The organism is Brachybacterium horti, from assembly GCF_054777615.1.
This window is the reverse complement of record NZ_BAAHAM010000001.1, coordinates 841,451-954,681: the sequence shown is the minus strand read 5'-3', so window position 1 is coordinate 954,681 and position 113,231 is coordinate 841,451. Positions and strand designations below refer to the sequence as shown.

General features: G+C 73.6%; 98 protein-coding genes (2 of these 98 running past the window's edge). 42 read left to right on the top strand and 56 right to left on the bottom strand.

Features of this window, described 5'->3' with window-relative positions; translation table 11 throughout:
- Both ACYVAP_RS04340 and ACYVAP_RS04335 read left to right on the top strand, forming a co-directional pair.
- Positions 1–481 carry the 3' portion of a macro domain-containing protein gene (locus tag ACYVAP_RS04340; RefSeq protein ID WP_498859700.1) on the top strand. 74 nt of this gene lie to the left of the window's left edge, so the window shows 481 of its 555 coding nt (coding positions 75–555); the start codon falls outside the window, past its left edge; it ends in the stop codon at positions 479–481.
- Positions 482–544: 63 nt separating this feature from the next.
- A complete protein-coding gene (locus ACYVAP_RS04335) occupies positions 545–1,126 on the top strand; it encodes a TetR/AcrR family transcriptional regulator (RefSeq protein ID WP_498859699.1) in 582 nt (193 codons plus the stop codon).
- On the opposite strand, the gene ACYVAP_RS04330 is transcribed toward ACYVAP_RS04335, so the two are convergent.
- Positions 1,110–2,387, bottom strand: a complete 1,278-nt coding sequence (locus ACYVAP_RS04330) for an MFS transporter (RefSeq protein WP_498859698.1) — start codon at positions 2,385–2,387, stop codon at positions 1,110–1,112. The two genes, ACYVAP_RS04335 and ACYVAP_RS04330, sit on opposite strands and share 17 nt — an antisense overlap.
- Before the next feature lie 224 nt (positions 2,388–2,611).
- On the opposite strand from ACYVAP_RS04330, the gene gdhA reads away from it, so the two are divergent.
- Together gdhA and ACYVAP_RS04320 are read left to right on the top strand one after the other, a co-directional pair.
- The gene (gdhA, locus tag ACYVAP_RS04325; RefSeq protein WP_498859853.1) at positions 2,612–3,955 is read left to right on the top strand and encodes a glutamate dehydrogenase; all 1,344 of its coding nucleotides are present in this window, start codon (positions 2,612–2,614) and stop codon (positions 3,953–3,955) included.
- A gap of 429 nt (positions 3,956–4,384) precedes the next feature.
- A complete protein-coding gene (locus ACYVAP_RS04320; RefSeq protein ID WP_498859697.1) occupies positions 4,385–5,779 on the top strand; it encodes a hypothetical protein in 1,395 nt (464 codons plus the stop codon).
- Between the two features lie 10 nt (positions 5,780–5,789).
- Here ACYVAP_RS04320 and map read toward each other — a convergent pair whose 3' ends face one another.
- Positions 5,790–6,572: a type I methionyl aminopeptidase gene (gene map / locus ACYVAP_RS04315; protein WP_264450946.1), complete on the bottom strand. Its 783-nt coding sequence runs from the start codon at positions 6,570–6,572 to the stop codon at positions 5,790–5,792.
- Between the two features lie 64 nt (positions 6,573–6,636).
- On the opposite strand from map, the gene ACYVAP_RS04310 reads away from it, so the two are divergent.
- Entirely contained in the window at positions 6,637–6,921 is a 285-nt protein-coding gene (locus ACYVAP_RS04310) for a helix-turn-helix transcriptional regulator (protein ID WP_498859696.1), read from the top strand.
- Positions 6,922–6,944: 23 nt separating this feature from the next.
- On the opposite strand, the gene ACYVAP_RS04305 is transcribed toward ACYVAP_RS04310, so the two are convergent.
- The gene (locus ACYVAP_RS04305; protein ID WP_498859695.1) at positions 6,945–7,535 is read right to left on the bottom strand and encodes a flavin reductase family protein; all 591 of its coding nucleotides are present in this window, start codon (positions 7,533–7,535) and stop codon (positions 6,945–6,947) included.
- A gap of 64 nt (positions 7,536–7,599) precedes the next feature.
- On the opposite strand from ACYVAP_RS04305, the gene ACYVAP_RS04300 reads away from it, so the two are divergent.
- Positions 7,600–8,298 carry an ArsR/SmtB family transcription factor gene (locus ACYVAP_RS04300; RefSeq protein WP_498859694.1) on the top strand — a complete coding sequence of 233 codons (699 nt, stop codon included), beginning with the start codon at positions 7,600–7,602 and terminating at the stop codon, positions 8,296–8,298.
- Between the two features lie 111 nt (positions 8,299–8,409).
- Here the strand turns inward: ACYVAP_RS04300 and ACYVAP_RS04295 are convergent, their stop codons facing one another.
- A complete protein-coding gene (locus ACYVAP_RS04295; protein ID WP_264450949.1) occupies positions 8,410–8,850 on the bottom strand; it encodes a pyrimidine dimer DNA glycosylase/endonuclease V in 441 nt (146 codons plus the stop codon).
- A 57-nt stretch (positions 8,851–8,907) separates the two neighbouring features.
- Between ACYVAP_RS04295 and ACYVAP_RS04290 the strand changes: the two genes are divergently transcribed.
- Positions 8,908–10,263 carry a CoA transferase gene (locus ACYVAP_RS04290; protein ID WP_498859693.1) on the top strand — a complete coding sequence of 452 codons (1,356 nt, stop codon included), beginning with the start codon at positions 8,908–8,910 and terminating at the stop codon, positions 10,261–10,263.
- A gap of 164 nt (positions 10,264–10,427) precedes the next feature.
- Here the strand turns inward: ACYVAP_RS04290 and ACYVAP_RS04285 are convergent, their stop codons facing one another.
- Both ACYVAP_RS04285 and ACYVAP_RS04280 read right to left on the bottom strand, forming a co-directional pair.
- Entirely contained in the window at positions 10,428–11,234 is an 807-nt protein-coding gene (locus tag ACYVAP_RS04285) for a fructosamine kinase family protein (RefSeq protein ID WP_498859692.1), read from the bottom strand.
- Between the two features lie 19 nt (positions 11,235–11,253).
- The gene (locus ACYVAP_RS04280) at positions 11,254–12,393 is read right to left on the bottom strand and encodes a phosphotransferase family protein (RefSeq protein ID WP_498859691.1); all 1,140 of its coding nucleotides are present in this window, start codon (positions 12,391–12,393) and stop codon (positions 11,254–11,256) included.
- Between the two features lie 231 nt (positions 12,394–12,624).
- Between ACYVAP_RS04280 and ACYVAP_RS04275 the strand changes: the two genes are divergently transcribed.
- Positions 12,625–13,623: a TerC family protein gene (locus ACYVAP_RS04275; protein ID WP_498859690.1), complete on the top strand. Its 999-nt coding sequence runs from the start codon at positions 12,625–12,627 to the stop codon at positions 13,621–13,623.
- A 108-nt stretch (positions 13,624–13,731) separates the two neighbouring features.
- Here the strand turns inward: ACYVAP_RS04275 and ACYVAP_RS04270 are convergent, their stop codons facing one another.
- The 4 genes from ACYVAP_RS04270 to ACYVAP_RS04255 all read right to left on the bottom strand — a co-directional run bounded on the left by ACYVAP_RS04270 (position 13,732) and on the right by ACYVAP_RS04255 (position 17,311).
- Positions 13,732–14,541, bottom strand: a complete 810-nt coding sequence (locus ACYVAP_RS04270) for an SDR family oxidoreductase (protein ID WP_498859689.1) — start codon at positions 14,539–14,541, stop codon at positions 13,732–13,734.
- Between the two features lie 64 nt (positions 14,542–14,605).
- A complete protein-coding gene (locus ACYVAP_RS04265; RefSeq protein WP_498859688.1) occupies positions 14,606–15,169 on the bottom strand; it encodes a DUF488 domain-containing protein in 564 nt (187 codons plus the stop codon).
- Positions 15,170–15,257: 88 nt separating this feature from the next.
- Positions 15,258–15,833: a cysteine hydrolase family protein gene (locus ACYVAP_RS04260; protein ID WP_264450955.1), complete on the bottom strand. Its 576-nt coding sequence runs from the start codon at positions 15,831–15,833 to the stop codon at positions 15,258–15,260.
- The gene (locus ACYVAP_RS04255) at positions 15,830–17,311 is read right to left on the bottom strand and encodes a purine-cytosine permease family protein (protein WP_498859687.1); all 1,482 of its coding nucleotides are present in this window, start codon (positions 17,309–17,311) and stop codon (positions 15,830–15,832) included. The genes ACYVAP_RS04260 and ACYVAP_RS04255 overlap by 4 nt, the downstream gene beginning before the upstream one ends.
- Positions 17,312–17,527: 216 nt before the next feature.
- Between ACYVAP_RS04255 and ACYVAP_RS04250 the strand changes: the two genes are divergently transcribed.
- The 4 genes from ACYVAP_RS04250 to ACYVAP_RS04235 all read left to right on the top strand — a co-directional run bounded on the left by ACYVAP_RS04250 (position 17,528) and on the right by ACYVAP_RS04235 (position 22,449).
- Entirely contained in the window at positions 17,528–18,583 is a 1,056-nt protein-coding gene (locus tag ACYVAP_RS04250; RefSeq protein WP_498859686.1) for an FUSC family protein, read from the top strand.
- Positions 18,584–18,644: 61 nt separating this feature from the next.
- Positions 18,645–19,475 (top strand): methyltransferase domain-containing protein, encoded by an 831-nt coding sequence (locus ACYVAP_RS04245; protein WP_498859685.1) that lies wholly within the window; start codon positions 18,645–18,647, stop codon positions 19,473–19,475.
- A gap of 102 nt (positions 19,476–19,577) precedes the next feature.
- Complete coding sequence (locus tag ACYVAP_RS04240; protein WP_498859684.1) at positions 19,578–20,069, top strand: DoxX family protein; 492 nt, start codon at positions 19,578–19,580, stop codon at positions 20,067–20,069.
- 508 nt (positions 20,070–20,577) lie between these two features.
- Positions 20,578–22,449 (top strand): carbohydrate-binding module family 20 domain-containing protein, encoded by a 1,872-nt coding sequence (locus tag ACYVAP_RS04235; RefSeq protein ID WP_498859683.1) that lies wholly within the window; start codon positions 20,578–20,580, stop codon positions 22,447–22,449.
- Positions 22,450–22,671: 222 nt separating this feature from the next.
- On the opposite strand, the gene ACYVAP_RS04230 is transcribed toward ACYVAP_RS04235, so the two are convergent.
- The 3 genes from ACYVAP_RS04230 to efeU are packed head-to-tail and all read right to left on the bottom strand — an operon-like array spanning position 22,672 to position 26,476.
- Positions 22,672–24,180 (bottom strand): Dyp-type peroxidase, encoded by a 1,509-nt coding sequence (locus tag ACYVAP_RS04230; protein WP_498859682.1) that lies wholly within the window; start codon positions 24,178–24,180, stop codon positions 22,672–22,674.
- Positions 24,181–24,197: 17 nt separating this feature from the next.
- Positions 24,198–25,538 carry an iron uptake system protein EfeO gene (efeO, locus tag ACYVAP_RS04225; protein ID WP_498859681.1) on the bottom strand — a complete coding sequence of 447 codons (1,341 nt, stop codon included), beginning with the start codon at positions 25,536–25,538 and terminating at the stop codon, positions 24,198–24,200.
- A gap of 56 nt (positions 25,539–25,594) precedes the next feature.
- Positions 25,595–26,476 carry an FTR1 family iron permease gene (gene efeU / locus ACYVAP_RS04220; protein ID WP_498859680.1) on the bottom strand — a complete coding sequence of 294 codons (882 nt, stop codon included), beginning with the start codon at positions 26,474–26,476 and terminating at the stop codon, positions 25,595–25,597.
- 168 nt (positions 26,477–26,644) lie between these two features.
- Between efeU and ACYVAP_RS04215 the strand changes: the two genes are divergently transcribed.
- Positions 26,645–27,460 (top strand): phosphatase PAP2 family protein, encoded by an 816-nt coding sequence (locus tag ACYVAP_RS04215; protein WP_498859679.1) that lies wholly within the window; start codon positions 26,645–26,647, stop codon positions 27,458–27,460.
- On the opposite strand, the gene ACYVAP_RS04210 is transcribed toward ACYVAP_RS04215, so the two are convergent.
- The 5 genes from ACYVAP_RS04210 to ACYVAP_RS04190 form a co-directional block, all read right to left on the bottom strand.
- Positions 27,427–29,247 carry an ArnT family glycosyltransferase gene (locus ACYVAP_RS04210; RefSeq protein ID WP_498859678.1) on the bottom strand — a complete coding sequence of 607 codons (1,821 nt, stop codon included), beginning with the start codon at positions 29,245–29,247 and terminating at the stop codon, positions 27,427–27,429. The two genes, ACYVAP_RS04215 and ACYVAP_RS04210, sit on opposite strands and share 34 nt — an antisense overlap.
- A complete protein-coding gene (locus ACYVAP_RS04205) occupies positions 29,244–30,464 on the bottom strand; it encodes a bifunctional glycosyltransferase family 2/GtrA family protein (RefSeq protein ID WP_498859677.1) in 1,221 nt (406 codons plus the stop codon). Before ACYVAP_RS04205 ends, ACYVAP_RS04210 begins: the two co-directional genes overlap by 4 nt.
- Positions 30,465–30,571: 107 nt before the next feature.
- On the bottom strand, positions 30,572–31,921 hold the full coding sequence (locus ACYVAP_RS04200; RefSeq protein ID WP_498859676.1) for a sensor histidine kinase: 1,350 nt from the start codon (positions 31,919–31,921) through the stop codon (positions 30,572–30,574).
- On the bottom strand, positions 31,918–32,610 hold the full coding sequence (locus ACYVAP_RS04195) for a response regulator transcription factor (RefSeq protein ID WP_498859675.1): 693 nt from the start codon (positions 32,608–32,610) through the stop codon (positions 31,918–31,920). The genes ACYVAP_RS04200 and ACYVAP_RS04195 overlap by 4 nt, the downstream gene beginning before the upstream one ends.
- Before the next feature lie 67 nt (positions 32,611–32,677).
- On the bottom strand, positions 32,678–33,433 hold the full coding sequence (locus ACYVAP_RS04190; RefSeq protein WP_498859674.1) for an ABC transporter permease: 756 nt from the start codon (positions 33,431–33,433) through the stop codon (positions 32,678–32,680).
- Positions 33,434–33,645: 212 nt separating this feature from the next.
- Between ACYVAP_RS04190 and ACYVAP_RS04185 the strand changes: the two genes are divergently transcribed.
- The 4 genes from ACYVAP_RS04185 to ACYVAP_RS04170 are packed head-to-tail and all read left to right on the top strand — an operon-like array spanning position 33,646 to position 37,526.
- Positions 33,646–34,662, top strand: coding sequence for a siderophore ABC transporter substrate-binding protein (locus tag ACYVAP_RS04185; protein WP_498859673.1), 1,017 nt, complete (start codon positions 33,646–33,648; stop codon positions 34,660–34,662).
- A gap of 23 nt (positions 34,663–34,685) precedes the next feature.
- On the top strand, positions 34,686–35,693 hold the full coding sequence (locus ACYVAP_RS04180) for an ABC transporter permease (RefSeq protein WP_498859672.1): 1,008 nt from the start codon (positions 34,686–34,688) through the stop codon (positions 35,691–35,693).
- A complete protein-coding gene (locus tag ACYVAP_RS04175) occupies positions 35,686–36,765 on the top strand; it encodes an iron chelate uptake ABC transporter family permease subunit (RefSeq protein WP_498859671.1) in 1,080 nt (359 codons plus the stop codon). Before ACYVAP_RS04180 ends, ACYVAP_RS04175 begins: the two co-directional genes overlap by 8 nt.
- On the top strand, positions 36,762–37,526 hold the full coding sequence (locus ACYVAP_RS04170) for an iron ABC transporter ATP-binding protein (RefSeq protein ID WP_103384743.1): 765 nt from the start codon (positions 36,762–36,764) through the stop codon (positions 37,524–37,526). Before ACYVAP_RS04175 ends, ACYVAP_RS04170 begins: the two co-directional genes overlap by 4 nt.
- A gap of 47 nt (positions 37,527–37,573) precedes the next feature.
- Here the strand turns inward: ACYVAP_RS04170 and ACYVAP_RS04165 are convergent, their stop codons facing one another.
- Positions 37,574–38,407: an aldo/keto reductase gene (locus tag ACYVAP_RS04165; RefSeq protein WP_498859670.1), complete on the bottom strand. Its 834-nt coding sequence runs from the start codon at positions 38,405–38,407 to the stop codon at positions 37,574–37,576.
- Positions 38,408–38,524: 117 nt separating this feature from the next.
- On the opposite strand from ACYVAP_RS04165, the gene ACYVAP_RS04160 reads away from it, so the two are divergent.
- From ACYVAP_RS04160 to ACYVAP_RS04140, 5 genes are all read left to right on the top strand, one after another.
- Positions 38,525–40,312 (top strand): MFS transporter, encoded by a 1,788-nt coding sequence (locus ACYVAP_RS04160; RefSeq protein ID WP_498859669.1) that lies wholly within the window; start codon positions 38,525–38,527, stop codon positions 40,310–40,312.
- A 298-nt stretch (positions 40,313–40,610) separates the two neighbouring features.
- The gene (locus tag ACYVAP_RS04155) at positions 40,611–42,164 is read left to right on the top strand and encodes an LssY C-terminal domain-containing protein (protein ID WP_498859668.1); all 1,554 of its coding nucleotides are present in this window, start codon (positions 40,611–40,613) and stop codon (positions 42,162–42,164) included.
- 41 nt (positions 42,165–42,205) lie between these two features.
- Complete coding sequence (locus ACYVAP_RS04150; protein WP_498859667.1) at positions 42,206–43,651, top strand: APC family permease; 1,446 nt, start codon at positions 42,206–42,208, stop codon at positions 43,649–43,651.
- 37 nt (positions 43,652–43,688) lie between these two features.
- Positions 43,689–44,126 carry a universal stress protein gene (locus ACYVAP_RS04145; protein WP_498859666.1) on the top strand — a complete coding sequence of 146 codons (438 nt, stop codon included), beginning with the start codon at positions 43,689–43,691 and terminating at the stop codon, positions 44,124–44,126.
- Between the two features lie 200 nt (positions 44,127–44,326).
- Positions 44,327–46,906 (top strand): alkaline phosphatase PhoX, encoded by a 2,580-nt coding sequence (locus ACYVAP_RS04140; protein WP_498859665.1) that lies wholly within the window; start codon positions 44,327–44,329, stop codon positions 46,904–46,906.
- 62 nt (positions 46,907–46,968) lie between these two features.
- Here the strand turns inward: ACYVAP_RS04140 and nhaA are convergent, their stop codons facing one another.
- On the bottom strand, positions 46,969–48,375 hold the full coding sequence (gene nhaA / locus ACYVAP_RS04135) for a Na+/H+ antiporter NhaA (RefSeq protein ID WP_498859664.1): 1,407 nt from the start codon (positions 48,373–48,375) through the stop codon (positions 46,969–46,971).
- Between the two features lie 36 nt (positions 48,376–48,411).
- Complete coding sequence (locus ACYVAP_RS04130) at positions 48,412–49,914, bottom strand: sodium:proton antiporter (RefSeq protein ID WP_498859663.1); 1,503 nt, start codon at positions 49,912–49,914, stop codon at positions 48,412–48,414.
- 340 nt (positions 49,915–50,254) lie between these two features.
- Here ACYVAP_RS04130 and ACYVAP_RS04125 point away from each other — a divergent pair, with 340 nt between their 5' ends.
- Positions 50,255–51,685 carry an MFS transporter gene (locus ACYVAP_RS04125; protein WP_498859662.1) on the top strand — a complete coding sequence of 477 codons (1,431 nt, stop codon included), beginning with the start codon at positions 50,255–50,257 and terminating at the stop codon, positions 51,683–51,685.
- 92 nt (positions 51,686–51,777) lie between these two features.
- Here the strand turns inward: ACYVAP_RS04125 and ACYVAP_RS04120 are convergent, their stop codons facing one another.
- Positions 51,778–52,848 (bottom strand): NYN domain-containing protein, encoded by a 1,071-nt coding sequence (locus ACYVAP_RS04120; protein ID WP_498859661.1) that lies wholly within the window; start codon positions 52,846–52,848, stop codon positions 51,778–51,780.
- 59 nt (positions 52,849–52,907) lie between these two features.
- Between ACYVAP_RS04120 and ACYVAP_RS04115 the strand changes: the two genes are divergently transcribed.
- Complete coding sequence (locus ACYVAP_RS04115; RefSeq protein WP_498859660.1) at positions 52,908–53,855, top strand: PhzF family phenazine biosynthesis protein; 948 nt, start codon at positions 52,908–52,910, stop codon at positions 53,853–53,855.
- 103 nt (positions 53,856–53,958) lie between these two features.
- Here ACYVAP_RS04115 and ACYVAP_RS04110 read toward each other — a convergent pair whose 3' ends face one another.
- Positions 53,959–54,720: a DUF998 domain-containing protein gene (locus tag ACYVAP_RS04110; protein WP_498859659.1), complete on the bottom strand. Its 762-nt coding sequence runs from the start codon at positions 54,718–54,720 to the stop codon at positions 53,959–53,961.
- Positions 54,721–54,814: 94 nt separating this feature from the next.
- Between ACYVAP_RS04110 and ACYVAP_RS04105 the strand changes: the two genes are divergently transcribed.
- The 4 genes from ACYVAP_RS04105 (at position 54,815) to ACYVAP_RS04090 (ending at position 62,326) form a co-directional block, all read left to right on the top strand.
- On the top strand, positions 54,815–55,699 hold the full coding sequence (locus tag ACYVAP_RS04105; protein ID WP_498859658.1) for a hypothetical protein: 885 nt from the start codon (positions 54,815–54,817) through the stop codon (positions 55,697–55,699).
- Positions 55,696–59,061 carry a class-II aminoacyl-tRNA synthetase family protein gene (gene lysX, locus ACYVAP_RS04100; RefSeq protein ID WP_498859657.1) on the top strand — a complete coding sequence of 1,122 codons (3,366 nt, stop codon included), beginning with the start codon at positions 55,696–55,698 and terminating at the stop codon, positions 59,059–59,061. Before ACYVAP_RS04105 ends, lysX begins: the two co-directional genes overlap by 4 nt.
- 82 nt (positions 59,062–59,143) lie before the next feature.
- Positions 59,144–61,243 (top strand): prolyl oligopeptidase family serine peptidase, encoded by a 2,100-nt coding sequence (locus ACYVAP_RS04095; protein WP_498859656.1) that lies wholly within the window; start codon positions 59,144–59,146, stop codon positions 61,241–61,243.
- Between the two features lie 129 nt (positions 61,244–61,372).
- On the top strand, positions 61,373–62,326 hold the full coding sequence (locus ACYVAP_RS04090; protein ID WP_498859655.1) for a helix-turn-helix transcriptional regulator: 954 nt from the start codon (positions 61,373–61,375) through the stop codon (positions 62,324–62,326).
- A 178-nt stretch (positions 62,327–62,504) separates the two neighbouring features.
- On the opposite strand, the gene ACYVAP_RS04085 is transcribed toward ACYVAP_RS04090, so the two are convergent.
- The 16 genes from ACYVAP_RS04085 to ACYVAP_RS04010 all read right to left on the bottom strand — a co-directional run bounded on the left by ACYVAP_RS04085 (position 62,505) and on the right by ACYVAP_RS04010 (position 80,853).
- Positions 62,505–63,920 carry a glycoside hydrolase family 32 protein gene (locus tag ACYVAP_RS04085; protein WP_498859654.1) on the bottom strand — a complete coding sequence of 472 codons (1,416 nt, stop codon included), beginning with the start codon at positions 63,918–63,920 and terminating at the stop codon, positions 62,505–62,507.
- A 61-nt stretch (positions 63,921–63,981) separates the two neighbouring features.
- Complete coding sequence (locus tag ACYVAP_RS04080; protein ID WP_498859653.1) at positions 63,982–65,595, bottom strand: type 2 periplasmic-binding domain-containing protein; 1,614 nt, start codon at positions 65,593–65,595, stop codon at positions 63,982–63,984.
- A gap of 101 nt (positions 65,596–65,696) precedes the next feature.
- A complete protein-coding gene (locus ACYVAP_RS04075) occupies positions 65,697–66,644 on the bottom strand; it encodes a carbohydrate ABC transporter permease (RefSeq protein WP_498859652.1) in 948 nt (315 codons plus the stop codon).
- Positions 66,645–66,649: 5 nt separating this feature from the next.
- Complete coding sequence (locus ACYVAP_RS04070) at positions 66,650–67,636, bottom strand: ABC transporter permease (RefSeq protein WP_498859651.1); 987 nt, start codon at positions 67,634–67,636, stop codon at positions 66,650–66,652.
- Positions 67,637–67,639: 3 nt separating this feature from the next.
- The gene (locus tag ACYVAP_RS04065; protein WP_498859650.1) at positions 67,640–68,659 is read right to left on the bottom strand and encodes a LacI family DNA-binding transcriptional regulator; all 1,020 of its coding nucleotides are present in this window, start codon (positions 68,657–68,659) and stop codon (positions 67,640–67,642) included.
- A gap of 335 nt (positions 68,660–68,994) precedes the next feature.
- Positions 68,995–69,657, bottom strand: coding sequence for a carbonic anhydrase (locus ACYVAP_RS04060; protein WP_264449296.1), 663 nt, complete (start codon positions 69,655–69,657; stop codon positions 68,995–68,997).
- A 122-nt stretch (positions 69,658–69,779) separates the two neighbouring features.
- A complete protein-coding gene (locus ACYVAP_RS04055; protein ID WP_498859649.1) occupies positions 69,780–70,283 on the bottom strand; it encodes a glutathione peroxidase in 504 nt (167 codons plus the stop codon).
- Positions 70,284–70,330: 47 nt separating this feature from the next.
- On the bottom strand, positions 70,331–71,962 hold the full coding sequence (locus ACYVAP_RS04050) for a cation:proton antiporter (protein WP_498859648.1): 1,632 nt from the start codon (positions 71,960–71,962) through the stop codon (positions 70,331–70,333).
- 203 nt (positions 71,963–72,165) lie between these two features.
- The gene (locus tag ACYVAP_RS04045; protein WP_498859647.1) at positions 72,166–72,678 is read right to left on the bottom strand and encodes a lamin tail domain-containing protein; all 513 of its coding nucleotides are present in this window, start codon (positions 72,676–72,678) and stop codon (positions 72,166–72,168) included.
- Positions 72,679–72,882: 204 nt separating this feature from the next.
- Entirely contained in the window at positions 72,883–74,700 is a 1,818-nt protein-coding gene (locus tag ACYVAP_RS04040) for an ABC transporter ATP-binding protein (protein WP_498859646.1), read from the bottom strand.
- Positions 74,697–76,616: an ABC transporter ATP-binding protein gene (locus ACYVAP_RS04035; RefSeq protein WP_343903950.1), complete on the bottom strand. Its 1,920-nt coding sequence runs from the start codon at positions 76,614–76,616 to the stop codon at positions 74,697–74,699. Before ACYVAP_RS04035 ends, ACYVAP_RS04040 begins: the two co-directional genes overlap by 4 nt.
- Before the next feature lie 200 nt (positions 76,617–76,816).
- Positions 76,817–77,164, bottom strand: coding sequence for a hypothetical protein (locus ACYVAP_RS04030; RefSeq protein ID WP_137769539.1), 348 nt, complete (start codon positions 77,162–77,164; stop codon positions 76,817–76,819).
- Positions 77,165–77,220: 56 nt separating this feature from the next.
- The gene (gene dhaM / locus ACYVAP_RS04025) at positions 77,221–77,646 is read right to left on the bottom strand and encodes a dihydroxyacetone kinase phosphoryl donor subunit DhaM (protein WP_498859645.1); all 426 of its coding nucleotides are present in this window, start codon (positions 77,644–77,646) and stop codon (positions 77,221–77,223) included.
- On the bottom strand, positions 77,643–78,287 hold the full coding sequence (gene dhaL / locus ACYVAP_RS04020; RefSeq protein ID WP_498859644.1) for a dihydroxyacetone kinase family protein: 645 nt from the start codon (positions 78,285–78,287) through the stop codon (positions 77,643–77,645). Before dhaL ends, dhaM begins: the two co-directional genes overlap by 4 nt.
- A gap of 10 nt (positions 78,288–78,297) precedes the next feature.
- Positions 78,298–79,296, bottom strand: coding sequence for a dihydroxyacetone kinase subunit DhaK (gene dhaK, locus ACYVAP_RS04015; protein ID WP_498859643.1), 999 nt, complete (start codon positions 79,294–79,296; stop codon positions 78,298–78,300).
- Between the two features lie 72 nt (positions 79,297–79,368).
- Positions 79,369–80,853 carry an alpha-amylase family protein gene (locus ACYVAP_RS04010; protein ID WP_498859642.1) on the bottom strand — a complete coding sequence of 495 codons (1,485 nt, stop codon included), beginning with the start codon at positions 80,851–80,853 and terminating at the stop codon, positions 79,369–79,371.
- A 90-nt stretch (positions 80,854–80,943) separates the two neighbouring features.
- Here ACYVAP_RS04010 and ACYVAP_RS04005 point away from each other — a divergent pair, with 90 nt between their 5' ends.
- The 3 genes from ACYVAP_RS04005 (at position 80,944) to ACYVAP_RS03995 (ending at position 83,441) form a co-directional block, all read left to right on the top strand.
- A complete protein-coding gene (locus ACYVAP_RS04005; RefSeq protein ID WP_498859641.1) occupies positions 80,944–81,957 on the top strand; it encodes a zinc-dependent alcohol dehydrogenase family protein in 1,014 nt (337 codons plus the stop codon).
- Between the two features lie 38 nt (positions 81,958–81,995).
- Positions 81,996–82,565 (top strand): YetF domain-containing protein, encoded by a 570-nt coding sequence (locus tag ACYVAP_RS04000; RefSeq protein WP_137769545.1) that lies wholly within the window; start codon positions 81,996–81,998, stop codon positions 82,563–82,565.
- Positions 82,566–82,652: 87 nt separating this feature from the next.
- Positions 82,653–83,441: an alpha/beta hydrolase gene (locus ACYVAP_RS03995; RefSeq protein WP_498859640.1), complete on the top strand. Its 789-nt coding sequence runs from the start codon at positions 82,653–82,655 to the stop codon at positions 83,439–83,441.
- Between the two features lie 42 nt (positions 83,442–83,483).
- On the opposite strand, the gene ACYVAP_RS03990 is transcribed toward ACYVAP_RS03995, so the two are convergent.
- Positions 83,484–84,035, bottom strand: coding sequence for a hypothetical protein (locus ACYVAP_RS03990; RefSeq protein WP_137769547.1), 552 nt, complete (start codon positions 84,033–84,035; stop codon positions 83,484–83,486).
- Positions 84,036–84,174: 139 nt separating this feature from the next.
- Between ACYVAP_RS03990 and ACYVAP_RS03985 the strand changes: the two genes are divergently transcribed.
- Positions 84,175–84,462 carry a YciI family protein gene (locus ACYVAP_RS03985; RefSeq protein ID WP_498859639.1) on the top strand — a complete coding sequence of 96 codons (288 nt, stop codon included), beginning with the start codon at positions 84,175–84,177 and terminating at the stop codon, positions 84,460–84,462.
- Positions 84,463–84,492: 30 nt separating this feature from the next.
- Here the strand turns inward: ACYVAP_RS03985 and ACYVAP_RS03980 are convergent, their stop codons facing one another.
- The 8 genes from ACYVAP_RS03980 to ACYVAP_RS03945 all read right to left on the bottom strand — a co-directional run bounded on the left by ACYVAP_RS03980 (position 84,493) and on the right by ACYVAP_RS03945 (position 92,866).
- A complete protein-coding gene (locus ACYVAP_RS03980; RefSeq protein WP_498859638.1) occupies positions 84,493–84,990 on the bottom strand; it encodes a hypothetical protein in 498 nt (165 codons plus the stop codon).
- Between the two features lie 25 nt (positions 84,991–85,015).
- Positions 85,016–85,930 carry a LysR family transcriptional regulator gene (locus tag ACYVAP_RS03975; RefSeq protein WP_498859637.1) on the bottom strand — a complete coding sequence of 305 codons (915 nt, stop codon included), beginning with the start codon at positions 85,928–85,930 and terminating at the stop codon, positions 85,016–85,018.
- 54 nt (positions 85,931–85,984) lie between these two features.
- Positions 85,985–87,250 carry a Clp protease/crotonase-like domain-containing protein gene (locus tag ACYVAP_RS03970; protein WP_498859636.1) on the bottom strand — a complete coding sequence of 422 codons (1,266 nt, stop codon included), beginning with the start codon at positions 87,248–87,250 and terminating at the stop codon, positions 85,985–85,987.
- A 211-nt stretch (positions 87,251–87,461) separates the two neighbouring features.
- Positions 87,462–88,832 carry an LLM class oxidoreductase gene (locus ACYVAP_RS03965; protein ID WP_498859635.1) on the bottom strand — a complete coding sequence of 457 codons (1,371 nt, stop codon included), beginning with the start codon at positions 88,830–88,832 and terminating at the stop codon, positions 87,462–87,464.
- Positions 88,829–89,848 (bottom strand): LLM class oxidoreductase, encoded by a 1,020-nt coding sequence (locus tag ACYVAP_RS03960; protein ID WP_498859634.1) that lies wholly within the window; start codon positions 89,846–89,848, stop codon positions 88,829–88,831. Before ACYVAP_RS03960 ends, ACYVAP_RS03965 begins: the two co-directional genes overlap by 4 nt.
- Positions 89,845–90,855, bottom strand: coding sequence for a type 2 periplasmic-binding domain-containing protein (locus tag ACYVAP_RS03955; protein ID WP_498859633.1), 1,011 nt, complete (start codon positions 90,853–90,855; stop codon positions 89,845–89,847). Before ACYVAP_RS03955 ends, ACYVAP_RS03960 begins: the two co-directional genes overlap by 4 nt.
- Positions 90,852–91,778: an amino acid ABC transporter ATP-binding protein gene (locus tag ACYVAP_RS03950; protein WP_498859632.1), complete on the bottom strand. Its 927-nt coding sequence runs from the start codon at positions 91,776–91,778 to the stop codon at positions 90,852–90,854. The genes ACYVAP_RS03955 and ACYVAP_RS03950 overlap by 4 nt, the downstream gene beginning before the upstream one ends.
- Positions 91,775–92,866, bottom strand: coding sequence for an amino acid ABC transporter permease (locus ACYVAP_RS03945; protein WP_498859631.1), 1,092 nt, complete (start codon positions 92,864–92,866; stop codon positions 91,775–91,777). The genes ACYVAP_RS03950 and ACYVAP_RS03945 overlap by 4 nt, the downstream gene beginning before the upstream one ends.
- 157 nt (positions 92,867–93,023) lie before the next feature.
- Between ACYVAP_RS03945 and ACYVAP_RS03940 the strand changes: the two genes are divergently transcribed.
- Positions 93,024–95,696, top strand: a complete 2,673-nt coding sequence (locus tag ACYVAP_RS03940; RefSeq protein ID WP_498859630.1) for an FAD/NAD(P)-binding protein — start codon at positions 93,024–93,026, stop codon at positions 95,694–95,696.
- Positions 95,697–95,721: 25 nt separating this feature from the next.
- Here the strand turns inward: ACYVAP_RS03940 and ACYVAP_RS03935 are convergent, their stop codons facing one another.
- The gene (locus ACYVAP_RS03935) at positions 95,722–96,615 is read right to left on the bottom strand and encodes an ornithine cyclodeaminase (protein ID WP_498859629.1); all 894 of its coding nucleotides are present in this window, start codon (positions 96,613–96,615) and stop codon (positions 95,722–95,724) included.
- A 47-nt stretch (positions 96,616–96,662) separates the two neighbouring features.
- Positions 96,663–97,205, bottom strand: coding sequence for a DUF2087 domain-containing protein (locus tag ACYVAP_RS03930; protein ID WP_498859628.1), 543 nt, complete (start codon positions 97,203–97,205; stop codon positions 96,663–96,665).
- 101 nt (positions 97,206–97,306) lie between these two features.
- Between ACYVAP_RS03930 and ACYVAP_RS03925 the strand changes: the two genes are divergently transcribed.
- Entirely contained in the window at positions 97,307–97,816 is a 510-nt protein-coding gene (locus tag ACYVAP_RS03925; RefSeq protein ID WP_498859627.1) for a hypothetical protein, read from the top strand.
- Positions 97,817–97,951: 135 nt separating this feature from the next.
- On the top strand, positions 97,952–98,944 hold the full coding sequence (locus tag ACYVAP_RS03920) for an aldo/keto reductase (protein WP_498859852.1): 993 nt from the start codon (positions 97,952–97,954) through the stop codon (positions 98,942–98,944).
- 66 nt (positions 98,945–99,010) lie between these two features.
- On the opposite strand, the gene ACYVAP_RS03915 is transcribed toward ACYVAP_RS03920, so the two are convergent.
- From ACYVAP_RS03915 to ACYVAP_RS03905, 3 genes are all read right to left on the bottom strand, one after another.
- Positions 99,011–99,760: a response regulator gene (locus ACYVAP_RS03915; protein WP_498859626.1), complete on the bottom strand. Its 750-nt coding sequence runs from the start codon at positions 99,758–99,760 to the stop codon at positions 99,011–99,013.
- On the bottom strand, positions 99,757–101,019 hold the full coding sequence (locus ACYVAP_RS03910; protein WP_498859625.1) for a sensor histidine kinase: 1,263 nt from the start codon (positions 101,017–101,019) through the stop codon (positions 99,757–99,759). The genes ACYVAP_RS03915 and ACYVAP_RS03910 overlap by 4 nt, the downstream gene beginning before the upstream one ends.
- Before the next feature lie 97 nt (positions 101,020–101,116).
- The gene (locus tag ACYVAP_RS03905) at positions 101,117–101,833 is read right to left on the bottom strand and encodes an NADPH-dependent F420 reductase (protein ID WP_498859624.1); all 717 of its coding nucleotides are present in this window, start codon (positions 101,831–101,833) and stop codon (positions 101,117–101,119) included.
- 92 nt (positions 101,834–101,925) lie between these two features.
- On the opposite strand from ACYVAP_RS03905, the gene ACYVAP_RS03900 reads away from it, so the two are divergent.
- From ACYVAP_RS03900 to ACYVAP_RS03890, 3 genes are all read left to right on the top strand, one after another.
- Positions 101,926–103,038: a CPBP family glutamic-type intramembrane protease gene (locus ACYVAP_RS03900; protein ID WP_498859623.1), complete on the top strand. Its 1,113-nt coding sequence runs from the start codon at positions 101,926–101,928 to the stop codon at positions 103,036–103,038.
- Positions 103,039–103,126: 88 nt separating this feature from the next.
- Positions 103,127–104,044: a sigma-70 family RNA polymerase sigma factor family protein gene (locus ACYVAP_RS03895; RefSeq protein ID WP_498859622.1), complete on the top strand. Its 918-nt coding sequence runs from the start codon at positions 103,127–103,129 to the stop codon at positions 104,042–104,044.
- Positions 104,045–104,146: 102 nt separating this feature from the next.
- Positions 104,147–104,383 (top strand): hypothetical protein, encoded by a 237-nt coding sequence (locus ACYVAP_RS03890; protein WP_498859621.1) that lies wholly within the window; start codon positions 104,147–104,149, stop codon positions 104,381–104,383.
- Between the two features lie 61 nt (positions 104,384–104,444).
- On the opposite strand, the gene ACYVAP_RS03885 is transcribed toward ACYVAP_RS03890, so the two are convergent.
- Genes ACYVAP_RS03885 through ACYVAP_RS03875 form a run of 3 tightly spaced genes read right to left on the bottom strand, consistent with a single transcriptional unit; the run spans position 104,445 to position 107,553 of the window.
- Positions 104,445–105,653, bottom strand: a complete 1,209-nt coding sequence (locus ACYVAP_RS03885; RefSeq protein WP_498859620.1) for an ABC transporter permease — start codon at positions 105,651–105,653, stop codon at positions 104,445–104,447.
- Positions 105,650–106,429, bottom strand: coding sequence for an ABC transporter ATP-binding protein (locus ACYVAP_RS03880; RefSeq protein ID WP_498859619.1), 780 nt, complete (start codon positions 106,427–106,429; stop codon positions 105,650–105,652). The genes ACYVAP_RS03885 and ACYVAP_RS03880 overlap by 4 nt, the downstream gene beginning before the upstream one ends.
- Positions 106,426–107,553 carry an efflux RND transporter periplasmic adaptor subunit gene (locus tag ACYVAP_RS03875; RefSeq protein ID WP_498859618.1) on the bottom strand — a complete coding sequence of 376 codons (1,128 nt, stop codon included), beginning with the start codon at positions 107,551–107,553 and terminating at the stop codon, positions 106,426–106,428. Before ACYVAP_RS03875 ends, ACYVAP_RS03880 begins: the two co-directional genes overlap by 4 nt.
- 291 nt (positions 107,554–107,844) lie before the next feature.
- On the opposite strand from ACYVAP_RS03875, the gene ACYVAP_RS03870 reads away from it, so the two are divergent.
- The 4 genes from ACYVAP_RS03870 to ACYVAP_RS03855 form a co-directional block, all read left to right on the top strand.
- Positions 107,845–108,789: a serine hydrolase domain-containing protein gene (locus ACYVAP_RS03870; RefSeq protein WP_498859617.1), complete on the top strand. Its 945-nt coding sequence runs from the start codon at positions 107,845–107,847 to the stop codon at positions 108,787–108,789.
- Positions 108,790–109,009: 220 nt separating this feature from the next.
- Complete coding sequence (locus tag ACYVAP_RS03865) at positions 109,010–110,329, top strand: hemolysin family protein (protein ID WP_498859616.1); 1,320 nt, start codon at positions 109,010–109,012, stop codon at positions 110,327–110,329.
- A 61-nt stretch (positions 110,330–110,390) separates the two neighbouring features.
- A complete protein-coding gene (locus ACYVAP_RS03860) occupies positions 110,391–112,133 on the top strand; it encodes a pyruvate dehydrogenase (protein WP_498859615.1) in 1,743 nt (580 codons plus the stop codon).
- A gap of 173 nt (positions 112,134–112,306) precedes the next feature.
- A protein-coding gene (locus ACYVAP_RS03855) for a tyrosine-protein kinase domain-containing protein (RefSeq protein ID WP_498859614.1) crosses the window boundary here: on the top strand, positions 112,307–113,231 show its 5' portion. 647 nt of this gene lie beyond the right edge of the window; only the first 925 of its 1,572 coding nucleotides appear in the window; its start codon is at positions 112,307–112,309; the stop codon falls past the right edge of the window.

Here is a 113,231-nt window from a genome sequence, read left to right as displayed (position 1 = left end):
CAACGCCGCGAACTCCACCCTGCTGGGCGGCGGCGGGGTCGACGGCGCGATCCACCGCGCCGCCGGCCCTGGCCTGCTCGCCGAGTGCCGCACCCTGGGTGGCTGCACGACCGGCGACGCGAAGCTGACCGGCGGCCACGACCTGCCCGTGCCCCACGTCGTCCACACCGTCGGCCCGATCTGGGCGGCCGGAGGGGACGAGGAAGTGCGCGCCCGGAAGGACGCCGAGCTCGCGTCCTGCTATCGCCGCGTGCTCGAGGTCGCGCACGAGCACGGCCTCACGCGGCTCGCCTTCCCGTCGATCTCCACGGGCGCGTACCGCTTCCCCCTGGCCCGCGCCGCGCGGATCGCCGCCCGCACGCTCCGCCAGGAGGCCGCGCGGATCGGCGGGTTCGCGGAGCTGCGGATCGTGCTCGTCGACGACGCGACCCTCGCCGTCTACGAGCGAGCGCTCGCCGAGCACGGCGCGGGGGAGGTCTGACGGACCCTCCCGACGGGGGCGGGTCGCGCCGGTCCATGGCGCGGCCCGCTACGGTCGGGGGGCATGAGCGACGCCCACGCCCCCGACGCCCCGAGCGCGCCCCGTACCCGCCGCCACGACCCGGAGCGCCGCGACCGCATCATCGACGCGTGCCTCGATACGATCGCCGAGCACGGTGTCGCGGGGACCTCCCACCGGCGGGTCGCCGCCGCGGCCGACGTGCCGCTGGGCTCGATGACCTACCACTTCACCGGGATGGACGAGCTGCTGCGCGAGGCGTTCACCCGCTTCGCCGACCAGGCCGCGGAGCGGGTCGAGCGCCGCACCGCGGAGGCCACGACCCTCGAGGAGGCGCTCACCGGCTTCGAGGCGAACATCGACGAGGACGTCTTCGACACCGAGCGCAACCTCGTCATCACCCTCGAGCTGTACACGCTCGCCGCGCGCCGCCCCGAGTTCCGGGAGATCACGAGCAGGTGGATGTCCCGCACCCGCGCCTGCCTCGCGCCGCACGTGGACCCCGAGACCGCCTCGCTGCTGGACGCGATGAACGAGGGGCTCACGATCCACCGCGCCCTGCACCTCGAGGAGCCGCTCCCGCACCTCACCCGGGAGGGCGTCGCCCGCCTCAGCCGGCGGCGCTGAGCTCCCGTTCGCGCTCCGGGTGGGCGGCGCGGCGCGGGGGCAGCACGCCCGCGAGGAGCACGACGAGCAGGCCCGCGAGCGGCACGACGAGCAGGCCCGTGCGCAGCCCCGCGGAGTCCGCGACGAGGCCCACGAGCGGCGGGGAGGCGAGGAAGCCGAGCCGCATGAGCCACGAGACGACCGTGAGGCCCGTGCCGGGGCGCAGCCCGGGGAGGTCGTCCGCCTGCTGCATCGCGGCGGGCACGAGGCTCGCGCTGCCCAGCCCCGCGAGGGCGAAGCCCGCGATCGTGCCGGGCACGGTGGGCACCGCGAGGGCCGTGCCCATGCCGAGGGCGATGATCGCGCCGCCGCCCCGGGCAACGGCCCGCTGGCCCAGGCGGTCCACGAGGCCGTCCGCGAGGAGCCGTCCCACGAACTGGGCACCCACGAGGGCGATGTAGCCGATCGCGGCGATCGAGGAGGCCGCCCCGAGGTCCCGCGAGAGGTAGAGCGTGGCCCAGGAGTTGCCGGAGTCCTCGACGAGGGTGCCGCCGATCGCGATGAGCACGAGCGCGGCGAGCATGAGGGGGAGCCGGCCGCGGGTGCGGCCGCCCGTGGAGGCGTCCGGTCCGACGGCGGCGTCGCCCGCGGCGGGGTCGGGGAGGTGGTCCTCCTCGTCGTGGCCGGGCAGCGCGAAGCGCAGCGCCACGAGGGCGACGATCGCGAAGAGGATCCCGGAGCCCAGCAGGTGCCAGCGCAGGGGGATGCCCAGGGCGATCGCGGCGGCGGCCATGCTCCCGCCGATCACCGCCCCCACGGACCACACGGCGTGGAAGGAGTTGATGATCGTGCGGCCGTAGCGCTTCTGGACGCGTAGGCCGTGGGCGTTCTGGGCGACGTCGGTGATCGCGTCGCAGCCGCCCGCGACGAGCAGGGCGAGGCCCAGCAGGGCGGCGCTCGGCGCCCACGCGGCGAGCAGCAGCCCGAGCGCGGTGAGCGCGGTGCCGAGCACGGCGAGCCGTGCGGAGCCGAGGTGGCGGATCAGCCCGGCGGCGGCGAGCCCGGCGAGGATCGCACCTGCGGGGAAGGCGGCGAGGGCGAGGCCGTAGGTCGAGTTCGCGAGGCCCAGGGCGGCCTTGATCTCGGGGTAGCGGGGGAGGAGGTTCGCGAGCAGGGCGCCGTTGGTGAGGAAGAGCGCGGCGACGGCGACGCGGGCGCGGCGCAGCGGCGCGGCGGGCGCCCGCGGCGGCGAGGGCGGCGAGGCGGGGGAGGAGACGGACATGCGTACGATCGTACACAAGCGGATATGGGGTGTGCACGGGGTGTCGGAGGTCCGTCGGTCACATGGCCGCGTTCCGTCCGCGGGCGTCTCAGAAGCGTCCGAGGAGCGGACACGGGGTGGCGCGGGGCGCCGCGCTCCGTAGCGTGGACGCGGTGGCGGGCACCGCCGCGCGGTCCCGCGCGCGCCTGCGACCACCCACCACGGACGACGACGAAAGGCGCGCGATGCTCGACTCGATGCTCAAGGACACCTACGACGAGGTCCTCCGCCGCAACCCGGGGGAGCCCGAGTTCCATCAGGCCGTGCGCGAGGTGTTCGAGTCGCTCGAGGTCATCCAGGGCCGCCACCCGGAGTACGCCGAGCACAGCATCCTCGCGCGCCTCTGCGAGCCCGAGCGCCAGCTGATCTTCCGCGTCCCGTGGGTGGACGACCAGGGCTCGGTGCAGATCAACCGCGGCTTCCGCGTCGAGTACAACTCGGCGCTCGGCCCGTACAAGGGCGGCTTGCGCTTCCACCCGAGCGTCAACCTCGGCATCGTGAAGTTCCTCGGCTTCGAGCAGATCTTCAAGAACTCCCTCACCGGCCTGCCCATCGGCGGCGGCAAGGGCGGCTCCGACTTCGACCCGCGCGGCCGCAGCGACGGCGAGGTCATGCGCTTCTGCCAGTCCTTCATGACCGAGCTGCACCGCCACATCGGCGAGTACACCGACGTCCCCGCCGGGGACATCGGCGTGGGCGCCCGCGAGATCGGCTACCTGTTCGGCCAGTACAAGCGCCTCACCAACAAGTACGAGGCCGGCGTGCTCACCGGCAAGGGCCTCGACTGGGGCGGCTCCCTCGTGCGCAAGGAGGCCACCGGCTACGGCGCCGCGATCTTCGCGGACGAGATGCTCAAGGCCCGCGGCACCTCCGTCGAGGGCCGCCGCGCCGCCGTCTCCGGCTCCGGCAACGTCGCGATCTACGCGATCGAGAAGATCGCCCAGCTGGGCGGCACCGCGATCACCGCCTCGGACTCCTCCGGCTACGTCGTGGACGAGGACGGCATCGACCTCGAGCTGCTCAAGCAGATCAAGGAGGTCGAGCGCGGCCGCATCGCCGACTACGCGGAGCGTCGCGGCGGCAAGGCCCGCTTCGTCGCCGGCGGCAGCGTCTGGGACGTCCCCGTCGCGATCGCCCTGCCCTGCGCCACCCAGAACGAGCTCGACGCCGACGCCGCGCGTGCGCTCGTCAAGAACGGTGTCGAGGCCGTCTCCGAGGGCGCGAACATGCCCTGCACGCCGGACGCCGTCGAGGTGCTCCGCGAGGCGGGCGTCGCCTTCGGCCCCGGCAAGGCCGCGAACGCCGGCGGTGTCGCCACCTCCGCGCTCGAGATGCAGCAGAACGCCGCGCGCGACGCCTGGAGCTTCGAGCACACCGAGGCGCGCCTGACCCAGATCATGCGCGACATCCACACCACCTGCCTCGAGACCGCCGAGGAGTTCGGCCGCCCGGGCGACTACGCGGTGGGTGCGAACGTGGCCGGCTTCCGCAAGGTCGCCGACGCCATGATCGCCTTCGGCGTGATCTGAGCCCCGCCACTCCGCCCGGGCCGTTCCTCCAGGCGCGCTGACCAGCACCTTCGTCCGGGCGCGCTGACCAGCGCCGTCGCTCCGGGTCCCCTCGCCCCGCCCGCCGCCTCCCGCGGCCGGCGGGGCGCGGTGCATCCGGGGCTGTCCGATGGCGCGCTGGTGTTCCGTTCATGGAACTCAGGTGCGCGATCGGGCACGGGCCTGCGGCTGCGGCTGCGGCAGTGGGGGCCGTGCGGGCGTGGTCCTGTCCGATTGCGCGCTCGGGTTCCCTTCGTGGAACTCAGGTGCGCAATCGGGCACGGGCGCGGGCCAGCGGCGGCGGCAGCGAGTGCGGCCGGTAGGCGGGTGACCCAGCACACACGCCCTCAAGTGGGAAAGATTCTCATTCGCTGATAGCTTCCTGGCATGCAGCTGATGAGAACCATTGTCATGAAACGACGAGTCGCCGCGCTCGCGGGCGTGGGCCTGCTCGCGCTCGCCGCCTGCGGCCAGGCGGACCCCGCCGCCTCCGGGGGGTCGGACGGCGGCGGCGAGACGTCGGCCGCCGCGACCGAGGACCGCCACCGCGCGGAGGTCGGCGCCCTCACCCCGCGGATCGTGCTCGCCCACGACGGCGGCGTGACCACCCTCGACTCCACCGACGGCGAGGTGCTCGACGAGACCGAGCTGAACGGGTACGTGCGCCTGAACCCCGCCGGGGACGGCCGCCACGTCATGGTCAGCGCGGAGGAGTCTTTCACCGCCTACGACACCGGACTCGAGGCCAAGGCCCACGGCGACCACTTCCACTACTACGAGCAGGACCCGGCGCTCACCGGCATCACCCTCGACGCGCCCTCCCCGGGCCACGTCGTCACCCACGTGGACCGGGCCGCGCTCTTCGCGGACGGCACCGGCGCGGTCACCGTCTACGACCCGACCTCCCTCGCCGAGGGCGACCTCGGCGTGGTCGACGAGCTCACCACCGACGCCGCCCACCACGGCGTCGCCGTGCCGCTCGAGGACGGCGGCCTGCTCGTCACGCAGGGCACCGAGGACGAGCGCCACACCATCCAGGCGCTCGATGCGGACGGCAAGGTCGTCGCGCAGACCGACGACTGCCCGGGCGTGCACGGCGAGGCCGCCGCCGCCCCGGCGGAGGACGGCTCCGACGTCGTCTCCTTCGGCTGCGAGAACGGGCCGGTCGTCTACTCCGGCGGCGAGTTCCACAAGGTCGCCGTCGACGGTGACTACCAGCGCTCCGGCAACCAGAAGGGCAGCGGGGCGAGCCCGATCGTCCTCGCCGACAACAAGGTCGAGGCCGATCCCGAGGGCGGCACCGAGCACCCCACCTCCGTCGCGCTGATCGACACCCGCGACGCCTCGATGGCGACCGTCGACCTCGGATCGCCCTATTGGTTCCGCTCCCTGGACCGCGGTCCCGACGGTGAGGCGCTCGTCCTCACCGGCGACGGCGAGCTGAACATCCTCGATCCCGAGAGCGGGAAGATCCTCCATGAGGTGAAGGTCGCCGAGCCGTGGGAGGAGCCCGAGCAGTGGCAGACCCCCGGCCCGATGCTCTCCGTGGCCGACGGCACCGCCTTCGTCGTGGACCCCGCGCAGCAGAAGCTCACGATGGTCGACGTCGCCTCCGGCGAGGTCTACCGCGAGCTCGACCTGCCCGTCGTCCCGAACGAGATCCAGGTCGTCACCGGCACCGCGTCGGGCGAGTACGAGGTGGGCGGCGAGAGCCACGAGGGACATGGCCACGAGGGTGAGGACGCCGACCACGACGACCACGACCACGACCACGACCACGAGGCATCCGACGGCGGCGAGGCCTGAGCCGCGGGGCTCAGCACCCGGTCGAGCTCGGCAGGGTCAGGATCTCGGGGCCGTCCTCGGTGATCGCGATCGTGTGCTCGGTGTGCGCGGCGCGGCCGCCGTTCGCGCTGCGCAGCGTCCAGCCGTCGGCATCGGTGACGAGCTGATCGGTGCCGTCCATGACCCACGGCTCGAGGGCGAGCAGCAGGCCCGGGCGCAGGCGGAGGCCGCGCCCGGGCCGGCCGTCGTTGGGGACGTGCGGGTCCTGGTGCATCGTGCTGCCGATCCCGTGGCCGCCGAACTCCGTGTTGACCAGGTGGCCCTCGCCGGTGAGCACGTGGCCGATGGCGGCGGAGACGTCGCCCAGGCGCCCGCCCGGCACGGCGGCGTCGATGCCGGCGGCGAGGGCGCGCTCGGTGACCGCGATCAGCTCCGCGTCGCGCGGGCGGGAGGCGCCGCCCACGGTGAGGCTCACGGCGGCGTCGGCTGAGATGCCGCGCAGCGTGAGGGCGAGGTCGAGGGTGAGCAGGTCGCCGTCGGCGAGGGTCGTGTCGTGCGGCATGCCGTGGAGGACCGCGTCGTTCACGGCGGTGCAGAGGTGGTGGCCGAAGGGGCCGTCGCCGAAGGACGGCGCGTAGTCCACGTAGCAGGAGACGGCGCCGGCGGCGTCGATGAGCTGGGCGGCGCGGGCGTCGAGGTCCAGCAGGGTCACGCCGGGGGCGGCGAGCTCGCGGAGCTCGGCGAGGATGTCCCCGACGAGGGCGCCGGCGGCGCGGGCGCGCACCAGCTCGGCGGGGGAGAGGATCTCGATCACGGGGTGCCTTCCGAGGTGTGGGATAAGTATCCCGGCCAATCTATACCGGTATTACTATCGGTGCATGGTCCGCCTCCCCCTCACCCCTGACGAGATCGCCCGCGGCGAGCGCCTCGGCGCCGTGCTGCGCCGTGCCCGCGGCGAGCGGCCCCTGCTCCGCGTCGCCCTCGATGCCGGTGTCTCCCCGGAGACGATCCGCAAGATCGAGTCCGGCCGCGTGGCCACGCCGTCCTTCCCGACCATCGCCGCGATCGCGGCGGAGCTCGGCCTCTCGCTCGACGAGGTGTGGGCGCAGATCAGCGGGCCGACGGCCGACGCCGCGGCGGACGGCCCGCGCCTCGCCTCCTGAGTCGCGCGGTTGCGTCGGCACGGTCAGTACTCGGCCCTGAAGCTCTGCGCGACCTCCTCGCCCTGCGCGAAGTAGTGGCGGAAGGTGTACAGCAGCGGCCGCCATGCGCGGAGGTCCACGTGATGCGTCCCCGGGACGACCACGTCCTCGCGGGCATGGATCCGCAGCACGCGGGCATGCACGGCGCTCGCGTCGTCGTCGCAGGGCACGATCCTCTCCACCCGGGCCTCGATCTGGACAGGGCACTCGACGATGCGCATCGGTCCGACCAGCTCCGCCGGTGACGGCGTGAATCCCCCGAGGCCCCACTTGTCCTTCTCGGTGCGATAGGCCCCGACCTTGTGCGGGGAGAGGGCCGCGGCGCCCGTGGTCGCCGCGATGGCCTCGACCCGGTGCGCGAGGGACGCCTCGGGCAGGTTGATGACGATGCCCGGGTCGCGCCGGAGGTTCGCGAGGCCGTGGGAGTCGTCGCCGATGCCGAGCACGTACGTGCGACCCAGCGCCCACGCGGAGGAGATCGGGGTGATGTTGGTGCCGCCGTCGTCATCGAGGGTCGTGATCAGGGCGACGGGGGTGCCGAAGTACAGGACGCTGGGTTCGATGTGGAGGTGCATGCCCCGATGGTGGGCGCACGACGGTTCGGTGGTCGCCGACGTGTCCCGGTGCGAGGATCGACGCATGCCATCCGACGCGCCGGACTCCACCTCGGCCCCTGCCCTGGCCGAACTCGCCCGGGCGATGGCCGATGACTCCCGCGCGACGATGCTCCTCGCGCTGCTCGACGGCCGCGCGTGGACGGCCGGGGAGCTCGCGGCGGTGGCGAGGGTGGCCCGCCCCACCGCGAGCGGGCATCTGGACCGGCTGCTCTCCGCGGGACTCGTCGTGGAGCGTCGCCAGGGCCGGCATCGCTACGTCAGGATCGAGGATCCCGAGGTCGCGCTCGCTGTGGAGGGCCTCGCCGCGCTCGCCGCCGCCCGCGGGCTCGTGCGACCGGCCGCTCCCTCTCTCCGCGCCCAGCGGGCGGATGCGGCTCTGCGCGAGGCCCGCACCTGCTATCGCCACCTGGCCGGCCGTCGCGGCGTCGAGCTCGCGGAGGGCCTTCGGCGGAGAGGCCTCGTGGGCGCCGGGTGGGAGCTCACCGAGGCCGGTCGACGCTGGTGGGAGGAGCACGCGCTCGATCCGGGGACGCGGCGGCGCGGGGCCCCGATCCGCCCGTGCCTCGACTGGACCGAGCGGACGGACCACATCGCGGGTCCCGCGGCCGAGTCGCTGCTCGATCACCTGGTGGGGGAGGGCGCGCTGCGGAGGCGCAGCACGCCGCGCGCCCTCGCCGTCGAGTCCGATCACCCGCTCTGGGCCGAGCTCGGCGTGCGCTGACGGCGACTCGCCGCGACACGGCGGACGGGCGACGAGGTCTGGACGCAGATCAGCGGGCCGACGGTCGACGCCGAGACGGACGGCACGCGCCTCGCCTCCTGAGCAGGCCGTTCAGCGGACCTCCCAGTCCTCCACGTCCCCCGGCACGGCCCGCAGCAGCGGATGCGCGGGCACCGGGTCCCCCGGGGCGGGGAGGAGCGCGAGGTGCTCGGGGGAGCGGCGCTCGCACTTCACCCGCAAGTGCTCGAGCTCGTAGGCCAGCTGCCCGGCGGTCACCTCGATCGGCGGGAGCGAGGCCGGCGGGGCCGGGTGCAACACGCGGGTGAGGTCGAAGCGGTAGCCGCGCGTCGTCGCCTCCTCCTGCAGGCCCGTGAGGAAGCCTCCGATCGCCTCGAGCGGGGCGGGGTGGGCCTGGAAGCGCCGGAGCTGCGGGTGCCGGGTGTAGCCGCGGGTGCCGCCCGCGAGCACCTTCTGGGCGAGCAGCGCCTCTCGCCATCCGGCGACGAGGGCGGCGCGATCCAGCAGGGACGGGTGCAGGCTCCACAGGCGCATCCACCGATTCAAGCACGCTCGGATGCGCGACCGTCCCCGTGATGGCACGATCCGGGCATGGGCACCGCGCGCATCCCGGCCTGGGCCGGTCCTCTGGACGTCGCCGAGCTCGCGCTCGGCGCGGTCCGCGAGGCCGGGGCCGCGACCGAGCGGCTGCTGCGGGCGCAAGGCACGGACGTGCAGTTCACCTGCCATCCGGCGCTCGTCGAGGCGGCGTTCTCCGCGATCGACCGGCTCCGCGTGGACGGCCGCGCGGCGGAGCCCTGGGCGCCGCTCTCCGGCTTCGCCGCGGCCCGGGACGGCTGGCTGCGCCTGCACGGCAACTACCCCCATCACGCCGCCGCGATCACCGCCGCGCTCGGCGCGCGCACCCCGGAGGAGCTCGCCGCGGCGGTCGCCGGTCTGCCGGCGGAGGAAGCGGCGGCGCGCGTGCTCCGCGCGGGTGGGATCGCCGCCGTGGTGCGCACCGCGGAGGAGTGGGGCGCCCACCCGCACGCCCGCGCGACGGCCGGCGATCCGTGGGTGACGACGAGGGCCGCAGGAGCGGCCCGTGACCCGCGGCTGCGGGCGCGCGCCCCGGCCGCGACGGGGGAGCGTCTCCCGCTCGCGGGGCGGCGCGTGCTCGACCTGACGCGGGTCGTCGCCGGCCCGGTCGCGACCCAGCTCCTCGGCTGCCTGGGGGCCGACGTGCTGCGCCTGGATCCGCCCTCCCGTCCCGAGCAGCTCGACGCCTTCCTCGCGGCCGGGATGGGGAAGCGCTCCGCCCTGCTGGACCTTCGTGCCCACCGTGACCTGCTCGAGGAGCTGCTGGCCGGGGCGGACGTCGTCGTGCTCGGATACCGGCCCGGAGCCCTCGCCGACCTGGGCCTGGACCCGGCCGCCCTCGCCGCGCGGCATCCGCACCTCGTGATCGGTGCGCTCTCCGCCTGGGGCGAGCACGGGCCGTGGGGCGACCGCGCCGGCTTCGACTCGATCGTCCAGGCGGCGACCGGGATCTCCGTGCGCTGCGCACGGGAGGACGGCCGGCCCGGGGCGCTGCCCGTGCAGGCCCTCGACCATGCGACCGGGTTCCGCCTCGCCGCCGGGATCCTCGACCTCCTCGCCGACGGACGCGCGGGCGTGGTGCGGGCGAGCCTGCTCGGTGCCGCCCGCACCCTGCTCGCCACCGCCACTGCCATAGCCACCGGCACGACATCGAGCACGGGCGCCGGTGAGGGCGACGCACGAGAGGCGGCCGACGGCGGCGCAGGGAGTGACGGTGCCGCCGTCGGCCTCGCCCCCGTGGTCGAGCTCGGGACGCCGCACGGCCTCGTCTCGACCGTGCCCGTCCCGCTCCTGCTCGACGGGGTCCCGCTGACCGGGGCGATCAGCGGCTACGGGACGGACGCGCCGCGGTGGGAGGAGCGGCGCTGACGGGACGGCACCGGCTCAGCCGATGCGCGCCGCGGTGGAGACGACGCCGAGCCAGGTGTGACGGTGTCCCGCCCCTCACCAGCCGGCCTTCGGCGCGTCCCGGCGCCCTCGCCGCCGGGGCCCGAGCTCGACGCCACCCCCGCGCCGTCGTCCCCCGACGTCGCTCAGCCGCGCTCGAGCCGCTCCGCGCGGGCGGTCACGGCGCGGGCCGCGACCCGCGTGGGCGCCGTGTAGGAGCCGCCGAAGAGCACGACATGGGCGAGCAGGCCGAACAGCTGGTGGGCGGGCACGTCCTCCCGCCAGTCGCCGGGCAGCGGATGGGCCTCCTCGTACCCGGCGAGGATCTCCTCGAGGTGCGGGGCGCCGAACAGGGAGAGCATCGCGAGGTCCTCGAGGCGATGGCCGCCGTGCGCGGCCGGATCGATGAGCACCGCGCCGCCCTCCGTCCAGAGCACGTTGCCGGACCACAGGTCCCCGTGCAGCCGCGCCGGCCGCTCCCTGCCCTGCCCGGAGATCCCGTCGAAGGCGCCGTCGCGGATCACGGCGATCGCCGCCTCCACCTCCGCGCTCCCCTCGGTGCCGAGCCGCGGCGCCGCCCTCTGCGCGAGCGGGGCGAGACGGTCCTCCGCCCAGAACGGGGCGAAGGCGTCGTGGCGGCGCACCGGGACCGCGAACGGCGCGTCGAGCGGCCCGAACCAGGCGCCCTCCGCGGGTGTCCAGCCGAAGGCCTCGGCGCCCGCGTCGTGCAGGCGGGCGAGATCGGCGCCGAGCCGGCGCGCCGCGCGGGCGCTCGCCCCGGTCTCCTCGAGGCGCTCGAGGTCCAGGCCGTCCTCGCGCACCGCGCGCACCTCGACGACGGGGACCTGGCGGGCGGCGGCGAGCCAGCGCAGCCCCGCGGCCTCCGCCGCGAAGAAGCCGGTGGGCGCCCCGGGCCGGGACTTGGTGAACGGGGAGCTGTCGACGTCGTCCATGCCCACCACCGTAGGAGCCTCAGGCGGGCAGGCCCAGCTCCGCGGCCAGCAGCGGCCGCATCCGCTCCACGAGCGGACGGTACGAGCGCCTCCCCCTCGCGCGCCGGGCGAGGTGGACGAGCATGCCGGTGCGCTCGTAGGCGGTCCAGGCGCGCATCCGCTCCCGCAGCGAGGGGAGGTCCGCGATGGCGTCGGGCACGGAGCCCAGCCGCCTCCGCGCCTCGAGGTAGACGTGGACGAACCCGGCGACGGCCTCCTCGTCCATCGGCACGTACCAGGGGCCGGCGTGCACGGAGCCGCCGATGATCGCGAGGTCACGGGCGGGGTCGTCGGCCTGCGCCCACTCGAAGTCGATGTACTGGACCCGCGGCACCTCCGACCCCGGCGTCTCGTGCCACATGATGTTCGTGGCGCACAGGTCGCCGTGGGTGAGGGCGAAGGCGTCGAGGGAGCCGATCTGCTCCTCGACGCCGGCGACCCGGGCGAGGGTCGCCTCGAGGAACGGCTCGAGCTCGTGCTCCGCGATCACCGCGGCCGCGTGCTCGCGCCAGTCGGCGACGGCCCCGGCGACCTCCGCGATCAGGGACGGCGTCGATGTGGGGACCGCGTCCCAGGGGGCCGCGCCGAAGGAGACCGGGCCGCGGCCCGGTGCGGCGACCGTGTGCAGGCGGGCGAGGAGCTCCGCGTGCGCGGCGAGGTGCGCCGCGGTCCAGGTGGCCGGTGCGGCGGCCGTGCCGGGCACCTCGCTGGTCACGACGTAGGGGACCCCGAGCGGGCTCGCGGCGGGGTCGTCGGCGTAGGCGATCGGCTCGGGCCCCACCTCGATAGGCGCGAGGGTGAGGGCCGCGATCTCGTGGGCGAGGGACTGCGGCAGCTCCGCGGGGTCGACGTGGGGGACGCGCACCAGCAGCGGGGCGTTCTCCTGCGGGGCGACGCGCCAGGCGGCGAAGTGCTCGCCGACGCCCAGCAGCGACACCCGGGCCGCACCGGAGAGCGAGGCCGGGAGGACGGACTTGTGCAGGCCGGGGAGCCGCACCGGCGAGGTGGCGTCCCGCAGCGGGAGGACGAGGGTCCCGTGGCGCCAGGCCTCGAGGATCCGCTCGCCGGTCTCCGGGCGGGCGGCAGCGGGCAGGTCCTCGTCGAGCTGTTCCTCCGCCACGCGGCCTCCTCGTTCGGAGTCTGACGGACCCCTTCATCGCTGGTCAGGGCATTCTACGCCGTGGTCGGCGGCGTGCCGGGGACCGCCGCGCCCCGCTCGGCCGCGGTGACCGAGCCGACGCCCCTCACCCGGGGGCCGCCGATGGGGTTCGCGATACCCTGGAACGATCCCGACCGGGCCCCGTGGCGGTGCCCGGACCGGTCGCACGTCCCCAACCTCGAAGGAGCTCCCGTGGGTGAGCTGCACCTCGGCTTCGAGATCGCGGCTCTCGCCGTCCTCGTCGTCCTCCTCCTGGCAGATCTCCTGCTGGTCATCAAGCGGCCGCACGTGCCGTCGCTCAAGGAATGCGCGGGATGGATCGGCTTCTACGTCGGCCTCGCGCTCGTCTTCGCCGTCGTCCTGTACCTCGTGGGGGGCATGGCGCCCGCCTCGGAGTTCGTCACCGGCTGGCTGCTCGAGTACTCGCTGAGCGTCGACAACCTCTTCGTCTTCATCGTCATCATGACGAAGTTCGCGGTGCCCAAGAAGTATCAGCAGGAAGTGCTGATGGTGGGCATCATCATCTCCCTCGTCGCGCGCGCCCTGTTCATCCTCGCGGGCTCCGTGATCATCGAGCACTTCGTGGGCGTCTTCTACCTCTTCGGCCTGTTCCTGCTGTGGACCGCGTGGAAGCAGACCCAGGAGGAGGGCGAGGACGACGGCGAGTCCTTCATCATGCGCGGGGTGCGCAAGCTGTTCCCCGTCGCGCAGGAGTACGACGGCAACAAGCTCCGCACCCGGGTGAACGGCAAGACGATGCTCACCCCGATGCTGATGGTCTTCATCACGATCGGCCTGACCGACGTCATGTTCGCGCTCGACTCGATCCCCGCGATCTTCGCCGTGACCCGGAATCCGTTCCTCGTGTTCACCGCGAACCTCTTCGCGCTCATGGGCCTGCGCCAGCTGTACTTCCTGCTGGGCGGCCTCATGGAGCGCCTCGCGTACCTGCACTACGGCATCGCGATCATCCTCGGCTTCATCGGCGTGAAGCTGCTGATCCACGCGATCCACGAGGCGCCGCTGCACTTCATCCCCGGCTTCGAGGTCCTCGAGAAGATCCCCGAGGTGCCGATCTGGCTCTCGCTCACGGTGATCGTCGTGTCGATGGCCGGTGCGGTCGCCGCCTCGCTGCTGTTCCCGCCCAGGAGCTCCGGCTCCGACCAGGACGCGGAGATCACGCAGCACTGACCAGCGGGTGCGGACCACCCACTGCTGACCCGAGGGGCCGGCCGGCGCGACAGCCGGCCGGCCCCTCGGGCGTCCGTCCCCGGGTGGGGGTGCCGGCGTCGACCGTGCTCAGACGGCGGGCGTCGTGAAGCCCCCGTTGGACAGCAGCAGCTGCCCACGGATCCACCGGCCCCGCTCGGAGAGCAGGAAGCGCACCAGGTCCGCGACCGTGCCCGGCCCACCGAGCTCCCCGCCCGGGGTCTGCGCGGCGCCGGCGTCCCGCACCTCGTCCGTCATCCAGCCGGTGTCGATCGGGCCCGGGTTCACGACGTTCGTGCGGATGCCGCGATCGGCGAGCTCATGGGTGCCCGCGAGCACCAGGCGGTCCAGTGCCCCCTTCGTGGCGCCGTAGGGCAGGTTGTGCGTGGTGTGGTCGCTCGTGAGCGCGATGACGGCGCCGCCGTCGGCCGCCGGCGCGCCCTCCTCGCGCAGCGGGACCTGCTCGGCGAAGGCCTTCATGAGCAGCCAGCTGGCGCGCACGTTCACCGCGTAGTGGCGGTCGAAGCTCTCGACGGTCGTGTCCAGGATCGAGGAGTCCACGGACTCGCAGTGCGCCATGACGAGCGCGCCGAGCGGCCCCAACTGCTCATGGGCCTCGGCCACGAGGCGCGGCGGCACCGCGGGATCCGCGAGGTCGCCGTCCAGCAGCACCACCTCCGTGCCCTCCGCGCGGAGCTCCTCGGCGAGGTCGGTGACGTCGGAGGGCTCGCCGTTCACCCGGCGGTCGTAGGCGTCCAGGGAGGACAGGGCCAGGGCGAAGCCGTCGGCAGCGAGGCCGCGGGCCAGGGCGGCGCCGATGCCGCGGCGTCGACCCACCCCGGTGAGCAGGGCGGCGCGGGGCGGGGCGGGGGAGACGGGGAAGCCGGCGGGGGACATCATGGGCCGACGGTAGGTCCAGGCAGCGGCCCGTGGCCAGGTCTTTTCCCGGGCAGGCCGCGCCGGGTCAGCCCTCGTCGGTCCGGTCCCAGACCACGTGGCCGTCCTCGTCGAGCCGGGCGCCGGCGCCCGGCTCGTGCGGCCGCTGCTGGCCCGAGTGCATCAGGTCCAGCACCTCGACCCCGTGCTCGAGCAGCATCACGTCGGCGATGAGGCGACGATGGCAGCGCCACCAGACCGCCTCCGAGCACATCACCGCGGTGCGCTCGCGCGCCACGTCGGCCCGCAGCTCCGTGATCCCGGCCCGGAACTCCTCGCTGCGGGTCCAGGCGGCGTAGGCGCGGAACTGGGCGACCCGCCACCAGGGGTCCCGGGTGGCGGCGTCCTCCTTCGACGTGAGCCGTCGCCGCCCGCCCAGGCGCTCGTCCCAGCGGTAGTCGATACCGGCGCCGCGGCAGATCTCCTCGACCTTGCCGCGGGCGGCGGCGTCGTTCGTCCGGGACCCCGGGAAGCGGCGCACGTCCACCAGCTGCCGGATGCCCGCGCCCGTCAGCAGATCGGCGAGCTCCTCCGACTCCAGTCGACCATGACCGACGGTGAGCAGCGCGGGAGAGGGCACCTCCGCGGTCACGCCCGCGGGCCGTCCAGAGCGACCGCCTGGACCGGTTCGTGCTTCGTCATCGTCGTTCCTCTCAGTCGGGGAGAAGGGTCCGCGGCGCTCAGGGACCCGCGAGCACCTCGGCGGTGCTGCGCAGGTCCACCTGCGGCGGGAACAGGCTCATGGTGTGCAGGGCGGCCGTGGCGTTCTCCGCGGCGGAGGCCGCACAGGCATCGGCGACCACGGTGACGTGCGCCCCGGCGTCGGCCGCGGCGAGCACCGTCGTGATGACGCAGCAGTCCGTGGAGACCCCGGTGACCAGCAGCTGCGGGGCGTGGCCGACCACGCCGGCGAGCTGCGGCCCCCACTTGCCGAAGCTCGGCTCGTCGATCGTGGGGTGCGCGGAGAGCTCCGCGGCGCCGTCCACCAGCGCGTAGAGCGGATCGGTCGCGGGGACGTCGGCGAAGGGCCAGGCCGCGAAGTAGTCGCCCCAGGCGGTCGAGCGGTCCGCGGTGGGCAGCCAGCGGGTGAGCAGGGTCCGCTCCGGCCCCACCGCGGCGGCGAGCTCGCGGATCCGCTCCCACGCCCCCTCCCAGAAGGGGGACGCCCAGTCCGAGGCGGGGTCGGCGAAGATCCGCTGCGCGTCCACGACCAGCAGCCACGGCTCCCGGTCGGTCGCGGGCTCCGCGGCGCTCATGCGGTCGCCTCCTGCCGGCGGATCCGGCCGCGCCGCGCCACGAGCGTCACCAGGAAGCCGAGCACGAGCGCGAGCAGCACGCCCACGTTCGCGGACGCCCAGTTCCCCTCCCAGTGCGGACCAGCGGGATCGTCGACGTAGGTGCCCAGGCCCAGCGGCTCCAGGAGGTAGCCCTGCCAGTTGTTCCAGGGGGCGTCGGCCGCATAGGAGTTCACGACGAGGCCCCAGCCGAGCACCGAGACCACGACCAGGGTGACGATGCTCGTCCAGTCCACGGCGCCGTAGCGGCCGCGCGGGTCGAACAGGGCCTGCTCGTCGTAGTCGCGGCGGCGGGTGAGGACGTCCGCGATGAGGATGCCCGCCCAGCCGGCGATCGGCACGCCGAGCGTGACGAGGAAGCTCTGGAAGGGGCCGATGAAGCTCGTCGCGAAGAACGCCACCCAGATCGTGCCGACGGTGAGGATCACGCCGTCCACCGCTGCGGCCGCCGGGCGGGGGATGCGGATGCCGAGGCTCAGCAGGGTCAGACCCGAGGAGTAGATGCCGAGCACCGCGCCGGAGACGAGGGTCAGCACGGCGACGATCCAGAAGGGGATCAGCGCCCACAGCGGCAGGATCGAGACGAGCGCGCCGATCGGGTCCCCGGAGATCGCCTCGGAGAGGGTCTGGTCGGAGCCCGCGAGCAGCAGGCCGAACACCACGAGCACGACGGGCGCCGCCGCGCCGCCCACCGTGTTCCACAGGACGATCGAGGCGTCCGAGGCGGTGCGCCGCTGGTATCGGGACCAGTCCGCCGCGATGTTGATCCAGCCCAGGCCGAACCCCGTCATCACCATCACCAGCGCGCCGATCATCGCCTGCGGCGGCCCCGAGGGCATCGAGGCGACGGCCTGCCAGTCGATGTGCGGCACCGTGAGCACCATGAACAGGATCGTCATAATCCCGGTCGCCCAGGTCAGCACCGACTGCAGGCGCATGATCGTGTGATAGCCGAGCACGCTCGCCGTGACGATCAGCGCCGCGATGAGGATCGCGGCGATGACCGTGACCGCGCGACCCGAGGCGACGCCCAGCGTGCTGAACACGGTCGCCGTCGCGAGCACCGCGGAGATCGCGAGCGAGGTCTCCCAGCCGATCGACGTGAGCCACGAGATGATGCCCGGCAGCTTCTGCCCGTGCACGCCGAACGCGGCCCGGGACAGCACCATCGTCGGCGCGCTGCCCCGCTTCCCGGCGATCGCGACGAGCCCGCACAGCGCGAAGCTGATGACGATGCCGATCACTGCGACGACGCTCGCCTGCCAGAAGCTGATGCCGAAGCCCAGCAGGTACGAGCCGTAGCTCATGCCGAACACGGAGATGTTCGCGGCGAACCACGGCCACACGAGGTCGCGCGGGCGGGCGGTGCGCTCCGACTCGGCGATGATCTCGATGCCGGTGGTCTCGATGAGGCCGGGGGTGGGAGAGGGGGTCGTCATGGTCCGCTCCGAGGAAGAGGAGATCCGAAGGGGGAGGGCGCCCGGGCGGGGCGCTGGCGGAAGTCTCCCACGTCACAGCGCCGACGGGGGTTCCCTGCGTCATGGCGGCGCAGGTCCGCTCGGGCATACCCTCGGAAGGTCGTGGCCCCTGGGCCGCACCCTCCCTCTCCCCGCCGACGGGCCCCCGTCGGCCCTCCCGTCCTTCCCAGGAGCCGTGTGTCCTCGTCCCCGTCCCGCCTGCACCGCCTCGTCAGCCTCGCCCCGCCGCGGTACGACCACATCCCGGCCGCCCGGATCTCCCTGGGCCTCGCGATCCCGCTGGCGACGCTGCTGCTCACGGGGCACCTGGGATGGGCGATGTTCGCCGGCTTCGGGGCCTTCACCGGCATCTACTCGCGCTACGAGCCCACCCGCGACCGGTTCCGCCGGCAGTCGCAGGCCGGGGCGATGCTCGTCCTGTGCGTGACGATCGGCGCGCTGCTCGCGCAGCTCACGACGGCGGCACCCGGCATGACCGGGAAGATCGCGATCGTCGTCGTCACCGCGCTCGTGGCGGGCGGCTCCGCCGTCGTCGTCAGCTCCCGCGGCCTCAAGCCGGGCGGCGCGATCTTCCCCGTCTTCGCGGTCGCCGCGGTGGCCTCCGCCCCGCCGGCCGCCCCGGTCTGGGTCGCGGCCCTCGTCGCCGCGTGCTGCGCGGCGCTGTGCGTGGGCCTCGGCCTGCTGGGCCACTGGGCGGGGGAGCGGCACCCGGGCGTCGTCCTCTCCACCGACCACCTCCGCGCCACCCGCTCCGAGCGCACCGCCGAGTTCCTCCGCTACACGATCGCCGCGCTCGGGGCCGGGCTGCTGGGCGTGCTCTCCGGGCTGCCCTTCCCCTACTGGGCGCAGGTCGCGGCCGTCGCACCGCTCGCCCCGCTCGGCTACTCCGCCCAGGTGGAGCGTGGCCTGCAGCGTGTGGTCGGCACGACACTCGGCATCGTCACCACCGCCTTCCTGCTCTCCTTCCCCGCGGAGCCCTGGCAGCTCGTCGTGTGGGTCGTGCTGCTGCAGTTCCTCGCCGAGCTGTACGTGCTGCGCAACTACGCGATGGCGCTGCTGTTCATCACCCCGCTCGCCCTGCTCATGGTGCAGCTCGGCCATCCCCAGCCCGCGGGGCCGATGCTGCGGGCGCGCGTGCTCGAGACGGCGATCGGCGTCGCCGTGGGCCTCGTGATGATCCTCGGGCGGCGCGCGCTCGAGCGGCGCCGCGAGCGGCGGGCCGTCGTCGGCTGAGGCCGCCCGCCCCCTGGTCCGCCCTCGCCGGGTCGAGCCCGGAGTCGTAACGTGCGGCTCCATGACTACCGCCGACGCCCCCGCCACCCCGGCAGGCCCTGCCTACACCCACGGCTACGGGGAGGCGGTGCTCGACAGCCACCGCGCCCGCACCGCAGCGAACTCCGCCGGTCACCTGCTCCCGCACCTGCGCCCCGGGCAGCGGCTGCTCGACGTCGGCTCCGGCGCGGGCACCATCACCGCGGATCTCGCCCGGATCGTCGGCCCCGCGAACGTCACCGCCCTCGAGGTGGGGGAGGAGTCCGCGGCGATCACCCGCGCCGAGCTCCGTGCGCAGGGCCTGCCCGAGGTGAAGGTGGTCGTGGGCGACGCGCAGGCGCTGCCCTTCGCGGACGACGCGTTCGACGTCGTCCACGCCCACCAGGTGCTCCAGCACCTGCCCCGCCCCGTCGCCGCGCTCGCCGAGGCGCGCCGCGTGACCCGACCCGGTGGTCTGGTCGCCGTGCGGGACAGCGACTACGAAGGCTTCCGCTGGTTCCCCGAGGACCCGCGCCTGGACCGCTGGCTGCGCCTCTACCTCGACGTGGCGCGCGCCAACGGGGGCACCCCGGACGCCGGTCGCCGCCTGCTCGCCTGGGCACACGAGGCCGGGTTCACGCAGGTCACGCCCGGTGCCTCCACCTGGCTGCACGCGACCCCGGAGGCGCGCGAGGCGTGGGCCCGCACCTGGTCCGGTCGCATCACGAGCGATCCCCTCGCCGCGCAGCTCGAGCGGGAGGGCCGGGCCGACGCCGCCGCGCGCGAGGACGTGGCCGCCGCGTTCCGCGACTGGGCTGATTCGGAGGACGCCTGGTTCGTGCTCCTCCACGGCGAGATCGTCGCGACCGCCTGAGGGGCGCGGGGGGCGATGGGTCCACGGAGGGCGAGTGATCCCGTCGCCGAGCCGGACGTCCTATTCTGGGCGCGACCACGACGTCCATCGGGAGGATCCCTCATGAACCTCAGCTCCGCCGTCCTGCGCGCCGTCCCCGGTGCCTTCATCCTCAACTCCGGCATCGGGAAGCTCGGCATGGACGAGCAGACCGCCGGCTACCTCCAGTCGATGGCCGTCCACGGCATCCCTGTGGTGGAGAAGCTCTCCCCGAAGCAGTTCGGCCGCCTCGTCGCGATCGGTGAGATCGCCGTCGGCTCCTCCCTGCTGCTGCCCTTCGTCCCCACGAAGGTCGCGGGCCTCGCGCTCGCCGGCTTCTCCGGCTCGATGCTGTCGATGTACTTCCGCACCCCGGAGATGACCGAGGCCGACGGCGTGCGCCCCACCCAGGCCGGCACCCCGCTCGCCAAGGACTCCTGGATGGCCGCGATCGCGATCGCCCTGATCCTCGGCACCGGCTCCGGCGCCCGCGAGGCGAAGAAGGCCGCCAAGCAGGCGGAGAAGCGCGCCGCGAAGCTCGAGCGCAGCCTCGAGAAGCAGGCCCCCGCCGCCTGATCCTCGCCTGGGCCTGGGCCTGGGCCTGGGCCTGGGCCTGGGCCCGGCGTACCCCCGTTGCATGTCCGATTGCGCGCTGTGGTTCCGTTCGTGGAACCCCGGCGCGCAATCGGGCATCTTGCGTTGTGGGGCGGGGCCACCCGGGCCGGTCTCGCCGGCCTGGCTCGGCCCTCCTCACCCCATGTCCGTTTGCGCGCTGTGGTTCCGTTCGTGGAACGCAGGCGCGCAAACGGACAGGGAGACGGCGGGCGTTTTGCCGGAGAACGCCGAAGTACTGCAAGAACTTGCGGTCGCCCGGCGTTGCTGCCATTGCTCGCCCGTCACTATCTGACCTGCGGACATGTCGAGCTCTTGTCGAAATGTGGTCCAGCTCTCGACGGGACTGAACGAAGCCTGTACTCTCCACGGCAAGATCTGGCCAGATCCTGCAAGTTCTTGCACCCCTCCCGGCGACGCCGCCGGATGACGAGCCCGACGGTGGGCGTCGTCGACGACAAGGAGAGAACCCATGCAGCACCCCGTCCCCAGACCCCGCATCCCCCGGGCCTCGACACCCGCATCGGCGCCTGCCACGGCATCGGCCGCAGCCCTCCCCGGGGCGCGCACCCTCCCAGGGCCTCGCGCGCTCGCCCGCCTGCTCGCGGCCCTCGCGCTCGCCGCCCTGCTCGCCCTCGCCGGCTCCCCGGCCGCGGCGCCGCCCGCCCAGGCCGCGCCCCCGATCCCGAGCGGCGGCGCGACCTCGCCCAACGGCCGCGGCGACGTCATCCTCAACCTCTTCCAGTGGACCTGGGACTCCGTGGCCGCCGAGTGCGAGAGCACCATCGGGCCCGCCGGCTTCGGCTACGTGCAGGTCTCCCCGCCGCAGGAGACGATCCAGGGCACCGCCTGGTGGACGTCCTACCAGCCCGTGAGCTACAAGATCGAGGGCAAGCTCGGCAGCCGCGCCGAGTTCGCCGCCATGGTCGAGTCCTGCAACAGCGCCGGCGTCGAGGTCATCGCGGACGCCGTCATCAACCACACCACCGGGGCCGACGGCGGCTCCGGCACCGGCACCGCCGGCAGCTCCTACGGCATCGACTCCTTCCCCGGTATCTACGGCGCCGAGGACTTCAACGACTGCCGCACCAACATCACGAACTACCAGGACCGCTACCAGGTGCAGAACTGCCGCCTCGTGTCCCTGCAGGACCTGCGCACGAACTCGACCCACGTGCAGGACACCCTCGCCGGGTACATGAACGACCTGCTCTCCCTCGGCGTCGCGGGCTTCCGCATCGACGCCGCGAAGCACATCCCCGCGAGCGACCTCTCCGCCATCAAGGCCAAGCTCTCCGACCCCGACGCCTACTGGGTGCAGGAGGTCATCGGCGCCTCGGGCGAGCCCGTCCAGGAGTCCGAGTACGTGGGCACCGGTGACGTGCACGAGTTCGACTATGCGCGCCAGCTGAAGTCCGACTTCGACGGCTCGATCGCGAACCTGCAGAACATCGCCGCCGGCAAGCTCCCCTCCGACCAGGCCGGGGTGTTCGTCGACAACCACGACACCGAGCGCAACGGCGAGACCATGAACGCGACCTGGGGCGCGAAGTACGTCCTGGCCAACACCTTCATGCTCTCCTACCCCTACGGCTCCCCGTCGGTGTACTCGGGCTACACCTTCACCGACAAGGACGCCGGCGCCCCCGGTGCGACCGCCACCTCCGTGCCGGACGCGAACTGCGACTCCGACGCCTGGACCTGCACCCAGCGCTGGACCGAGATCCAGGGCATGGTCGGCTTCCACAACGCGGTCGCCGGCACCGAGGTCACGAACTGGTGGGACGACGGCGCCAACCAGATCGCCTACGGCCGTGGTGACAAGGGCTTCGTCGCGATGAACAACACCGGCTCCGCGACCACCCGCACCTACACGAGCTCGCTCCCCGCGGGCACGTACTGCGACGTCGTCGCCTCGAGCGACTGCTCCGAGACGATCACGGTCGCGGCCGACGGCACCTTCTCGGCGACCCTCCCCGCCTACGGGGCGCTCGCCCTGCACGTGGGGAAGACCTCCGACGGCACCACCCCGGACCCGGGCACCGAGCCCGTCGCCGGCAAGGTCTCCGTGAGCGTCCAGGCCACCACCACCTGGGGCCAGGACGTGAGGATCGTCGGCTCCGTGCCGGCGCTCGGCAGCTGGAAGCCCGCCTCCGGCGTGGCCCTCGACCCGGCCGGCTACCCCGCCTGGACCGGCTCCGTGGACCTCCCTGCCGGCACGAGCTTCGAGTACAAGTACGTGAAGGTCGACGCCTCGGGCGCCGCCGTCTGGGAGTCGGGCGCGAACCGTACGGCGACCGTCGGCGCCGACGGGAAGCTCAGCCTCTCCGACACCTGGAAGTAGCACCCTGACCGGGGCGGGCCCGCAGCACGGCGGGCCCGCCCCGGCCCTCACCCGTGTCCGATTGCGCGCCTGTGTTCCGTTCGTGGAACCCAGGCGCGCGAACGGACAGGGGAAGGGGAGGGGTGGGGCCCAGGGGAGGGAAGGCGGGGGCGGGGCCCAAGGGGGAGACGGCGGTCCGGGGCGCAGGGGGCAGGCGCGTGGCCGGACAGCAGGAGGCGGCGGTCAGGCGCCGGAGTCGGAGGCGCCGCCGGCGTCGGACGCCGATCCGCCGGCGCCGGGCACCGCGGAGCCCGGCACGCCGAACAGGCGCTGCCCGAACATCGTGTCCCCGGTCCCGATCCCGGGGAGGATCGCGAACAGGCCGCTCGCCACGTGCTGCAGGTACTCGGTGAGGGCGTCGCTCCTGGTCATGCGGTCCAGGATCGGGTAGAAGCCGGCCCGCGGGTCCCGCACGAAGGCCGCGAAGAACAGCCCGCCGTCGATCCGGCCCAGCGAGTCGGAGCCGTCGGTGTAGTTGTAGCCGCGGCGCAGCATCCGGGCCCCGTCGTTGTTCTCCGGCGCGACGAGGCGGATGTGGGCGTCCGTCGGGATGAGCGGGGACCCACCCTCGGCGGCCTCGTAGTCCGGGGCCGTGAACTCGGCGCGGGAGGCGGAGGGGTCCGCGACGGAGAGCGGGGCGCCGTAGCGCTTGTCCCGACCGATCGTCGCCTCCTGGTCGCCGAGCTGCAGGCGGTCCCACACCTCGAGGTGCATGCGGATCTTGCGCAGCGCGAGGTAGGTGCCGCCGGAGAGCCAGTCGCCGCCGTCGTCGCCCTCGGCGACCCACAGGTGCTCGGCGAGCACGTCGGCGCCGTCCTCCGCCTTGACGTTGAGGGTGCCGTCCTTGAATCCGAAGAGGTTCCGCGGGGTCTCCTGCGCGGTCGACGTGGACGAGGTGCGGCCGTAGCCGATCTGCGTCCAGCGCAGCGCCGCGGTGCCGAAGGCGATGCGGGTGAGGTTGCGGATCGCGTGCATCGCGACCTGGGCGTCGTCCGCGCAGGCCTGCACGATGATGTCGCCGCCGGAGTGCTGCTCCTGGAGCGCCTCGTTCGCGAAGGTCGGCATGCCCGCCTCGAGCACCTCGGTGATCCGGGACGCGAGGCCGAACCGGTCCTTCCCGTCGGCGTCGAGGAAGATCCCGCGGCCCACGCCCACGGTGATCGTGAGCGAGCTGGGCGGGTAGCCCCAGGCCTCGCCGGTGTCCCGCGGGGCGGCGTAGGGGTTCGGGTCCGGCTCCCCGCCCACGAGCTCGCCCGCGGTCATCTGGTCCGCGGCGACGCTCCAGTCCGCCATGAGGGTGCGGAGGTCCTCGAGGTCCGACGTGGTGATGTCGAAGGCGGCCGTGAACAGGTAGTCCTGGGCGGCGGTGGTGATCCCGGACTGGTGCTCCCCGCGCAGCGGGTGGGAACGGGAGAGCGGGTCCGCGGAGCCCTCCCCGGCCGCGCCGCCGCGGGAGTCCGCGGCGCGCATGCCTGCCGCGCCGAGCAGACCGCCCGCGAGCAGGGCGCCGCCGGCGGCGCCGAGCAGACCGCGGCGGCCCACGCCGCCCCCGCGGGCGCCGCTCGAGCGCGCGGAACCGTCGGCCGACGCCGCGTCGTCGGGCGTCGTCCCGCTCGTGGGCCGCATGCCCTCGGCGGTCCCGTCGGCCGACGTCCCGACCCCGGGGACGTCCTCCTGATGCTGCCGATCCACCGTTCCCGCCCCGTCGCTCAGTGCAGGATCGTGCCGGCGACCTGCGAGAGGCTCTCCGAGAGCGCGTTGACCGCGTCGGAGATCGCCCGCTGGGCGTCCGTGTAGGAGTCGTCACCGGGGGCCTCGCCCGCGTCCTCCTGGACGGAGGCGATGGTCGAGTAGTCCACGAAGGCGGGCTCGCCGTCGGGCGTGGTGCCGTCGGTGTGCTTGTCGAGCTCGGCCTGGACGGCGTCGAAGCGCTCGGAGATGTCCTTGTCCAGCGCCTCGTCCTTCGCGACGACGAGGGCCTGCACGTTCCCGTAGGCGACCTGGGCGCCCTGCAGGTTCGCCTGGAAGTCGTCGAGGTCGGTGTGGGAGAAGGTGTCCTCCTCGCCCACGATCTTGCCGGTCGCGACCTCCTCCATGAGCCCCTGCGCGCCCTGGACCACGTCGTTCAGCGTGATCGTGAAGGCCGCGCCGCCGAGGCCCGTGCGCTTGCCGTAGACGATGTCGTAGAGGGTCTGGATGTTCTTGTTGAGGTCATCGGCGGCGGCCTTGCGGGCGGCGTCGTCGGCGAAGGAGAAGGGTGAGCCGTCCTCGGTGAAGAGGTCCGCCTCGATGCGGTGCCAGCCGGTCCAGCCCTTCAGCACGGAGGGGTCGGTGACCTCGGTGCCGGCGTCCGCGGCGAGGTCCTGGACGCGGGCGTCCATCGCCATGTCCAGGTCCCCGGCCTCCTCGATGCCGAAGACCTCCGCGGTGGGCTCGATGCGCTCGTAGGGACGGCGACCCTGGGCGAAGAGGGAGCGGGCGAGCTCGCGGTCGCCGCTGACGTAGGCGTCGGTGAACTCCTTCGCGCTCGTCACCAGCAGGCCCACCTGGTCCTTGATGTACGCGGTGTAGTCGGCGACGGCCTTCTCCTCGAGGGCGGCGGTGTCCTCGTCGACCTCGGCGGCGGCGCCGGCGGTGACGGTGAAGGCGGCGGTGCCCACGAGGGCGCCGACCATGTTCGGCTTGCTCGCGGTGAAGTAGGAGCCCTCGGCGAGGGAGGTGGTGAGCTCGACGCTGCTGCCGGGGCCGATGTTCTCCTTCTCGGAGATGATCCGCAGCTTGTCCTCGGCGAGCACCTCGAACTCGTTGGGCACGGTGCCGTTGTTCGTGATGGTGAAGGTGACCTGGCCGGAGGGGACGGTCGTGGCGGAGAGCTCGCAGGCGTCGTCGGTGAGGGTCACCGCGATCGCGTTCGTTCCGGCGCCCGATCCGTCCGAGGCGGGGGAGGCCGTGCTGGGGTTGTCGGTGCAGGCGGCGAGGGCCAGGCCCAGCAGCGGCAGGGTCCCCAGCAGGAGACGGCGGGAGGGCAGGGCGCGGGACGAGGGGGTCATGATGCTCCGGGGTCGGGCGACGGATCGCGCGGGGTGGTCGGGGGAGGGGACGATGCTCAGGCGTCGGCCGCGGGGACGGCGGCCGTGGCGGGGGCGGCACCGGCGCTGCGACGGGGTGCGCGGGTGCGCAGGACGAACAGGGTGCCCACGGGCACGAGGTAGAGGACCCAGGCGACGACCTGCAGCACCGTGGGATTCACGTTGAGCTGGAACATGGCGCTGAGCAGGACGTACAGCCAGTACACGGGGGAGCTGGGGGCGGGCAGCGCACCGGAGAGGTCCCAGGCGCGGTCGTTCAGGCCGGGGAGCACCGAGGCCTCCTGCAGGTCACCCACGCCGTAGGCGGTGATGCCGGCGGCGACGAGGATCAGCAGCGCGCCCGTCCAGGTGAAGAAGGTGCCGAGGTTCAGCCGCAGCGCGCCGCGGTAGATGAGCACGCCGAGCACGATCGCGAGCGTGAAGCCGGTGAGGATCCCGGCGGTCGTCGCCCAGGTGGAGGTGGCGGCGGAGGACTTCACGGTCGCCCAGAGGATCAGCGCGGTCTCCACGCCCTCGCGGCCCACGGCGACAACGGCGATGAGGACGACGCCCCAGCCGCGGCCGTCCCGCAGCGCCTTCTCGAGCCCGGACTCGAGCTTCTGCTTGAGCGCCCGCGCGTTCTTCGACATCCAGAAGATCATCGAGGTGGTCAGCGCGACGGCGAGCAGGCTCAGGGAGCCGCCCAGGATCTCCTGCGCCTGGAAGGTGAGGGTCTTGGGTCCCCAGGTGAGGATCGCCCCCACGGTGAGCGGCACGATCGCCGCGATGGCGACGCCGGCCCACATCCGCGGCAGCACGTCCCGCCGGCCCGAGCGGACCAGATAGGCCACGAGGATGCCCACGACGAGCGAGGCCTCGAGGCCCTCACGCAGGGCGATCAGCAGATTCGGCAGGAACATGGGACGGGACTCCGTGGGGTGGCTGACGGCCCCCAGCGGGTCGACGAACAAAAAGTAAGGCGAGCCTCACGTAATTGTCCAGCGGGGGTCCCCTCGTGGACCTGTGGTCCCGCTCACGGCGGCGCGGACGGGGAGGCCGACGCCGCCGCCGGGTGCATGCTGGTCCGCATGCCCGTCCCGCCCCCGACCCCCGATCAGCCTGCGCCGACGGCGACGACCGCCGCCCCCGCGCCCTCCCGCCTCCGCGCGGACGTCCTCCGCGTGCTCGGGATCGTGCTGCTCGTCGCGCTCGCCGTGCTCGCGGGGCACCTGCTCACGAGGACCGGCGCCCTCGACGGGGTCGACCACCGGGTGCAGCAGGCGCTTGCCGTGAGCGCGGGCAGTGCCGTGGCGTGGCTCGCGCTGCTCGTCGACCTCGTGCTGGGGCCTCGGACCGCGCCGCTGCTGGTCGTGGTGCTCGGCGTGGCCGTGGGCATGGCGCGCCGCAGCGGGCAGGAGGGCCTGCGCACGGCGCTGCTCGCGGCCGTGCCCTGGGCGCTGGCCAAGCTCGTGAAGCTGCTCGTCGTCCGGCCCAGGCCGGGGATCACGGGCCCCACGGACCTCGTCGACCCCTCGACGGTGCACCAGCTGCTCGTGCCGATGCCCACCTCGTCGAGCTTCCCGAGCGGGCACACCGCGATCGCGGCCGCGCTCGGCTGCGCGCTCGTCCTCTCCCTCCGGCCGGGCCGCGGTCGAGGGGGCGCGATCGTGGGGGCCGCGCTGCTCGCCCTGGTCACCGCGTGGTCCCGGGTCGCGCTCGGCGTCCATCACCTCAGCGACGTGCTCGCCTCGCTCGTGCTGGTCCCACCGCTCGCCGTCCTGCTCGCGGGACTGCTCGCGGGACGCCTGCCCCGGCCCCGGCACCAGATCGACCCGGCCGCGGGACTCGCCATCGGCCCCGCCGGCGGCCCTCAGGGGACCGACGGCAGCGCCGACAGGTCGTAGACGACCGCGCCGCCCACCTGCTGCGCGGGGTAGTGCGCGGCGACCCAGGTCCCGATCGTGCCCTGGTCACCGATGAACCAGTGCACGCGCCCCTCGCGCACCCAGCCCTGGAACTGCGCGAGCGTGGGGCTCGGATCGGTGCGGGTGTACCCGCCGATCGGCATGACCGGGAGCCCCGAGTCCAGCTGGTAGGCGGCCGCCACGCGGGAGCCCTGGGTCGCCGCCTCCCACTGCCGGGCGGGCGCGGCGGCCGTGCCGTCGGCCGCGCCGGACCGCTCCAGCAGCGCCACGACCCGCGGATCCGCCGTGACGGTCTGCTGGGTGCCGTGGGCGACGATCGGACCGGATCCGGCATGCGGCGTCGCCGCCGTGGCGAGGGAGATCGCGAGCGGCGCCGCGAGCACGGAGGCCACGGCGAGCCCCGCCGTCACGCCCCGCACCGCCCGGCCCGGGGAGCGGACGACCAGCAGCAGCGCGGCCGCCACGGCCAGGATCACGATCGGCACCGCGAGGCCGAGCAGCGCGGGCGGCGACTGCACGAGCAGGTGCGCCGTCCAGGCCGCCGTGACGAGCAGCGCGAGGGCGAGCACCGCCCGGGCCGACGCCCGCGCGCGGCGGCGCCACAGCTCGGCGGTGCCGACCGCGACCAGCAGCGAGATCTGCGGGACCATGACCACGCAGTAGTACGAGTGGTAGATCCCGCTCATCATGCTGAACGCGACGACCGTCAGGACGAGGCCGATCAGCGAGCCGATCAGCAGCGCCCGCACCGCGTCCGTGCGCGGGGCGCGCCGCCCGGCGACGAGCGCCGCCACGGCGAGGAGCACCGCGGCGGGCAGCAGCCAGGCGACCCCCTGCCCGGAGGCGTCCGTGATCAGCCGTGCGGCGTCCGAGGCGCGGCCCGCCCCGTTGCCGCTGCCGCCCATGATCCGTCCCATGCCGTTGTAGCCGAAGGTCAGCTGCAGGAACGAGTTCGTGGTGGAGCCGCCCACGTACGGCCGTGCGGAGGCGGGGACGAGCTCCACGAGCGCGACCCACCAGCCGCCCGCCACGACCATCGCCGCGCCGGCCACGAGCAGGGACCGCACACGGTGCAGCAGCCCGCCCGGACCGGCGAGGAGGAAGCCCAGGCCCATGCCCGGCAGCGTGAGGAAGGCCGGCAGCTGCTTGGTGAGGAAGCCCAGGCCGAAGGCCGCGCCGACCAGCAGCGGCCAGCGCAGGCGGTCCTCCTGCACGGCGCGCACCGTCGCGTAGGCGGCGAGCGCGACCAGCGCGGTGAGCAGCGCGTCGGGGTTGTCGTAGCGGAACATGAGCGTCGCCACGGGCATGGTCGCCACGATCGCGCCGGCCAGCAGCGCGGCCGGCGCGGGGGCGAGGCGGCGCACGGTCGCGTGGACGGTCGCCACGGTGGCGACGCCCAGCAGCGCCTGCGGCAGCACGATCGCGACGGGGGTCAGGCCCAGCAGGCGCACGGAGAGGCCCATGAGCCACAGGGAGGCGGGCGGCTTGTCCACCGTGATCGAGGCGGGGGCGTCGGAGGCGCCGTAGAGCAGGGCGTGCCAGCTCTGCGCCCCGGCCTGCGCGGCGGCCGTGTAGTACGTGTTCGCCCAGCCGCTGCCGCCGATGCCCACGAGGTACAGGGCCGCCGCGGCCGCGAGCAGCACGAGCAGCGCCCACCGCTCGCCGCGGCTGGGGTGGGGGAGGGGCCGACGGGCGCGGCGCGAGGTCGGGGCCACGGGGGCGACGGGACGGGCGGCCGGTGCGGCGCGGTCGATCAGCGTGCTCATGCGTCGATCAGCTCCCGGCGGGTGATGGCCGTCTCGACCTCCTGCGCCTCGGGCGCCGTGGGCCGGAAGATCACGCGGAACACGAGGAAGCGCAGCACGGTCGCGAGCGCGTTCGCGGCCGTGAGCACCACGAGCGACTCCACGGAGCTCGCGTGCGCGGGGTCCACGAGCAGGGCGAGGGCACCCGCGGTGATCGCCCAGGTCGCGCCGAACACGAGCACGCCCTGGACCAGGTGCAGCCCGGCCGTGGAGCGGTCGGTGACCCCGAAGGTCACGCGCCGGTTGACCATCGTGTTGAGCACCGCGCTGATCGCGAGGGCGAGGAAGTTCGCGGTCTGGTGCGGCAGCGCCGCCTGCAGCAGCAGGAACAGCAGCGTGTACGCGATCGTCGAGGCGATGCCGATCACCGCGAAGGAGGCGAGCTGCGCGCCGAGCGGCCGGGACAGGGCGAGCGGCCGGCGGCCGATCGCGGCGGCGACGGACCCCACGTCGATGCGGCCGCGGGCGAGGCCCCAGCCCACCCGGGCCATGCCCCGGAGGTCGTCGCGCACGGTGCCCGCGACGTCGACGGTCGAGCGGGGGTCCTCGAACCAGTCCACCGGCACCTCCGCGATCCGCAGCCCGGAGCGCTCGGCGAGCACGAGCATCTCGGTGTCGAAGAACCAGGCGTCGTCCTCGACCAGGGGCAGCAGCAGCTGCGCCGCCCGGGAGGTCATGGCCTTGAAGCCGCACTGGGCGTCGGAGAAGCTCGCGCCGAGCCCCGCGTGCAGCAGCAGGTTGTAGCCGCGGGAGAGGATCTCGCGGCGGGTGCCGCGCACCACCCGTGCGCCGTGGGCGAGCCGCGAGCCGATCGCCACGTCGGAGTGGCCGCTGAGCAGGGGAGCGATGAGCGGCGGCAGGGCGCGCAGGTCCGTGGAGAGGTCGATGTCCATGTAGGCGACGACCTCCGCGTCGGAGGCGAGCCAGGCGGTGCGCAGGGCGCGCCCGCGTCCCCGCTCGCCCAGGCGCAGCACCCGCACAGCGGACATCTCGTCGGCCAGGGCGAGGGCGAGCTCCTCGGTGCCGTCGGTGCTGCCGTTGTCCGCCACGGTGATCCGCCACGGGGCGAGCTCCGGCATGCCCTCGAGGGCGCGGTGCAGCGCGGTGACGGAGGCGCGGAGGGTGGCGGCCTCGTCGAGGACGGGGAGGACGACGTCGAGTCGCGGGGTGGCTCTCATGGGGCCGACGCTCCCCAGCGGCGCTGGGAGCAGGCGGTGACCTGGGGCGCTCCTGTCTGAGACCTGTCACAGGTCCGGGAGGGACCGCTCACAGGCGGCCCGCGCCCTCAGCCGGTGGGGAGCGTGAGTCGCACCGTGAGGCCCTCGCCGGGGCGGTTGTCGAGGTCGAGGGTGCCGCCCGCGCGGGCGACGACGGCCGCGACGATCGGGAGCCCCAGCCCGGCGCCGCCGCCGGGACGGGAGGGATCGGCCTGGCTGAACCGGTCCAGGGCGCGCGGGGCGAAGTCCTCGGACATGCCGCCGCCGGAGTCCGCGACGGTGAGGGCGAGTCCCCGCTCGGTGCCGTGCAGGGTGACCTCGACGCGGCCCTCCTCGCCGACCGCGCGCAGGGCGTTGGTGAGGAGGTTGTCGAGCACCCGGCCGAGGTCCGCGGCGGAGAGCGGGTAGAGGGCGCCCGCGGGCAGGGGGCGGACGTGCGCGGTGAGGTCGACCTGCGGCCCGGCGCGGAAGCCCGCCCGGTCCACGGCCTCGTGCACCTCCGCGGTGAGCTCCGCGCCGTCCGCCCGGGCGGGGTCCGCGGCCTCGATGCGCGAGAGCTCGAGCAGGGAGCCGACGAGCTCGGTGAGCCGCTCGGCGCTGCGCTCCGCCCCGGCGATGTCCTCCCGCACGGCGGGGAGGTCCTGGTCGGCGGTGCGGGCCAGCTCGAGCCGGGCCCGCAGCACGGCGAGCGGGGTGCGCAGCTCGTGGCTCGCGTCGGAGACCATCTGCCGCTCGCGGCGGGCGGAGGTGCGCAGCCGCTCGACGAGCACGTTCAGGGTGCGGGCGAGACGGGCGATCTCGTCCTCCGCGGGGCCGACGGGCAGCAGTGCGTCCCCGGGCTGGTCGATGAGCCGCTCGGCGGTGCGGCGGATGCGCCGCACGGGGCCGAGCGAGGCGGTGGTCAGCAGCAGCGCGCCCGCGCACACCCCGATCGGGACCACCGCGAGCACCGCCACGAGCAGCCAGCGCATGCGGGTGAGGGAGGCGGCCTCGTCGGAGCGCGGCACCGCGGAGACCACGCGCCAGGTGCCGCCCTCCCCGGTGACCGGCTGGATGCGCACGATCTGCTCGGGGGAGCCGAGCTCGATCACCTCGGTGTCCGCCGGGACCGTGCGCGAGCGGACCTGCTCCGAGAGCGCCGTCGGGAGGGTGTCGACATGGGTGGTGCCGGCGGGGTCGATCACCGCGACCTGCTGGGACGGCCCGGGGGCGTCGAGGTCCTCGCCGGGCTCGTCCCGCACGGACTGGGCGTAGGGCGCGGCGACGCCGGCGAGCACGGCCTCGGAGCTGCTGCGGAGGATCTGCTGGACCCGGAGGTCCACGAGCAGGCCCGCGAGCACGCAGATCAGCAGGGCGATGACGAAGCTGCCGCCCGCGATGCGCGCGCCGATGCCGAGGTGCGGCCGGCCCCGGCTCATCGCGGCTCCTCCGCGGCGGGGGTCTCCACGAGCAGCCGGTAGCCGACGCCGCGGACGGTCCCGATGCCCACCGCGTCCCCGCGGGCGGCGAGCTTGCGGCGCAGGTAGCTCACGTACTGGTCCAGCACGTTGGGGTCGATCGCCTCGGCGGTGCCCCACACCTCCTCGAGCAGCCGGGGCCGGGGGACCACGTCGCCCTCGGCGGCGAGGGCGCGCAGCACGTCGAACTCGGTGCGGCTGAGGGCGAGCGGCCGCCCGTCCAGCTGCGCGGTCCAGCGCAGCAGGTCGAGGTCGAGCGGGCCGCGGACGATCCGGGAGGCGGGCGCGAGGGTGTCGCGGCGGCGGATCGCGCGGATACGGGCGGAGAGCTCGGCGAGGGAGAAGGGCTTGGTCATGTAGTCGTCGGCCCCCTCGTCGAGGCCGCGCACCCGGTCGTCGACCGCGTCGCGGGCGGTGAGCAGCACGACCACGGTCTGCGGGTGCTCCCGCTTGATCCAGCGGCACAGCTCGAAGCCGTCCATGCCGGGCATCATGATGTCCAGCACCGCCACGTCCACCGGGTCCTCGCGGTGCAGGCCGAGGGCGGAGATGCCGTCGGCCGCGGTGAGGACCTCGTGGCCGTCGGCCCGCAGGCCGCGCGCGACCAGCGCGGACATCTCCGTCTCGTCGTCCACCACGAGGATGCGCATCGCCGCTCCTTCCTGCTCGTCGGGCGGGATCGTACGACCGTCGGGTGGGAGATCCGCCGGGTGGTGCTCAGGCGGCGGCGCTGCTCGACCCCTTGCCGGTCCGCGGTGCGAGGCGGAAGGCGACCACGGCGGAGGTGATCGCGGCGGTCGCCATGAGCGCGGCGAGCACGACGATCTGGAAGCGGCCCGCCTCGAGCGGGGACACGCCGCCGAAGATCGCGCCGACGAAGGCGCCCGGCAGGGTCACGAGCCCGGTGGTGCGGGTCTGGTCGGTGGTGGGGATGATCGCCTCGCGCAGCCCGTGCCGCGCCATGTCGATGGTCGCGCGGCGAGGGGTGGCGCCGAGGGCGAGCCAGCCCTCGACCTCGTCCCAGCGGTCGTCGACCGCCTGCACGACGCGGCGCCCGGCCAGGGTCGAGGTGGTCATGGCGTTGCCGATGACGATCCCGCCGATCGCGAGGGCGTAGCGGGCGGTGGGCTCGATCGCCCCCGCCGCGAAGACCACGGCGAGGGGGACGAGCACCCCGCCGCCCATGGCGAGGGCGGTGAGGGGGAGGTGCGTGCGCAGGTCGCCGAGGCGCCGGGCGCTCGTGGCCGCGGCGACGGTGAACATGACCGCGAGGGCGAGCGCCACCCAGCGCACGTCGGTGATGACGCCGGAGAGCACCACGCCCAGCAGGGCCAGCTGCACGGTGCCGCGGAGGATCGCGAGCGCCGAGGCGAAGCGGTGCGGCACGCGCGCGGCGCCGAGCACCGCCGTGGTCAGCACGGTGAGCAGCAGGACGCCCAGCAGGGTGCGCACCACGGTCTCGGTGTCGGGCACGACGGCTCCTCCTGCCTCGGGTGGACGGACCTCCGCAGGGTAGTCCCCGTCCGGCGGGCGATGAGACGACGATCACGGTCCACGGACCGGAATAAAGCAAGCTCGAACTGGCGAAAAGGTGCGAGGCGAGGCTAGCCTCAGCATGTCCGGTTCCGGTTCATCCGCACCGCAGGACCCCGCCCTTCCCCTGCTCACGAAGCCCGAGGCTCCCCATGACCACCGCCCTCAGCCGCCGCACCCTCGGATCCGCCTCCGCCGCCGGAGCGCTCGGTCTGCTCCTCGCCGCCTGCAGCGGCGCCGACGCCGACACCGCCGCGGGCGCCTCCGACGCCGGCGGCGCTGCTGGCTCCGTCGGTACTGTCGAGATCGAGGACAACAACGGCACCCAGACGATCGCCACGCCTCCCGCCTCCGTCGTCGCGACGGACAACCGCACCTTCGAGACCCTCGAGGACTGGGGCGTCACCCTCACCGCCGCCGCCCGCGCGCTCATGCCCACGACCATCGGCTACCGCGACGACGAGTCCATCGTCGACCTCGGCAACCACCGCGAGCCCGACCTCGAGGCCGTCGTCGCCGCCCAGCCCACCCTCATCATCAACGGGCAGCGCTTCACCCAGTTCCACGACGACCTCGCCCGCCTCGCGCCCGACGCGACCGTGCTCGAGCTCGACCCCCGTGACGACCAGCCCTTCGCCGACGAGCTCAAGCGCCAGGTCACCGCGCTCGGCACGATCTTCGGCAAGGAGACCGAGGCCGCGGACCTCGGCACCGGCCTCGACGCCGCCATGGACCGCGTGAAGGCCGCCTACGACGGCTCCTCCACCGTCATGGCCGTCAACGTCTCCGGCGGCGAGATCGGCTTCATCGCCCCCGGCGCCGGCCGCACCCTCGGCTGGACCTTCGAGGCCCTCGGCCTGGTCCCCGCGCTCGAGGTCGAGGGCGCGAGCGACGACCACCAGGGCGACGACATCTCCGTCGAGGCGATCGCCTCCGCGAACCCCGCCTGGATCCTCGTCATGGACCGCGACGCCGCCGTGAGCGCCGACGACCCCTCCTACGAGCCCGCCGCGCAGGTCCTCGAGGCCTCCGAGGCGCTCGCCGGCGTCACAGCCGTCACCGAGGGCAACATCCTCTACATGCCGGAGGACACCTACACCAACGAGGGCATCCAGACCTACACCGAGTTCTTCGAGAGCTTCGCCGACGCCCTCGAGAAGAAGGCCTGAGCCCCCGGGCAGGAACCACCCGCATGACCTCCCGCGCCACCACCGCGCGACCCGCGACCGCGCCGGCACCCCGCCGGCGCGGTCGTGAGCGCCTCCTCGACGCGAAGCTGCTGATCGGCCTCGCCGTCGTCGGCGCCCTGCTCGTCGCCTCCCTGTTCACCGGCGTCTACGACCTCGGCGCGGAGGACGGCGCGCAGATGTTCGCCATCACCCGCGTGCCCCGCACGATCGCGCTCGTCCTCGCCGGCGCCGCCATGGCCATGTCCGGCCTGGTCATGCAGCTGCTCACGCAGAACCGCTTCGTCGAGCCCTCGACCACCGGCACCACCGAGTGGGCGGGCCTCGGCCTCATCGCCGTCATGATCGTCGCCCCGCAGTCCTCGCTGCTCACCCGGATGAGCGTCGCCGTCGTCTTCGCCTTCATCGGCACGATGGTCTTCTTCGCGGTGCTGCAGCGGGTCACCCTGCGCAGCTCCCTCATCGTCCCGATCATCGGGCTCATGCTCGGCGCGGTCGTCAGCTCCGTCTCGACCTTCGTGGCGCTGCAGTTCGACGCCCTGCAGATCCTCGGCGTCTGGTTCGCCGGCTCCTTCACCTCGGTGCTGCGCGGTCAGTACGAGGTGCTGTGGGTCGTCGCCCTGGTCGCGGTCGCGGTGTTCGTCCTCGCGGACCGCCTCACCGTCGCGGGGCTCGGCGAGGACGTCGCGACGAGCGTCGGCGTGAGCTACCGGCGGATGGTCCTCGCGGGCACCGCCCTCGTCGCCGTCGCGACGGGCGTGGTCACCGTGGTGGTCGGCAACCTGCCGTTCCTCGGGCTCGTGGTCCCCAACATCGTCTCGATGCTGCGCGGGGACGACCTGCGCTCGAACCTGCCGTGGGTGTGCCTGCTCGGCATCGGCGTGGTCACCCTGTGCGACCTCGTGGGCCGGATCGTCATCATGCCCTTCGAGGTGCCGGTCTCCCTCATCCTCGGCGTCGTCGGCGCCGCGGTGTTCATCGCCCTCCTCCTGCGGCAGCGCCGACGTGGCTGAGCGCGCGACCGCCGTCGGCGCCGTCGGTCCCGACGGCCCGGCCCCTGACGTCCCCGTCGCCACCGCCGCACGCAGCGGCTCCGGCGCCTTCCCGGACGCCCGCGCCCGCCGCCGCTACCTGATCGTGCTCATCGCCCTCCTGCTCGCCGCCGGTGGCTGCGCCTACGCCCTGCTCGCCGTCGGCAACCCGATGCCGCCGGGCAGCGAGGGCTTCCGGCTCATCGCGCAGATGCGCGCCACCTCCGTGACGACGATGCTGATCGCTGCGTTCTGCCAGGCCACCGCCACGATCGCCTTCCAGACAGTGACCGCGAACCGCATCATCACGCCGTCCCTGCTGGGCTTCGAGTCCCTCTACACGGCGATCCAGACCACCGCCGTCTACGTGCTCGGCGTGGCCGGCGTCGTCGCGATCCAGGGCACCGGGCAGTTCCTGCTCCAGGTCGCCGCGATGGTGGGACTGTCGATGCTGCTCTACGGCTGGCTGCTGCGCGGCCGCTACGCGGACATGCAGGTCATGCTGCTGATCGGCATCATCCTCGGCGGCGGGCTCGGCTCGATCTCCTCCTTCATGCAGCGCCTGCTCACCCCGAGCGAGTTCGACGTGCTCTCCGCGCGGCTCTTCGGCTCCGTCTCCAACGCACGCGTCGAGTACCTGCCCTGGGCGATCGGCCTCGCCGGCATCGCGGGCGCCGGCATCTGGCTGAGCGCGCGGAAGCTCGACGTCCTCGCGCTCGGCCGGGACGTGTGCCTGAACGTGGGCGTCGACCACCGCCGGCAGACGCTCCTGGTGCTCGTCCTGGTCTCCGTGCTCATGGCGACCTCGACCGCGCTCGTGGGGCCGATGACCTTCTTCGGCTTCCTCGTCGCGACCCTCACCTACCAGCTCGCGGGCACGCACGCGCACCGCCTGCTGCTGCCGCTCGGCGTGCTGCTCGGCTTCGTCGTGCTCGCCGGCGCCTACCTCGTCATGGACCACGTCTTCTACGCCGGCGGCGTGGTCTCCGTCATCATCGAGCTCGTCGGCGGCACGGTCTTCCTGGTCGTGCTGCTGCGGAAGGGTCGTCTGTGATCGCCATCGACACGGTGCGCAAGCGCTACCGCTCCGCCGACGGGACCGTCGAGATCGGGCCCGTGACCCTCGAGATCCCCGCGGGCGGCGTCACCGCCCTCGTGGGCCCGAACGGCGCGGGCAAGTCCACCCTGCTCACGATGGTGGGACGGCTGCTCGGGATCGACGAGGGCGCGATCGAGGTCGCCGGGTACGACGTCTCCCGCACCGCCTCCAAGGACCTCGCGAAGGTCCTCTCCGTGCTGCGCCAGGAGAACCACTTCATCACCCGGCTCACGGTGCGCCAGCTCGTGGGCTTCGGCCGCTTCCCGCACTCGCAGGGACGCCTCACCGCGGCCGACGAGCAGAAGATCAGCGAGGCCATCGACTTCCTGGGCCTGCAGGAGCTCGAGTCCCGCTACCTCGACCAGCTCTCCGGCGGGCAGCGCCAGCGCGCCTACGTCGCCATGGTCCTCGCCCAGGACACGGAGTACGTGCTGCTGGACGAGCCGCTGAACAACCTCGACATGCGCCACAGCGTGCAGATGATGCGCCGCCTCCATGCGGCCGCGCACGAGCTGGGCCGCACGATCGTCGTCGTGCTCCACGACGTGAACTTCGCGGCCCGCTACGCGGATCGCATCATCGCGATGAAGGACGGCCGGGTCGTCGAGTCCGGGCCGGTCGCCGCGATCATGGACGGGGCGCTGCTCAGCCGCGTCTTCGACACGGACGTGCAGGTGATCGACGGGCCCGACGGCCCCCTCGCCGTCTACTACTGAGCGCGGGGGCCGACGGGGCCGACGGGGCGGTCAACGCCCTCGACGGATCACTTCGAGGCGGGGTCCGTGCCGCCGCGGCCGGCCTCGCCGCGGTCCAGGCCGTCGATCGCGGCGATCTCCTCGTCGGTGAGCCGGAGCTCCGCCGCGGCGAGGTTCTCCACGATGCGTTCCGGGGTGACCGACTTCGGCAGCGCGACGATGCCGTGCGCGAGGTGCCACGCGAGCACGACCTGCGCGGGGGTGGCGTCGTGGGCGGCGGCCGCCTCCGTGATCACCGGGTTCTCGAGCAGGTCGGACTTGCCCTGGCCCAGCGGACCCCACGACTCGGTGACGATGCCGTGGCGGGCGTGCGCCTCGCGCAGCTCGGTCTGCGGGAAGTAGGGGTGCAGCTCGATCTGGTGCACGGCGGGGACCTCGCCGGTCGCCTCGATGATCTCCTCGAGCTGGGGGAGCGGGAAGTTGGAGACGCCGATCGAGCGGACCAGGCCGCGCTCGCGCAGCTCGATGAGCGTCCGCCACGCCTCGAGGTACTTCCCCTGCGAGGGGGCGGCCCAGTGGATGAGGTAGAGGTCGACCTGCTCGATGCCGAGGCGCTCGAGGGAGGCCTCGGCGGCGGCGATCGCGTCGTCGTGGGCGTGGGCGTCGTCCCAGAGCTTGGTGGTGACGAAGACGTCGTCGCGGTCCAGGCCGGAGTCGCGCAGGGCCTGGCCCACGCCGTCCTCGTTGCCGTAGATCCTCGCGGTGTCGACGTGGCGGTAGCCGGCGCGCAGGGCCTGGCCGGTGACGTCGGCGGTGACCTCGGCGTCCACCTTGAAGACGCCGTAGCCGAGCTGGGGGATGGAGCGGCCGTCGTTGAGCGGGACGGAGGGCACGGTGGGCATGGGAGCGCCTTTCCTCAGGAACAGGGGGATCGTCGCCGAGCGTACGCGCGGGGTGCCGGGCGGGATCAACCCTTCGGACGATGGCAGGATCTGACGCGGCGTCATAACGTGGGGGTCATGAGAACGAACCGCCCCGCCCCCGGGGCGACCGCGCAGGCCGCCCCCGATCCCACCGCCCGAGCGGTGCCCGCGCCCGCCGCACCCGTCGACCCCGCGCGCCCGGCTCCGCCCGTCGGCCCCGGCACCGCCGTCGGCCCCGGCCCCGCCGCGGACCCCCGCCGCTGGAAGGCGCTCGGCGTGCTCGCCGCCGGCCTCGCGCTCATCGTGATCGACGGCTCGATCGTCGCCGTCGCCCTCCCGGACATCGTCCGTGACCTGGGTCTGGACCTCACCGACGCGCAATGGGTGTCCGCGAGCTACGCCGCGGTGCTCTCCGCGCTGCTGCTCGTCGTCGGCCGGCTCGGCGACCGGATCGGACGACGCCGGCTCTTCCTCGCCGGCACCGCCGTGTTCGTCATCGGCTCCGTGCTCGCCGCGCTCGCGGGCGGCGCCGGATCGCTCATCGGCGCGCGCCTCGTGCAGGGCGTGGGCGGCGCGCTCATCCTCCCCTCGACCCTCTCCACCGTGAACGCGACCTTCCGCGGGAAGGAGCGTGCGGCCGCCTTCGGCGTCTGGGGCGCGGTCATGGCCGGCGCCGCGGCCCTCGGCCCGCTCCTCGGCGGCTGGCTCACGAGCTCCTTCTCCTGGCCGTGGATCTTCGCGGTCAACGTGCCGATCGGCGCCCTCGTCATCGCCGGCACCCTCGCCTGGGTCCCCGAGACCCGGCAGGAGGCGGCCGACGGCGGCGCGGGGACCCAGGGTGCGGCAGGCGCGGCAGGTACGGCAGGCGCGGTGGGCGCCGTCGCACCGACAGGGCTCCGGGCGCAGCGGCTCGACCTGCCGGGCGCCCTGCTCAGCGCCGCCGGCCTCGCCGCCCTCGTCATCGGCATCATCGAGGGGACCACGCTCGGCTGGTGGACCGCGCAGGCCCCGCTCGCGATCGGGCCGCTGAGCCTCACCGGCCCCGCCGGCCTCTCCCTCACCCCCGTGCTGATCCTCGCCGGTCTCGCGCTGCTCGGCGCCTTCGTGTTCGTCGAGTCCCGTCGCGCCACCGCCGGCGACGGGGTGCTGCTCGACCTCACCCTCTTCCGCCTGCCCGGTTTCGCCTGGGGCAACGTGACCGCCGCGGCCGTCGCCGTGGGGGAGTTCGGCCTGCTCTTCGTGCTGCCCCTCTACCTCGTGGACGTCGAGGGCCTCGGCCTGCTCGCCTCCGGCCTGGTGCTCGCGGCCATGGCGCTCGGTGCTTTCGCCTCCGGCAGTGCCGCCCGGCACCTCGCCGCGCGGATCGGCGCCCCCGCGACCGTGATCGTGGGGCTCGCGGCGGAGCTGCTCGGTGTGAGCGTCCTCGCGGGGGTGCTCCGGCCGGGCGTCCCGATCGCCCTGCTGGTCGTCGTGCTCGTGGTCTACGGCCTGGGCCTCGGCCTCGCCTCCGCGCAGCTCACCTCGACCGTTCTCGCCGCGGTGCCCGTCGCGCAGTCCGGGCAGGGCTCGGCCACGCAGTCGACCGTGCGGCAGCTGGGCACGGCGCTCGGCACCGCGATCTCCGGCGCGCTGCTGGGCGCGGGCCTCGCCTCCGGGGCGAGCGGCCTGACGGACGAGGCGGCCCGCTACGGCCAGGCGCTCACCGACACCGCCGGCTCCGTGCTCCCGGCCCTGGACGGCACCGCGAGCAGCGCCGCGATCGCCCAGCTCGACCTCGTCTTCACCGACGGCTCGCGCCTCGCCCTCGCCGGTGCCGCGCTCTTCCTGCTGCTGGGCCTGCTCGGCGCGGTCCAGGTCGCCCGCGCCGCTCGCCGCCCCGCCTGAGCCGTCGCCGCTTACCGTCCACCGCCCTGCCCGCCGCCCCGTCCGCCGCTCCGCCCCCCCCCGGCTCCTCGCGGGTACGGGACCTCTTCGTACGGGTCCCGCCTCTGAGGGGCCGACCCGTACGAAGAGGTCCCGTGGCCCGCGGGGCGGGGCGGGGCCGACGGGGCAGGGCCGACGGGGCAGGGCCCGGGCCGACGGGGCCGAGGGGCCGTCGGCCGCGCGGCGGGCGCGCCCAGGGCGGTCCCGTGCGTCGGCCCTACGATGGGGGCATGACCTCGAGCAGGCCGGGACACCCCGGGTGACGCCGGCACGCCGCGCGCGCCTGTCGCCGCTCGAGCGCCCCGTCCCCGCGGAGCAGCCGGGGTACGACCACGATCGCGGGCACTCCCCGGTCGGCGGCCGGTTCGAGCTGTACGCGCTGCTGGACACCCTCTTCATCGTCGCGGGCCTCGTGGTCTCCGTGTGGCTCGCCTTGCTCTACCTGCTCGAGGGCATCTCGCTCACGCCGGCGCGGCTGCTGTACCTCGTGGGCTTCTGGGTGCTGCTCACGTACATCACCCTGCCGCGACTGCACCAGGTGCTCACCTGGATGTACCTGCCGGACTACTTCTTCGGCCGCACGCGCACCACCGAGGGGGTGCTCTCCGATCCCGTCAACGTCGCGCTCGACGGCCCGGAGGAGGACCTCCACGTCGCCATGCGGCGCGCGGGATGGGTGCTCGCGGAGGAGCGGACCGTCGGCTCCGCCTGGGACATGATCCGCTCGACGCTGCTGCGCCGCTCCTACCCGGCCGCGCCCGTCTCCGACCTCTACCTCATGGGCCGCCGCCACGACTTCACCTACCAGCAGGAGGTGGGCGGCACCACCACGAAGCGCCACCACGTGCGGTTCTGGAGGATGCCGCCGGACTTCGTGCTGCCCGGCGGCTACCGCAGCGACTGGCTCGCCGCCGGCACCTACGACCGCGCCGTCGGCTTCTCCTTCTTCACCCTCCAGATCACGCACCGCATCGACGAGAACATCGACGTCGAGCGCGACTACCTCGTCGACACCCTGCGCTTCGCGGACGAGGACATCGAGGTCGAGGTGATCGAGGGCTTCTCGACCGCGTACCACTCGCGCAACGGGCAGGGTGACCGCTTCCGCACCGACGGCGACCTCCCGATCATCGACGTCGGGGGCGCGGCCGCCCGATCGGACGGCGCGACCGCGATGATGCTGCCGCGGCACCGCCCCACCGGCACCACCGTCATGAAGGCCCGCGCCTACGCGGCGACGCAGAGCGCGCTCGCCGCCGCCCGCGCGAGGACCGGAGTGGGGCCCAAGGGTGCCGCGGCCGTGCGACCGGGGGAGCTCGCCTCCCAGTGGCACGGCACGGTCGACGACATCCACGAGGCCGTCGCCGGCGCCGTGGACCACCACCTCCCGCCGCCGACGGTGCTGTTCACCGCGGGTCTCGTGCTCCTGCAGGCCGTCCTCCTCGCCGTGCAGGGCGTGTCGATGCTCGCCGGGGCGGACCTCTCCCAGCGGTTCCCGGACGCGGAGGTCATGTTCCCCGAGCGCTCGACGCTGCTGCCCGTCGGGATCCTCGCCGCGGTCCAGCTCGTGCTGATGGTGGGGATCCTGCGGCGCAGCCGCTGGTCGCGCATCGTGCTCATGGGACTGTTCGCGGCGACCGCGATCACCCGGCTCGCCGTCTCCACGACGACCGCCGGGGACGTCACCCACACGGCGCTCGCCGCGGCGGGCGCCTCGGTGCTGGGCCTGCTCGCGATCTCCTCCGACGCCTCCCGGCTCTGGGTGCGCACCCAGCGCCTGCCCACGCGCGTGACCGGGGACACCGTGGGGTAAAGTTCCCCCACCCTCTCCCCGAGCGGACGGAGCTTCCCCCCATGAGCGCATCCCCGCGCCAGGCGCCCCCCACCGAGGGCGCGAGCGGCCAGCCGGAGCTGAAGAAGGCGATCACGCCCAAGCTGCTGCTGCTGTTCATCGTCGGTGACATCCTCGGCACCGGTGTCTACTCCCTGACCGGAAAGGTCGCCGGCGAGGTCGGCGGCGCCGGCTGGCTGCCCATCATCATCGCCTTCGCCGTCGCGATGGTCTCCGCCCTCTCCTATGTGGAGATGGTGACCAAGTACCCGCAGGCCGCCGGTGCCGCGCTGTACGTGCACAAGGCGTTCGGCATCCACTTCCTCACCTTCATGGTGACCTTCGCCGTCCTCTCCTCCGGCATCACGTCGGCCTCCAACAGCGCGATCTTCCTCGCGGAGAACGTGCTGAAGGCCTTCGGACTCGAGGAGAGCCTCGGTGACGCGGCCGCGCCGCTCACCACCGGCATCGCCCTGGCGTTCCTCGTGATCGTCGCGCTCGTGAACCTGCGCGGCGTCGCGGAGTCCGTGAAGGCGAACGTGGTGCTCACCGCCATCGAGATGACGGGCCTCGCGCTCGTCATCGTCGTCGGCTTCTTCACCGTCGCCCGCGGCCAGGCCGACTTCTCCCGCGTCATCCTCTTCGAGACGCAGGACGAGAAGGGCATGTTCATGGCGGTCATCGGCGCCACCGCCCTCGCCTTCTTCTCCATGGTGGGCTTCGAGGACTCGGTCAACATGGCCGAGGAGACCGTGGACCCCGTGAAGAACTTCCCCCGGGCCCTCATCACGGGCCTGTCGATCACCGGCGTGATCTACGTGCTCATCTCGATCCTCGCGGTCGCGGTGGTGCCGATCGGCCGCCTCACCGAGTCGACGACCCCGCTGCTCGAGGTCGTGAAGGTGGGCGCGCCCGGCATCCCGATCGACACGATCTTCGCGTTCATCTCCATCTTCGCGGTCGCGAACACGGTGCTCATCAACATGATGATGGCCTCCCGCCTGCTCTACGGCATGTCCAAGCAGGGCGTGCTGCCGGGCTTCCTGCGCGGGGTCCTCGCGAGCCGCCGCACCCCGTGGGCCGGCATCGTCTTCTCGACCGTGCTCGCCTTCGCCCTCGTGCTCTCCGTGCGCTACGTGCTCGCGGAGGACACGATCGCCGCCCTCGGCGGGACCACCGCGCTGCTGCTGCTGGCCGTGTTCGGCCTCGTGAACGTCTCGGTGCTCGTGCTGCGCAAGGACAAGGTCGAGAACCGACACTTCCGCACCCCCACGGTGCTGCCGTGGATCGGCGCTGCGACCTCCTTCGCCCTGGTCACGCCGCTCGCGCAGCCCGCGCAGAACTACGTCATCGCGGGCGGCCTGCTGGCCGTGGGTCTCGTGCTCTACATCGCCACCTGGATCTACAACAGTGCGATCAAGGCGCGGCGCACCCGCTTCCACCACCCCGACGACATCGGTCGCGACTGACACCCGTCCCGTTCCTCCTCCATCACCGGGAGCTGCCATGTCCTCCACCCCCACCTCGTCGACCTCGACGATCCTGCTCGCCTACGTCCCCAGCGCCACGAGCGAGGCGGCGCTCGCCTTCGCCGTCGATGAGGCGGAGCTCCGCGGCGCCCGCCTGCTCGTGCTGGCCTCCGAGGCCGGAGCGGATCCCCGCAAGGGCCGTGCGGTGACCGACCCCCGACCGCTGCCGGAGCGGCTCGCGGAGACCGGCCTCGAGGTCGAGATCCAGACCGTCGACCGTCGTGACGACCCGGCGGACGACATCCTCGACGCGATCGAGGCGACCCGCCCGGACCTCGTGGTGCTCGGCATCCGCCGCCGCACCCCGATCGGGAAGATCCTGCTGGGCTCGACCTCGCAGCGCGTGGTCATGGAGTCGCCCTCGCCGGTGGTGCTCGTGAAGCCCGAGAGCTTCGTCGCACCCCGTCGCCCCTGAGCGGGCCGCGTCACCGCTTCCCCGAGGCCCCGTCGGCACGCGCCGGCGGGGCCTCGTCGTGCCCGGAAGGGGCAGTCGGGGGCGAGTGTTCACCTCGCTGTCGCCTTCCCGTGCTCTGCCCCTCACTTTGCTGACGGAGAGTCACGACGGCCCGCCGCCCCGTGCCGGCGGGAACCCTCCCCGACAGCGAAGGAACCCCCGTGGCCCTCATCGACCTCCCCCTGCTCATGAAGGATCACGTGCGGGGCAAGCGCTCCGCCGTGACCTGCGCCCTGAAGTGCGGCAACGCGTGCACCAAGGAGACCTGCAACTCCTCGCACAACGACTACTTCCGCGACGTGGTCTCCGGTGTCCTGAGCCGCCGCCTGCTCCTGGGCGGCACCGCCGCCGGGGCCCTCGCGATCGGCGTCGCCGGCACGACCGGGGGCCTCGGCGGCATGGCCCCCGCGGCCGCCGCGCCGAAGGGCAGCAAGCTCGACTTCGAGGCGATCGCGCCCGTGGACTACACGCAGGACAGCTTCGTCGTGCCCGAGGGCTTCTCCTGGCACCCGGTCATCTCCTGGGGCGCGAAGCTGTGGTCCGACGCCCCCGACTTCGACTGGAACGCGCAGTCGGGCGAGGCGCAGGCCCGCCAGTTCGGCTACAACAACGACTACACCGAGATCCAGGAGATCCCGGGCAGCAACGGCAAGCGCGCCCTCATGTTCGTGAACCACGAGTACACGAACGAGAACATCATGTTCCCGGACTCCACCGACGCGAAGACCCTCGCCGAGGTCACCCTCGCCGCGCACGGCCTCACCGTCGTCGAGCTGAAGCGCGACTCCCGCACCGCGCCCTACGCCCCGGTCGTGGACAGCGAGTACAACCGCCGCTTCCTCTCCGACACCGAGTACGACTTCACCGGTCCGGCCGTCGGCTCCGACCTGCTGAAGACCTCCCAGTTCCCCAAGGGCCGCCACACCGAGGGCACCTTCGGCAACTGCTCGGGCGGCCTCACCCCCTGGGGCACGCTGCTCTCCGGCGAGGAGAACTTCAACGGCTACTTCCGCACCGCCGGAACCTCCGCCGAGGACAAGCGCTACGGCCTCGGCGCGAATGACCTCGCCCGCGGCTGGCAGGAGATCGACCCCCGCTTCGACGCGACCACCGAGGGTCTCGAGAACTCCGTGAACCACTTCGGCTGGATCGTCGAGGTCGACCCGTGGGACCCGAGCTCCACCCCGCGCAAGCACACGTCGCTGGGCCGCTTCAAGCACGAGGGCGCGAACGTCATCGTCGCGGAGAACGGCAAGGTCGTCGCCTACTCCGGTGACGACGAGCGCTTCGACTACCTCTACAAGTTCGTCTCGGAGGGCTACTACGACGAGGGGAACAAGAAGCACAACATGACCCTCCTGGAGAGCGGCGACCTCTACGTCGCGAAGTTCTCCGGCAACTCCCCGGCCTCCGAGATCGACGGCACCGGCGACCTCCCCTCCGACGGCGCCTTCGACGGCTCCGGCGAGTGGCTGCCGCTCGTCGTCGCCGGCGAGTCCAAGGTCGAGGGCATGAGCGTCGAGGAGGTGCTCGTCCACACCCGCCTCGCCGCGGACAAGGTCGGCCCCACCAAGATGGACCGCTGCGAGGATGTCGAGCCCTCGCTCAGCTCGCGCCGCGTCTACGTGGCCTGCACGAACAACTCCAACCGCGGCACGGACGGCAAGGCCGGCCCGGACGAGGCGAACCCCCGCACCGAGAACCGCGACGGCCACGTCGTCGAGATCGACGAGAAGGGCGACCAGACCTCGACGAGCTTCGCGTGGAACCTGCTGCTCGTGTGCGGTGACCCGGAGACCGACCAGGGCACCTACTTCGGCGGCTACCCGGCGGAGAAGGTCTCCCCGATCTCCTGCCCGGACAACCTCGCCTTCGACTCCGTCGGCAACCTGTGGATCTCCACCGACGGCGCGCCCGACGGCATCGGCTACAACGACGGCCTGTTCCGCGTGACCCTCGAGGGTGACGAGCGCGGCCGCGTCGAGCAGTTCGCCTCCATGCCCGCGCAGGCGGAGACCTGCGGCCCGATCGTGCGCGACAAGGACCGCACCGCCTTCGTCTCCGTGCAGCACCCGGGCGAGGACGGCACCTTCGACGAGCCCACCTCGATGTTCCCCGAGTACGACGGCGGCACCGGCCCCAAGCCGACCGTGGTCCAGATCCTCCCGACCACCTCCACGAGCCCCTTCACGGACGTCAAGCCCGGCCAGGAGCACTACGAGGCGATCGTGTGGGCGTGGGACAACCAGATCGCGAAGGGCTTCCCGGACGGCACCTTCCGCCCGACGACCCCTGTGAACCGCGACGCGATGGCTGCCTTCCTGCACCGTCTCGCGGGCGCCCCGAAGGTCACGCCGCCGCGCTCGGAGCCCTTCACGGACGTGAAGAAGGGCCAGGAGCACTACGACGCGATCATCTGGGCCTTCCAGAACGGCATCGCCGAGGGCTGGGGCGACGGGACCTTCCGTCCCACGCAGTCGATCACGCGTGACGCGATGGCCGCCTTCGTCTACCGCTACGCCGGCTCGCCCGACGTCGCGGCCCCCTCGAAGGCGCCGTTCACCGACGTGAAGCCGAGCCGGAAGTTCGCCAAGGAGATCGCCTGGCTCAAGGACCAGGGCATCTCCACCGGCTGGTCCGACGGCACCTTCCGCCCGTCGAACCCGATGAACCGCGACGCGACCGCGGCGTTCCTCTACCGGATGCGCCAGGAGAAGCAGATCGCCTTCAAGGCGGGCTGACCCGGCCGCCGCCGCGCAGCGGGGCCCCGTGACGCGAGCCTGCGTCACGGGGCCCCGTGCTCTCAGCGGGCGGCGCCGCCCGGGGGTGCCTCGTCGGCCGCGGGGCCGGGGCCTGTCGGCGGCTCGGGGGCGAAGACGTCGGGCACGCCGTCGGCGTCCGCGTCGACCGTCTCCCGCTCCGCGATCCGCCGGTAGCGGCGGTTGCGGGGCAGCAGCACCGCCGCGCCGACGACGGCCGCGAGCGCCGAGGCGGTGAGCACGCCGACCTTCGCCGCCGCGTGCAGGGGATCGGAGGGGTCGAAGCTCAGCTCCGTCACCAGCAGCGACACGGTGAAGCCGATCCCGGCGACGCCCGCCATGCCCACGAGGTCCACCCAGCGGATGTCCGGGTCCAGGTGCGCGCCGCGCAGGCGCGTCACGAGGAAGGTGGAGCCGACGATCCCGAGGATCTTCCCGGCGACGAGGCCCACGACGATGCCGATCGCGACGGGGCTCGACCATGCGTCGAGCAGGCCGCTCACCCCGCCCACGGCGACGCCCGCGCTGAAGAACGCGAAGACCGGCACGGCGACGCCCGTGGAGAGCGGGCGGAAGCGGTGCTCGAAGGTCTGCGCGAGGGAGTAGCGCGCCCCGTACCGGGAGCGGGAGCGCACCGGGACCATGAAGGCGAGCACCACGCCCGCGATGGTCGCGTGCACCCCGGAGTTCAGGAACAGCGCCCAGGTGATCGCCCCGAGCGGCAGCAGCACGAACCAGGCCGCGCCGTAGTGCTTCTTGAACAGCCACTCCGCGCGGTGCGCGACGAGCGCGTACAGGGCGATCGGGATGAGGGCGAGAGCCAGGTAGCCCAGGCGCAGGTCCGCCGTGTAGAAGACGGCGATGATGATGATCGCGATGAGGTCGTCCACGATCGCGAGGGTGAGCAGGAAGGTGCGCAGCGCGGTGGGCAGGTGCGAGCCGAGCAGGGCGAGCACCGCGAGCGCGAAGGCGATGTCCGTCGCGGCGGGGATCGCCCAGCCCTGCAGCGCCCCGGGCGGGCCCGCCGCGGTGATCGCGACGAACAGCAGGGCCGGCACGGCGACGCCGCCCGCGGCCGCGACCATCGGCACGAGCGCCTTGCCGGGGGAGCGGAGGTCGCCGGTCAGGAACTCCATCTTCAGCTCGAGGCCCGCGAGGAAGAAGAAGATCGCGAGCAGACCGTCGGCCGCCCAGTGGCCGAGGGTGAGGCGCAGGTGGAAGTCCCCGATGTCGACGCCGACGTAGTGGTCGCGCAGCGCCTCGTAGGCGCCGGAGGCGGGGGAGTTGGCGAGGATCAGGGCGAGCACGGTCGCCGCGAGCAGCACGAGGCCGCCCGTCGTCTCGCGGGTGAGGATCCGCTCGATGCGGAGGTACTCGCGGTAGGTGCCGCGCTCGAGGATGCGCTCCGAGCGGCGGGCCGGTGGGGTTGCGGGGGTGGGTCGGTCGTTCATCCGGGCTCCTGGTGCAGGGTCGGGGTGGACGGGTGGTCAGTCCTCGCGGTGCCCGGGCTCGAGGGCGCCGAGAGGTCGGTCGCGCTCCGCCGCGTCGCGCGGGAGCGGGCGACCGGGCAGGGAGGCGCGCACGTCCGGGTCCAGGAGCGCGACGCCGACCGTGCCGTCGAAGGTGACGAACAGGTGGGCGATGCGGGCCAGCAGCAGCGCCGTGAGGAACACGCCCGCGATCGTGGTCCACGTGGGCTGGGCGATGAACAGCAGCACCATCGCGGCGAGCACCGGCACGAGGTACATGAAGGTGCGCTGCACGTACCCGCCGAAGCTCGGCATCTGCACGCCGCGGGACTCCGCCACCGACTTCACCATGAAGTTCGGGCCGTTGCCGATGTAGGTGATCGCGCCGCACAGCACGGCGCCCAGCGAGATCGAGACGAGGTAGAGCTGGGGGACGTCCGCGACGCGGGGCTCCCCGGGCAGCTGCGTCGCCATCTCGAAGAAGGTCGCGTAGGTGGGGGCGTTGTCGAGCACCGCGCTCAGGCCGCCCGTGAAGACGAAGAGCGTGATCTCGTTCAAGGGGAGCTTCGGTGCGGCGTTCCGGAGCACCTCGAGCGCCGGCACCATCGTGAGGAAGATGCCGATGAACAGGGCGGCGACCTCCTTGATGGGGCCGAGCTCGAACTGGTTGTCCTCGTAGCGCACGGCCCGGTTCCCGAAGCGCAGCGCGGCCAGGGCGGCGCCCACCATGACGATCTCCCGCCACGGCACGAGGCCCGCGCCGTGGGCGTGGCCCTCGGCGAGCTCGTGGCCGTCCACGGAGGGGATGACGGCGACGGCGACGATGATGACCGCGAACCAGATCAGGCTGCTCGCCCCGGCGAGGCGCAGCGGGGTCACGTGCGTGCGGTCCGCGGCGACGTCCTCGGGGCGCTCGTGGGCGATGATCCGACGGTCCAGCGCCCAGTAGGTCAGCAGCAGCAGCGCGTTGACGAACAGCCACATCGGGGCGAGGTGCAGCGTCCACGTGAACGGCACGCCGCGCAGCATGCCCAGGAACAGCGGCGGGTCGCCCAGCGGCGTGAGCAGCCCGCCGCAGTTCGCGACGATGAGGATCGTGAAGACGACGGTGTGCGCCGTGTGCCGGCGCTCGGCGTTCGTGTTCAGCAGCGGCCGGATGAGCAGCATCGCCGCCCCCGTCGTACCGATGAAGCTCGCGAGCACGCCGCCCACGGCCAGGAAGATCGTGTTGGTGCGCGGGGTGGCGGCGATGTCGCCGCGCAGGAAGATGCCGCCGGAGACGACGAAGAGCGCGAAGAGCAGCGCGATGAACTGCAGGTACTCGACGCCGGCGACGGTGACGAGGTCACCGCGGCCCGCGAGCAGCACGCCGATCGTGACGGGGACGCCGAGCAGCAGCGACCACAGCAGCTGGTTGCGCGGGTGCTCCCAGTGCTTGGCGAGGGCGGGGACGAGCGGGGCGATCGCGATCGCCGCGAGCATCAGCACGAAGGGGGCGATGGACCAGGCGGGGAACGTCATGGGGACTCCTGGCGTGCGGGGCGGGGGCCGGGCTGCTTCAGGGCAGAGTAATCCCGACGCCGACCAGACTTCCCGGCACACCAGGCCCGTCGAGCGCCCTCGGCGTGCCACGCGCCAGCATGGCACACCCCCGCGGGGGTCTCGGCGGCACGTCCGCATCGCGACCCTGTCGGAGGTGACGGGGAGGTGCGGGAGCGGTGCCGGGTGCCCCGGTCTCCGATAATTCGGACCTTCACAGTCTCTGGGGACTGTGACGACTGGCCAGATCCTCCGGAAGCTCCTACCGTCGGTCCTCGGTCGAGCGCGGGGAGCCGCCCCGTGCCGCGACGAACGGAGAAACGTGAGCACGTCATCCGCAGACGGGTCCGCACCCGAGGTGCCGACCTCCACCGGGCCGATTCCCTTCGAGGAGCTGCCGGACCGGCGCACCATCCGCAAGGCGATCGCCGCCTCCGCCCTCGGCAACGCGACCGAGTGGTACGACTACGGCGCCTACGGCGTGGTCGCGCTCTACATCGCCCAGCACTTCTTCCCGCCGGACAGCGGCGGCACCTTCTGGACCTACGCCTTCATCGCGATCTCCTTCATCGCCCGCCCCTTCGGCGGGCTCGTCTGGGGACCGCTCGGAGACCGGGTGGGGCGCAAGCACGTGCTCGCCCTGACGATCCTCCTGATGTCCGGCTCGACCTTCCTCATCGGCGTCCTGCCCACCTATGAGCAGGTGGGCATCCTCGCGCCGATCCTGCTCGCGCTGCTGCGCCTGCTGCAGGGCTTCTCCACGGGCGGTGAGTACGGCGGTGCCGCGACGTTCATGGCGGAGTACGCACCGGACAAGCGTCGTGGCCAGTACGGCAGCTTCCTCGAGTTCGGCACCCTGGGCGGTGTGGCCCTCGGCTCCGGCGTGACGCTCCTGCTCGAGGTCATCCTCGGGCCGGACGTCATGGCGGACTGGGGCTGGCGCCTGCCGTTCTTCCTCGCGCTCCCGCTGGGCCTGATCGGCCTGTACCTGCGGAGCAGGCTCGACGAGTCCCCGGTCTTCCAGGAGCTCGACGATGCCGGCGAGAGCCAGGACTCGGTGGCCGGCGGTCTGCGCGACCTGGTCGTGGAGTACTGGAAGCCGATCCTCATCATGGGCGGCCTCGTGATCCCGCTGAACATCGTGAACTACACGCTGCTCACCTACATGCCCGGCTACCTCGAGTCCAAGATCGAGCTGACCACGACTCAGGCCCTGGTCGTGGTGCTGGTGGGCGAGCTCGCGATGATGGCGCTGATCCCGTTCATCGGCCGCTACTCGGACGTCCTCGGGCGCAAGAAGATGTGGTGGACCTCGTTGATCGGCCTGTTCGTCATGGCGGTGCCGATGTACATGCTCATGGGCCAGGGCTTCGCCTTCGCGATCATCGGGTTCGCGGTGCTGGGCCTGCTGTACATCCCGCAGCTGTCCACCATCTCCGCGACCTTCCCGGCGATGTTCCCCGCGCAGGTGCGCTTCGCGGGCTTCGCGGTCACCTACAACCTCTTCACCTCGATCTTCGGCGGCACGGCCGCCGGTGTGAACGAGTGGGTGGTCGGGAAGACGGGGTTCCTCGAGTTCCCTGCCGTCTACATGATGGCCGGCTGCCTGGTCGGCATGGTCGCCGTCTTCTTCCTCAAGGAGACGGCCGGTGCGTCGCTGCACGGCACGGACATCCCCGAGTCGGAGCCGGAGGACTTCGGCACGGAGGCGATCGCCGCCGAGGACCAGGCGCTCGACGAGGCCGGTCGCTGATCCTCCGGACCGGCTGACTCCGGGCCCGCACGGGACGACTGAGCCCGCCCCCACATCGGGGGCGGGCTCAGCTCATGTGGGCGTGAGGCGGGTCAGCTCTTCTTCGAGCGGCGGCCGGAGCGCCCGGACCCGGGCTGCTCCTTCTCCTGCTCGCGGGGGCGCACGAGGCGCTCGTGCCCGGACTCCTCCATCTCCGCGATCTCCTCGTGGTCCAGGAGGAACTCGGAGAACGAGCGGTAGCCCAGGGCCTTCTCGCTGAACGAGGGGTCCATGCGGCGCATGAACGTCTTCACCATCGACAGGTGCATCCACTCGGCGTCGTCCCGCTCGCCCTGCTGGAGGGCGCGCGCGAGCAGGCGGCTCGCGGCGGCGGACTCCGCGGCGGCGGTCTCGGCGGCTGTCGGCCCCGGGGAGTCCTCCGACTCGGCGGTGTCGACGTGGGTCGGAGCGGCGGTGCGGTCCCGGGTCTCCTCGGTCGTGGCGGCCGACGCGGACCCGGTCCCGCTGCCGGTGGTCGCGGCGGTGCCGGCGGCGTCGGAGGAGGTCTCCGTGCTCGCCTGGCTCTTGCGGCCGCGGCGGGGCTCCTCCCCGGCGGGCAGCTCCACGCCGGGCAGGGTCTCGTAGGAGTCGAACTGGTCGCACGCGGCGGCGAGGGACTTCGCGGTCGAGCCGGCGACGCCGAGGCCCACGACGTAGCGGCCCAGGCGGCGGCAGCGCTGCGCGAGCGGCACGTAGTCGGAGTCGCCGCCCACGATCACGACGTGGGTGAGGGCGGGGATGCGGAACATGTCCTCGACAGCGTCCACGGCGAGGCGGATGTCGGCCCCGTTCTTCGCGTAGGCGGCGGCGGGGAACAGCTGCACGAGGTCCACGGCGCGCGCGACCAGCTGGGCGCGGTAGTCGGCGTTGATGGGGGCGGACCAGTCCGCGTAGGCGCGGGTCAGCATGAGGGAGCCGAACGAGGTGGCGTGGTCGATGATCGCGCCGAAGTCCACGGTGGCGCGCGCCAGGCGGTCGGCGATCTCCGGCTCGGTGGGATCGGCGGCGATGCGCTGGCGGTCTCGGCTGAAGGCGTGGCGTCCGTGGACGCGGTCGTACCAGGACATGACGATGTTGTCGAAGTCGAGGTACACGGCGACGCGGGGGTCCTGGGGATCCGGCATGGGGCCAGTCTGCCCCCTGGAGGGGGCGCGGCGCCTCCCCGACCTGACAGGATGTGTCGATGCGCGCACGCTCCAGCTCCCGTCCCTTCGCCCAGGTCGACGTGTTCGGGGCGTCCCCGTTCCGCGGGAACCCGCTGGCCGTGGTGCTCGACGCCGACGGCCTCGACGAGGGCACGATGCGCGCCTTCGCCTCCTGGACGAACCTCTCCGAGACCACGTTCGTGCTGCCGCCCACGCAGGAGGGTGCGGACTACCGGGTGCGGATCCTGACCCCGTCCACGGAGCTCGACTTCGCCGGCCACCCCACCCTCGGCACGGCCGCCGCATGGCTCGCCGCGGGCGGTGTCCCGGCGGGGGAGCGGATCGTGCAGGAGTGCGGGGCGGGTCTCGTGGAGGTGCGCCGCGACGAGGCCGCGGGCACCCTCGCCTTCGCCGCGCCGCCCCTGCGCCGCAGCGGCCCGCTCGACGCGGAGCACGTGGGGGCCGCCGCCGCGGCCCTCGGCATCGACCCGGGCGCGGTGCGGGGCCACGCCTGGGTGGACAACGGCGCCGGCTGGTGCGTGCTCGAGCTGGGCTCCGCCGAGGAGGTGCTCGCCCTCGCCCCGGACCTCGCCGCGATCCCCGCGCGCAAGATCGCCGCGCTCGGCGTGGTCGGGCCGACCGGGTCCGACGGGACCGACGGGTCCGACGGGTCCGACGGGACGGACACGACCGGCGCCGCCGACGGCTCGGCCGGCGCGAGCGGCCCCGCCTACGAGGTGCGCGGCTTCGTCGCGGCGGACCCGGCCACCGGGACCGCCGGCTACGAGGACCCGGTCACGGGCAGCCTCAACGCCGGCATCGCCCAGTGGATGCTCGAGCGCGGCGCGCTCACCCCGCCGTGGACCGCCCACCAGGGCACCGCGCTGCGGCGGGACGGCCTCGTGCACCTGGACGTGGACGCGGACGGCACCGTGTGGGTGGGCGGCACCGTCCGCGTGGACCTGCGGGGCAGCATCGACCTCTGATCCGCGACGCCCGCTGGGGCGCGGCGCCCGCTGGGCAGCGGCGCCCGCTGAGCGCCGCCGTCGGAGGACGCCGCCCGGCCCGGCGCCGTCGGCCCCGCCGGTCTCAGGACTCGACGGCCCGTGGAGGGCGAGCCGCGATCGCGCCGAGCCCCACCACCCACGCGCTCAGCGTGAGCATCTGGGCCCGCTGCGAGAGGCCGTCGAGCAGCTGCCACTGCGGTCGCAGGGCGACCACGAGATCCGCGCCGAGCTCGACCGCGCAGCCCGCCGCGACGACCGTGACCACCGGGCCCAGCCAGCGGGGCCGTTCGCGCGGGCGGCGGCGCAGCAGCATCCACGCCGCCCCCGCGCTCGCGACCATGCCGCCCACCGAGAGGATGCTCGTCCCGTTGTGGGCCGCCCGGCGCAGCGCCCCCGGGTCGAGGGTGCCCGCCGTCGTGACCAGGCCGTCCACCCCCACCTGCGGGTCCGCGGGCAGGGTGACGATCGCCGCGAGGATCCCGCCCGCGGCGAAGGCCGCCGCCCCGCCCACCACGAGCCGCCGCCATCGCGAGACCGGCAGCGCCGCGCGCACCGCAGGCAGCTGGGCGAGCACGAGCAGCGCCGCGAGCACGTCCGTCGTGCGCAGCAGCAGGGCGCTGCGGTGCCCGGGGATCTCGAGCACGCTCACCTGCTGCGCCCACTCGTGCGGGCCCGGGACCAGCAGGTCGATGAGGAAGTTGGAGTAGAGCACCGCCGCGACCGCCCCGGTGGCGAGGTGCAGGGTGCGGCGCGAGGCCAGCACGGCGCGGGCGGCCTCCCGGCAGCGGGCGAGGACGCCGGTGCCCGGCACCCGGGCGCCGCGCAGCGCATCGTCCTGCAGCACGCGCCCACCTCCTGATCCGACCGCCGTCCTCCGACGCCACCGATTGTGCGCCGCCCTCCCTGGAGGTTCCCAGGGGGACGCCTATCGTTGAGCTGTGCTCCTGGGACTGTGCTCCGCGGGCGGCGCCGCCCTCTGCTACGGGATCGGCTCCGTCCTCCAGGCCGACGCCGCCCGCCGCACCACCGCCTCCACGGGCCTCGACCCGCGGCTGCTCACCCGGCTCCTGCGCTCCGGCCGCTACCTGATCGGCGTCGCCGCGGACGGCGCCGGCTTCCTGCTCTCCCTGCTCGCCGTGCGCAGCCTGCCGCTGTTCGTCGTGCAGTCCGTCGTCGCGAGCTTCCTCGCCGTGACCGCGGTGCTCGCGGCCGTGCTGCTGCGCATGCCGCTCGGCGGGCGGGACCGCGCGGGGATCGCCGTGGTCGTCGGCGGGCTCGTGCTCGTCGGAGCCTCCGCCGCCCCGGACCACGCCGTCGCCCTCCCTCCCGCCGGGGATTGGGCCGTGCTCGGGGGCGCCCTGCTGCTCGTCCCCGCGGCGATGGTCGTCGGCCGCGCGCCCGGGCATCGAGGCGCCGCCGGGCTCGGGGCCGTCGCCGGTCTCGCCTTCGGCGTCACCGCGATCGCGAGCCGCGTGCTGCCCGGCCCCGCCGGCCAGTCGCCCGGCCGCTACCTGCTCACCCTGCTCACGGACCCGAGCAGCTACGCGCTCGTCCTCGCCGGGGCGCTCGCCCTGCTCACCTACTCCACCGCCCTCCAGCGCGGCTCCGTCACACGAGCCACCGCCCCGCTCGTCGTGGGCGAGACGCTCGTGCCCGCCCTCGTGGGCGTGATCGCGCTGGGCGACCGGCCCCGCCCGGGGTGGGAGTGGGCGGCGATCCTCGGATGCCTCGCCGCGAGCGCCGGGGCCGTGTCCCTCGCCCGGCACGGCGAGATCGACCCCGACCCCGCCCCCGTCGGCCCCGACCGGAAGGACCCCGCATGACCGGCGTCGACCCCACCGCCAGGCGGACCGGCGCCATCCGCCGCAGCCCCTGGCACGCGCTCGACGACCGCTGGCCGGACCGCTTCGCGAGCGTCATGCTGCTCGCCGCCGTCTTCAACCTGCTGGTCACGATCGTCCCGCCGTGGCACCGCTTCTTCGACCGGCCGGACGACCCGGTCTCCGCGCTCGCGATCCCCGTCGTCCCCAGCCTCATCTACACGGCCCTGCTCGTGGTGCTCGCGGTCGCCCTGCGCCGCCGCCTCCGCGCCGCCTGGTGGCTGACCCTGATCTGGTGGGTCGCGATCCCGCAGCTGGGCCGCCTACTCGAGCTCACCGAGGCGACGGGGCCGATGCTCGGCCGCGGCCGCCACGTGCTCCCCGAGATCGGGCTCCTGCTCGGGCTGCTCGTCATCGTGCTGCTGCTGCGCTCGCGCCGGCAGTTCACCGCCCGCCGCGTCCCCGGCAGCCTCCGCGCCGCCGCCGCGCTGTTCCTCCTGGGCGGCGCCGCCCTGCTCGGCGGCGGAGCCTGGCTCGTCCAGCACGCCGGCCGCGCCGACTCCTACGGCTCGGCCCTGGGCTTCGTGCTCTCCCGCATGCTCGCCGACGTCGGCCGCTTCGAGGCCGTGCAGGCGGTGCACGCCCCCTGGTGGGTGCACGGGCTCGTCAACCTCGTGGGCGCCGTCGTCGTCCTCGCCTCCGCGCTGCTGCTGTTCCGGCCCCCGCGCGCCGCGCAGGAGCTGCCCGCGGCCGACGAGGCGCGCGTGCGCACCCTGCTCGCCGCCCACGGCGAGCACGACTCGCTCGGCTACTTCGCGACCCGCCGCGACAAGGCGATCGTCTGGGACACGGAGGACCCGTCGCAGGCGAGGGCCGGGATCTCCCACCGCACCGTGGGCAGCGTGAGCCTCGCGAGCGGCAACCCCGTCGGGGACCCCGAGCGGTGGCCGCAGGCGATCGAGGCCTGGCGCGCCCACGCCCGTGACCAGGGGCTCTCCCTCGCCGTCATGGGTGCCGGCGAGGCGGGCGGGCGCGCCTATGCCGAGGCCGGGCTCGTCGTCTACGACATCGGTGACGAAGCTGTCCTGGACCTGCGGGACTTCAGCCTCTCCGGCCCCGCCATGCGCGGCGTGCGGCAGGCCGTGCACCGTCTCCGCGAGCGCGGGTACACCACGGCCGTGCGCCGCCACGCGGACCTCACCGCCGAGGAGTTCACCGCGATCGAGGACGGCGCCGCCCGCTGGCGCGGCGACGGCGGCGAGGAGCGCGGCTTCTCCATGGCGCTCGGCCGCCTCGGCGACCCGCTCGACGGCGACTGCCTGCTCGTCGAGGCGCGCGACGCCGACGGCACCCTGCGCGGCGTGCTCTCCTTCGTGCCCTGGGGCCGCACCGGCGCCTCCCTCGACCTCATGCGCCGCGACCCCACCGCCCCCAACGGGCTCATGGAGCTGCTGGTCACCGCCATGGCGGAGCAGGCCCCCGGGCACGGCGTGGGCCGCCTGTCGCTGAACTTCGCCATGTTCCGCGAGGCCTTCGAGCGCGGCGCGGAGATCGGCGCGGGACCCCTCGCCCGGCTCTGGCGGCGCGGCCTGCTCGTCGCGAGCCGCGGCTGGCAGCTCGAGTCCCTCTACCGCGCGAACGCGAAGTACCGTCCCGCGTGGGAGCCCCGCTACCTGTGCTTCGAGTTCGCCTCCGACCTCCCCCGGGTGGGCGTCGCCGCCGGCACCGCGGAGGGCTTCCTGCGCCCCCTCGCCCTGCCCGGCGCGGGCCGCCGTCGGACCCCCGAGGAGGCGCTCACGAGCGGCGGCGAGGAGCGCGCCGCCGCCGTCCGGGCCCTGCTGCCCCCCGAGGAGGACCCGCTCGAGGCGGCGCTCGCCGGGCGCCGCGTACCCGAGCAGGTGCGGGTGCGCCTCGCGAAGCTCGAGGCCCTCCGCGCCGACGGCATCGACCCCTACCCCGTGGGGGCCGAGCGCACCACGACCCTCGCCGAGGCGCGCGCCGCCGCGGCGGGACTCGGGCCGGACGCGCGCAGCGGCACCGAGGTCGCCGTCGCGGGGCGGATCCTGCGCCGCCGCGAGCACGGGCGGATCGGCTTCGCGACCCTCCGCGACGGCAGCGGCGACCTGCAGGTGCTCCTCGGGGACGCCGCCGCCGCCGAGGCCTGGTCGCTGTGGCGGCGCCTCGACCTCGGTGACCAGATCGCCGTGCGCGGCGAGGTCATCACCACCCGCACCGGCGAGGTCACCGTCGAGGCGCGCACCCTCACCCTCACCTCGAAGGCGCTGCGCCCGCTGCCGGACAAGCACCACGGCCTCGCCGACCCCGAGGCGCGCGTGCGCGACCGGGCCGTGGACCTCGTGGTGCGGCCCGACGCCCGCACCACCGCCCACCGCCGCGCGACCGTCGTGCGCAGCGTGCGCGACACCCTCCACGCGCTCGGCTTCACCGAGGTCGAGACGCCCGTGCTGCAGACCGTCCACGGCGGCGCCTCCGCCCGTCCCTTCGAGACCCACATCAACGCCTACGACCTCGACCTCTACCTCCGCATCGCGACCGAGCTGCACCTCAAGCGGCTGCTCGTGGGCGGGATGGAGCAGGTCTTCGAGATCGGCCGGCAGTTCCGCAACGAGGGCGCCGACGCCACCCACAACCCCGAGTTCACCTCCCTCGAGGTGTACGAGGCGTACAGCGACCAGCACGGCATGCGCCGCCTCACCCAACGGATCGTCCAGGACGCCGCCGAGGCCGTGCACGGCCGGCAGATCGGCCTGCGCACCACGAAGGACGGCCGGCTCGAGGAGTTCGACCTCTCCGGCGACTGGCCCGTGATCCCCCTCGCGACCGCCGTCTCCCGCGCCCTCGGCGAGGAGGTGGACGCCTCGACCCCCGCCGCCCGGCTCCACGCCCACGCCCGCGCGATCGGCCTCGAGCTCGACCCGCGCCTGGCCGCCGGCCCCGTGCTCGAGGAGCTCTACTCGGCGCTGTGCGAGCACGCGACGACCACGCCCGTCTTCTACTGCGACTTCCCCCGCGAGAACGCCCCGCTCGCCCGCCCGCACCGGGACGACCCGCGGCTCGCCGAGAAGTGGGACCTCGTCATCCAGGGCACCGAGCAGGGCACCGCCTACTCCGAGCTCATCGACCCCGCGGACCAGCGCCGGCGCCTGGTCGCCCAGTCGCTGCTCGCCGCCGCCGGGGACCCCGAGGCGATGGCCGTGGACGAGGACTTCCTGCGCGCCCTCGAGCTCGGCATGCCGCCCACCGGCGGGATGGGCATGGGCATCGACCGGCTCGTCATGAACCTCACCGGCCTGCCGATCCGCGAGACCATCCTCTTCCCCCTCGTCCGCCCGCCGGGCCGGTGAGCGGGGCCGGTCCCCGGTGGCCCGTGCGCGAGGGCCCCGCCACCGCTCGCCGGGCTGTGCCGCGCGTCATATCCTGGCCCCCATGACGACGACGCTCCCCTTCGGCACCTGGCCCTCCCCGATCACCGCCGAGCAGATCGCCTCCGGAGGCACCCGCCTGGGGGGCGCGCAGCTCGTGGGCGGCGAGATCTGGTGGAGCGAAGGGATCGCCACCGAGGGCGGCCGCATCGCGATCGTCCGCTCGACCGGCTCCGGAGCGGAGGGCGCGGCCCCCGAGGTCGTCCTCCCCGCCCCGTACAACGCCCGCTCCCGCGTGCACGAGTACGGCGGCTCCGCCTGGACCGCGGTGCCCGCAGGCTTCGGCGACCACGGCGACGCCGACGACCACGACTCCCACGAGCCGCCGCTCGTGCTCTTCGTCGACTTCGCCTCCCAGCGCGTGCACTCCCTGGTCCCGGGGCACGAGCCGCATCCGCTGAGCCCCGTCGGCCCCGAGGTCCCCTCCGCCCACGGGCCCTCGCTGCGCTGGGCGTGCCCCACCCCCGTGACGCTCGAGGACGGCACCCGCGAGGTGTGGTGGATCTGCGAGGACCACACCGGAGGCGCCGACGGTCCCCACACCGACGCCGACGGCGCCCCGCACGTCGAGCGGTACATCGCCGCCGTGCCGCTCGACGGCTCCGCCGCGGAGGACCCCGCCGCGATCCGCCGCGTCACACCCGCCTCCCGCTTCGTCGCCGCCCCCGCGCTCAGCCCCGACGGCACACGCCTCGCATGGATCAGCTGGGAGCACCCGCAGATGCCGTGGGACGGCACGCTCCTGCACGTCGCACCGCTGATCGACGGGCAGGCCGGCACCGGGGAGATCATCGCCGGCGCGACGGACGTCTCCGTGCTGCAGCCCGCGTGGCTCGACGAGGACACCCTGCTCTACCTCGCCGACGACTCCGGCTGGTGGACCCCGCAGCGATGGAGCGCCGAGGACGGCGCCCGCCCCGTGCTGCCGGGCGGGTCCCCGCACGCCGAGCGCGAGTTCGCCGGGTCCCTCTGGATGCTCGGCACCACCTGGATGCACGTGCTCGACGCGGACCGGGTGCTCGTCCAGCACGGCCGCGACGCCGACGCCCCCGGCGTGCTCACCGTGAGCAGCGGCATCGTCACGGACCTCGACCAGCCGCTGACCCTGATCTCCTCGATCGCCGTGGGGGAGGGCGGCCTGCTCGTCATCGGCGGCGCCTCGCCCACCGCGTTCCCCGCGCTGCACACCGCGCGCCTCACCCTCGATCCCGCCCCCGCGCTGTCCCCGCTGACGGTGCTGCGCTCCTCCCGGCAGGACGCCCCGGATGCCGCCGCCCTCCCCACCGGGGAGAGCATCGAGGTGCCGCTCGCGGGCGGCGGCGTGGTCCACGCGATCGTCTACCGGCCCCGGCAGGAGGGCTTCGCCGGGCAGGACGGCGAGCTGCCCCCGTTCATCGCCCGCGTCCACGGCGGCCCCACCTCGCACGTGCCGCCCGTGCTGAGCCTGCCCGTCGCCTACTACACCTCCCGCGGCCTCGGGGTCGTCGAGGTCAACTACGGCGGCTCCACCGGCCACGGCCGCGCCTACCGGGACCGCCTGAAGGGCCAGTGGGGCGTGGTCGACGTGCAGGACACCGTCGCCGTCATGGAACACCTGGTCAGCGCCGGGATCGCCGACGGCGCCCGGCTCGCGATCGAGGGCGGCAGCGCGGGCGGCTGGACCACCCTCGCGTGCCTCACCCGCACCGACACCTTCGCCGCCGGCGTCTCGAGCTTCGGCGTCGCGGAGCTCGAGTCCTTCCGCAGCGACACCCACGACTTCGAGTCCCGGTACATCGACGGGCTCGTCGGCCCCTACCCGGAGCGCAGGGACCTCTACGTCGAGCGGGCGCCGCTCAGCCACGTCGACGAGCTCGAGTGCCCCGTGCTGCTCCTCCAGGGGGACGAGGACAGGATCGTGCCGCCCAGCCAGTCCGAGATGTTCCGCGACGCGCTCGCCGCGAAGGGCATCCCGCACGCCTACCTGCTGTTCGAGGGGGAGCAGCACGGGTTCCGGAAGGCGGCGACGATCGTCCGCGCCACCGAGGCCGCGCTCTCCTTCTACGGGCAGGTGCTGGGCTTCACCCCGCTCGAGGTGCCCGTGCTGGACCTCGACCGCGGCTGAGACCGGCGGCGGTCCCCCAGCTCGAGCGCCGCGGAGGGCACCGGCACGGGCAGCCCCGTCGGAGGGGTGTACCGGCAGGGCACCGCAGGGGTGCCGCCCGGGCGCAGGAGGGGACCTACCCTGGCGTGCATGGACAACCGAGCCGAGGTCCGCGAGTTCCTCATGACCCGCCGTGCGAAGGTCACGCCGGAGCAGGCGGGGCTGCCGAGCATCGGCGCCCGGCGCGTGCCCGGACTGCGCCGCAGCGAGGTCGCCGTGCTCGCGGGACTCAGCGTCGAGTACTACGCGAAGCTCGAGCGCGGGCAGATCACCGGCGCCTCCGCCTCCGTCCTCGATGCGCTCGCCCGCGCACTTCAGCTCGACGAGGTGGAGCGTCGCCACCTGCAGGACCTCGCCCGCGCGGCCGACGGCACCGCCACCGCGTCCCGCCGCCGCCGGCCCCGTCCCGCGGCGCTCGCCGGCTCCCGGCCCGCACTGCAGTGGATGCTCGACGGGATGACCGGCTCCGCCGTGTTCGTCCGCGACCCGTACCACCGGATGATCGCCGCGAACCAGCTGGGCCGTGCCTTCTACCTGCCGGTGGTGGGTGAGGCGGGGCTGCTCGCCCTGCCCGAGGGCGTGCACGCCCCGAACCTCGTGCGCTTCCAGTTCCTGGACCCCGCCTCCCGCGACTTCTACCCGGACTGGGAGGTGTTCGCGCGGATGGGCGTGGGCGCCCTGCGCGTCGAGGCGGGCAAGGACCCGCACGATCCGGTGCTGCAGGAGCTGATCGGGGAGCTCTCCACCTGCTCTGAGGACTTCCGACGGCTGTGGGCCGCGCACGACGTCCACGCCCACAGCGCCGGCACCAAGCGCTTCGTGCACCCCGTGGTGGGGGCGCTGACGGTGCGCTTCGAGCAGATGGAGCTCTCCGCGGATCCGGGGTGCATGCTCATCGCCTACACGGCGGAGCCCGCGACCGAGGCCGCGGAGCGCATGAGCCTGCTCTCGAGCTGGGCAGCGACCCGCGTCGAGGAGCTGCGCGAGCACGGGGCCGCCACCGCCACCGCCCCGGAGGGCGCGGACCCGAGCGTGCCCTCCTGAGCCGCGCGCCCACCGGGCCCCGCCGCCCGGCTGCTCGCCGTCCGTCCCGCTCCCCGCCCGCTGCCGCCGCCTGTCGATCGCCCCGCTCCCCGCCCGCTGCCGCCACCCGGTGTCCGTTTGCGCGCTGTGGTTCCGTTCGTGGAACTGGGGCGCGCAATCGGACAGGCTGACGCAGGGCTCAGGTGCGGGGGACGAGGAGCACGCTGACCTGACCGGGGCCGGGGAAGACCTGCTCGGAGACCAGCGCCCTGCCTCCGTCGAGCTCGAGCTCGAGGCATGAGCGGTCCATGACCAGCGAGAAGGGGATCCCCTCGGTGCCGGGGCGGGCCGTCCAGGGAGCCGATCGGGTGTGGCCCGGGGCAAAGTCCGTGAGGTGGGCGCGGGAGCGGTCCACGGTGACGGTGCCGTCGGCGGTGACCTCGACGACCACCTCGCGGGGGCCGTCCTCCCCGTCGACCCGGAGCACCAGGTCCAGCGCCCGGCCCCGCGGCAGGATGCCCCGGAGGTGGAACGGCGTGGAGCCCTCGACCCGGGCGACCTCCTGCGGCGCCGGGAGCGGCTCCGGCACCTCCAGCTCGAACGTCGCGACGGCGTCCGGCACGAGCAGCTGCTGGCGCAGGGCGAGGTTACCGTCGGCCCCCTGCTCCAGGTGCAGGGTGCGCGGGAGCGTCATCGCGGAGCGCCACGGGTCCGTGGGCGTCGTGGTCGCGTAGTCCCAGTTGTTCATCCAGCCCAGGAGCACGGGGCTCCCCTCGACGCCGGAGAAGGAGACCGTGGCGTAGTGGTCGTGGCCGAGGTCCAGGGGCACCGGAGCGGCGGTCACGGTGAAGTCGCGGCCGTCGAAGTCGCCGAGGATCGCGTAGGTGCCGGAGCCGCCCGCGGGGCCGCCGGGGTTCGTGGAGAGGATCAGCACCCATGCCTCGCCGCCGCCGTCGCCGTCGACCGGCACCCGCACGAGGTCCGGGCACTCCCAGATCCCCCCGTCCACCGCGGGATGGGTGAACGCGGAGGCATGCTCCCAGGTCAGGAGGTCGGTGGAGGTGTGGACGTGCACCGTGTGCTCGAGCGCCTCGACCGCGACCATCACCCAGCGGCCCGACTCGGCATGGCGGAACACCTTCGGGTCGCGGAAGTTCGCGCTGCCCCGGTCGAGCACCGGGTTGCCTGCGTGGCGGGTCCAGGTGAGCCCGCCGTCCGTCGAGGAGGCGATCGACTGCGCCTGGATGCCCGCGAGGGTGGGGTGCGCGTCGGTGTAGGCGCTCGTGTAGATCGCCACGAGCGGGCCGCTGCCGTCGTCGCCGCCGAGTCCGGAGGTGTTCCCCGCGTCGTGGACCACGCTGCCGGAGAAGATCATCTCCTCCGCGGTGGCCTCGATCGCGACGGGCTGCGCGGTCCAGGTGGCGAGGTCCGGGGACGTCGCGTGACCCCAGGAGAGGTTCCCCCAGAGACTGCCGAAGGGGTTGTTCTGGAAGAACGCGTGCCAGGTCCCCTCGTGGAGGATGAGCCCGTTGGGGTCGTTCATCCAGGTGGCGACGGGGGTGAGGTGATGCTCGGGACGGTGGGCGTCGGTGCGGGTGGGGGCGACGGTGCTCATGTGCTCTCAGTCCGGTGGGAGGGGGCGGGGCGCGGTCGCGCCCCGCCGGGAGGAGGGGCGCTCAGCCGGCGGCCTCCGTGAAGCGGTTGTAGGCCTGCTGGTACACGTCCACCACCTCGGAGATGCCGATGCTCTCGAGCTGGGAGGTGTAGCCCTCCCACTCCTTCTCGATGCCGCCCTTGACGATCCAGGTGGACACCTTCTCATCGACCAGTGTCCGGACGTCGGCCTCGATGGTGGAGATGCGGTTCAGCTCGTCGACGGAGAGCATGACCGGCGGGTACTTCTCGTTCGCCCGGTGCGGCTCGTAGAACTCCCGGATCTGCTCCTGCCGTGCGGCCGCCCGCGGCTCGGGCAGGACCACGGTCTCGAAGTCCTCCTTGGTGATGATCTTCGGACCGCCGGGGGAGACCTTCACGCGACGCTCCTGCTCGGTGCCGCCGCCCTCGACGGGGATCTGCTCGAGCAGGCCGTCCGCGTTCTCCTGCTGGGTGACGCCGATCGGTCCCCAGTTCGCCTGGGCGCTCATGACCGGGTCGAAGAGCATGTCCGCCCAGCGCAGCGTCGCGGCGGCGTACTGGTTGGTGCGGCTGATGGCGAAGGCGCCGCGGTTGATCTCCTGGTTGTTGGCGACGCAGGCGCGCTGTGTGCCGTCCGGGCCCGGGAAGATCGGCATGATCCGGTACTGGTCCGCGCGCTCGGGTCCCACGACCTCGGAGATTTCCCAGAAGGAGAAGGAGCCGAGGGTCTGCGGCTCCGCCTTCCCCTTGGCGATGAACGTGGTGTAGTCCTGCGAGAAGGCCTCCTGGTCGATCAGCCCCTCGGTGTACCAGGTGTGGAGGGTCGCGATCGCGTCGCGGAAGCCGTCCGTGTTCGCCGTGAAGACGACCTTCCCGTCCTGGACGATGCGGTGGTCGGGGTTGTCGGCCTGGCCGCCGATGGCGGCGATGAGGTCCGCGATGTCCCCGGCGCCGATGAACGACAGCGGCTGGGTGCCGGACGGGCCGATCTCCTTGAAGGCGAGGAGTGCCTCGTGGTACTCGTCCACGGTGGTGGGGAGCTCGAGGTTCGCCTTTTGGAGCCACGCGGTGTTGATGAACATCATCCGGGGGAACTCGACGAGACCGAGCTCCTCGACGGAGGGCAGCGTGTAGATGTGGCCGTCGGAGGCGGTGATCGCGCTCCTGATGTCCGGACGCTCCTCGAGGATGGCGTTCAGGGTCGGGGCGTGCTCGGGGATGAGCTCCTCGAGGGCGAGGAGGGTGCCGTTCGCGCCGTACTTGGCGACCTCGGCGTCGGACAGGCCCGTGTTGAACAGCGCGTCGGGGAGGTCGCCGCCGGCGAGGAGGAGGTTCTTCTTCTCGCCCCAGACCTCGTCGGGCTCGTTCTTCCAGGAGACGCTGATCCCGGAGTCCTCCGCCCAGGTCTTCACGAGACCCATCGTCTCGTAGTCCGGGGCGAGAGGGGACTTCGCGCCCCCGAACGTGAGGGTGAGGTCGCCGGTGACGATCGGCAGTCCGGAGTCGGTCAGGCCCGCCTCGGCGGACTTGTCCTCGGTAGCCCGCTCGGAGGGGCGGCTGCAGGCCGCGGCGCCGAGGGCGGTGAGGGAGAGGGCGGTCGCGCCGAGCGTGAAGCGGCGGCGGCTGAGCGGCGGGAGAGGGGCGGTGGACGGCATGGGGACTCCTTCGTCGATGCGGGTCATACGTACAACTGCGGTGGTGGTGGATGGTGAGGGTCGCGGGCGTGCCGCGGTGGTCAGGAAGGGCGGTGGCGTGATCAGCTCTTGAGCGCGCCGAGCGTCGCGCCCTTGACGAAGTGCCGCTGGAGGAACGGGAACGCCACGAGCAGCGGGATCGTGGAGACGACGATCATCGAGTACTTCAGCAGCTCGCCCATCTTCTGCGCGGCGGCCGTCGAGTCCATCGAGGCCATGTCCATCCCGGAGGCGGAGGCCTGGGACTGGATGAGCACGTTGCGCAGGATGAGCTGCAGCGGGTACTTCGACTCGTCGGAGAGGTAGATCATCGCGTCGAAGAAGGCGTTCCAGTTCGCGACGATGTGGATCATCGCCATGAGCACGATCAGCGGCTTCGACAGCGGCAGCACGATGCCGAAGAAGAAGCGGAAGTCGCTCGCCCCGTCGAGCTGGGCGGCCTCGCGCAGCTCCGGGGAGATGCTCTGCTCGAAGAAGGTGCGGGCGATGATGAGGTTCCAGACGCCGACGGCGCCCGGGAGCACCACGGCCCACATCGTGTCCAGCATGCCCAGCTGCTTCACCACGAGGTAGCGGGCGATCATGCCGCCGTCGAAGAACATCGTGACGACGAACAGGACCATGACGAGGTTCCGACCGGGCATGTCCTTCCGGGCCAGGGCGTACGCCCCGCACAGGATCATGGTCACGCTGATCGCGGTGCCGACCACGGTGTAGAGCACCGAGTTGAGGAACCCGCGCACGATCGTCGAGGTGCCGAAGATCGTCGCGTACCCGTCGAAGGTGATACCGCGGGGGAGCAGGAAGACCTTGCCCTGCTGCACGAGGTCCGGGTCCGAGATCGAGGCGATGACGATGAAATAGAGCGGGTACACGATGAGCACGATCGCGACCGCGATGATGCCGTAGGTGAGGACCGCGAACAGCGGGTCGCCGAAGCGGTCCGCGAACGTGCGGCGGCGGGGGACGGCGCCGGCGGCGAGGGAGTCGGGGCGGGTCATGGTCGTCATCGGGGTCACCACAGGCTCGACTGGTTGGCCTTCTTCGCGACCTGGTTGAAGGTCAGGAGGAGGACGAGGTTCAGGACGGAGTTGAACAGGCCGATCGCGGCGGAGTAGCTGAACTGCGCTCCCTGCAGGCCGACCTTGTATACGTAGGTGTTGATGACCTCGGAGGTGGGCAGGTTGAGGTCGGTCTGCATGAGGTAGACCTTCTCGAAGCCGAGGTTGAAGATGTTGCCGATGGCGAGGATGAACAGGATCGTGATCACCGGGAGGATCCCCGGGATGTCGATGTGGCGGATCCTCTGGAACCGGTTCGCGCCGTCCATGCGCGCCGCCTCGTGGAGCGAGGGGTCGATCGCGGTGAGCGCGGCGAGGTAGATGATCATCGAGAAGCCCGCGTTCTGCCAGACGTCGGAGCCGATGTAGAGCGGCCGGAACCACTCCGGGGTGCCCATGAAGAAGATCGGATCGCCGCCCAGGCCGGTGATCAGGTGGTTGACCAGGCCGGAGCTGGGCGAGAACAGCAGGTGGATCATGCCGACGACGACCACCACGGAGATGAACGAGGGCGAGTAGAGGATCGTCTGCGTGAGGCGCTTGAACCGCTCGCTCGGGAGCTGGTTCACGACGAGCGCGAGGATGATCGGGATCGGGAAGGCGACGAGCAGGCCGACCGTGTTGATGGTGAGCGTGTTCGCGACGATCCGGCCGAACTGGAAGCTGTGGATGAAGGTCTCGAAGTGCTGCAGACCCACCCAGGGGCTCCAGAAGAAGCCGTCCACGGGGTTGTAGTCGCGGAAGGCGATCTGGGCGCCGTACATCGGCCAGTACTTGAAGACGACGAGGTAGACGAGCGCCGGCGCGAGTAGTACGTATAACTGCCAACTCTGCAGGATGCGACGGGGCAGCGTCCGGTGTCGTGGGACGCGGTCCTGCGAGAGCGGAGGGGCGGCACCCCCGGGAGGTGCCTCGGGGCCGACGGCGGTGTCGGTGGTCATGCGTCAGCTTCCTTTCGGTGCGGCGACGGAGTCGCGGCGGATCACGGGGCAGGGGACGGCGTGGACCTCCGGCGGGGCCGACGGGTCCAGGACCAGGGCCGCCGCGAGCTCGCCCATGGCGAGGTACGGCAGGCCCAGGGTGGTCAGCGGCGGGTGGAAGAAGTCCTGGAGCACGTCGTGGTCGTCGAAGCCGACGATCGACATGTCCTCGGGGACCCGCAGCCCCCGGGACTGCAGCTCCTGGTAGGCGCCGAGCGCCGTGCGGTCGTTCCCGCAGAAGATCGCCGTGGGCGGCTCCTCGAGGGTCAGCAGGGCGCGGGTGCCCTGCTCGCCGTCGGCCTGGGTGCCGTGACCCGGCACCACGAGCGCCGAGTCCGGCGCGATCCCGGCCTCCGTGAGCGCCCGCTCGTACCCGCGGAGGCGATCGCGCGCCGCGGGGAGCGTCGCGGTCGGGAAGATGTTGATCATCCCGATGCGCGTGTGGCCGGCGTCGAGGAGAACCCGGGCGGCGTCGTAGCCGCCCTGCTCCTCGTCCGGCACGACGCTCGGCACGCGGCCGGACAGGTCGCGGCCGTTCAGACACACGGCCCGCACCTCGAGCGCCTCCTCCGGCACCTCGATCTCGCGGTGGTAGTCGAGGGTCACGAGCACGCCGCGCACCTGGTGGGACAGCAGCACCTCGTAGGCCGCCGAGCGCAGCCTCTCGTCCCCACCGGTGTCGATCGTCATCAGGGCGTTGCCGTCCCGCCAGGCGCGGTCCTGGGCGCCCTTGATGAGCTGGCCCGAGAACGGCGAGGTCGCGACCTGGTCGCCCACCATCCCGATGATCTCGGCGACGCCGGTCTTGAGCGTCTTGGCCTGGAGGTTGGTGCGGTAGCCCAGCTCGGCGGCGGCGTCGCGGACCCGCTGGGCGGTGGTCTCGGAGGCGCGCCCGGCGGAGTTCCCGGAGAGCACGAGGGAGACGACGGCCTGGGAGACCTCTGCGGCGGCGGCGACGTCGTGCATCGTGGGACGCTTGGCCATCTCGCCTCCTTCGGCGTGCTCGGGTCGATCGGGTGATCTGGTCGTTCAGTTGCCCGGGTGCCCGGATCGTTGGGTTCGGCTGGGGCGTCGGGTCGACGGTGCCTCGGATCGTCCTTCGGCCCCGCCGTCCCATCGTCGGGGTTATTCGTATGACGGGCGACTGGGGAGATCCTGCAGCCTCCACGTGCCCCGTGTCAAGCCCCATGCATCGGGCCAGCGAACCGGCCCCGCTGCCGAGCCCCGGGACCTGCATGTCCGATTGCGCGCTGTGGTTCCGTTTGTGGAACTGGGGCGCGCAATCGGACAGGGGTGGCCGGGCCGAGCCCGGCCGGGCCTCAGGCGCCGATGTCGAGCTTGCCGACCGCCGTGATCGGGGCGACGCGGCCTTCCTCGAGCTGGTACTGGCAGCCCACGATGCCGAGCTCGCCGCCAGCGACGGCGTCGCTGATCACCCGCGAGGAGCGCATGAGCTGGTGGATCGTCTCGTCGAGGTGGCGGCGGCCCACGGCGTCCGCGTCGATCTGCGCCGGGTCCACGTAGGGGCTGAGCCGCTGGGAGCCGAGCCACTCCTGCTGGACGGCCGGCTGGATCAGCTCGAGCTCGCGGCGGATCGCCGGGGTGGTCTCGGAGGGGTGCGCGGTGGTGAGGTCGATCGCGGCCTTCACCGCGCCGCAGGAACCGTGGGCGAGCACGACGATCACGGCGACGCCGAGGCTCGACACGGCGAACTCCATGGTCGCGACGGTGTTCTCGTTGGCGATCTGGCCGATGTTGCGCACCACGAACAGCTCGCCCAGGCCGCAGTCGAAGAGGATCTCCGCGGCGACGCGCGAGTCGGAGCAGCCCAGGAAGGCGGCGTTCGGCGCCTGGAACTCGGTGAGCTCGCTGCGGCGCGCGGCGTCCTGGTCGGGGTGACTCACCGCACCCCTCATGAAGCGCTCGTTGCCTGCGGCGAGGTCGTCCCACGCCTCCTGCACGCTGACGCGAGGTGTCGCCATGAGCTGGTCCTTCCGGTCGAGATGGTGAAGCCTGCCCCAGCACAGTACGCCGCGGGGGCGGCGGGCCAGGGCGTCGTCCGCCCCGGCCGCGGTGCGGGCGGGGCGGTGGCATGACGCAGGTCTCAGGCCTGAGCGGCGAGCGCCTCCCGGATCGGCCCGGAGAGATCCTCCGGGGTCACCGTCGGCTCGACACGGGCGATGACCCGGCCCTCGCGGTCCAGCAGGAACTTGGTGAAGTTCCAGGGGATGTCCCCACCCTCGATGTGCTCGCCTGCCGGGGTCTCGTGCGGGCCCGTCAGCCACCGGTACAGAGGATCGGCGCCCTCGCCGTTGACCTCGATCTTCGCGTGCATCGGGAAGGTGACGCCGTAGCCGGTGGAGCAGAAGGCCGCGATCTCCGACGCCGTGCCGGGCTCCTGGTGGCCGAACTGGTCGCAGGGGAAGCCGAGCACCGCGAGGCCCTGCTCGGCGTAGGTCTCGTGCAGGGCCTGCAGCCCCTCGTACTGCGGAGTGAGGCCGCACTGGCTGGCGGTGTTCACCACGAGCACCACCTTCCCGAGGTGCGCGGAGAGGTCGGTGGGGGAGCCGTCGAGGGTGCTCGCGGAGAAGTCGCCGAGGGTCGTCATGGCCCCATCATGGACCCCTCCTCGCCGGGAGGTCCCGCAGGTGAGGCTCAGTGCCTGCCGCGCAGCTGCGGCGGGGCCGCGAGCATCTGCAGGTCCAGCTGGCGCAGCACGGTGTCCGCGGCCTCGGGGTCCACGCCCGGCTCGGAGCGGGCCTGGAGGACCTCGGCGCGCGCGGCGTCCAGGCCCACGGTCTGCGCGGCGACCATGAGCTCGCGGCCTCGGCGCAGCTTCTTGCGCTTGGCGAGCATCTGCTGGTGCAGCTCGGGGTCCACGGGTGTCCCGTCGGGGTTCATCGCGACCACGGCCTGCGTCGAGGTGTCGAGCTCCTTGCGCAGGCCCTGGAAGCGCTGCTTGATCGCGGCGAGCTGCTCCGGGGTGATCTCCTCGGTGCTCTCGAAGCGCTCGCGGATCGCCTCGAGCGCGGCGCCCTGGGCACGGGCGGTGAGCTCACGGATCTCGCCCATCGTCACGGTGCCGTCGTCCTGCAGCCTGAGCGCCTTCAGCAGCGGGCCGACGCCGAGGCCCGTCGGCACGAGCGTCACCAGCAGCACCGCACTCGCGACGATGACCACGAGGTTGCGATGGTCGCCCACCGCTGCGGAGCTGGGGATCGCGAGGGCCAGGGCGAGCGTCGCGAGGCCGCGCATGCCGCACCAGGTGAGGACCACGGAGTCCTTCCAGGAGAGGTCGTCCCCGCCGTCCTTGCGGGCCACGGGCCGGATCAGCAGCATGCCGATCGCGCGCACCACGATGACCACGGCGCAGACGGCCGCGGCGATCGGCACGTAGTCCAGGACCCCCATGCCCTCCTCCGCGACGACGTCCCGCAGCTGCATGCCCATGAGGCCGAAGGCGATGCCGGTGACGAGCAGGTTCGCCACGTCCCAGAAGGTCGCACGGGAGATGCGGGCCTCGGAGTCCTCCGCACGGGCGCGGCGCTTGGTCTCCAGTGCCGTGACGACGACCGCGATGACGCCGGAGGCGTGCAGCTCCTCCGCCGCGATGTACGCGGCGAAGGGGACGACGACGCTCATGGCGGTGCGGGCCGCGGTGGTCGTGACCATCCGCGAGGCGAAGCGGTAGCCGAAGCCGAGCACGAAGCCGATGCCCACGGCGAGCACCGCGCCGATCACGAAGTCGAGCACGAGGCCGACGCCGAGGGTCCCGCCGCTCTCGAGGGCGGAGAGCGCGGCGGTGAACAGCACGATCGCGACCGCATCGTTGAACAGGCCCTCGGTCTGCAGCATGGACAGCAGGCGGCGCGGCATCTTCGCGGGCCCGGCGACGGCCTCCACGGCCACCGGGTCAGGCGGGGCGACCATCGCGCCGAGCATGACAGCGAGCGGCACCGCGATCCCGGGGACGAGCAGGGACACGGTGCCGGCCACGAGCGCGGCGGTCACCGCGGTGAGGCCCACGGCGAGGGCGAGCAGGGTGCGCCAGCGGGAGATGAACACGGACCAGTCCGTCTTCTGCGCGGTCGCGAACAGCAGCGGCGGCAGCAGCAGCGGCAGGATCAGGTGGGCGTCGATCTGCAGGTGCGGCAGGCCCGGGATCGAGGCGATCGCGCTGCTCGCGAGGAGCATGAGGATCGGATAGGGGAGACGCCACCGTTCGCCCAGCGCCACGCAGACCACCGTCACCGCGAGCAGTCCGACGACGAGGGCGAGGGTGGTCATGCGGCGGTCTCCTGGGCTCGGCGGCGTGCGGCGCGCATCCCCGGCCGAGGCTGCGTGGCGCCGGGGGAGAGGAGACGCGGGTGCGTGTCCAGAATATCGCGGCATGCCCGGGAGCAGTCCGGGAGCGGGGTCCACGACGGCCGACGGGCCGGCGTCCGTCTCGAGGACGGACGCCGGCCCGTCGGGCTGAGCGAGGCCGGGGGTCAGCAGTAGGCGGTCGTGGAGGACGTGCGGACGGACGTCTTCGTCGCCTTGTGGCTGCCGCCGCGGTACGTGCAGGACTCCAGGAGCTTGCCCGTGGAGGTAAAGGTGCGGGCGGTGTCCCCGGTGTTGTTCCAGATGTACGAGGACTTGTTCCAGTACAGGGTGGAGGAGGAGTTCTTCCCCTTGCCGGACCTGATCGTCACGGACTTCCCGGCGCCGAGCTTGAAGCCCTTGGGGAAGGTGAACTTCTGCGGGCCGTTGTCACGCACGGTGTAGCCGGTGAGCGTGAGCGTGGTGCGTCCCGTGTTCTTCAGGACGATGTACTCCTTGGTGTACCCGGAGTTCGTGGACTTGTCGGTGCCCGGCGGGTCGTAGTACACGGAGACGATGTCGAGGGGCTTCACGGTCGCGGCGTCCGCCGCGGGGGCGATGGCCATCGGTGCGGCGAGGGTCGCGGCGGCGAGGAGCGCGAGGAGCAGGATCCGGGCGCGGCCGGAGAGGGCGGTGATCACAGGGGACTCCAGGAGGACGGCCGGCGGCTGCGCCGGGCGACGACGGGGTGGGGGTACGGCTGGAGCCGTGGGGACCGGGAGGTCCGTCGGGCAGCAGGAATCTACACGTCAGATCCGTCGTGGATGCCCGTTTCCGCCCGATGCGACGCGCCTCACCGCCCGGGAGGGCGGTGAGGCGCGTCCGTGCTGGTCAGCGGGCTGCGGTCAGAGCGAGTCCTGCCACGCCCGGTGCAGTGCGGCGAAGCGGCCGCCCGCCGCGACGAGCTCCTGCGGGGAGCCGTCCTCGACGACCTCGCCGCCGTGCACCACGAGCACGCGGTCCGCGATCATCACGGTGGTCAGACGGTGCGCGATGATCAGCGAGGTGCGGTGCCCGAGCAGCTTCGTGAGCCCCTCCTGCACCATCCGCTCGCTCGGGATGTCGAGCGAGCTCGTCGCCTCGTCGAGGATCAGCACGCGCGGGTCCGCGAGGAACGCGCGGGCGAAGGAGATCAGCTGCCGCTGCCCGGCGGAGACGCGGCCGCCGCGCTTGTTCACGTCGGTGTCGTAGCCGTAGGGCAGCTGCTCGATGAAGGAGTCCGCGCCGATGGCCTTCGCCGCCGCCTCGATCTCCTCGCGGCTCGCCCCCGGCCTGCCGAGCGCGATGTTGTCCGCGACGGTGCCGGAGAACAGGTACGCCTCCTGCGTGACCATGACGATGTTGCGGGTGAGGTCCTTCATGGAGATGTCCCGCAGGTCCACGCCGTCGAGCTTCACGCTGCCCTCGGTCGCGTCGTAGAAGCGCGAGATGAGCTTCGCGACCGTGGACTTCCCGGCGCCCGTCTGCCCCACGAGCGCGACCGTCTGCCCCGCGGGGATGTGCAGGTCCATCGGCCGCAGCACGAGCGGGCCCTGCGCCGTGTAGCGGAAGGCGACGTCGTCGAAGTCGATCCGGCCGGAGGACTGCGGCAGGGGCGTCGGCGACTCGGACTCCTTGACGTGCGGCTGCTCCGCGAGGAGGTTCGCGATCTTCTCGAGCGCCGCCACGGCGGACTGGAACGCGTTGTAGAAGTTCGCGATCTCGTCGACCGGCTGGAAGAAGCGCCGCGAGTACAGCACGAGCGCGACGAGCACGCCCACCTGCAGGTCACCGGAGAGCACCCGGAAGCCGCCCACCACGAGCACCGCCGCGATGGTGACGTTCGCGAGCACGCGCAGCGAGGGCTGGTAGATGCCGAACACCTGGATCGAGCGCAGCGACGCGTTGCGGTAGTCCATCGCGAGCGTGTCGAAGCGCTCCTGGTTGCGGTCCTCCTTGCGGAAGGCCTTCACCGCGCGGATGCCGGCCATCGCCTCGACGAAGTGCACGATCAGCCGCGCCGAGTGGGTGCGGATCGCGCGGTACTCGACGGAGGAGCGGCGCTGGAACCACAGGGTGAGCAGCAGGCAGGGGACGAGCATGAGCAGCATGACCACGCCGGTCACCCAGTCCATCGCCACGATCAGCACGATCGTGAACACCATCGAGAGGAACGAGCCCACCATGATGTTCACGCCGGAGTCGAGCAGCTCGCGCAGCGCCTCCATGTCGCTCGTCTGGCGGGAGACGATCCGGCCGGAGGTGTAGCGCTCGTGGAACTCGAGGTCCTGGCGCTGCGTGAAGCGGAAGACCTTCCGGCGCAGCGCGAGCAGCATCCGCTGGCCCACGACGACGGACTGCTTGACGTAGCCGTAGGTGAGCACGCCGCCCACGATCGCGCAGGCGATGTGGAGGGCGGCCGCCTGGATCGCGGGCACCGAGTTCCCGGCCGCGAGCGCGGGGATGCCGTGGTCGATGCCCCAGGCGATGATCGCCGGGCCGGCGACGACGGCCAGCTGCGCGACGACGACCATGACGGCCATGACCGCGAACTGCCCCTTCACGGGGGAGACCAGCTCGCCCAGCAGGGTGAGGGAGCGCTTGCGGGAGGCTCTCGCCTCCTCCGGGGTGAGGTCCTTCTGCTCGTCGTCGCCCGCGCGTTCGCGGGTCGCGGTGGCGGTCATCGTGCGCCCTCCGGCTCGGTCTCGGACGTGCTGGTGCCCTCTGATCCGGGTGGGCCGTCGGCCGCCTCCCGGGTGTCCCGCGCCTCCTGCGCCTCCTGGGCGCGCTGGATCTCGCGGAGGTCGAGCTCGCCGGTGAGCGCCTCGATGTCCTGGTCGCGGCGCGTCTCCTCCTCCTGGTTCGCGATCACCCAGCGGTAGCGGGCGCTCGAGGCCATGAGCTCGGTGTGCGTGCCGACGGCGACCACGGTGCCGCCGTCGAGCAGGGCGACCCTGTCCGCGAGGGCGACCGTCGAGGTGCGGTGGGCGACGATCAGGGTGGTCGTGCCCTCGAGCACCTCGCGGAGGCGGCCGGTGACCGTCTCCTCGGTGCGCGTGTCGAGCGCGGAGAGCGGGTCGTCCAGCAGCAGCACCGCCGGGCGGGCCGCGATCGCGCGGGCCAGGGCGAGGCGCTGGCGCTGACCGCCGGAGAGGCTCATGCCCTCCTCGCCGATCCGCGTGTCCACGCCGTCCGGCAGCTCGTACGCGTAGGTGGCGTCCGCCGTGCGCAGGGCGAGGTGCAGCAGCTCCTCGGCCGCCTCGTCGGAGAGCGCCGGATCCGCGCCGAGCAGGACGTTGTCCCGCACTGAGTCGGAGAACAGCGTCGCGTCCTCGAAGGCGACCGCGGTGAGGGTGCGCAGGTCCGGGAGGGCCAGGTCGCGCACGTCGACCCCGTCGATCCGCACGCGCCCCTCGGTCACCTCGTACAGGCGCGGCACGAGCTGCAGCAGTGTCGACTTGCCCGAGCCGGTGACGCCCACGAGCGCCATCGTCTCGCCCGGGCGGATCTCGAGGTCCACGCCGTCGAGCACGTCCTTCACGTGGCCGGGGGCGTCCTCGTAGCGGAAGTGCACGCCCTCGAAGCTGACGGCGCCGCGCGCGGCCGACGTGTCCACGGCGACCGGGCTCTCCGGGGAGGTGATCGTGTTCTCCTCGTCCATCACCTCGTAGTGGCGGTCCAGCGCGGTGGAGGCGTTGACCATCTGCCCGAACAGCATGCCGAGCATGCGCACCGGTCCCACGACGAGGGTCGCGGTCGCGAAGTAGCTCGCGAGCTGGCCCACGCTGATCGAGCCGCCTGCCACGAGGTGCAGGCCCACGAACAGGGCGATGCCGAGCGCGAGCTCCGGCAGCATGAACATGAACATGTCGAAGCGCGCCATGGAGGTCGCCTTGCGCACCTCGGTGCGGCGCAGCTCCTCCGCCTGCTCGGTGAACCCCTCGAGGGCCGACGGGCCGCGGCCGAAGGCCTTCAGCACACGGATGCCCTGCACCGACTGCTCGATGGTCGTGGCGAGGTCGCCGTTCTGGTCCTGCGAGAGGCGCGAGAGCACCGAGAACTCGCGGTGGAAGCGGTAGGCGATGACCGTCACCGGCACCGCCGCGAGGAAGAAGATCAGCGCGAGCAGCCACGAGGAGCGCACCAGCAGCACCATGCCGACGACGATCGTCACCGACGTCGTGACCAGCATGATCATGCCGAACGCGATCCAGCGGCGGATCGTGTTGATGTCGCTCATCATGCGCGAGAGCAGCTGGCCCGAGCCCCATCCGTCGTGGAAGGAGACGGGCATGTGCTGCGTCTTCGCGTAGAAGCGGACGCGGATGTCCTTCTCGACGAGCGTCGAGGGAGCGACGGCGAACACGCGCCGCAGCCAGATGAGGGCGGCCTCGACGAGGCCGAGGGCGAGGACCACGGCGCCGCCGGTCCACACGGTCGCGGAGGCCGCGCCGACGTGGAGACGGTTCACCACGACCTCGAGCACCTGGGGGATGCCCAGGGCGACGAGGGAGGCGGTGAGGGCGCTGAGGAGCCCCAGGTAGAGACGGAAACGGATCGGGCGGACCGTCTGCCAGAGACGGCTCATGGTGCCGAGCATGGGGCGTTGCATCCTTGCGGAGGAGCGGGGGTCCCGGACGGGAGGGGGAGGGGGTGGGGACCGGAGACTTAGCCTAGTCAACGATTCCCACGAGGGACAGGACATATCGCGGATGTCCCGGGGGATGAGATGTCGTGCCGCTCCCCGCGCTCATGCGACCGGGCCCGAGCTCAGTGCCCGGCCCGGTGCCACGGCTCCGGTCAGGAGGCGGTGGGCTCCCACTCGCCGTAGGCGGCGTCGGAGAGCACGGCGGAGGCGCCCGCGGCCGCGGCGGTCACGGTCAGCACGGCCGGCCAGGAGCCGATCTTCTTGGCGAGCGGGTGCGAGAGGCCGAAGCCGAGCACGTAGGCGGCGCCGAGCACGGCGGCGGTCGCGGGGCCGCGGCGGGCCAGCCAGGTGCGGCCCGCGTAGAGGCCGGCGGCGCCGAGCACCACACCGCCGAGCGGCCGGATCCCGGTCTCGCGTGCGGTGACATAACCGCCGATCAGGCCGACGGCGACGATCGGTGCGGTGCGGACGGATTCGGCGGACTTCAGCGCGGTGCTCATGCGCCCGAGCCTACGCCGGGCGGGGCCGCCGGCCTCCCAGGTCCCGGGGCGGGTCCTCAGGACTCCAGCTGCATCCGCTTGGCCTCCGCGGCGAGGTCCGCCTGCCCCGCGACGTCCTCGAGATCGGCGCCCGTGGAGGCGGTGACGGCGGCGCCCACGAGGCCTTCGACGAGCGGCGCCGCGCTCAGCCGCACGCGGCCGGCGAGCTCCGGGTCGAGCATCTCGACGGCGAGGTGGGCGGACATGACGGCGCTGCCGAGGTCCATGAGCACGAGCACGCCGTGGTCGTCCGCCGCGCTCTCGATGGCGGCGGCGATCGCGGCGGCGTCGGTGCCGAGCGCGAGGCCGTCCGGGGCGCTCGGGTCGGCGACGCCGGCCGCGATCGCGATCTCGGGGCCGTCGCCGCGCAGCATCTGCGAGGCGAGGTCCACGGCGGCGCGGGCGAGCGGCGCGGAGTGGGAGACGATGACGATGCCGGTCATCGACCCGACTCGCCGCTGACGGCGTCCGCGAGCGCCTGCCACAGCAGCACGGTGCTCGCGGCGCCGGGATCCACGTGGCCCACGGAGCGCTCGCCGAGGTAGGAGGCGCGGCCCTTCGTCGCGGTCATCGGGGCGGTGTCGTCCCGGCCCTGCGCGGCTGCCGCGGCGCCGGCGGCGACGGCCGCGGCGAGGTCGTCGCCCGCGCCGCGGAAGGCCTCGAGGGCCGGGGTCCAGGCGTCGAGCATCGTCTTCTCCCCGGGGGCCGCCTTGCCGCGGTCCGCGACGCCCTGCACGCCGGCGGCGAGCGCCTCGCCGAGGGCCGCGGCGTCGAGGGACCCGGTGCCGCCGGTCGCGCCGGCCAGGCGGAGGAAGAGGGTCCCGTAGAGCGGGCCGGAGGCGCCGCCGACGGTGGAGACGAGCGTCATCCCCGTCTTCTTCAGCAGCGCGGCCGGGTCAGCGAAGTCGCCCGCGTCGAGCGCCTCGACGACGGCGCGGAAGCCGCGGGACATGTTCGAGCCGTGGTCCGCGTCGCCGATCGCGGCGTCGAGCTCGGTGAGCTCCGCGGCGTGATCGGTGAGCAGGACGGCGGCGCGGCGCAGCCAGTCCTCGAGCTCGGTGGTGGTCAGCGCAGTCGTGGTCACGGGGCCTCCCTCAGAGTCCGCGTCGCAGGGCCGGGGTGGAGACGGGAGCGTCCCACAGGGCGGTGAGCTCCTCGTCCAGGCGCAGCAGGGTGATCGAGGCGCCCGCCATGTCGAGGCTCGTGATGTAGTTCCCGACGAGCTGCCGGCTGATCTCGACGCCGGCCTCGGCGAGGATCTCGTGGGCGTCCTTGGCGAGGATGTACAGCTCGAGCAGCGGGGTGCCGCCCATGCCGTTGACGAAGAGCAGCACGGGCCCCTCGCCGGGCAGCTCCGCGAGGATCGGATCGAGCAGGCGGCGGGCGACGTCCTTCGCGGGGACGAGCGTCGAGCGGTGGCGGCCGGGCTCGCCGTGGATGCCGATGCCCACCTCGATCTCGTCCTCGCCCAGCTCGAAGCTCGGCTTGCCGTTCGCGGGGACGGTCACGGAGGTGAGCGCGACGCCCATCGAGCGGGCGCGCTCGTTGACGCGGGTCGCGATGGCGGTGACCTCGTCGAGGTCGCGGCCCTCCTCGGCGGCGGCGCCCGCGATCTTCTCGACGAGGACGGTGCCGCCCACGCCCCGGCGGCCCGCGGTGAAGGTGGAGTCCTCGACGGCGACGTCGTCGTCGGTGATGACGCTGCGCACCTCGGTGCCGGACTCGGCGGCGGCGAGCTCCGCCGCCATCTCGAAGTTCATGACGTCGCCGGTGTAGTTCTTGACGATCTGGAGCACGCCCGCGCCGCGGTCCACGGCGGCGATCGCGGCGGCCATCTGGTCCGGCACGGGGGAGGTGAACACCTCGCCCGCGCAGGCCGCATCCAGCATGCCGCGGCCCACGAACCCGCCGTGCAGGGGCTCGTGGCCGCTGCCACCGCCGGAGATCAGGGCGACCCTGCCCTGCTCCTTGGGCTCGGCGCGCAGCAGCACGCGGTGCTCGAGGTCGAGCGTGAGGGCGTCGGGGTGGGCGAGGGCCATGCCCTGCAGGGCGTCGACGACGACGTCGTCGACGGCATCGATGAGCTTCTTCATGCCCGCCAAACTACCCGCGAATGTGGCCGCCGTCACCAGGTGGGAGGCCCGGGTAGCGCGGGCGGCGGGAGGTCAGCGGAGGACGGCGGCGCCGTGCGCGGGGACCAGGCCCGGGCCGGCCGACGGGACCCCGTCGATCATGGCGGCGCCGTCGACCGCCTCGAGGATCTCGCCGGGGGCGGGCCGCGGCTCGTCGCCGAGGTTCAGCACGAGCCGCAACGGCGCCGGGGCGCCCGCCCCGGGATCGCCCCCGTCGGCGCCGCCGGAGGGGCTCAGGACGATCTCGACCGCGGTGTTCTCGAGCGACGCCTCGACGACGGCGACGTGGGCGGTCGCGAGCCAGGGCTCGCGGCGGCGCAGGCCCAGCAGGCGGCGGTGCGCCTCGAGGATCCGCGGGGCGGCGCCGGCCTTCAGGAGGTGGGGCTGGTGCGGCGAGGGGTCCCCGCCCCCGTCGGCCCCGTCAGCCCTCTCGGAGCCGCCGAGCAGGGACGCGGGGTCGTCGGGGAAGGCGGGGCGCACGGCGTCGTCCCCGCCCGGGCGGTCTTCCTTCACGCCCACCGCGCCCAGCTCGTCCCCCGCATAGACGCAGGGCACGCCCGGGAGCAGGGCGAGCAGGGCGATCGCGGGGGCGAGGTCGCGGCCGTCGGGCAGCTGCGACGCGATGCGGGTGGTGTCGTGGTTGCCGAGGAAGGTCAACGGATGCGCGCCGCCCGCCTCGCGGAGGAACTGCTCGTGCCGGCCCAGGGCGTGCGCGAGCTCGAAGAGGTTCCCGTCCCGCAGGGAGGACCAGATCGCCTTCCACAGCTCGTACTGGGTGATCGAGTGCGCGCCCGAGGCGTCCGCGATCGCCGGGTAGTCGCCGTGGATCACCTCGCCGAGCAGCCAGGCCTCGGGGTGCGCGGCCCGCACCCGCGTGAGGATCGGCGCCCAGGCCTCGGGGCCCGCGGCGTACAGCGCGTCGAGACGCCAGCCGTCCACGCCGCGGTCGAGCCACAGGCCCATCACCTCGACCACGCGGTCCTGCACGACGGGGTGGGTGAGATCGAGCTCGACGAGGTCCGCATTGCCCTCGAAGCCGTAGGGGTGCTCGCCGGACCAGCGGATCAGCGCGCCCTCCTCGGTCCCGGGGCCCGCGGCGATCGCGCGCCGCGCCACCGGGTGCTGGGCGGAGACGTGGTTGAACACGCCGTCGAGCACCACGCGGATCCCGCGCTCCCGGCAGGCGGCGAGCAGGTCCTCGAGGTCCTCCTCGTCGCCGAGCCGCGGATCGATCCGGCGGTGGTCGAGGGTGTCGTAGCCGTGGGAGACCGCGTCGAACACCGGGTTCAGCACGAGCACGTTCGCGCCGAGGGAGACGAGGTGGTCGAGCCAGCCGAGCAGCCGGGGGAGACGGTGGACGACGTTCTCGCCCTCCGCCCCGCCGTACCCCTCGCCCACGAGGTCCTCCCGCTGCCGGGGCGCGCCGCAGAAACCCAACGGGTACACCTGCCAGCAGATCGCGGTGCGCACCCAGTCCGGGACGGGCGGCGCGGCGGGGGAGGTCGCGGGGGAGCTCATGGCGCGATCGTAGGCCCGGCCGCGCTCGAGGCAGAAGGTGGTAACGGCAGTTCCTCCCTCCCGCCGCGGGCCGGGTGCAGGCTGGCACGCATGTACGGAGCGATCATCCACGCCCCCGGCGACGTCCGCCGCGAGGAGCGACCCGACCCCACCCTGCTCGAGCCCACCGACGCGATCGTGCGCACCATCGCCGCCTGCGTGTGCGGCTCCGACCTCTGGCGCTACCGCGGCATCGCGGACGTCCCCGAGCCCACCCCCATCGGCCACGAGATCTGCGGCGTCGTCACCGCGATCGGCGCCGACGTGCGCACCGTCGCCGTGGGCGACTTCGTCGTCGGCGGCTTCAACCCGTCCGACGGGACCTGCGCCCTGTGCGCGAAGGGAGCGACCGCGAACTGCCTCCACGGTGCCCGCTACGACGGCGCCCAGGCGGAGCAGGTGCGGATCCCGCACGCCGACGGCACCCTCGTCGCGACCCCGTCGATGCCGGAGGACGACCTGGTCCCGAGCCTGCTCGCGCTCTCCGACGTCATGTGCACCGGCTGGCACGCCGCCGTCAGCGCGGGCGTCACCGAGGGCAGCACCGTCGCCGTCGTGGGCGACGGCGCCGTCGGCCTCTGCGCCGTCCTCGCGGCGGTCCAGCTGGGCGCGAGCACCGTGATCGCCATGAGCCGGCACGCCCCGCGACAGGAGGTCGCCCGCCGCTTCGGCGCCACCCACATGATCGCCGAGCGCGGCGAGGACGGCGCCGCGGCGGTCAAGGAGCTGACCGACGGGATCGGTGCGGACTGCGTGCTCGAGTGCGTGGGCACCGAGGACGCCCGGCACCAGGCCCTCGCGGTGGTGCGCGACGGCGGGGCGATCGGGCTCGTGGGCGTGCCCCACGGCGACCTGCCCGTGAACGAGCTGTTCTGGCGCAACGTGGGCCTGCGCGGAGGGCCCGCGAACTGCGCCGCCTACCTGCCCGAGCTCCTCGAGAAGGTCCTCACCCGGGAGATCGAGCCCGGGCTCGTCTTCGACCTCGAGCTGCCGCTCGCGGAGATCGGCGAGGCCTACGCGGCGATGGACGAACGGCGCGCGATCAAGGTGCTCGTGCGCCCCTGACGTGCACCCGCCCGGTGAGAGGGCCGGACAATGGGGCGATGATCGACTGGGACCTCGTCTGGCGGGACTACATCGGCATCGGGTGGAGCGGGCTGCTCGGCGTGGTGGTCTCCACCGTCGTGCTCTACCTGTTCTTCTCGCTCGTCGTGCACCTCGCCGGGCCGCGGCTCATGGCGACCGCCTCCGTGGGCAGCTTCGTCGCACTCGCCGTGCTGGGCGGCGTCTCCGCCCGCGCCACCCTCGGGGAGTCGCCCACCCTGCTCGGCGCCCTCGCGGTGCTCACCACGGTGCTGCTCCTCGAGCGATTGCTGGGGACGGTGGGCCGCACGACGCGCGCGCTGCCCGCCCGGGCGCGCCGCCGCCCCGTCGTCGTCATGGTCGCGGGGGAGCCGGTGACAGCGGCGCTGCGCCGCCACCACCTGCCGCGGCGCGACCTCGTGGACCGGCTCCGCACCCAGGGGCTGCTCGAGCTCGAGGAGGCGGCGCTCGTGATCCTCGAGCGGCGCGGGGCGCTCACGGTCGTCCGGCGCGGCAGCCGCATCGACCCGCGGCTCGTCGAGGACGTCGAGGGCATGGAGGCGGTGCCCGCGCAGCTGCTCGTGCGCTGAGCGGCGGCGCGCGACGGTCGCCGCTGGCAGCGCGGCGCCCGGCGGGGCAGGATGCGGGGAGCACCCGTCAGCTGTGAAGGAGCCGCCATGATCCGCCTGCGTCTGGACCTGTTCGCCGAATCCCTCGGGATGGGCACCTCCGCGGTGGTGCTCATGCCGCAGGAGGCCACCGGGATCGGCATGACGGGGGCGGAGGCCGCCGGGGCCGACGGGCAGGGCGGCGCATCGGCGGGGGTGCCCGTCCTCTACCTCCTGCACGGCCTGAGCGACGACTGCACCATCTGGGAGCGCCGCACCTCGATCGAGCGCTACGCGACCGAGCACGGGATCGCCGTGGTCATGCCCGAGGTGCGCCGCTCCTTCTACAGCGACGAGGCGACCGGGGAGAAGTACTGGACCTGGATCTCCGAGGAGCTGCCTGCGCTGCTGGCCCGCACCTTCCGCATCTCCACCGCCCGCGAGGACACCTTCGTGGCGGGCCTGTCGATGGGCGGGTTCGGCGCGATGAAGCTCGCCCTGCACCACCCGGACCGCTACGCCGCCGCGGCCACCCTCTCCGGCGCGCTCGATGTCACCACCCTCGACCTCTCCTGGGCGGGCACGCTCGGCGCGCGCGTCTGGGGCGAGCAGGGGCCCGCCGGCACCGACGACGACCTCTTCGCGCTGCTCCGCGCCGCGGACCCCACCACCCTGCCCGCGCTGTGGCTCGACTGCGGCACCGAGGACGGCCTGCTGGACGCGAACGAGCGCTTCGTCGCGCTCGCCGAGGAGCGCGGCGCGGACCTCACCTCGCGCCTGCGCCCCGGCGACCACACCTGGGAGTTCTGGGACGAGGGCATCCAGGACGTGCTCGCCTGGCTGCCGATCCGCCGCTGACGGCGCAGGTCCCGGGGCGGCGGGGCGGCTCAGCGCGGCGGATCAGCGACCGGCCGCGGCATAGATCCGCTCCGCCTTCTCCCGGCTCACCGGCCGCGTCAGCGCGACGATCCCCATGACGACCCCGGTGATCGGCGCGCCGAACGCCACCCACACCGCGAGCGGCACCATGAGGAACATCATCGGGACCGAGTCGCCGGAGACGACGCCGGCCTCCTCGAGCGCCGGCCAGACGGCGAAGATGAGCACGAAGAACACGACGGTCGCGAGCAGCGAGATCGCACCGAAGATCGCTGCGCGCCGGCCGACGGCACGGGCCACGGGATTCTTCCCCCGCTGCACGAGCCCGAGGATCACCAGGGTGATCGACATGACGATGGTGGCGAGGCCCGGGAACCCGATGAATCCGAGCAGCCCGAAGGCCCACGCGATCCGTCCGTCGCGGGTCACGGTGGTCGGGAAGTGCTCCGGGGTCAGCAGATGGGCCGGGGGCGGCACCACCCGGTAGGACGGCGGCACGGGCACCGAGGAGGTGGGCACGGTGGGCGGCGCATCGGAGCCCGACGGCTCGACGGGCGGGGGTGGCAGCGTCATGCGGTCAGCGTAGAGGGGTGCTCGCCGATGGGTCGGCGGGGCCGGGGAGCGGATGGCGCGACCATCGGCCCCGCGGAAGGGGCACCATGGGACCTGCACCCGGGCCGGCGACGGCCACCCCGAACCTCCAGGAGCTCCCGTGGCCCACTTCGCCGTCCGCTACACCTACGTCGACGATGCCGCGCTGCTCGACGCGCACCGTCCGGACCACCGCGCGTTCCTGCGCGGCCTGCACGAGGCGGGGCACCTCGTGCTCTCCGGCCCCCTCGGCGGCGAGCCGGCCGGCGGGCTGCTCGTGCTCGAGGGGGAGAGCCCCGAGGCGGTGCTCGCCCTGCTCGACGAGGACCCGTTCCGGAAGGTCGGCGCGCTCGCCGAGCGCGAGGCGCGCGAGTGGACCGTCGTCATCGGGGAGCTCCCCGCGCGCTGAGCAGCCGAGCTCAGGCCGAGCCGGGGGCGCTCAGTCGCCCCGCGGATCCCCGTCGAGCCCGTTCTCGGCCTGCCGCGCCCGCTCCTGGCCGGCGGCGCGCATGTCCAGCGCCCGGCCCACGGTGGCGCGGGTCGCGACCTCGGAGCCGACGATCACGACCGGCAGGTTCCCCGGTCCGCCGAGCTCCTCGACGAGGCGCTTGGCGTCCTCGTCCTTCGCGGCGTTGACCCACACGAGGTCCTCGCGCGGGGTGCGCAGCGCCGTCTGCAGGCGCGCGGAGAGCGGATCGCCCGGCGCCCACACGATGATCGTCACCGCATCGGAGCGGCGGTGCATCGCCTCGGCGAGCGGCTCGTGCGGACCCTGCCGCAGAGGGCTCGTCCAATAGGCCATGAACAGGGCGAACAGTGCCAGGAGCACACCCGCGAGCAGCTGGTCCGCGGCCACGGCGAGCACCACGGCGAGCAGCAGCCCGCCGATCGCGAGCGCGGCCGGCCGCAGCCAGGCGCGACGTCCCAGGGCCTCCATCAGCGTGCTCCTGCGAAGGCGGGCATCAGATCATCACCGCGGTCGCGGAGCGCTGGTTCGCCTCCGTGACGATCGCGTCCCGCAGGGCGGAGACGGCGGGGATCGACAGGGCGCCCTTGCGGTTGATGAGGCCGATCGTGCGGGCCTCGAGCTCGGGCAGCGTGCGCACGGTGACGCCCTCGACGTGGGAGGCCTCGAGCACCGTCTCCGGCAGCAGGGCGACGCCGCCGCCGTGCTGGACGAGCCGCTGGACGACGAGGCCGTCGTCGGTGGAGTGGCGCACGGTGGGTGTGAAGCCCGCGCGGCGGGCGGAGCTCAGCAGGTTCGCGCGACAGCGCTCGCAGCCGGCGATCCAGGGATCCTTCGCGAGGTCCGCGAGGGTGAGGTCCGGGTCCTCGGCGCGGGGATCGGTGGAGGGGAGCACGGCGAGCACGCGGTCCTCGACGAGCGGGCTCCACTCGAGGGTGCCCTCGTCGTCGATGTTCGAGCAGGGGTAGCGGAACACGAGCGCGAGGTCGAGCTCGCCCTCGCGCAGCTGGGTGATCGCGTCCGGCGGCTCGAGCTCCTCGAAGCTCACGTCGAGATCGGGCGCGGTCTCCTGCAGGTGCGCGAGCACGGGCGGCAGCAGCACCGCGGCGGCGGAGGGGAAGGTGCCGAAGCGGACGGAGCCCCGGCGCAGGGCGGTGATGTCCGCGATCTCCTCCTCGGCGGCGTGCAGCTGGGCGGCGATCGCCTCGGCGTGCGCGGCGAGGCGGCGGCCGGCCTCCGTGGGGGTGATGCCCGAGGAGGAGCGCAGCAGCAGCGTCGTGCCGATCTCCTTCTCGAGGGCGGCGAGGTGCTGGGACACGGCGGGCTGCGTCCAGCCCAGCTCGCGCGCGCCGGCGCCGATCGAGCCGTTGCGCACCACGGTGCGGTAGATGAGCAGTCGACGGGGGTCCATGCCTCCATCGTAGGCGTGGGGCGCAAGCTGTGCTTATGACTTTGGCCTCGGCGTCTACTCCTTGTCGGGCTGAAGAAACTCCTGCTCTTCCTGAGGTGAACCGGCAGGGATGGGGTCGTCCTTGCGCATCGCCTCCCGGAACGCCCGCACGCCTCCGGAGAGCCTGCCTGCACCGGATCGGACGTGCACGACGGTGTCGTCGCCGAACTGCTTCGCGGCGTTCGCTCCGCCGACACCGGTCTCGATGACCTTGTCGCGCATCTCTCCGGCGGCGGTGCGCCAGCGCTTCACCGAGGCGGAGTCGTGGCCGTCCTCGATCTCGAGTGCCGTCTGGAACTGGAGGACGTCGGTGACCACGTGGTTGCTCGAGGTCACGGCTGATCGTGCCGCGAGCGGTGACAGCAGGACCTTGGAGTTCGCGCGTCGGATCGTCGCGTTCATCCTCTCGAGCAGCAGCTCGGTGGTGCGGTGGATCGCTGACAGCCGCTTCTCGCGTGCGGACCTGAGCCCGAGTCGGTGACGGTCGAGATCTTCCGGCTCGCCGTCGAGGACGCGATCGAGCTCGAGCACGGTGAGCGCATCCTGGAGCTGGACGCAGTGGGCGATCACCGCGAGCCACTCCTTGACCTTCGGCTCGGCATCCTTCGCCGCGTTCGCGACCTCGCTCACCTTTGCCGTCTCGACCTTCTCCGCGAGGGCGTCGATCTGTCGCAGGGCGTACGCCTCGGTGCGTGCGATCGTGAAGCCTGCGCTCTGGACCTTGGACCAGGTGATCTCCGAAACCCTGCCGACGTCCTCCCGGACGGCCATGGCCTCCTCGATGAGAAGATCGACGCCGATCATGTCGGCGAGGACCGCGTCCTTCTGGGCTCGCAGGATGTCGTCGACCTTCTGGTCGATGACGGCAAGATACTCGCCCAGCTCGTCGATGGACTGCTGCAGCGCCATCTGGGACATCATCGCTGCGGACATCGCGAGCAGAGCCGGGGGTGCCACCGATGCCGCGGCGGGGACGAACTGAAGATTCTTGGTGAACTGGCCGTTCGTGGCGCGCAGCGTCGCGTGGAGATTGCCGGTGGTGGCGTTCTTGACCATGGGGAGGGTCTTCATCGCGCGCGCCGACTCGTCGGTCAGCTTGAGCCAGCGACCCGATTGCTCGGCGGCGACCGAGCCTGCCTGGGCGAGTGCGGCCGCTCCGAAGGTGGCCCTCCCGGCCAGCCTGCTCAGCCCGAGGTCCGTCCCCACCAATCCGTTCGATGTCAGGAACGCATCGACCGCATTGGTCTCTCCGATGACGGCGAGGCCGTCCCCGTCGCTCATCACTTCGATCTCGTTCGTCACTGCGCAGGCTCCGGGGCTCTGGGGCAGCGGCGCTGCCTCGTCAGTCAGATTGTCGTGGTCTGTCACGACATTCGAGTGGCCGTTCGCCGCGAAAGTCCCGCATTGTGACGTGACTGTGTCCTCGTTGCGACGCGAGGAGGGCGCCCGCCCCGGATCCCCCGGGACGGGCGCCCTCGCGCGCGTCGGCCGCTCAGCCCTGGACGGGAGGCAGCCCCAGGTTCTCGCGCAGCGTGGTCCCCGCGTACTCCGTGGGGTAGATCCCGCGCTCCTGGAGGCGCGGCACCAGGTGGTTGACGATGTCGTCGAGGCCGGAGGGGATGAGCCACGGCGTGATGTTCAGGCCGTCGATCGCGCCGAGCGCCGCGAACTGGCTTAGGCGGTCCGCCACCCGGTCGTAGCTGCCCACGAACTCGCCGCGGCGGGCGCCGGACTTCTCGCGGGCGAACTCCAGGATCGACAGACCCTTCTCCGCCGCCTCGGCGCGCCAGGCGGCCGTGAGCTCCTTCGCCTTCGCGAACTGGAAGCCCGCGCCGCGGGTGACGTCGGACTGCTCGATCTCCGGCTCGACGTCCGGCAGCGGGCCGTCGGGGTCGAAGTCGGAGAGGTCGCGGCCCCAGTACTGCTCGAGCAGGGCGATCGCCTGCTGCGGGCCGATCTGGTGGTCGCGCACCCAGATGCGCTTCTCCTCGGCCTCGGCGTCGGTCGCGCCGAGGATGATCTCCGCACCCGGCAGGATCTTCACCGCCTGCGGGTCGCGGCCCGCGGCGATCGTCGCGTCGACCACCGAGCGGCGGAAGTCCGCGGCGGCGGCGAGGGTGCCGTGCGGGGAGAAGATGACGTCGGCCGTGCGGCCGGCGAAGGCCTGACCGGCGGGGGAGGCCCCGGCCTGGAAGAGCACCGGCTCGCCCTGCGCGGAGCGCGGCAGGGTGCCGCGGGCGGCGACGTCGTAGTGCTGGCCGTGGTGGTCGATCTGCTCGCCGCGCCACAGCTGCTGGGCGACCTTCACGAACGCCTCGGCGTGCACGTAGCGGTCCTCGTGGTCGAGGTAGCCGCCGCGGCGGAAGTTCTCGCCGGTCCACGCGTTGTCCGTCGTGACGATGTTCCATCCGGCGCGGCCGCCGGAGAGCAGGTCGAGGGTCTGCAGGCGCCGTGCGAGGTCCACCGGGTCGTTGTAGGTGGTGTTCTGCGTGGCGACCAGGCCGATGCTCTCGGTGATCGCGGCGAGGCCGGCGAGAAGGGTCTGCGCGTCGGGCCGGCCGGCGACGTCGAGCTCGAGCGGCACGCCGCGGTGCTCGCGCAGGCGCAGCCCCTCGCCCAGGAAGAAGGCGGCGAAGCGACCGCGCTCGGCGGTGCGGATGAGCGTCTCGAAGGACTCCCAGGCGATCTGCGAGCCGGAGCGCTCGGAGCGCCACACGGTCGAGGAGTTCACGCCCTGGAAGAACGCGCCGAAGGACAGCTGCCCGGTGGGCGTGTGCTCGGGGTGCAGGGGGTGCTCGGTGGGCCCGGTCGCGAGACCCTGGGCCTCCTCGGAGAGGGCGGGCAGGGTGGGGACGGCGGTCATCGGCTCTCCTCGGTGGTGGATGCGGCGGCGACGAGACGGGCGCGGTCCGCGCGGCGGGCCGGGTCCTCGTCCCGCACCGCGGCGGGCAGGCCCAGCTGGGCGCGCAGGTCGGTGCCGGCGGCGGGGGCGGGGGCGACGAGGTCGTCCTCGCGGAGCGACGCGGCGAGCGCGCCGAGACGCGCGGCGAGGGCCTGCGGGTCCCCGCTCAGGTCGAGGCCGACGAGCCGCACGAGGCGCACGGCGGAGGCGCCGTCCCCGCGCACGGCCGCCTCGAGCTCGCCCGCGACGACGGCGCGCAGCTGGTCACCCGCGGCCTGCGGATCGGTGAGGTCGGGGCTCGTGAGGTCGAGCCCGGTGAGGTCCGCGTCGAGGGCGCGGCCGTCGGCCAGCTGCTCGGCGACCTTCTCCCCGGCGGCGGCGCGGTCGGCGTCCGCGAGCAGCACGGGCAGCACGCCCTGCGGGGAGCGCGGGGTGATCGCGGGCCCGCGCACGGAGAAGGTCTCGCCCTCGAAGTCCGCGTACTGCAGGCGGGCGGCGTCGATGTAGAGGCCGCGCTCGGCGTCCCGCACCTCGGCGTCCTCCGCCCAGGAGTCCCACACGAGGCGGGAGGCGACGAGGACGTCCGCCGCCTCCTGGGCGGCGGCCTCGGCGCCGAGCACCTCGCGGCCCACGGCGTGCGCGGCCTCGGGGGTGTCCTCGACGGCGAGCAGCCAGCCGGCGCGGCCGGCGGCCACGTGGTCCAGGCTCATGAGCTGGGTCGCCAGGTGGAAGGGCTCCACGTGGACGGCGTCGGTGCGCGGCAGCAGCCCGAGCGTCGTGGTGGCGGGTGCGAGGTGCGCGGCGACGTGGATCGGGTGCAGGCCGCCGTCGCTGAGGGTCAGCGCACCGATCCCGGCGGCCTCGAGGGCGCGGGCGAGGGCGCCGAGCGCGGGCAGCGCTGCGGGATCGGTGACGAGGTCGACGGCGAGCACGGGCGCGGGTGCGGCCGCGCCTGCGCTGTTCTGGGGTGTGGTCACGGGTTCTCCTTCGTGTGGACGGTGGACTCGGTGAGGGCCTCTTCGGTCAGGTGCCAGCGGTCGAGCACCTTCGCGTAGGTCCCCTCCTCGATGAGGGCGTCGAGGGCCGCGGCGTAGGCCTCGGTGAGGGCGCTGCCCCGCTGGAAGGTCGCGGCGACGAGGGTCTTGTCCGGCCAGCCGGCGTCGATCTTCCCCTGCACCTCGACGTCGTCGCGGCGGTCCGCGACGAAGGAGACGGAGGCGAAGGGGGCGAGGTAGCCGTCGATCCGGCCGGAGCCGAGGGCGAGCAGGGTGTCCGCCTCGGTCGAGTAGTTCTTGAGCTCGGCCGGCTCCTTGCCGTCCTTCTCGAGCTGTGCGTTCCACTCCTTGAGGATGTTCTCCTGGTTGGTCGCGGCGTCCACGGCGATGATGCGCCCGCTGATCGACTCCGCGTCGGAGAGCTGGAACTCGGCGCCCTTCTTCGCGAGGAAGGCCATGAAGGCCGCGCGGTAGGAGGCGAAGTCGAACTTCTCGAGGCGCTCGGGGTTGATGCCGATGTTGGCGTGGACGACGTCGAACTCGCCGGCCTCGAGCTTGAGCGGCCAGTTCTCCCAGGTGGTCTGGATCAGCTCCATCTCGAGACCGAGCTTGTCCGCGACGATCCGGGCGATGTCGATCTCGGAGCCGATGTAGGTCGTGTTGTCGTCGGCGAGGAAGGCGAGCGGGGCGCTGCCGGCGCCGTTGCTGCCCACGCGGACCTTGCCGGTGTCGGCGATCTCCTTGGGCACCAGTGCGGCGATCTCGTCGTCGGCGGTGGAGCGGATGAGCTGCTGGGTGCCGGAGGTGTCGATCGAGCCGCCGGTCGCGCCGCCGCCGTCGGAGGCGCCGCCCGCGTCGGAGCCGGAGCCGCTGCCGCCGCCGGTCGCGGTCGCGACCGGGTCGGAGCAGGCGGCGAGGGTGAGGGCGGGCAGCGCGAGGCCGCCCAGGGCGAGCGTGCGGCGGGAGAGCGAGGGGAGGGTGCGGGTCATCGGTGGTCCTCGGGGGCTGCGGAGGGGCTGGTGGGGGAGTCGGAGCCGACGGCGCCGTGCCCGACGGCGGTGGCGTCGGACGCCTCGGGGCCGCCGCTGCGCACGCGCTGCAGGAAGCTGCGGGTGCGCTCGTGGGCGGGGGCGTCGATCACCTGCGAGGGCGGGCCCTGCTCGACGATCCGGCCGTGGTCCATGAACACGACCGTGTCCGCCACGTCCCGGGCGAAGGAGATCTCGTGCGTGACGATGACGAGCGTGGTGCCCGCGCTCGCGAGGCCGCGGATCACGGCGAGCACCTCCTCGACCAGCTCGGGGTCCAGGGCGGAGGTGGGCTCGTCGAAGAGCAGCACGCTGGGGTCCAGGGCGAGCGCGCGGGCGATCGCGACGCGCTGCTGCTGGCCGCCGGAGAGCTGGCGCGGGTAGGCGCCGGCGCGGTCCTCGAGGCCCACGAGGGCGAGCAGCTCGCGTGCACGGGCCTCCGCCTGCGCCTTGGGCACGCCGAGCGCGCGGCGCGGCGCCTCGGTGATGTTGGCGAGGGCGGTGCGATGGGCGAAGAGGTTGAAGGACTGGAACACCATGCCGATGCGGGTGCGCTGGCGCAGCACCTCCTTCTCGCTCAGCTCGTGGAGCAGGTCGCCCTGGCGGCGGTAGCCGATGACCTCGCCGTCCACCGTGACGAGGCCCGAGTCCACGGGCTCGAGGTGGTTGATGGTGCGCAGCAGGGTGGACTTCCCGGAGCCGGAGGGGCCCAGGATCGCGGTGACCTCGCCGGGCCGCACGGTGAGGTCGATGCCGCGCAGCACCTCGAGGTCGCCGAAGGACTTGCGCACCCCGCGGATCTCGACGAGCCCGCCGCGCGGGCCGCCGTGGGTGGTGCTCGGGGCGGCGGCCGGAGCGGTGGCAGGTGCGGTGGCGGTGCTCATGCGGAGGCTCCTTCGCGGGCGGGGACGGTCGTGGGGCGGGCGCCGCGGCCGCGCAGGCCGGCGCGGAGCCGCTGCAGCGGGGTGGGCGGCAGGGTGCGCAGGGCGCCCTTCGCGTAGTGCCGCTCGATGTAGTACTGGCCGATCGAGAGCAGCGAGGTGATCACGACGTACCAGAGCGTCGCGACGAGCAGCATGGGCAGCACCTGCTGGGTGCGGCCGTAGATGAGCTGGACGGTGAAGAACAGCTCGGCGTGCGCGAGGACGTAGACGATCGAGGTGCCCTTGACCAGGCCGATCACCTCGTTGAACGCCGAGGGCAGGATCGACCGCATGGCCTGCGGCAGCACGATCCGCAGGGAGCGGTCGCGGGCGGGCAGGCCCAGGGCGGAGGCCGCCTCGAGCTGACCCTGGTCCACGGAGAGGATGCCGCCGCGGATCAGCTCCGCCGCGTAGGCCGCCTGGTGCAGACCCAGGCCCAGCACCGCGGCGAGCATCGGCGTCATGAGGTCGCTCGTGCGGGCGTCGAAGAAGGTGACGTCGGTGAGCGGGATGCCGAGGGTGACGCGCTCGTAGAGGTAGCCGAGGTTGTACCAGAGCAGCAGCTGCACGAGCATCGGCGTGGAGCGGAACACCCAGGAGAACGTCCAGGCCACGCCGGAGACGAGCGTGGACGGCGAGAGCCGCATGAGGGCGAGGACGAGGCCCAGGCCGAAGCCCACGGCGCCCGCGAGGGCGGTGAGGCGGAGGGTCTCGAGCAGGCCGCGGATGATCGACTCCGCGAAGAACCACTGCGCGACGACGCCCCACTCCCAGCGCGGGTTGGTCGCGAAGGACCAGGCGACGAGCGCCACGAGCAGCGTGACGACGACGGCGAGCGCGACCCGTCCGGGGTGGCGGGCGGGGACGACGCGGAGCCGCGAGAGGTCCTCGTCGCTCAGCGCGGAGATCGAGTCGGGGCCGACGGGCGCCGCGGCGCCGGTCGTCCCGGCGGGGGCGTCGACACCGGCGGACGGCGGCGCGCAGGCGGCGTCCGCCCGGGCGCCGGGCGCCGAGGGGCGCTGCGTCTCGAGGGCAGAGGGGAGAGCCATGGGGCCGTCCTTCCGTGACGGGAGATGAACCGCACCGCGGTCATCGGTTGCGAGGATCGCGACCTTAAGTGACTCTAATGGGTGTGCAAGGAGTTCACTATGGCGCGGCCACAGTGCGACACAGAGGCAGATGACCTGCAGCGAGGAGAGACGTCGGATGGCGCAGCGGTCGGCAGAGCACAGCGGGGACACCCCGGTCCGGATCGCCCTCGTGGGCGGCGGACCGCGGGCCATCGGCGTGCTCGAACGCCTCGGCGCGCAGGCCAGGGGGCCGCACGGAGCGGCACTCCTCGAGGGGCGCACGCTCCGCATCGACGTCATCGACCCCCACATGCCGGGCTCCGGTCGCATCTGGCGCACCGACGAGTCGCCCCTGCTGCTCATGAACTCCCGGGCCGCGGACGTGACGATCTTCACGGACGAGACCGTGCAGATGGCCGGTCCCGTCCAGGCCGGCCCCTCCCTCGCCGAGTGGGCCCAGGGGATCCGCGAGGGACGGATCGCCGCGCCCACCGTCGGCACCGAGCGTCTCGCCGAGATCGAGGCCATCACCCCCACGAGCTTCGCGAGTCGCCGCACCGCCGCGCTCTACCTCGAGTGGTTCCTCGGCGAGGTCCTCGCCGCCCTCCCCGACACCATCGAGGTGCGCGTGCACCGCAGCACCGCCACCGCCCTGCGTGCGCGGGACACGGACGCCGGCGGGACCTGGCAGGTGCGGCTCGAGGACCGCCCCGCGCTCGACGCGGACCTCGTCCTCCTCGCCGCCGGGCACACCGACTCCCGGCCCGGCACCTCCACCCACGCGCTGAGCGCCTTCGCCCGCCGCCACGGCGGCGTCCACGTCGCCCCCGCCCAGGCCGGCGACGCCGACGTCGACGCGCTGGCACCCGGCCAGGACGTGATCGTGCGCGGCATGGGCCTCGCCTTCATCGACCTGCTCGCCCTGGTCACCGAGGGTCGCGGCGGGCGCTTCGTCGCCGATCCCGTCCCCGGCGACCCCGACCGCCTGCGCTACGAGGCCTCGGGTCGCGAGCCGCACCTGTGGGCCGGCTCCCGCCGCGGGGTCCCCTACCACTCGAAGGTCCATGAGGAGGCGGCCCCCGTGGGGCCGCTGGACCTCGTCCACCTCACCGACGCCGCCCTGCGCGAGCGGGAGGACGAGCACGGCCAGGTGGACCTCCACGGCGACGTGCTGCCCCTGGTCGCCGCCGAGATCGCCCGCGCCCTGCCCACCGTCCCCGGCGGGGCGGAGGGGCGCCCGCTCGCCCCCGGTGAGGCGCCCCTGGACTGGCTGCACGACCCGCTGCGCGAGCTCGGTGCCGATGCCGGCGCCGAGGGCACGCGCCGCGCCGTCCTCGACCACATCGCCGCGGACCTCCGTGACCGCACCGGCCACGGCCCCGGCGCCCCCGAGGAGCCGGAGCTCCCGCGGCTCGAGCGCACCGTCGAGGCCCGCGTGCTGTTCCAGCTGCTGCTGCGTCTGCACGGCGCGCTCGTGGACCTCCTGCCCGCGCACCGCGTGCGCAGCGGTGCCCGCGGCGACCACCCCCGCTGGTGGCACTCCCTGTTCAGCTTCGTCGCCTCCGGCCCGCCCCCGCACCGCCTCCACCAGCTGCTCGCCCTCGAACGGGCCGGCGTGGTCTCCTTCCTGGGCCCAGGACTGCGCGTCGAGGCCGACGAGGCCAGCGGGCGCTTCCGCGCCCGCTCCGCGAGCGGCGTCGAGGTCGAGGCGCCCGCGCTCCTGGACGCCTTCCTGCCCGAGCAGACCCTCGTCGACTCCGCGAACCCGCTGCTGCGCGACCTCGCCACCGGCGGCGCCGGCCGCCCGGCCGTCGGCCGCGACTGCGAGATCGCCCCCGGCCGCCTCGAGGTGGACGAGGAGCACCGGGTGCTCGCCCCGGACGACACCCCGCACGAGCGCCTGTGGGCCGTCGGCCCCTGGACCTCCGAGCTGCCCGTCGGCGCCTTCTCCCGGCCCCGCACGAACGCCCCCGCGTTCCGCCGCAACGACCGGGTCGCCGCCGCGATGCTGCGCGAGGCCGCCGCCGTCGCCGACTCCCGGGACGGCGAGCGGAGCGGGGAGGCACCGGCCGTCGCGTGCTCCGCGCTGCCCGCCCGCGCCGCCTCCCGCCCGCCGCGGCTGGGCCTGCTGGGCCCCGGCAAGCTCGGCACGGCGCTGGCCCGCACGGCCCTGCGCGCCGGGGTCGAGGTCGTCGTCGCCTCCCGGCAGGAGCCCGAGCAGCTGCGCCGCCGTCTGCCCGGCTCCCACCTCGCGCGGGTCGAGCAGCTCCGCGCGGAGGCCGACGTCATCGTGCTCGCCGTACCGCTGCACGTGGCCCTCGCGCTCGACCCGGCGAGCCTCGCCGGGACGGTCGTCGTCGACGCGACCAACGCCTGGGGACCCGAGGACGAGGCCGCCCTCGAGGCCGTCCGCTCCCGCGTCGAGGGAGCCGAGGAGTGGGGCACGAGCGAGCTGCTCGCCGCCTCCCTGCCCGGGGCGCAGGTCGTGAAGACCCTCAACCACATCGGCTACCACGACCTCGAGGACCACGGCCGAACCGCCGGGGCGGAGGGCCGCCGGGCGATCGCCCTGGCCACGGACCACGAGCGGGCGGCCGAGCGCGTCGAGGCCCTGCTGCACCGCCTCGGCTACGACGCCGTGCGCGCCGGCTCCCTCGCGGACGGCCGCCGCTTCGAGCCCGCGGGAGGCCTGTTCTCCGGGTGGCGCACGCACGCCGAGCTCACGGCACTGGGCGGTGCCTCCGCCCCAGCGGCCGACGGGGCCGCCGAGGGCGCGGCGCCCACGAGCCCTCGGGCACGGGTGGCCTGAGCCGGCATCGTCTCAGCGAGGTTCGTCAGCCGGCGGCGCGCACCGCGGCGTCGGCGAGCACCACGTCCCCGAGGCCGGAGCCGAGGTTCTGCGCGATGACCAGGCCCTCCGGGCGCCCGTCGCGCAGCAGGTCGCCGGTCGCGCCGGTCGGCGAGGGGTAGTCCGCGCCGAGCTTCACGGGGCGCAGGGCCTCGAACTGGACCGGGTCGTCCGCGACGAGCGTGCCCGCGCGGGCGATCCCCGCCCCGGCGACCGAGGCGTAGTCCAGGGTCAGCAGCAGGGCGTCGGCGGCGACCTCCTCGGGGGCGAGGGTGTGGCCGTCGAGACCGATCGGGAGCGCGCTGATGACGACGCCGGCGCCGGCCAGGGCCGCCGCGCGGTCCGTCGTGGTGCGCAGCTCGAGATCCGGGGTGCGCGCGGCGCACCAGGCGCTCAGCGCGTCGAGGGCCTCCTGCCGGCGGCCCCAGACGGTCAGCGGCCCGCGGCCCAGCGCCTCGAGCACCCGGGCGTGGGAGCGGGCCTGCACGCCCGTGCCCAGCAGGGTCACCGGACGGTCGTCGAGCGCGAGGGAGGCGCCGCTCACGGCGGCCGTGCGCAGTGCCGTGAGCTCCGCGGCGGCGAGCGTCGCCCGGGTCGAGCCGTCCGGCGCGGAGAGCACCATGAGGCCGTCGATCATCTCCTGGCCCCGCTCCCGGTTCGAGGGCGTCACCGTCACCCATTTCATGCCGAGCAGACCCCGCTCCGGCCACGCCGCCGGCATGGCGTTCGCGAAGCCGCCCTCCTCGTGCACCACCTGCGACTTCGGGGTGACGGAGGCGGAGCCGTCCGCGAGGGCCAGCAGCGTCTCGCGCATGAGCGCGACGGCCTCGGCGGGGGAGGGGAGGAGGTCACGGACCTGGTCGTCGTCGAGGAAGAGCATCCGACGACCGTAGCGTGCCGCCCCGGCGGTCCGACGGCCGGGCCGGTTCAGGCGGGGCCGGGGTGCTGCTCGGGCACCGTGGCGGCGAGCTCGTAGCGGGCGCCGTCCGGTGTGCGGCGCAGCGCCCCGGCGTCCACCGCCGCGCGCCGCACGAGCGCGGCATCGGCAGAGAACATGGCGAGCGCGGCGGTGAGCTCCGGCTCCGTCACGAAGCGCGGCGACCCCAGCCGCTCCCAGGCCAGGCGCACGATCCGCCCCGCGAGCTCCCGCCGCTCCTCCTCGGTGACGGGAAGCGACGTGAGCCGCCGCGAGGAGAGGATCGCGCCGTCCCCGAGCAGTGCGCCGAGCGCGTCCACGCGGGCCCGCAGCAGGGCATGGTCCACGGCGCCGTCGGCCGTGAGCCAGGCGAGACGCGAGAGCGGACCGGCGACCGCCGGATCGGTGGGCGCCTCGCCCTGGAGGGCGGCGCCGATCCCCGCGCGCAGAGCCGGCGCGGAGAGCATCGACAGCAGCATCCGCGCCTCGCGGAGCGCGGCGTCGACCTCCTGCGCGGCGTCGGCGGTCTCGCGGTCGGTGCTCTGCTCGGTCATGGTCCCTCCCCAGTGGACGATCCACCTAGCCTGTCACGCAGTTCGCGCGGCGCGGGCAGGAATATCCTGCGCCCGGGAGCGCAGCTCGCTACGGTGAGCGCATGAGCACGGGGGATCAGGGCGGGAACTTCCTGGGTGGGGACCAGAGCTGGCGCGACGGCGCCGCCTCGGGCGGTGCCCGGAGCGGCGACGTACAGGGCGGCAGCGATCCGCAGGGCTGGAGCAGGCCGCCGGACGGTGCCGCATCTCGGGGCGACTCCGACTTCACCTCGGACTTCACCCCCGACGCCGCACCGCAGCCCGCGCCGATGCGCGACGGCGCCCCGCCGCAGGGGAGCGTCCCGCACCAGGGGCCGATGCCCGGACAGGGCGAGGAGTGGGCCCCGCAGTTCGGCGCGACGGACGGGCGGCAGTCGGAGCACGGATCCGGGTCGGGGCGGCGCCCCCTGAGCTGGCCGCAAGTGCTGCAGCGGGCCCTCGGCCTCATCGTGCCGCTCGTGTTCCTCGGGTTCTGGTGGCGGATGGGCGGCTCGCACTTCGGCTCGTTCGGCATGATCTTCGTGGTCATGTTCATCGCGATCGCGGTGGGCAAGATGTTCCGCAGGCGCTGACCCCCGCCCATCGGCCCGTCGGCCCCGCTCCCGGCGACGACGCCGGCGAAGGGGGCACTGACGGACTCTCCCCCCGGCCCCGCAGCGGTGCCAGGCTCGATGCGAACCACCTGACCACCGATGAGGGAGACGACAGTGGAGTACGTGAACCTGGGCCGCAGCGGCCTCGAGGTGTCCCGCCTGTGCCTGGGGGCGATGGGCTTCGGCGATCCCGAGGCGTGGATCCATCCGTGGGTGCTCGAGGAGGACGCCGCCCGCCCGGTCATCCAGCACGCCCTCGACGCCGGCGTGACCTTCTTCGACACGGCCAACGTGTACTCGATCGGCCGCAGCGAGGAGATCCTCGGCAAGGCCCTGAACGACTTCGCCCGCCGCGAGGAGGTCGTGCTCGCCACGAAGGTGCACGGCCGGATGCGCCCGGGCCCCAACGGCGCCGGCCTCTCCCGCGCCGCGATCATGCACGAGGCGGAAGCCTCCCTGAGGCGGCTCGGCACCGACTACATCGACCTCTACATCATCCACCGCTGGGACTACGGGGTCCCGATCGAGGAGACCATGCAGGCCCTCGACGATCTCGTGCGCTCGGGGAAGGTGCGCTACATCGGCGCCTCCGCGATGTTCGCCCACCAGTTCCTCGAGGCGCAGCACGTGGCGGAGGTGAACGGTTGGACGCGCTTCATCTCGCTCCAGAACCACTACAACCTCCTCTACCGCGAGGAGGAGCGGGAGATGATGCCGCTTCTGCGGCGCCTGGGTGTGGGCTCCACCCCGTACAGCCCGCTCGCCGCCGGTCGCCTCACCCGCGACTGGACCGCGGAGACGGACCGCGCCCGCACCGATGCGACCGCCCGCTCGAAGTACGACTCCACCGAGTCCACCGATCGCGCGATCGTGCAGCGTGTCGCCGAGATCGCGGAGGACCGCGGCGTGGAGCGCGTGCACGTGGCCCTCGCCTGGCTGCTCGCGCGGGACCCGGTCGCCGCGCCGATCGTGGGCGCCACGAAGAAGGAGCACATCGACAAGGCGCTCGGCGCCCTCGACCTCGAGCTCACCGCGGAGGAGATCGCCTCCCTCGAGGAGCCCTACGTCCCCCACGCGGTGGTCGGGGCGCTCCCCGAGCCCTCCTGAGCGGGCGCGCCCACCGTCGGGTGAGGCGAGGGCGAACACCCGGTCCCCTCCGGGGCAGGGCCGGGCTCAGCCGCCGAGCTCGAGCACCCGGATCGCGAGCTGGACCCGGTTGGTGACCTGCAGCTTGTCGTAGAGCTTGCCGAGGTGCGTCTTCACGGTGGCGACCGAGAGGAATAGCTCCTCCCCGATCTCCGGGTTGCCGAGGCCCTGCGCGACGAGCCGTCCCACCTCCCACTCGCGGGCCGTGAGGCCCTCGGGGACGGGCGTCTCGGCGGGGGCCGACGGGGGCCCGGCGCCGTCGGCGACGTCGGGGGCGACAGCGCCGCCGTCGGCCCCGGTCCCGGCGGCGAGGCGCACGAGCCGGGAGAGCACCTCCGGGGAGAAGCGGGCGCGGCCCGCGGCGGCGTCGAGCACCGCGTCGACGACCTCCTGCGGCGGGGAGTCCTTGAGCAGGAAGGACACCGCGCCGCCGCGCAGGGCCGTGAGCAGGAAGTCGTCGGTGTCGAAGGCGGTGAGCATGACGACCCGGGCCGCGTCGCCGCGCTCGCGCAGGGCTGCGAGGGCCTCGAGCCCCGTCATCCGGGGCATGCGCACGTCCAGCAGGATCACGTCCGCGCGCAGGCGGGCGGCCTCGTCGAGGGCCTGCTGACCGTCGCCCGCCTCGCCGACGACCTCGATGCCGCTCGCGCCGTCGATGAGCAGGCGCAGGCCCGAGCGTATGAGCGCCTCGTCGTCCACGAGCAGCACGCGCGGGCCGCCGTCGGGAGCGCCGCCGGGGGCGGCGTCGGCGCGGAGGGGGAGGTCGGGATCGGTCACCACGGCACCCATGCTTCCATCTCGAAGGAGTCCTGCTCGCGGCGGGTCGTCGCGTCGCCGCCGCGCAGGCGGGCCCGCTCCTGGATGCCGATCAGCCCGTGCCCCGTCGACGGGGCCTCGTGGGGCTCCTCCGGCGGGCCGGGGAGCGGGTTGCGCACGTGCAGCACGAGCCGGTGGCCGGTGCGGGTGAGGGACGCGGCGACGGGCGCGCCGGGGGAGTGCTTCGCGGCGTTCGCGACGGCCTCGGAGAGGATGCGCGCCATCGCGACGACGGTGCCGCGGCTGCGGGCCGCGAGCTCCGCGGGAGTCACGCCGTCCCAGGTGAGCGTCACGTCCTGGCCGCTCTCGCGGGCGAGGTCGACGATCTCGTCGAGCGTGGGGGCGGTGGGCAGCGGCACGGCGCCCTCGGCGGAGCGCAGGGCGAGCAGCACCTCCTTGAGCTCCTGGTTCGCGACCTGCGCGGCGTCCCGCACGGTGCCCGCCGCGGAGCGCACCTGGGCGGGGGAGAGGTCCTCGCGGTAGGTGAGGGCGCCCGCGTGCATCGCGATCGTCGCGAGCTGGTGGGAGATGCTGTCGTGCATGTCGCGGGCGAGCGCCGCGCGCTCCTCGGCGCGCACCCGCTCGATCTCCGCGTCCCGCTCGCGGCGCAGCGCGCCCGCCTCGCGCTCCGCGGCCTCCCGCGCCTTCTGCGCGGCGACGGCCTGCCGGCCCAGCGACGCGACGAGGATCTGGCGGGTGGCGAGCGTGTGCCCCACGAGCAGGGGGATCGCCGCGAGCGCCATCACGACGATCGGCAGCAGCGCGTCGACCCGGGTGCCGGCGGTCGAGCGCATGGCGTGGTCGAGCGCGGCGAGGGCCACGCCGAGCGCGCACAGCAGGGCGAGGACCACGGCGTCCGGGGCGAGCTGGCGGCGCCGACCGATCCGCACGAGCGCGAGGGTCGCCGCGGGCAGGCCGAGCGTGCCCGCGGAGCCGACGACCGCGAGGACGATGTGCAGCACCGTGTGCAGGCGGCCCGGGCGCAGGAACCGCAGCGGCCCGATGACCAGGGCGATCGGGAGCCCCACGACGAGCTCGCCCAGGGTGAAGGTGCGCAGCGCGAGCGGCGGCGCGTTCTGGTACTCGGTGAGCGTGAGGCCGGTCGAGATGAACCACAGCGCGATCCCGAGCACGAGGCAGACGATCGTCTGCGCGGCGGCGATCGCCCATTCGCGCGAGCTGCGCGAGGACGGCGCGTCGTCGGGATGCGGATAGGCCATGGGCACAGCGTAGGGAGCGCGGGCCGGCCGCTGGATCAGCCGCACGGTCGAGGACCGCGCGGCCGATGCCCCGACCGGAAGCGGGACCGGGACCGGATCAGGCGGAGGCGAGGGCCGCCATGACCTCGCGGCCGCGCTCCGTGTCCGGGAAGCGCTCCACGATCGTCCGGAGCTCGGCGGCCGGGACCGCCGCGCCGAACGCCTCCGTGTACGGCTGCAGCGCCACCCCGGCGCGGAGCGGGCCGATCACGACGGGGTCGAAGCCCAGCTCGTCGACCAGCGCCGCGACCTCCGCGGCCTCCGCCTCCGGCCCGGCGACCGCGATCCCGCGGCGGCCGGCGTCGCCGCGGGGCAGGGCGAGGTCCGCGAGGTCGTGGTAGCCCATGTGGTTGAAGGCCTTCACGACCCGCGCGCCGGGCAGCCGCGCCTGGACGGCCTCGCTCGTCGAGGCGCCCGCGTGCTCGTGCTCCTCCTGGTGGCCGTCGGTCTCCCACCAGTGGTTCATCGCGTCCACGACGAGCATGCCCGCGAGGGCGTCGGCGGGGACGGCGGCCAGCTTCCCGAGCGGCAGGGCGAGGACCACGAGATCCGCACCGGCGATCGCGTCCCGCGCCGCGAGCGGCCGGGCCCCCGGGGCGAGGAAGCGGACGATCATCGCGATCCGCTCGGGATCACCGCTGCCGGCGATCCGCACGTCGTGGCCCGCGGCGACCGCGTGACGGGCCAGGACGGTGCCGATCTTCCCGGCGCCGAGGATCGCGAGGCGCCGCTGCGGGGCGGGGGAGGCCGGGTCGTTGCTCACATCGCGCTGCAACGACGCAGGTCCTGGGCGGATTCCCGGTTGTGACGGGCATGACCGCGGCCCCGGTGGTGCACCCGCGCCCGGAGGCCTAGAGTGAGCGGGCCATGCGCCGACTCATCGATCCCGCCACCGGGCGGTCCGACGCCGCGCGTCGCTGCCGTGCCCTGCACGCCGCGAAGCCCGTGCCGTACCACCGGATGGCCACCCTCCGCCCCGAGTGGTCCACCCGCTCGCGGGCGCTGCTGACGATCCTCGCGACGCTCCTCGCGTACGTGATCCTCGCGTCGGCCCTGCTCGTGGCCGCCGTGCTGGTGCTCGCCCTCGCCCCCGGCATCAACGTCGCCCTCGGCGTGACGAGCGGTGACCCCACGAGCCCGCTCGACGTGGGCCTCGCCCTGCTCATGGGCGCGCTCTGGGTGCCGGCCGGGATGGTGGGCGTGCGGTTCGGCGGCTGGCGACCCCTCGCGACGGCCTGGTCCGTCTCGACACGGTTCCGCCGCCGGATGCTCCGCGGCGGCGCCCCCTGGATGCTGCTCGGCGCGCTCGTGGTCGTCGCCGTCGCAGGCGGGGCGGGCGCGATCGCCGCGGGCCTCGCCGGTCCGGGCGCCGTCCTGCCGGATCCGGCCGATGTCGCCCCGCGCGGCGCGGGCCGACGCATCGCCGTGGTCCTCGTGGTCCTCGTCCTCGCCCCGCTGCAGGCCGTGGGGATCGAGCTCGCCCTGCGCGGCGTGGTGCTGCAGACCCTCGGCGCACGCTTCGCCCTGCCCTGGCCGGGCATCGCCGTGACGGCGCTGATCGCCCTGATCGGCCGTGACCTCCACGCGGCGGTGCTGATCCCCGCCGTGGTGCTCGCCCTGTGCGCCGCCGTGCTCACCTGGAAGAGCGGCGGCCTCGAGGTGCCGATGCTGCTCACCGCCGGGGTCGGCGTGTTCGGCCTGATCGGGGCGGCGCTGCTCGCCGGGACCTCCGCGGGCGCCGGCATCGCCCCGCTCGTCGCCGCGAGCGCCGCCCCCGGCACCTCCGGTGCGGCCCTCGACGCCGCCGCCGTCGCCGCCCCCGGGAACGCCGCGCTCGCCGGCGGCCTGGCGGGAGCCCTCGCCCTGCTCGTCGTGACCGCGGTGGTCATGCAGGTCATCGGGACCCGGGAGAGCGTGCGCTTCCTCGAGCCCGTGGGGCGCGAGGCCTCCGAGGGCGTCCCGGACGCCCTGCACGTCTGACCCTCCCCGTCGCACCTCCGCGCCCCGGCGCGTCAGAGGGGTGGGGAGCCGGTGGACGCGCCGCCGGCCCGCACGGAAGGATCAGCTCATGCGTTTCGTCGACCCGTCGGCCCCGTCGGACCCGCCGCTCCCCGATGACCGCCGTCCCGGCGATGACGCCGAGCAGCTCGCCCGGCGCTTCGAGGCCGAGCGGCCGCGGCTCGAGGCCCTCGCCGCCCGCGTGCTCGGCGACCATGCCGAGGCGCAGGACGTCGTCCAGCAGGCCTGGCTGCGCCTCGCCGGCAGCGGCGACGGCACGGGCGAGGAGATCGACAGCCTCCCCGCCTTCCTCACCACCGTCACGACCCGGCTGTGCCTGGACCGGCTGCGTCGCCGCGTCCCCGTGCCGGAGGAGACGGTCGAGACCGGCGAGAGCGCCCCGGACCCCGCAGAGGACATGGCCCTCGCGGACACCGTCGGCACCGCCCTCCAGCTGGTGCTGGACCGGCTGAGCCCCAACGAGCGGATCGCCTTCGTCATGCACGACAGCTTCGGGTTCGAGTTCGGGATCATCGCCGCCGCCCTCGGCACGAGCGAGCAGGCCGCCCGCAAGCTCGCCTCCCGCGCCCGCGCCAAGGTCTCCCAGCCGCGCGGCGAGGACCCGCTCGCGGACTGGGAGGTCGTGGACGCCTTCATGGCCGCCGCGCGCGAGGGCGACTTCACGCGGCTCATCGCTCTGCTCGCCCCGGACGCCGTGGTGCGCGGGGACGAGGAGGCGATCGCGACCGGCACCCCTGCCGCGATCGACGGCCGCGAGGACGTCGCGGCCTTCTTCAACGGCTCCGCCCACGCCGCCCTCCCCGTCGCGGTCGACGGCCGGCCCGGCTCCGCCTGGTACCACCGCGGGCACGCGATGGTCCTGTTCGACTTCACCGTCGCGGGCGGCCGCGTGACCCGCATCGACTTCCGGGCCCGGCCCGAGCTGCTCGCCCGCGTGGTGCGCCGCGACGGCGCCGACCCCCGCTGACCGCCCACCGACCTCGATCCGATCGCGGCAGGGCTGTCACACTCCCGCCCCGCCGTGCGTCAACCCCACGACAGCAGCACGAACCCGATCCAGGAGCACCCCATGAAGACGATGACCTGCCAGCAGCTCGGCGGCCCCTGCGAGCTCGCCCACCACGGCGAGAGCGCGGACGACGTCATCAACGCCCAGGACAAGCACCTCAAGGAGGCCGTGAAGGCCGGCGACGAGGCGCACAAGCCCGCCCGCCAGGAGATGAGGTTCCGCTGGCTGCACCCCAAGCAGTCCCTGGGCTGGTACAACGACATGAAGGCCGCCTTCGCGGACCTCCCGGAGGACTGACCGCGCGCGGCACGGGCCGGCACCCCCGTGAGGGTGCCGGCCCGTGCCGTGCGTGGAGGCCTCAGCCGCGGATCGCGTCGATGACCTTGATGCGGGTCGCGATGAGCGCGGGAAGCGCGCCCGCGAGCACGCCCACCGCGGTCGCCGCGAGCAGGCCCAGCAGCACCGCCGTCACCGGGAACGGCGGCAGGTCCACGAGGCCCTGCTCCCGGAAGTAGTCGGTGACGAAGGGCGCCTTCACGAGCGCGACCGCGCACGCCACGCCGATCGCCCCCGCGAGCACCGTCGCGACGACGGACTCCATGAGCACCCCCACGAAGATCCGTGCGCCGGTCGCGCCGTAGGAGCGTCGGATCCCGATCTCCCGCACCCGGTGCCGCACCGTGACCAGGGAGATGTTCACCAGGCCCAGCGCGCCGAGCAGCAGGATCACGAGCGCCACGACGACCACGCCGAGGGTGATCGCGCCGAAGCCCTGGTCCTCGAGCGAGAACGAGCTGGGGGAGACGTCGAAGGTGCCGACGCCCGCGCCGGCGAGTGTCTGCGAGAGCCGCGCCCGGATCTCGTCGGCCTGCTCCGGCGGCACCCACACGAGGTACTCCGAGGTCATCGTCGTCTCCGGGGTCTTCCCGGGGAGCTGCGCGACGCTGTCGGCCGCGGCGAAGGCTGCGAGGTCCCAGTCGAGGTTCGGATCCGCGGCGAGCACGCCGATCACGATCGCCTGCCCGGACTCCGCCGCCCCGCTGTCCCCGTAGAGGGTGACGGGCTCGGTGCCCAGCGCGGGCCGGCCGAGCGCCTCGTACAGCGGCTGGTTGACGACGATCGCCGGGGCGAGGCGGTGCTGGTCGGAGTCGGCGATCCAGCGGCCCTGCGCGACCTGCGTCCGGAAGATGTCCCCGTAGGCCGGGTCCACCCCCATCAGCTGGGTGAGCTTGACCCCCTCGGTGGTCTGCACCCGTGCGTCGGTGTACATGCGGCGGGTGCGCTGGTCGATGCCGAGGCGGTCGATCTCCTCGAGCACGGCCTCGTCCTGCTCCTGCGGGGTCACGGACTCGGCGCCGCCGAACGAGGAGATCATGAGGGTCGCGTCGCGGCCGCCGCTGCGCTCCATCGACTGCTCGAGCGCGCCGGAGAGCATGCCCCCGCCGCCCAGCACCGCCGTCAGCGCGAACACCGAGAAGGCGACGCCGATCAGCGACAGCATGATCCGGCCCTTGTGGACCCGCAGCTCGCCGTAGGCCTCGACGATCGAGGCGAGCAGCCCGGTCATGCGACGGCCTCCCGCCCGGCCCGCAGGCCCGCGGTCGCGGCGAGCGCGGTGCGCGCCTCCGCGGTGCCGGCCGCGTCGAGCGTGCCGATGTCGTGGAGGGTCCCCTCGTCCAGCAGGTACGCCCGCTGCGAGAGGGCCGCGACCTGCAGGTCGTGGGTGATCGTGACGAGCGCGGCGTCGGAGTCGCGGGCGATCTCGTCGAGCAGCGCCATGACCGCCTCGCCGGTGGAGACGTCGAGCGCGCCGGTGGGCTCGTCCGCGAGGATCAGCCGCGGCCGGCGCACGAGCGCCCGCGCCACGGCGACGCGCTGCTGCTCACCGCCGGAGAGCCGCGCGGGCACCTGGTCGGCGCGGCCGCCGAGCCCCACCCGGTCGAGCATCTCCCGGGCGAGCTTCTCGCGGCGCCAGAACTGGCGGGCGTCCCCGTACAGCAGCGGCATCATGACGTTCTCGAGGGCGGTGCGGCCGTCGAGCAGGTTGAACTGCTGGAAGACGAAGCCGATCGACGCGCCGCGCAGGCGGGCCCGTCGGGCGTCCCGCAGGCGGTGCACGTCCTGGCCGTCGAAGCGGAGCACGCCGTCGCTCTGCCGGTCGATGAGGCCCAGCAGGTTCAGCAGGGTCGACTTCCCCGAGCCGGAGCGGCCGACGATCGCGACGTGGTCCCCGGCGTCGACCTCGAGGTCCACGCCGCGCAGGATGTGCAGGTCCTCCCCGCCGGGCAGCCGCACCCAGCGGCGCAGGCCCTCGAGGTGCAGCAGGGGCTCCGCGGCGGTCACCAGACCTCCATCCCGTCCATGCCGGACTCGGCGCTGTCCACGCCGGGCACGTACTGCAGGATCTCCTGGCCGTCCTCGAGACCGTTGCGGACCTCGACGACGCCGTCGCCGCGCAGGCCCAGCTCGACCTCGTGCGGGGTGGGCTCGCCGGTCGCCTCGTCGAGCGTGTAGACGGTGCCGGCCTCGCCCGCGCCCTCGACCGCGGTGGTGGGGACGGTGAGCACGCCCTCCGCGGTGCCGAGCGCGACGCTCACCTCGCCGGTGAGCCCGGAGACGACCCGCGTGCCCTCCGGGACCGCGCAGCTGAGCTGGGCGGACGTCGTCTCGGGGGTGATCTCCTCACCCGTCATCGGGTCCACCTCGATGGAGGCGCCCTCGCTGCTGGGGGCCTGGTCGTCGTCGGCCGACGGGTCGTCCTCGGTGACGGCGGGCCGCGAGCAGGTGATCGGGTCGGTGAGGGAGGGCAGCGTCGCGGTCGCCTCGATGTCGACGTCGAGCAGGGACAGCTGCTGCTCGGGGGTGAGGTCCGCGGTGATCGAGTAGGTGCCGGGGGAGAGGGTCGCGACGGTGTCGCCCACGGAGACGGTCTCCCACTCGACGGCGGTGAGGTCGCGGACGATCCCGCGGCCGTCGGCCACGAGGGTCAGGTAGCGGTACTCCTGCGGGGCGGAGGTGGCGGGCGCGGCCGGGGCGGCGACCTCCTCTGCCTCCGTCCCGTCCTCGGCGCCGTCCGTGCCGTCGGCGGTGGCGGCCGCGTCGTCGGTGGCGGGGACCTCGACGGGGTCCGCCTCGACGGGCACGCGGACCTGCAGGATCTTCGTGCCCTCCTGGACCTCGTCGCCGTCCTTCACCCACACCTTGTTGATCTCGCCGGCGGCGGTCGCCTTGAGGGGCGTGCCCTCGTCCGGAACGACGGTCGCGGGCAGCACGAGCGTGGAGCTGATGTCCTCGCGGGAGGCGGTGACCGTGGCGTACTGGTCGAAGTCGGCGCTGGGGCTGATCGGGTCCTCCTCCGCCGCGCTCGACTCCCCGGGGAAGAAGGCCAGACGGGCGAGGGAGATCGCGATGATGCCGAGGATCAGCATCCAGAACAGGGGGAAGACGTAGCGACGCAGTGCGGCCATCGGAGGACTTTCGATCGGCTCGGCGGCGGGTCGCCGAGGAGGCGGGGAAGGGTGGCGCGGTGAGACGGGAGGCGGCGACCGGAGGCCGGGACGGTGTGCGGCGCCGCAGGTCGTCGCCGGCCGGTGGGTGCCGCGAGGTCAGTCTGGCCGACGCCGGCCCGCCGGTCATCCCCCGCGCGTGGGAGGTCAGGTCTCGATCCGGCACCGGTCCCGAGCAGGCCCGGCCCTCCGCCCGCCCCTCGCCTGGACCGTCCGTGACCGGGGCCGAACGGCGCGCGTAGCCTTCCGGGCATGAGCGCCGACGCCACCCGAACGCCTGATGCCGCGATCCCCGATCCCCTGCTCCTGCTCCCGCTGCGCCAGCGGCTCGCCGAGCGCTCCCTCGCGGTGCGGGCCGTGCACGTGATCCGTCCCGGCCGGGAGGACGTCGTCCACCGCTTCGTCGACGACACCGCTGAGAACGTCTACTCCGTCTCCAAGACCGTCACCGCGCTCGGCGTCGGCATCGCCCGCGCCGAAGGGCTGCTCGACCTCGAGGACCGCGCCGTGGACCACCTCCCCTCCCCGGAGGGCCGCTACGGCGAGGGCGTGGGGGACGTGACGATCCGCCACCTGCTCACCATGACCTCCGGCTCGCCCGTGACCGTCTTCGCGCAGGAGGAGCGCGACCACCGCGACCTCACCTCGCTCTACCTCGAGACGCCGCTCGTGCGGGAGGCCGGCAGCGCCTTCGAGTACTCCAACGGCGGGCCCTTCCTGCTCGCCCGGATCATCGAGCAGCGCACCGGGGAGACCCTGCGCGACTGGCTCATGCCGCGCCTCTTCCAGCCCCTCGACATCGTGAACCCGCAGTGGGACCGGACGATCGACGGGCACACCGTCGGCGCCTCCGGCCTGCACCTCAAGAGCGGGCAGATGGCCCGGATCGGCGAGGTGCTGCTGGGCCGCGGCACCGTCGACGGCGCCGAGCTGGTCCCCGCCGAGTGGGTGGACCTCATGCACGCCGAGGACACGTGGGTCCCCACCGCCTGGCCGGACCCGGACAACGCCCGCTACGGCCTGGGCGTCTGGGCCAGCCAGCCCGACGGCGCGTGGCGGGCCGACGGCGCCTACGGCCAGTTCCTGCTGGTCCTCCCCGAGCAGGAGGCCCTCGTCGCCATCACCTCCCACATCGAGAACGGCGGCGCGAACTGGGTGCTCGCCGCGGTGCGCGAGGAGCTCCTCCCGCTGCTCTGACCGTCGGCCCCGGCGCCCGCCTGCCGCCGCCCGGCTCGCCCCGCCTGCCGCCGCCCCTGGCCGGCCGGCGGGTACGGGACGTCCTTGTACGGATGTGGCCGTATTCGGGGACATCGGTACGAAGAGGTCCCGGAGGCCCATGCCCCCCGGGGGATGCACGCGACGAGCGCCACCCGCATGTCCCCGGGCTCGGCGCAGGCGCGGCCGGTAGCGTGGGCGCATGGATCCCTCCGTCATCGTGAACATCGTCCTCGTCCTGCTGTTCGTGCTGATCGGCGGCGTGTTCGCGGGCACGGAGATGGCGATCGTCAATCTCCGCGAGTCCCAGATCAGCCAGCTCGAGGAGACGGGCCCGCGCGGGGAGGCCACCGCGCGGCTCGTGCGGGACCCGAACCTCTTCCTCTCCGCGGTGCAGATCGGCGTGACGGTCGCGGGCTTCCTGAGCTCCGCCTACGGCGCCTCGACGATCGCGCCGGTGCTCACCCCGGTGCTCACGGGCCTCGGGATGAGCGACTCGGCGGCGAGCACGACGGCGCTGATCGTCATGACGCTGCTCATCGCGTTCCTCTCCCTCGTGCTCGGCGAGCTCGCCCCGAAGCGCCTCGCGATGCAGAACGCGCTGGGTTTGACGAAGATCGTGGGCCCGCCGCTCGGGGTGTTCGGCCGGCTCATGCGGCCGGTGATCTGGCTGCTGTCCGTCTCGACGAACCTCGTGGTGCGGTTGCTGGGCGGTGACCCGCAGGCGAACCGCGAGGCGGTCTCCGCGGAGGAGATCAAGGCGATGGTGCGCGACTCCGACGCCCTCGAGGAGGCCGAGTCCCGCGTGCTGGCGGACGTCTTCGACGCCTCCGAGCGCACGGTCGTCGAGGTGATGCGGCCCCGCCACCAGGTGGACTTCCTCGAGGGGGAGCAGACGGTCGCCCAGGCGCGGGAGCTCGTGCGGGAGTCGGGCCACTCCCGCTACCCGGTGACGGGAGAGGACGTGGACGATGTGCTCGGCTTCGTGCACGTGCGGGACCTGCTGCACGTCGAGGACCCGGAGGGCACGCGCCTGCGCTCCATCGCCCGCCCCATCGAGCACGTTCCCGGCACCGTGCAGGTGCTGCGCGCCCTGAACCGGATGCGAGCGCACGCGGACCAGATCGCGGTGGTCGTGGACGAGTACGGCGGCACCGACGGGATCGTCACGCTCGAGGACCTGCTCGAGGAGCTCGTGGGGGAGATCTACGATGAGTTCGACACCGACCCCCGCGGCAGCGACCCCGAGCACCCGGGTCTCACCGAGGGTGAGATCGACGGGGGCCTCATCCTCCAGGAGTTCGAGGCGCTGACCGGGATCGAGCTGCCGGACACGGGCGGCTACGAGACGGTGGGCGGCTTCGTCATGGCCTCGCTCGGCCGGATCGCCGTGGAGGGCGACGTCGTGCCGATCGAGGGCGGCCGGCTCGAGGTGACGAAGGTCGACGAGCGGCGGGTGCAGACGGTCAGGTTCGTGAGGGATGCGACCCCGACCTCGGAGGAGCCGCACGGCGAGGACTAGGCTCTTACCATCGCGGCCTGCAGGACGCGGGCCGCTCCGCCGTCAACCACAGGAGAACCCCATGGCCCGCACCAGTCTTGCCCGCCTCCTCGTCACCCAGCTGCGCGACCTCGGCGTCGAGCGCATCTACGGGGTGGTCGGCGACTCGCTGAACCCCGTCGTGGACGCGATCCGCACCACCGAGGGCATCGAGTGGGTGCACGTGCGCAACGAGGAGGCCGCCGCCTTCGCCGCCGGCGCCGAGGCCCGCCTGACCGGGAAGCTCGCCGTGTGCGCCGGCTCGTGCGGCCCCGGCAACACGCACCTCGTCCAGGGGCTGTTCGACGCGCACCGCGACGGCGCGCCCGTGCTCGCCCTCGCCTCCCACATCCCCTCCGAGAAGATCGGCACCGGCTTCTTTCAGGAGACCCACCCGGAGATCCTGTTCCAGGAGTGCTCGCACTTCTGCGAGATGGTGAACTCCGGCCCGCACGGCGCGACGCTGCTGCACATCGCGGTCCAGACGGCGATCGCGAAGCGCGGCGTCTCCGTGCTCGTGATCCCCGGCGACGTCGCCGACCAGGAGGTCGACGGCCCGCTCACTAAGGTCCTCGCCGTCGAGCTCGGCGCCGTACAGCCGGCCGCGGGGACCGTCGGCCGGCTCGCCGAGATGATCGACGAGGCCCGCTCCGTGATGCTCTTCGCCGGGGCCGGTGTGGAGGGCGCCCGCGAGGAGGTGCTCGCGCTCGCCGAGGCGACGAAGGCGCCGGTGGGGCACGCGTTCGGCGGCAAGCAGTGGATCCAGTACGAGAACCCGTACGACGTCGGCATGAGCGGGCTGCTGGGCTACGGCGCCTGCTACGACGCGATGCACGAGGCGGATCTCGTGATCCTGCTCGGCACCGACTTCCCCTACAGCGAGTTCCTCCCGCAGAACGAGAAGGCGAGGATCGTCCAGATCGACGCGGACGCCTCCCGCCTGGGCCGTCGCGTGCCGCTCGACCTCGCGCTGCACGGCGACGTGGCGCTCACCCTGCAGGCCGTCCTGCCGCTGCTGCAGGGGAGGAAGGACGCGAAGTTCCTGCAGAAGATGCTCAAGGCGCACCACAAGGCGCTGCAGGGCGTCGTCGCCGCGTACACGAAGAACGTCGAGCGGATGAAGCCGATCCACCCCGAGTTCGTCGCCGCGACCCTCGACGACCTCGCCGACGAGGACGCCGTGTTCACCGTGGACACCGGCATGTGCAACGTGTGGGGCGCCCGCTACATCACCCCCAACGGGAAGCGCCGCCTGTTCGGCTCCTGGCACCACGGCACGATGGCGAACGCGCTCCCGCAGGCGATCGGCGCCTCGAAGGCGTTCCCCGGCCGGCAGGTCATCTCCATGAGCGGAGACGGTGGCCTCGGCATGCTCATGGGGGAGCTGCTCACCGTGAAGCTGCACCAGCTGGACACGAAGATCGTCGTCTTCAACAACTCGAGCCTCGGCATGGTCAAGCTCGAGATGCTCGTCGAGGGCCTGCCGGACTACGGCACCGACCACGAGGGCGTCGACTTCGCGGCGATCGCGGCGGGTGCCGGCATCACCTCCGTGCGGATCACCGACCCGAAGAAGCTGCGCAAGGAGATGCAGAAGGCGCTCGCGACCCCCGGCCCCGTGCTCATCGACGTGGTCACGGACCCGGCGGCGCTGTCGATGCCGCCGAAGATCAGCCCGCAGCAGATCCGCGGCTTCGCGACGGCGTCCACGAAGATCGTGCTCGCGGGCGGCGTGGGCAAGATGCTCGACATGGCCTCCGCGAACCTGCGCAACATGCCGCGCTGAGGCGCGCGGCCCCTCCCCGGACGTGCGGAGGGGCCGCCGCGTCGGCGGCCCGGACGAACTGATCGATCGAAAACTTTGCACCCCGCGCCCGGAACCGGACGTAAGGGGTCAACCGCGCGCGGAACGGACTAGCATGGCGGGGTCCTGACCCTGCCTGCGAGAAGGTTCTCCGCGTGACGATCGAAGACTTCCTCCGCCTCCTGCTGCGGAACCTGCTCCTGCTCGTCGTCGTCACGGTCCTCGGGGCCGCGGCGGGCTTCGGGCTCTCCTTCACCCGCCCCACCGTGTACTCGGCGACGGCGCTCGGCTACGTCTCCGCGAACGCGCAGACCGACGCCGACGGCAACCCCATCAGCCAGGCCAGCGGCAGCATGGACTTCCAGTACTCCAAGGCGCAGTCCTACCTGCCGCTGTTCGGCACCCGCGCGGTGGGCGAGCGGATCGTGGACCAGGTGGGCCTGGACCAGAGCCCCGACGCCGTCGCCGGATCCCTCCAGGCGACCCTGGACCCCAACGCGCCGATCATCACCGTGACGGCCTTCGCGGACGACCCGCAGCAGGCCTCCGACATCGCCGACGCCGCCGTCGAGGCGACCGCGGCGGAGGCCCGGAAGCTGGAGTCCGGCGGATCGGAGGACGCACAGGTCTCGGTGCAGCTCACCCCGTACCAGAACGCCCTCGTGCCCGGTGCACCGGTCTCCCCGGACCGCAAGAAGTTCCTCGCCGTGGGCGCAGCCGGCGGCCTGCTGATCGCGCTCGGGCTCGCGTGGCTGCGCGACCGCAACGACTCGCGGATCCGCACCGCCTCCGATCTCACCGACGCGCTCGACCTCCCGCTGCTGGGCATGCTCCCGGACAGCAAGGAGATGCAGCGCGCGAAGGACGGCACGCTCGGTGAGCCGAAGGCCTTCGCGACGCGCGAGGCGATCCGCAAGCTGCGCACGAACCTGCGCTACATCGACGTGGACAACCCGCCCCGCTCGATCGTCGTCACCTCGAGCGCGCCCGGCGAGGGCAAGTCGACGGTCGCCGCGAACCTCGCCCGGGTCATGGCCCGCGCGGGCCAGCCCACGATCCTCGTCGACGCGGACCTCCGCC

Coding starts and splice junctions, on each gene's coding strand:
- ACYVAP_RS04335 (WP_498859699.1), top strand. CDS start 545: ATGAGCGACGCCCACGCCCCCGACGCCCCGAGCGCGCCCCGTACCCGC.
- ACYVAP_RS04330 (WP_498859698.1), bottom strand. CDS start 2,387: ATGTCCGTCTCCTCCCCCGCCTCGCCGCCCTCGCCGCCGCGGGCGCCC.
- gdhA (WP_498859853.1), top strand. CDS start 2,612: ATGCTCGACTCGATGCTCAAGGACACCTACGACGAGGTCCTCCGCCGC.
- ACYVAP_RS04320 (WP_498859697.1), top strand. CDS start 4,385: ATGAAACGACGAGTCGCCGCGCTCGCGGGCGTGGGCCTGCTCGCGCTC.
- ACYVAP_RS04310 (WP_498859696.1), top strand. CDS start 6,637: ATGGTCCGCCTCCCCCTCACCCCTGACGAGATCGCCCGCGGCGAGCGC.
- ACYVAP_RS04305 (WP_498859695.1), bottom strand. CDS start 7,535: ATGCACCTCCACATCGAACCCAGCGTCCTGTACTTCGGCACCCCCGTC.
- ACYVAP_RS04300 (WP_498859694.1), top strand. CDS start 7,600: ATGCCATCCGACGCGCCGGACTCCACCTCGGCCCCTGCCCTGGCCGAA.
- ACYVAP_RS04295 (WP_264450949.1), bottom strand. CDS start 8,850: ATGCGCCTGTGGAGCCTGCACCCGTCCCTGCTGGATCGCGCCGCCCTC.
- ACYVAP_RS04290 (WP_498859693.1), top strand. CDS start 8,908: ATGGGCACCGCGCGCATCCCGGCCTGGGCCGGTCCTCTGGACGTCGCC.
- ACYVAP_RS04285 (WP_498859692.1), bottom strand. CDS start 11,234: ATGGACGACGTCGACAGCTCCCCGTTCACCAAGTCCCGGCCCGGGGCG.
- ACYVAP_RS04270 (WP_498859689.1), bottom strand. CDS start 14,541: ATGATGTCCCCCGCCGGCTTCCCCGTCTCCCCCGCCCCGCCCCGCGCC.
- ACYVAP_RS04260 (WP_264450955.1), bottom strand. CDS start 15,833: ATGAGCGCCGCGGAGCCCGCGACCGACCGGGAGCCGTGGCTGCTGGTC.
- ACYVAP_RS04255 (WP_498859687.1), bottom strand. CDS start 17,311: ATGACGACCCCCTCTCCCACCCCCGGCCTCATCGAGACCACCGGCATC.
- ACYVAP_RS04245 (WP_498859685.1), top strand. CDS start 18,645: ATGACTACCGCCGACGCCCCCGCCACCCCGGCAGGCCCTGCCTACACC.
- ACYVAP_RS04240 (WP_498859684.1), top strand. CDS start 19,578: ATGAACCTCAGCTCCGCCGTCCTGCGCGCCGTCCCCGGTGCCTTCATC.
- ACYVAP_RS04235 (WP_498859683.1), top strand. CDS start 20,578: ATGCAGCACCCCGTCCCCAGACCCCGCATCCCCCGGGCCTCGACACCC.
- efeO (WP_498859681.1), bottom strand. CDS start 25,538: ATGACCCCCTCGTCCCGCGCCCTGCCCTCCCGCCGTCTCCTGCTGGGG.
- efeU (WP_498859680.1), bottom strand. CDS start 26,476: ATGTTCCTGCCGAATCTGCTGATCGCCCTGCGTGAGGGCCTCGAGGCC.
- ACYVAP_RS04215 (WP_498859679.1), top strand. CDS start 26,645: ATGCCCGTCCCGCCCCCGACCCCCGATCAGCCTGCGCCGACGGCGACG.
- ACYVAP_RS04210 (WP_498859678.1), bottom strand. CDS start 29,247: ATGAGCACGCTGATCGACCGCGCCGCACCGGCCGCCCGTCCCGTCGCC.
- ACYVAP_RS04205 (WP_498859677.1), bottom strand. CDS start 30,464: ATGAGAGCCACCCCGCGACTCGACGTCGTCCTCCCCGTCCTCGACGAG.
- ACYVAP_RS04200 (WP_498859676.1), bottom strand. CDS start 31,921: ATGAGCCGGGGCCGGCCGCACCTCGGCATCGGCGCGCGCATCGCGGGC.
- ACYVAP_RS04195 (WP_498859675.1), bottom strand. CDS start 32,610: ATGCGCATCCTCGTGGTGGACGACGAGACGGAGATGTCCGCGCTGGTC.
- ACYVAP_RS04185 (WP_498859673.1), top strand. CDS start 33,646: ATGACCACCGCCCTCAGCCGCCGCACCCTCGGATCCGCCTCCGCCGCC.
- ACYVAP_RS04180 (WP_498859672.1), top strand. CDS start 34,686: ATGACCTCCCGCGCCACCACCGCGCGACCCGCGACCGCGCCGGCACCC.
- ACYVAP_RS04165 (WP_498859670.1), bottom strand. CDS start 38,407: ATGCCCACCGTGCCCTCCGTCCCGCTCAACGACGGCCGCTCCATCCCC.
- ACYVAP_RS04160 (WP_498859669.1), top strand. CDS start 38,525: ATGAGAACGAACCGCCCCGCCCCCGGGGCGACCGCGCAGGCCGCCCCC.
- ACYVAP_RS04150 (WP_498859667.1), top strand. CDS start 42,206: ATGAGCGCATCCCCGCGCCAGGCGCCCCCCACCGAGGGCGCGAGCGGC.
- ACYVAP_RS04145 (WP_498859666.1), top strand. CDS start 43,689: ATGTCCTCCACCCCCACCTCGTCGACCTCGACGATCCTGCTCGCCTAC.
- nhaA (WP_498859664.1), bottom strand. CDS start 48,375: ATGAACGACCGACCCACCCCCGCAACCCCACCGGCCCGCCGCTCGGAG.
- ACYVAP_RS04130 (WP_498859663.1), bottom strand. CDS start 49,914: ATGACGTTCCCCGCCTGGTCCATCGCCCCCTTCGTGCTGATGCTCGCG.
- ACYVAP_RS04120 (WP_498859661.1), bottom strand. CDS start 52,848: ATGCCGGATCCCCAGGACCCCCGCGTCGCCGTGTACCTCGACTTCGAC.
- ACYVAP_RS04115 (WP_498859660.1), top strand. CDS start 52,908: ATGCGCGCACGCTCCAGCTCCCGTCCCTTCGCCCAGGTCGACGTGTTC.
- lysX (WP_498859657.1), top strand. CDS start 55,696: ATGACCGGCGTCGACCCCACCGCCAGGCGGACCGGCGCCATCCGCCGC.
- ACYVAP_RS04095 (WP_498859656.1), top strand. CDS start 59,144: ATGACGACGACGCTCCCCTTCGGCACCTGGCCCTCCCCGATCACCGCC.
- ACYVAP_RS04090 (WP_498859655.1), top strand. CDS start 61,373: ATGGACAACCGAGCCGAGGTCCGCGAGTTCCTCATGACCCGCCGTGCG.
- ACYVAP_RS04085 (WP_498859654.1), bottom strand. CDS start 63,920: ATGAGCACCGTCGCCCCCACCCGCACCGACGCCCACCGTCCCGAGCAT.
- ACYVAP_RS04080 (WP_498859653.1), bottom strand. CDS start 65,595: ATGCCGTCCACCGCCCCTCTCCCGCCGCTCAGCCGCCGCCGCTTCACG.
- ACYVAP_RS04075 (WP_498859652.1), bottom strand. CDS start 66,644: ATGACGACCATGACCCGCCCCGACTCCCTCGCCGCCGGCGCCGTCCCC.
- ACYVAP_RS04070 (WP_498859651.1), bottom strand. CDS start 67,636: ATGACCACCGACACCGCCGTCGGCCCCGAGGCACCTCCCGGGGGTGCC.
- ACYVAP_RS04065 (WP_498859650.1), bottom strand. CDS start 68,659: ATGGCCAAGCGTCCCACGATGCACGACGTCGCCGCCGCCGCAGAGGTC.
- ACYVAP_RS04060 (WP_264449296.1), bottom strand. CDS start 69,657: ATGGCGACACCTCGCGTCAGCGTGCAGGAGGCGTGGGACGACCTCGCC.
- ACYVAP_RS04055 (WP_498859649.1), bottom strand. CDS start 70,283: ATGACGACCCTCGGCGACTTCTCCGCGAGCACCCTCGACGGCTCCCCC.
- ACYVAP_RS04050 (WP_498859648.1), bottom strand. CDS start 71,962: ATGACCACCCTCGCCCTCGTCGTCGGACTGCTCGCGGTGACGGTGGTC.
- ACYVAP_RS04040 (WP_498859646.1), bottom strand. CDS start 74,700: ATGACCGCCACCGCGACCCGCGAACGCGCGGGCGACGACGAGCAGAAG.
- ACYVAP_RS04035 (WP_343903950.1), bottom strand. CDS start 76,616: ATGCTCGGCACCATGAGCCGTCTCTGGCAGACGGTCCGCCCGATCCGT.
- ACYVAP_RS04030 (WP_137769539.1), bottom strand. CDS start 77,164: ATGAGCACCGCGCTGAAGTCCGCCGAATCCGTCCGCACCGCACCGATC.
- dhaM (WP_498859645.1), bottom strand. CDS start 77,646: ATGACCGGCATCGTCATCGTCTCCCACTCCGCGCCGCTCGCCCGCGCC.
- dhaK (WP_498859643.1), bottom strand. CDS start 79,296: ATGAAGAAGCTCATCGATGCCGTCGACGACGTCGTCGTCGACGCCCTG.
- ACYVAP_RS04010 (WP_498859642.1), bottom strand. CDS start 80,853: ATGAGCTCCCCCGCGACCTCCCCCGCCGCGCCGCCCGTCCCGGACTGG.
- ACYVAP_RS04005 (WP_498859641.1), top strand. CDS start 80,944: ATGTACGGAGCGATCATCCACGCCCCCGGCGACGTCCGCCGCGAGGAG.
- ACYVAP_RS04000 (WP_137769545.1), top strand. CDS start 81,996: ATGATCGACTGGGACCTCGTCTGGCGGGACTACATCGGCATCGGGTGG.
- ACYVAP_RS03995 (WP_498859640.1), top strand. CDS start 82,653: ATGATCCGCCTGCGTCTGGACCTGTTCGCCGAATCCCTCGGGATGGGC.
- ACYVAP_RS03990 (WP_137769547.1), bottom strand. CDS start 84,035: ATGACGCTGCCACCCCCGCCCGTCGAGCCGTCGGGCTCCGATGCGCCG.
- ACYVAP_RS03980 (WP_498859638.1), bottom strand. CDS start 84,990: ATGGAGGCCCTGGGACGTCGCGCCTGGCTGCGGCCGGCCGCGCTCGCG.
- ACYVAP_RS03975 (WP_498859637.1), bottom strand. CDS start 85,930: ATGGACCCCCGTCGACTGCTCATCTACCGCACCGTGGTGCGCAACGGC.
- ACYVAP_RS03970 (WP_498859636.1), bottom strand. CDS start 87,250: ATGAGCGACGGGGACGGCCTCGCCGTCATCGGAGAGACCAATGCGGTC.
- ACYVAP_RS03965 (WP_498859635.1), bottom strand. CDS start 88,832: ATGACCGCCGTCCCCACCCTGCCCGCCCTCTCCGAGGAGGCCCAGGGT.
- ACYVAP_RS03955 (WP_498859633.1), bottom strand. CDS start 90,855: ATGACCCGCACCCTCCCCTCGCTCTCCCGCCGCACGCTCGCCCTGGGC.
- ACYVAP_RS03950 (WP_498859632.1), bottom strand. CDS start 91,778: ATGAGCACCGCCACCGCACCTGCCACCGCTCCGGCCGCCGCCCCGAGC.
- ACYVAP_RS03945 (WP_498859631.1), bottom strand. CDS start 92,866: ATGGCTCTCCCCTCTGCCCTCGAGACGCAGCGCCCCTCGGCGCCCGGC.
- ACYVAP_RS03940 (WP_498859630.1), top strand. CDS start 93,024: ATGGCGCAGCGGTCGGCAGAGCACAGCGGGGACACCCCGGTCCGGATC.
- ACYVAP_RS03935 (WP_498859629.1), bottom strand. CDS start 96,615: ATGCTCTTCCTCGACGACGACCAGGTCCGTGACCTCCTCCCCTCCCCC.
- ACYVAP_RS03930 (WP_498859628.1), bottom strand. CDS start 97,205: ATGACCGAGCAGAGCACCGACCGCGAGACCGCCGACGCCGCGCAGGAG.
- ACYVAP_RS03925 (WP_498859627.1), top strand. CDS start 97,307: ATGAGCACGGGGGATCAGGGCGGGAACTTCCTGGGTGGGGACCAGAGC.
- ACYVAP_RS03910 (WP_498859625.1), bottom strand. CDS start 101,019: ATGGCCTATCCGCATCCCGACGACGCGCCGTCCTCGCGCAGCTCGCGC.
- ACYVAP_RS03900 (WP_498859623.1), top strand. CDS start 101,926: ATGCGCCGACTCATCGATCCCGCCACCGGGCGGTCCGACGCCGCGCGT.
- ACYVAP_RS03895 (WP_498859622.1), top strand. CDS start 103,127: ATGCGTTTCGTCGACCCGTCGGCCCCGTCGGACCCGCCGCTCCCCGAT.
- ACYVAP_RS03890 (WP_498859621.1), top strand. CDS start 104,147: ATGAAGACGATGACCTGCCAGCAGCTCGGCGGCCCCTGCGAGCTCGCC.
- ACYVAP_RS03885 (WP_498859620.1), bottom strand. CDS start 105,653: ATGACCGGGCTGCTCGCCTCGATCGTCGAGGCCTACGGCGAGCTGCGG.
- ACYVAP_RS03875 (WP_498859618.1), bottom strand. CDS start 107,553: ATGGCCGCACTGCGTCGCTACGTCTTCCCCCTGTTCTGGATGCTGATC.
- ACYVAP_RS03870 (WP_498859617.1), top strand. CDS start 107,845: ATGAGCGCCGACGCCACCCGAACGCCTGATGCCGCGATCCCCGATCCC.
- ACYVAP_RS03865 (WP_498859616.1), top strand. CDS start 109,010: ATGGATCCCTCCGTCATCGTGAACATCGTCCTCGTCCTGCTGTTCGTG.
- ACYVAP_RS03860 (WP_498859615.1), top strand. CDS start 110,391: ATGGCCCGCACCAGTCTTGCCCGCCTCCTCGTCACCCAGCTGCGCGAC.